Origin of the sequence: Secundilactobacillus silagincola (genome assembly GCF_002583405.1) — a bacterium.
GTDB lineage: Bacteria > Bacillota > Bacilli > Lactobacillales > Lactobacillaceae > Secundilactobacillus > Secundilactobacillus silagincola.
Window position 1 is genome coordinate 1 of record NZ_BCMJ01000004.1, and the last position, 115,343, is coordinate 115,343.

The window sequence follows — 115,343 nt, forward strand, 5'->3', positions numbered from 1 at the left end:
TATCATAGGTTGCCTTGGCTGCTGGATAAGTTGCCGTGTAGCCGTCTTTGTAACCTTGACTAACTTTACTCAGATCGGCTGCTGGCTTACCAGCGGAACCATCTGCGGTTCCGGCATCTGACCCAGTCTTTTTATCATCCGTGTAGCTCTGCTGACCAGCCGCATAACCGGCACTGTAACCAGCGCTCGTTTTAGTCGGGTCTGCTGGCTGTCCAGCTAAACCTGTCTTGTCACCAGCTTGATAATCGTTATCATAACTGGCTTTTGCGGTTGTATAGGCTGTCGAATAAGCCGTTTGATAATCGGTACTTTGCTTGCTGTTATCGGCAGCCGGCTTCCCCGCTGAGCCATCACTATTACCGGCTTGAGTACCATCAAAGGTATCCTTAGCTTTATTATATGCAGCCGCATATGCATTTTGATAAGTTTGTGACTTCGTACTGTTATCTACAGCAGCCTCACCAACTGAACCATCACTCTTACCTGCCGCTGCACCAGCATTCGTATCATAACCAGCAGTATAACCATTCTGATAAGCTACAGTCTGGGTTGAGGTATCAACTTTATCTTTGCTAGCAGTAGCGTCACTACCACCAGCCGCAAAACCAGACTTATATTCTCCACTAGCCGTATTGAATGCTGTCTTATAAGCATCTTGATATATCTGAGATTTACCTGCCATGTCACCAGGATTAGTTGCACCAGTTTCACCCAAAGCAGTACCATCATGCGTACCTTCAGTACTTTCATATCCTTGCTGATACCCCGAAATATAGTCAGTTGAATTATTAGCAGTAGTTAATTGCGTACTAGTTTGTTCAGTCTTTCCAGCAGCATAGTCAGCCTTACCAGCGGCGAGTCCTTGATCATACGTACCTTTATTAACGTAAGTAATATCACCACCAGTAGCAATCGTAACTACTTGTTGATTATCACTTGTCGTTGCTTTGGCATTTACATGAGTCAAATCAAACATCTTGTCAGTACTGCTCTGGCCCGTACCGTGATAAACCAAAGTTGTCGCACCCACAGTGTCGGCTTGATTAATGGTTGCCTTCTGCGGTCCAACAGCACTACCGCCGTTATCAGTTTCAGTCAACGTTGCTGTATTATCGGTTGTATTGATTTCAACGTGTGAAACATCACCATCGCTCCAAGTCTTATCAACCATGATGACATTTTTAGTTTTGGTATCAATCGTTATTTGGGTTGTCCCACCATCAGAATCTTTTTGAACTGGCAGTGTAGTAGTCCCAACCATCAACGTACCTGCTGAGTGAGTAAAGTCAAGTTTACTTGCATCAACACCGTAGGCAGCTACAACTTTAGCTTGCCCACTAGCTGTCAAACTGATTTCGTATTTACCAGCTATCAAGCTTGAATAAGCACCGCTGATTGTATTACCATCTTGCGTAACTGTCACATCGTCTCGGGTCAAAGAAACTGTTGGCGCAACCGTATTGTCACTAGCAGCCAAGCCAATTTGTGGTGTCGCACCTTCCGGAATTGTTACATCCGCTAATTTAGGTGATGTAGATTCGTATTGTACCGTGTAAGTCGTACCTGCATCGCTACCATTACTGGATGGAATTGCAGTAGCTGCTTTAAAGGTTCCGCCACCCGTGGTGTAACCAGAAACATAACCAGCCACTTGTTGAATTGGAATTGCTTTTAAAGTTGTGGAAAGATCAATTGGATTACCCTTTGCATCCGTAATGGGCGTGGTCGTTCCGGCTTTTACAGCTGGAATTGACGTAGCACCCACAGATGCTTGACTAGCTTCGGGTACAGATGTGCCATCAGGTGTTGTATAAGGCGCAACAGTCCGACTCTTTGCGTTAGCATCAACTTTTTTATAATAGACGTTAATGGTGTTATAAGTACCCTTAGCATCATCAGGCAGCGTACTAGTATTAACAACGTCCATAGTAGTTTGTTGATAATTACCAGTAGTGTCCGTTCCAACAGCGCCAACAAAGGTCCAACCACTAATAACAGGCGCACCGTAACTAGCACTAGTGCCTGAAGTGGTTTCCTCAACGTCCAACGTGTTACCAACATTAGCATTGATTTGAGTCTGTGCCTTTACCGTGGCACCAGTATCAATATTAAGGTAGTTGACGCTTACTTTTTGTGAAACTTGTTGTAAGTCGTACGATGTGATTCGTCCTTGTACGGTCACACCTGCACCACTACCACCTAATGCACCAAATAGTGCAATAGATGAAGCACTCGGCAATTTAACGTTATCAGTAACGATTTTTCCTAGAGGCTTGTCTGTCGTTGAACCGCTGGGATTATATGCAGATACTGCCAACGTCCCGGTAACATTGCCATCTGTACCCACACTACCATCATTTGGTTTCCAGTTAACATCGAAGAGAACATCCAGTGTATCACCTTCATTCTCCCCTACAGTCGCATATGGACTATCATCGTCTAGCTGATTGGTATTCTTGTCTTTTACATACTGAGCATTAACACTATTTGTGGTATCTAATGTTAAATTATTGAATCCACCACCATCCGTAGGATCGTAGGAGCCTTGACTATCTGTCTGACGGATAGTCAAGGTACCAGGGGCAGTATCGTGGTCATTTTTTTTACCACTGGTATAACCATCAAACCCTAAAAACGTAGTATCTTTCTGCCCTTGAATCCCAATGTCAATTGCGGCATTACTACTGCTACCAATACCTGCAAGTTGCGGGTTGACTGGTTGTAAGATAATGCCGACACCACCACCAGGGTCATTTTTGCTCATATACCATTCACCCTGAATATCGAAATTAGAAGTGGTATCAATTTGATTCTTAAAGGAATATGAACCAGCAGCGCCCGTAGTATCTGCAGCCAGCAATACCCATTGTTTCTGTTTACTGTCGCGATAGACCTTGCCAAAGTTATCGAACTGCTGACCCTTTGTGGCAACAACAACATGTGGCGTGGCATCCTTATTATTTTGCCCACCTTGACCCGAAAAGTTACCGTCAGTTGTGGTGTAATAGGTATTACCATTATCGGTAACTGCTGTTAAGTCGCCAGTAACATCTTTAGACATATCAGCAGTGCTTGCAGTTTGACCACCACCAGTTGCTGGAGCTGGCTTTGTTTTTGATACATCACCTTTATCGTCGATGTATTCACCATTTAATTGATCAATTGTCTTCAAACTAGTCGGTGCATTCGAAGTCGTAGTTGGCGTGTCAGTTTGGGCAGCGCTTGCATTGCTCTGGTCTACATTCGACGTTTCAGACGTCGCATCTACTTCATACTTAAATTGTGGCTGTGCCGTATTGTTAGTCGCATTACCCGTTGCTGTTTCTTTAGTACTTGTAGATGTTGAGGTATTTGCTTGAGTTGTAGCCGTTGCAGTATCAGTGCTTGACCCTTCGTTACTTTTTTGGTCAGTACTACTCCCATCAGTAGATTGACCCTGTGTTGTACTACCAGAAGCAGCTGAACTCTGAGTGCCTGCCTGATCACTATTAGTGCTGCTCGTAGGCGTCTTTACCTGTGCCGTGATTGCAACACTTGGCTTAACGTCAGCGTATGCAGTTTGGTTCAAAAACATCCAAGAGCCCATCGCCATCATAGAAATACTTGCAAAGAGAAAATTCTTCCCTGCTTTGTACATCTTATAGTGTCTGGTCTCGTTACATTTCATAAGCTTATTTCGATTTCTCAAAATTACACTTTCTTTCATTAAAACCCGTTTTAATTCTTGTTCATGTCTATTCAATACAATATCTATACAAATTCAGTTCTGTACTTCCCTGATAACCGATGGGTAATCTTTATCGTTTCTAGCATACCTATCCCCCTCTTTCACAGGTGTAACTGTTCAAGCATCACATAGCCGATACGCAACTTCTCCATAACGTAAAGGCAACACCTGTTCTCTGAAATCTATCATAAATAGATTATTGCTCATACAACAGTATTGTAGTTCATAAATAATATTATTTACAGAGATACGGACGATATTTCTGATAAAAATATACGATTTTTTTCTATTAAATCGCTAAAAAATAAACTATACCAAACAAAGGTCTATAATATTTTACTAATAAGTAGTAAAAGGACTAAAAGTGCTGTCCGCATTCTTAGTCCCTTTAAAATATATTTAATTAACTTTAAATTCCTAAATAAAATTTAGCAAACAATGCCGCTGCTACTGCACCAAAGAATGGCGCAATACCAGGCACGATTAAACCGTATTGCCAGTCACTGTCCGCCTTATTTTTAATGGGTAAAATGGCATGTGCAATCCGTGGGCCGAGATCCCGGGCTTGATTCATGGCGAACCCAGTAGGACCACCCAGTCCCATACCGATTGCCCAGACCACTAAGCCAACACCAATTGGTACGATGCCTGGAATGTGAATCCGAGAAATCGCCAAAATAGAAGTTAAAAATAAAAACGTATCGAAGAATTCGACAAAGAAATTCCGTGGCAAATTCCGTACTGCTGGTGACGTTGAAAAAATATTACGAATCGTCACTGGATCAACTTTATCATAAGAATGTTTGAATGAATCAGCGTACATCACGTACACGATTAACGCACCGACAACCCCGCCGACCATTTGAAAAATAGCTGTTTCAATAAATGTAATGAAGGTCATGTTGCCTAATAAAAACATGCAGAAAGCCATTGCTGGGTTGATTGTTACGTTACCAAAAATAAATAGCGCAACTGAAATACCAAATGCCCAAGTCGTAATCGCAAACAAGTGACCTGAACCATGATATTTTGTATCGTTTAATACTGTGTCAGCGTGGACACCCACCCCAAATAAAATCATTAGGGCTGTGCCCATAAACTCTGCCATTAATTGATGCATCTCTCTTATGCCATCCCAATCTTTAATTGTTTGTGTGTGACTGTACTATCTTTTTTAACAAAAAAATACCTCTGAATTCGTTGACTGGCGAACTTCAGAGGTATGACTAACTCTGTCGTTAATGACTACGCAACTGTATTATGATCGTTTAAAACATGCTGAAATGCAACCATGTCTTTACTAGGGTTAGCTTTAAATAATCCCTTGATATGAGTATTTTCATCCGTAACGACGACAAAGTACTCGCCCGTTTCTTCCTTAGACTTTTCAAAGGTTTCGTATTCACCTTTGAACCCGTTTTTTCTAAAAAGACCGATGATTTTTAACATTTCTCGTTGACTGACTTCTGTTTCGTTATCCAAAATTCTGTTACTCCTGTTCGATTATTTATATACAATGTTGAATTGATACTACTGCGATTTAGCGCAGAAAAATGATCACCCACGGGACAGACGAAACGCCCGTTAGTGACCACTTTTTTGACTTATTTTTATGTTATATAGCTGAAACGTGTTATGTAGACCAGACCTTACACTCCGCGGTCTAAACGGTCTACTCCACACTCTGATTCTATATAGCCGAAACGTGTTCCAGCAGGCAAGGAGCTATGTGTAAGTCAATGTTGGCATAAATCCAAACCCGGGATTTTTGCCAACATCACCTTACACGCCGCTCCTTAACCGCCTGCTTTCACACTCTAGCCTAACTTACTCTTTCCCAATACCTTCAACTTCTCATCGAAGTCATAGATGACTGGTTGGCCCGTCTTCATTTCCAAGTTGATGATATCTTCATCTGAGATACCCTCAATGTACTTGCTCAAAGCACGTAATGAGTTACCGTGAGCTGCAATGATGACGTTCTTGCCATCTAACAACTTAGGTGCAACTTCATCTTCCCAGAAAGGCATAACCCGTTCCAAGGTAACCTTCAAGTTTTCGCCACCAGGTACGATGTTAGGGTCCAAGTTAGCATAACGACGATCGTTAGCTGCTGATCCTTCATCATCTGCACTCAGCAATGGAGGCAAAACATCGTATGAACGACGCCAGATGTGGACTTGTTCGTCACCGAACTTCTTAGCTGCTTCAGCCTTGTTTTGGCCTTGCAAAGCACCATAGTGACGTTCGTTCAAACGCCAAGTCTTGGTTTCTGGAATCCAGAGTTGGTCTGAATATTCCAAGGCGTAGTGCAACGTCTTGATAGCACGAGTCAATACAGAAGTGTAAGCATAGTCGAATTCAATGCCTGCTTCCTTGATCAACTTACCAGCGTTGATAGCTTGCTTAACACCTTCATCACTAAGGTCAACGTCAACCCAACCAGTAAATTGGTTAGATAAGTTCCATTCACTTTGACCATGACGGATCAATACTAATTTAGCCATTAGTTAAATACCTCTTTCTTCTTTTAATTACCCAAACTATTTTACACCAAATCAACTGTAATTCCAGTCCCAATTCGCTTTTCACATTAGGAAAGCGGGTTCAATCCTTTCATAGATTGAACCCGCTTAAAAAGATTAATTATTTGTGAACTGATTTGCACACCTAATTCTGGTAATCGTTAATGATTTTGTGGTTGCTCTTCCAGAAACCGACTTTCACGACACCCACCAGTTTACTCTTTGGTACGAAACCATAAACTCGGCTATCTTCGGAAACGCTCCGGTGATCCCCCAGCACGAAGTAGCAATTCTTTGGCACTTTATTGACACGGTTATTGCCAATAGCTAAGCTCCACTTGTTGCTCCAGTCGTTTTGACGAGCGGCGGTGACTAAGTTAAACCCGTTATTGTAACCAGAAAGAGTGCCCCCCTGCTGTTCGTACTTAGAAATGTAGTTTTGAGATTGATACTTACCGTTGACGTACAATTTTCCCGTCTTACTGTAACGGATCGAATCACCTGGCATACCAATGACCCGCTTGACGTAATTTTCCTTTGGTGCCGCGTTAGGGTCAACCCCAGAAGCATCAAAAACGATCACTGAATTGTGTTTTACCTTAGCTGTTTTAACCGCCACGACATGTTGGCCATTTTTCAAATTCGGTTCCATTGACGCACCAGAAACGTTGACTGGTACCAACCAGAGAAAGCGAATCCCAACAGCCAGCAATAACCCGATTGCAACAGGTATCAACCACGAGAGTGTTTTTTTCAAAATAAAACCTCCAATATGTTAATCAACATCCGCACCGTTAGTCGTCCGACCGCCAGCGTTGACGTCGTTCTTTAATTTTCTTTTTTAATTCTTTAGGCGCCACGTACAGGCCGTGAGCCTTTTTAACTCCCAGAATATCTAGGAAGAAAGTGAAGATGGGGACACTAACAATCAATCCCCAGATGCCCCACATCGCTTCACCTGCCAATAATACCACGAATGTATAGAAAATTGGCAGTTCAGTTTTACTGGACATCAGCTTAGGATTTAACACGTAAGCTTCGATGGCATGAACCACCAGCAGCAGAATCAAAATCGTTGCCACATCCCTGGCACCGCCAACCGCGTAACCCAGAATACTGAGTGGGATTGCTGAAATGATGACCCCCGCTACTGGTACCAAACTGAAAATGAAGATCATGATTGCCACTGCCAATAGTTGCGGAATGTGAAGAAAGGCAAGACCAATGGTTGTGATGGCCGTGTTAAACAGCGCGATTAAGAACTGCGCTTCTAAGACGACCCCAAAAGTATCCGCAAATTTGTGACCGAAGTAAGAGATATCCTGGAAAAACCAGCCATAATCACTGCTCAGAAACAGCTTAGAAAAAGCTTCCATGGGCCTTAGCTCGATGGTATAAAAAAAGCTTAGGATGATTGACAAGACAATTGTCACACCAAAGGAACCGATACTTGTAATGTAGTCCACGAGGACCTTTAAGCCACTTCTGACCTGTGGCAAAAGATTGGATTTACCAAGCCAGTCTGAAACTAATTTAACCGTCTGATTGGTATCATTAGCCGAATTCTGATAGAAATTGTAAATCGACTGAACACCCGAAACCACCTGAACAGTAATCTTAGGAATGTAAATGGTAATAGCGAAGTAAAGCCCAATGATGAGTAAGGCATAAACCACGATGACAATAAGTTGATAGGGTATCTTTACGTGATGCTGAATTCCCCTGATCAGCCTGATAATCAAAAACGTGAAGATAAAAGTCAGTAAAATCTTACTCATTTCAGATCTGACTAGCCACAGTACCCCAATCAGAATACCTAAAACGACCCACCGTCTTAGGACAACATTGTTAACAAATCGCTGATATAAACTCATGGCGTCCCTTCCCTCTTACGGATAGATTCAAATAGCCCTTGTGGTCACACAACATCGTGGCCAAACAAGGACCATCACTGTTATTTATAATTTTTTTGTGCGTATGATTTAAACGAAATACCAGCTTTATTAGCAGCAATCAACCCACTTCTAATATCCTGATCCGAAAAACTGCCAGCTGAAACGCCTACTGATGATAACGTTTTGCGGGCACTGGCGATTTGCGCAGCGGTAATCGTCTTCCCATTGATCTCAGTCTGTGACTTCTTAACCGTGAATTCATTGGAACCCTTATAGTTTTTAGCAGCCTGCTTTTCAGTATCCGTTAAACTTGCGGGACCACTAGTGCTGCTTGAGGCTGAACTGTCGGTACTTGCTGAACTATCAGTGGGACTTGTGCTTGTGCTGTTGCTGGCAGTGCCGTCACCGCCATTCTTGATAGCTTTATTATTAGCGCTACGTAGATCCACTGCTTTATTGTAAATATCGGTGTAGTAGGGTTCTTTAGCTTCAGCATCCTTGAAAATCCGATCCAAAGTGGCATTAGAGGCTTCATAAGACTGCCCCTGATTTTGAGTTAAAGCCTGATCGTAGACATCTTGGAACATCTCCGCTTTAAGCTGAACGGTCTTTAATAGAGTCAACGCTGTTTTAGCACGTTTGTTCAGTGTTGACAGCCCAGTTTTGGCATTTTTGACCTTCGTATAGTCTGACTTTGCAGTACCAAACTCATGATCAGACATTGCTGATTCAGCTGACACAAAGTTTTGAGTTTGAGTCAAATACCCCTGCGCTTGTTTATCGTTAGTACGGTGCCGCAATGCTTCTTGAAACGACGATTCAGCAATAGAATAGTTCTTTTTGTTGACCGCTTCTTTCCCAGTCATCATCGCTGTCGAATAAGCTTTTTGCGTCATGTGATGACCCGTAAAGGCGACACCGCCAACAACGGCGATAATCACGACAGCCACGATAGTCCAGATCCACTTCTTCAATGTAATTCCTCCCACTTTCGGTATCTTATTTTTCATTATAACATGTTGCCAATTCCTACGGCAGTAGCGATTAACAAGATTATCTAAAAGCTAAAAAATACTCGCTTGACGAAAAGGCGTATAATTGATAAGTATTAATTATTGCATTTAATAAAGAAAGGATTGAAATTCATGCTTGAAAAGACGTTTTACAAAACCTTTCTGAGCCGTTCATTTAATATTCCAGTTAAGGTCACTTACTGGGACGGCAAAACAGAAACTTACGGAGATGGCGACCCTGAAGTTCACATTACTTTGAACGAACCCATTCCAATTAACGATATTCGTAAGAATGCTTCGATTGCCCTGGGTGAAGGTTACATGGATAAAAAGATTGAAATCGACGGCAGTATCGAAAAGTTGATCACCGCAGCCTACGAAACCGCCGACAGTTTCTTCCATAACAGTAAGTTCATCCACTTCCTGCCGAAGCAAAAACACGACGAGAAGGAAAGCAAACAAGATATCCAAAGCCACTATGATCTAGGAAATGACTTCTACAAATTATGGCTGGATAAAACGTTGACTTATTCCTGTGCCTATTTCGAACATCCAGATGATGATCTGGAAACCGCACAGATCAATAAGGTGCACCACATCATCAATAAGCTTAACCCGCAACCTGGCAAAACGTTGCTGGATATCGGCTGTGGCTGGGGCACTTTAATGTTAACTGCTGCCAAGGAATATCATTTAAAGGTCACCGGTGTCACACTCAGCCAGGAACAATATGATTTGGTTCAGCAACGAATCACCGATGAACACTTGGAGGATGTTGCTGAAGTATTACTGGTCGACTACCGTGAACTGGGCGATCGCCAGTGGGACTATGTAACTTCCGTTGGCATGTTCGAACATGTTGGGGAAGAAAACCTCGGCGAATACTTCAAGGATGTTGCTAAGTATCTGCGACCAAACGGTGTGGCGCTGATTCACGGCATCACCCGTCAAGGTAAGGGTGCTAACAACGGCTGGTTGAACAAGTGGATTTTCCCAGGTGGTTACGTCCCAGGTTTAACGGAAAATATGCAGCATATTTTGGATGCCGGTCTACAGCTAGATGACTTGGAAACCTTGCGGCGGCACTACCAAAAAACGACGGAAATTTGGGATAAAAACTTCAAAACGCATGAATCGGAAATCACCAAAATGATGGATGAACGCTTCACGAGGATGTGGGATCTTTATTTGCAGGCGTGTGCGGCGTCCTTCGCATCGGGTAATATTGATGTCATGCAGTTCTTGGTGTCAAAGGGACCTTCTTCAAAGGAGTTACCGATGACGAGGGGATATATGAATAAGTAAGGTGCGGAAACAAGCGGTTAGAGACTGGAGTCCTAACGTATTAGTACTGTAAATCCCGGGCTTGGATTTATAGTGCTGATGCGTTAGGCGCAAGTCTCTGCTTGGTGGAGCCCGATTAAGTAAGGTGCGGAACCAGGCGCTTAGAGAGCGGAGTGTAAGGTGCTTCCGGCAAAAATCCCGAACTTGGATTTATGCCGGAAGTAACTTACATGCAGCTCTCTGCTTGGTGGAGCCTGATTAAGTAAGGTGCGGAACCAGGCGCTTAGAGAGCGGAGTGTAAGGTGCTTTCGGCAAAAATCCCGAACTTGGATTTATGCCGGAAGTAACTTACATGCAGCTCTCTGCCTGGTGGAGCCCGATTCGGCTATATAAACAAAATCACCCAAAAAAGCAGCGCAACCCACTCGAGGTTACGCTGCTTTACTATTCACACGGGCTTAAAAGCCCATAAGTATTCAAATTTAAGTTCACTTACAACACAACCGCCAGTAAGAATACACTGACCAGTCCCACCACCACAGAAAGTGCCATTGAACGCGTGAAGTACGCAATCAATCCAACAATAACTGAGGCAATGATTTCCGGTATATGATGAACAACGTCAAATTGATAAGTCGGGCTCACAAAAACGTCTTTCACGACCAGTGCTGTAAACAGCGAGACTGGTATGAACTTCATCCATTCGTTGAACCATTCCGGAATTTTACGCTGTGTAAAAATCTTGATTGGCAAGTAACGTGGTGCAAAGGCCACGAAGAACCCCAAGATAACTAATAAGAGATGTTGCGCTGTATTCCAGTGATTTACTGCTGCCATATCTGTCCCCTACTTAACTAATTCTCGTCCGACTCTTCTTCGACTGCTGCTTCTTTGCTGGCTGGACTCCTAACTTTATATAGGAAATGACTGCCCGGCTTCTTGTTACGTAAATAATGCTCCAAAGCAAACCCGATAAATGATGAAATCAACGTTGAAATAACTAATCCTAACGTACTCTTTGTCAATACGAGGAAGAACACTGCCAATACCGCTGCAATCAAACCGATGAAAATCGTCAGCCGGTTCTTAACCTGCATGATGATCATGTAGAGGAACAGCGCCGTAAGCGCAAAATGAACCACCGTTAAATCAATCTTTAGGGCACTCCCGACTAAACTACCGATAATGTTACTAATGGTCCAAAACAGTAAGGAATAGTGTTCAACCATTAGTGCTTCACGGGGTGTCCACTTCTTATCAGTGGCAAATTTTAAATAGTTCACCGCGTAGTTTTCGTCGTTCATCGAAACCGCAAAGATCAACTTAAATCGTTCTGATGTTCCCACCAAATACTTGGATAGACTTGAACCAAGCAACGCATAACGCAATTCCAAGAAGAACAGCATTAACACGATAGACAGTAATGGTGCATTGATCGTTAGCATGGACGCAATCATAAATTGCGCACCGCCTGAAAAAATAAAAATTGACACAAGCCCGGTTAAAATCGTATTGAAACCGGCAGCATGCAACAGCACACCGCAAGCTAATCCGATTGGAATATAACTTAAGTTCAATGGCATAGCAACATTGAGTGTTGAACGCCATTTGGGCTCGTTAGGGTTTGGCACTTGTTTTGTCAAGAATGATGCCTCCATAAAAGGTAGAGTGGCGAAGCAGACGCTTAGGGAGCAGCATCTAAAAAGTAACTTCCTGTCTGCTGGAGCACGTTTGACACAAGATAATGACTCATGTTAAGTCACTCTTATCAAAGTCGTGCATCCGCTCCATAAATCGACAATTACACAATACAAGGACATTTTACCATGTTTCATCCCGTTTTCCTACGGTGTTTTCACAAGTTAGCTGGACAAAAAAACAATAAATTCATCTTACATTTTTCCGTTATTAATTTAATTTACAAACAATATTAAATATTATTTTATTAAAGTCCGTAATTAACGTTTATAAACGGTTGGTAGTTAGAATAATGATAAAAAGTCACGCCAAGTACGAACTATCCAATTTGCCCGTTTTATATCATTAAGCGTTTTAATCGGTAAAGATAAAGTCCCTGATTGGCCAATTTGTGAAATTGATTGACCACCTAACGTAATTTTCACATTCCCAATGGTCGTATTAGTGGCTAACGGTGCCTTCAGCCCATCTTTCTCACGATAATCCGCCCCGAGAGCGACTCTGAACTTAAGTTGCTTTCTCGACTGATTCTTACCAATCCAAACTGTCGTTGGTTTAGCTACCGTTGCTTCAGCGTTCAGACTTTTCCCCATGGGCACTTTAACATTGCCTATTTGGAACGTTTGGGCATTCAGGATTACCGGTTGATAACTAGCGTACACCCAGTTCATTAATTTCCGAGTTTGAATAAAACGTGCTGGGTCTCCAGACTTCTTATTTTGAGCATGCATCACAACGGTAATGATCCGGTGACCATCACGGTTAACGGTGCCGACAAAGTTACCGCCAGCAGCCGTTGAAGTCCCTGTTTTTAAGCCGTCTACGGGTAAATTAGCCTGATACTGACTTTGACCCTTCAGCATTAGATTCCAAGTATGCATCAGTGTCTGGCTGCTGCCCCCCTTATCAAACCACGCCGTACTTAGACGTGTGGTCTGAAGGATCTCAGGATAGGTTTTTAAAATGATCTGTGATAATCGAGCAACATCTTCAGCGGACATGGTATTTTCATCACTTTTGGAAACTGAAGAATAGCCTAACTGACCAGCTTGACCATTAGTGATGCCTGAAGCCGTCACAATATGTGCACTGTTTAAATGCAGCTGTTTGGCAGTTGACCGCATCCGGTTCACAAACTGGTGAGGACTACCTGAAACAGCGTTACCCAAAGCCGAAACCGCCGCGTTAGCTGAAGTAATCAGACTGGCTTGGTACAGCTCACGCACCGTATACTTCCGGTTTGCGCTCAACGGCACGTTCGTCAAATTGGCATTGCGGCTCATCTTGGCGATTTCGGGGCTAATAGCCACCTGCTGATTCCAATGCAACTTGCCAGCCTTAATGTCATTTAACACAATATACGTCGACAGCAACTTAGTCATGGACGCAATCGGTAATTTCTGCTGATCATTTTTCTGATACAAAATCTGGCCAGTTTGCGCATCCACCGCAATCGCTGACTTGACTTGTAGATTAGGACTGGCCGCCTTTGCAGTCAGTCCGCCAAACATTAATGTCATCATGAAAATGCACAAAAATAGCCCGATATGTAGGCTATTTCTTGGAGATTTAACAGTCGTCATGAGTGCCTCCACAGAATTATTTTTCTCGATTGTCTTTTAATTGCGTACCATTTTTGACTGGTAAATGAATGATAAACCGGGTCAGTTTGTCACTTGACGTCACGTAAATATAACCACCGTGCCGATTAACAATACTTTGGGCAATGGCTAATCCTAAACCAGTACCACCCGTGGCTTTAGAACGGGAACCTTCCACTCGATAAAACCGTTCAAAGACCTGTGATAAGGCTGCTTCGGGAATTTTCTTACCATCGTTTTCAACGCTGACCACGACTTCTTCGTCATTCGGTTGCTCAGCACGTAAATTAATGTGCTTACCGCCTTCACCATACTTCAAAGCGTTCGTAATTAAATTATTGAATACCCGACCCAGTTTTTCACCATCCGCTTCAATCCGCACTGGTTTATCAGGTACTTCAATATTGATTGACATGCCCTTTTCACCGGCTTCCAGTTCAAAGCTGGCTTCCAACTGTTCCAACATTTGACCAATATCTAGCTCCGCAATCGACAATGGCGTATCTGTCTGCCGCATTTTCGTATAGACAAAGAGATCATCTACCAAGGATTTCATCTGCTTAGCTTTATTAAAGGCGGTATTCGTATATTTAAGTAACTCCTCTTCTGAATGATACTGCCGATCTTCTACTAAACCCAAATAACCAATGATCGAGGTCAATGGCGTCCGTAAGTCATGACTGACATTAGTGATCAGTTCATCCTTAGATTTTTCAATACGGCGTTCTTCGGTCATCGAAGCAATCACTGAATCAACCAGCGCGTTCACTGAGGTAATCACCCGCTGTGTTTCACCTTTGATGGTAAAGGGAATCCGGTGATCAAAATGGCCATTAGCAATATAATGCAATTCGTCAATAATGTGCCGTAACTGCATCTGCCGATAACGACGAATCAGCCGCCAGTAAACCACGCCAGCATCAAAGATAAGCATTAACGCAATAAAAATGTTCTCCCAGCTCCAGAGTTGGTAGTGGGCTGGCCCAATAATTACCGATCGTTTAATGATAAAAATCCCGTCTTGAAGGCCCGGGTTCGTCTGAATCATTTCGTTTAACAGGACAATCACCGAAAGATTAAGTAACAGCAAAAGCACGACGGTCACGATACCTTCCATGATCAGCGCGCTTTTTTCCCTTGCTGTGAGTTTCATTCCTTTGCTATCTGTATTCATATTTCCCCTAGTGTGTTTCAATCTTATAACCGACACCCCAAACCGTTTGAATAACCTTCTCGCCACCGGTAGCTTCTTCGATCTTATCGCGTAAATGTGAAACGTGAACCATTACCGTTTTGGCTGAAACGATTGATTCCTGTCGCCAAACGCGTTCGAAGATCTCATCCGCTGAAAAGACCCGGTTAGGATGACTGGCTAGTAAGTACAGAATGCCAAATTCCAAGGCAGTCAGATTGACTAACTTCCCTGAGATAGTTTTGACTTCATGGGAATCCTTATTGATAGTTAAGGAACCGATATCTAACACATCCGGCTTCTCGTCAGTGACGTGATCAGAAGCGCGACGCAATAATGACTTAACCCGTGCCATCACTTCAAGTGGGTTAAATGGCTTGGTGACGTAATCATCACCACCACTGACCAGACCTTGAATCTTGTCCATATCATCAGTCTTAGCAGACAGAATCAGGATTGGCAGTTCAGAGTCTTTACGAACTTCCTTGATCACTTCGATACCGCTCATTTCAGGCATCATGATGTCTAAGATCATCAAACCAATATCTGGCGTGGTATGTAGCTTCGTTAAGGCTTCCTTACCATTATAGGCAGTGATTGGATCGTAACCTTCGTTTTTAATATAAATGCCCAGTAATTGAGCAATTTCTTTGTCGTCATCAACAACTAAAATTTTCATGTTTGCACATTCTCCTTATAAATCCAATTCGGTCAATTAAAATGACTTATCAGTCACTTATTCATGCGCGCGCCGGTAGGCTTTAGCCTTCCCGTTTGCTTAGGTCTATCTTACCAAAAGATAGGCCAGCAATCATTATTAATCAATTAACTTAAGGTTCTCATTAAATTTTACAGCAGATTCCGAGAATAAACAAAAAGAAGCCCAGAGAGAAGTCTTGGTAACGGCCTCTCTCGGGCTTCAATAGCTTATAACTGTTAATTATTTGTAGTTAGGTGCAGCTTTAGTTAATTGAACATCATGTGGATGTGATTCAACTAAACCGGCGTTTGAAATCCGAACAAACTGTGCATCGTTGATGAGGTCTTGGACGGTTTCACAACCGGTGTAACCCATCCCTGAGCGTAAGCCACCGACCATTTGGAAAATGATGTCGTCGACGCTACCCTTGTATTCAACACGCGCTTCGATACCTTCTGGCACCAACTTGTTGGCTTCGTTAACGCCACCTTGGAAGTAACGGTCAGCTGAACCGTGTTCCATGGCTGCTAAGGAACCCATACCACGATAAGTCTTGTACTTCTTACCGTTGTCTTCAAAAACTTCACCAGGTGCTTCATCAGTTCCTGAAAGCATTGAACCAAGCATAACCGCGTTACCGCCGGCAGCTAAAGCCTTGACGATATCGCCAGAGTACTTGATCCCGCCATCAGCAATGATTGGCTTGTGGAATTCTTGAGCGACTTCAGCGGCATCATAAATGGCAGTCAGTTGAGGAACACCAACACCGGCAACGACCCGAGTGGTACAAATTGAACCAGGACCGATACCAACTTTCACAACGTCAACACCGGCTTCGAATAAAGCGCGGGTGCCTGAACCAGTCGCAACATTTCCAGCAATCAACGTTGCATCTGGGAATTGGTCACGAATCTGAGCAACCTTCCGTAAAACACCAGCTGAATGACCGTGAGCAGTATCAATAATAATAGCATCGGCACCGGCAGCAAGTAAGCCTTCAGCACGTTCAAACGTATCTGAAGTCACCCCAACAGCTGCGGCAACCAATAGACGGCCTTGGTCATCTACCGCTGCGTTAGCACGAATCTTATCGCTAGCAACAGCTTTAACTTTAGCCACTTCACCAGCTTGTGCTTCTTTGGACATGTTCTTGTGAATGACACCCAGGCCACCGTTATTGGCCATGGCAATCGCCATTGGTGCTTCCGTTACAGTGTCCATGCTGGCACTGAGAAATGGTACGTTTAATTTCAAATTATCAGCTAACTGGACCTTCAAATCGACCTCGTTTGGCAACACATGACTTTCCGCAGGTATAAGTAATACGTCATCAAAAGTAATCCCTTGTTTTTGAAACTTCGAATCCCAATTAGTAGTCATTGAAATGAACGCTCCCTTATTAATTTTTTTGGTATTGTTTGGTAATATACCAGCGACTTTCAGAAAATGCAAGTATTCTCATTAACTTGTAAGATTTTAGTTCGAATTCTAATCAAATAAAGTTCAAAATACGAACTTTAAGCTTGATTTTGAAACAATTTGGGAACAATTTAAATATTTGTCTGAATTTTGTTCGCCACCAAGTGAATTTGGTAAATTTCACATTCAAAATTAAAATCAGTCTGATGACCGATCTTAGTCGATTGATCATCAGACTGATTTTAATTTGCTTTAACGTCTTGTACGACTTTGAGGTGTAGCGCCAAAAAATCCTTGCGTTAACTTGTACTGACGTTTGACTAAGTATGAAGCCAAACCGGCTAGTACACCAAGAATAATCATTGGCCATGCACCCACTGTTGGGTTTAGATATCCTGGTAACAATGCCATCATTGAGAACAGGCCTAACCAAACGATCAGAAAGGCAACAGCACCTACGATACGGATCCAGAGTGCGTAACGGTGTTCCCGTTTTGAGTCGAACACCCGTGGAATCAATGGAAGTGCCAACCCGGCAATAACAGACGACAAAAGAATTGATAAGATACCTACTGGTTGATTAGCCTTTTGTGATGCAGGGGTAATCAAGAACATCACACCAAACATAAAACTGAAAATAGTAAAGAAGTTCAGTCCATTATACAAAGCACTTGGCCAATATGGATCTGGGGCACCAGCTGGACGCTTGGGGCCTTCAACAATTTCTTTAATATGCGCATTAACGTCACCGCCATACATATTTTTGGCAGTTTTACCAGTTTTCTGTCCTTCTAACAATTCAGCTGTGGTGTTTTTAACGATCTCTGCTTTCTTTTCAGTACTTAGCTTAGTCGCTTGTAACGCCTGGTTGAATCTGAACATATAGTCTGCGTTTCTCTTGGTCAAACCAATGTTATCGAAAACTTCATGTTCGTTTTTAACCGTGCTATTGCGATCCTGGTGGACAGCAGCGTTACGTTTGTGTTGCTGCGCGCCAGCATTACGTTTATCGTTCTCGTTTTCGCTCATTTGGGTCTCCTTTTGCTTGTTTTTTCTGGGGGGTATTTGAATGTAGGCGAAACGTGTTTCGACAGGCAGAGAGATTGCTTTCACACTCTTTACTTTTACATAGCCGAAACGTGTTCCAGCAAGCAAGGAGCTATGTGTAAGCCAATGTCGACATAAATCCAAGTTCGGGATTTTTGCCGACATTGGCTTACACGCCGCTCCTTAAACGCTTGCTTCCACACTCTTACACGTTGAACCTAAACTCCACAATATCCCCATCCTGCATCACATAATCCTTACCTTCAACTCTTAACTTCCCGGCATCCTTCACCGCTGTTTCTGATTCGAGCTTATCCAAATCATCAAAAGCCATGACTTCCGCACGAATGAAGCCCCGCTCAAAGTCCGAATGAATAATACCGGCTGCTTGTGGTGCCTTAGTGCCCTTTTTGAAAGTCCACGCTCTAGTTTCCTTACCACCCGCAGTGAAGAAGGTTTCCAGACCTAACAACTTGTATGATGCACGAATCAGGCGGTTTAAGCCTGGTTCCGTCACGCCTTCAGCTTCTAGGAAGTCCGCTTTTTCGTCATCGTCTAATTCGGCAATTTCTTCTTCGGCTTCGGCAGCAACAGCAATAGCTTGTGCGCCTTCCTTAGCTGCGTATGCTTCAATGTCTTTGAAGTACTTCGAGTTTTCTGGATCGGCCATGTCATCTTCGGCAATGTTAGCCACGTAGAGCACTGGCTTGCTGGTCAGCAGAAATAAGCCCTTCACGATTGGTGCTTCATCTTCGTTAAAGTCCATCGTCCGAACGCCCTTGCCAGCTTCTAGCACTGGTTTAATTCTTTCCAGAACGGCCAATTCAGCCTTAGCTGCCTTGTCGCTCCCTTTAGCGGCCCGTTGAACCTTAGCCAAGCGCTTATCAACGGCTTCGAGATCTGACAAACCTAATTCCAGGTTAATCGTTTCAATATCGTCGATTGGGTCGATCTTACCAGAAACGTGGGTAATGTTATCGTCATCAAATGCCCGTACAACGTGTACGATAGCGTCCACTTGACGAATGTTTTCCAAGAACTTGTTACCTAAACCTTCACCCTTGCTGGCACCCTTAACGATCCCCGCAATATCGGTAAATTCAAAAGTGGTTGGAACAACTTTTTTAGCTGGGATCAATTCCTGAATCCGGTCAAGCCGTGAATCAGGGACTTCAACCATCCCGACGTTAGGGTCAATGGTGGCAAATGGATAGTTAGCCATTTCGGCTCCTGCTTTAGTAATCGCGTTAAATAAGGTTGACTTACCAACGTTTGGTAAGCCGACAATTCCTGCTGTTAATGACATAGTAAAGTCTCACTCTTCCTTTTTAGTCAGTTTGTGGTTTCTTTTCTAAAACCTTTTTCAGCTTTTTTTCAAACTCGCGACGACTTAACATCACGATGTGGCCGCATCCGGTACACTTGATTTTAATATCAGCGCCCATCCGGATAATCTCCCAGCGGTTAACACCACATGGGTGCGGCTTCTTCATTTCAACTAAATCACCTAAATCGTACATCGAATCCCTCCTAGTCTAAATGAACGTCGAGAATATCCAGAATCCGGCTTAAGTCATCATCTGACATATACTCGATTTCAATCTTACCTTGACCGTCTTCTTTAGACTCACTGATGGTGACCTGAGTCCCAAATTTTTCTTGAAGGACGTTTTCACCTGCTCGCAAGTATGGTGATTTTTGCTTGATGCGCTTCTTCGGCTTAGCGGCTGTTTGGCCGTTCATCTTGTTAACAACACTCTCCAAAGCACGCACGGTCATTTTCCCATCCGCCGCACGGTTAGCTAAGCTCACCATCTGCGAACGGTCTTTCAATGACAGCAATGTCCGAGCTTGTCCCATAGAAAGCCGCTTCTTTTGCAGTAACTCCTTGACCTGCTTTGGCAGACCCAGTAACCGTAAATAGTTAGCAATATATGGGCGACTCTTGCCTAACCGTGAGGAAACTTGTGCCTGGGTCAGGTTTAAGTTGCTCATCAGCATCTCGTAGGCTTCAGCCTCTTCCAACGGTGTGAGATCTTCACGCTGCAAGTTTTCCATGACGGCGATTTCCATCATCTGGGGTTCAGTCACTTCACGGACGATTGCTGGAATCGTTTCGTTCTTAATCAATCGAGACGCACGAACCCGTCGTTCACCAGCCAAAATCTCGTATCGAGCAACTTCTGGGTCTGGTTGGCGAACAATGATGGGCTGGAACACACCTGATTTTTGAATCGATTTTGCCAGATCCTTTAACGCTGCCTGGTCAAATTTTTGACGTGGCTGATACGGATTTGGGCGGATCTGATCGAGTTTGATATCGATCACTGTTTCTACATCTGGGTCAACGCTATTATCCGCAAATAATGCTTCAATGCCGCGTCCAAGCCCCTTATTATTTTTGTTTGCCATGAGCAGCTGCCACTTCCTTTGCGAGTTGCGAATAAACTTTTGCACCAGTTGACTTAGGGTCATAATCCATAATTGGCAAGCCGTGGCTTGGAGCCTCAGATAACCGAACGTTACGCGGAATAATAGTCTCGTAAACGTTGTCCTTAAAGTATTTCTTCACTTCTTCATTGACCTGGTGTCCCAAATTAGTACGAGCATCGTACATCGTCAGCAAAACACCTTCAATCTTCAGGTTTGGATTGAAATGTTTTCGAACCAGTTGGATCGTATTCAACAATTGACTGAGCCCTTCCAACGCATAATACTCGCTTTGGACAGGGATCAAGATCGAGTTGCTGGCGGTAAAAGCATTAATCGTCAGTAACCCCAATGAAGGCGGACAATCTACTAAAATAAAGTCATATTGGTCTTGGATTGTCTTAACTGCATCCAGTAAACGAGTCTCACGAGCAATCTGACTTGTTAGCTCAATCTCAGCACCTGACAGTTGAATGGTTGCCGGCACAATATCTAAATTTTTATGACTCGTATGTAAAATCACGTCAGTAATGGGTTCTTCATTGACTAAAACATCGTAAATATCTTTTGAAATGGAGGACTTGGCAATACCAACCCCACTGGTTGCGTTTCCCTGTGCATCGATATCCACTAACAATACCCGGTTGCCAAGGTTGGCCAGTCCTGCGCCTAAGTTCACTGAAGTCGTCGTTTTGCCGACTCCGCCTTTTTGATTTGCAAGCGCAATTATATCTGCCATCGGTTTTCGTCACTCCTTTATGATTTTTTCATGATGTCGATAGTAATTCGGTAACTATCGTCATTATCTTCTTCCGTTGTTTTTACTTTTAAACCAGCATTGCTAACCATCTTCAAGGACTTCTTAATGGTATTCACGGCCACCCGGGTATCGGCTGAAACGGACTTGATTCTTGGTTTCGGCTTAGCTTTAGCACGGTGACGCTGAATTAGCCGCTCCGCATCACGGACTGTCAAATGATCAGCAATGATTCGCTTTAGCAGTTCTTCTTGCTGTTTTGGCGTTACGGCCAACAGTGCTCGTCCGTGCCGTTCACTGATTTCCTCATTCATAATAGCTTCTTGAACAGGGTCACTGAGTTTCAGCAATCGCAGCTTGTTAGCAATAAACGATTGGCTTTTACCGACTTCAGTGGCCAGTTGGCTTTGCGTCAGCTTATTAAGCTTCATCAAAGCTTGATAAGCCTGGGCCTCCTCGATGGGCGTTAAGCCTTCCCGCTGCAAGTTTTCAATCAGTGCCAGCGATGCGGTTTCATCATCGGATAAAGATTGAATAATTGAAGGAACTTCACGCCAATTCAATGATTTCACTGCACGGTAGCGACGTTCCCCAGCAATAATTTCGTATTGATGCGGTTCGTACTCCCGTAAGACGATTGGTTGCAGTAAGCCATGATCCGAAATGGTTTGTGCCAATTCATCAATACTGCGCTTATTAAACACGTGACGCGGTTGAAACCGGTTTGGCACAATTGCGTCAACCGGTACCATGACGACTTTCTGTTTGATACTTTCATTATTTTGCTGGTTAGATTTATCATGACCAAATAACGAAAACGCCATCCTAATCGTCCCCCTTTCTAGCTAATCACCCAGCGGTTCTTTGTTTGGCGTTCCAGCCTTACGCGGGTACCGCTTCGGCGTTTGTTTAACCTTGTCAATAACCACAATGTGGCGTTCGTCCCCTGATTCAGGCAAGGTAAATGATTGGTCTAAGCTGAGTTTGCCACCTAATGTTGCAATGGCCGACTGTGAATGTGCCAGCTCGTTTTCAGTCTGCTGGGCCTTTAAAGCAATAAACTGACCGTGCAGTTTAACTAATGGTAAACAGAGTTCACTCAAGACACTCATCCGAGCCACTGCACGCGCAGTTACCACATCGTAAGCTTCCCGATGTTCTGATCGTTTACCGCCGAATTCCTCGGCCCGTGCATGATACACACTAACACCTGTTAGGCCTAAATCAGCAATCAAATCCTTCAAAAAATTGATTCGCTTATTCAGGGAATCCACGATGGTGACTTGCAGTCGCGGAAACAGGATCTTCATCGGTAATGATGGGAATCCCGCCCCAGCACCGACATCGCACAGGGTCAGTTTTTCAGTACGTAGCTCTGGCACATAAAAGGCGGGCGTCACTGAATCATAAAAATGCTTCAGATAAACGTCGCCTCTTTCGGTGATAGTTGTTAAATTAAGATGCTGGTTAGTCTCGACCAAAATTTTAAAATATTGGTCGAACTGTTGCATTTGCTGCTCAGAAACCGTAATTCCTTGGGCTTTTAAGGCAGCAATAAATTGACTGTTATTCATTGAGATCTCCTAAGACATTCTGTGAAACACTTTGTTTCACGCTCTAGTATACTTTACATTAATTATGGTATGTACGCAAGCTCTTAACCGTGGTTATTGCTGGCTATTTTGAACTTTTTTATGTGGAATTTATGCTAAGCTGTTAGCTCATTTCGTTCCACGTTCAGGATAACTCGTCGTGCAGGCGCTCCGGAGCTAGCACCTCGCTACGCTCGGGGCGGATCTCCTCCGTCACCTGATGATGTAACCGAGCAAAGAACGCTCGCTAACGTCATCGACACCACGATTTATCCTGAACACTCCACTGCATTTACTGAGTAGATTTTCGGCCACACAACTACAACGTTGCTGACGCAAATACGGTTCTGTAGAGAAGTCCCCACAACATCAGCGGAACGGAAGGCGCTGGGGCTCAGCGGTGTCGGTGATACTTGGAAGCTGACAGTGGCGAAGCCCTGGCTGCTTTCTAGTATCACGCGAGACGGAGGAGATCCATTTGAGGCTAGAGTGCGGAACGAGGCGTTAAGAGAGTGGAGTATAAGGTGCTTAGACCAAAAACCCCGAACTTGGGTTTATGGTCTAAGTGACTTATATGCAACTCTCTGCCTCGTGGAACACGTTTGGGCCATGTTGCATTAGCTCTGGAGCGAGCCACCGCGTTCCAGCCCCAAGCGCCTGAAGTGGAGCGAAAGTTCTAGCGTTATTTAGCTGTCCGCATACTTTTTCATTATACTAGACAATTCCCATCATTGGAAACAGTCCACCAAATTTCTAGCCAAAATAAATAAACCGCCCCAAGCCCCTTACAGCTTGTGGCGGTTCATTTGTATAGTGGTATAAACAGCGTTATAAACTAAATTAATTTACTTTGACATGTTAGTGACTTCTTCGATGAACCACTTGTTGAAGGCAGCTGCATCGATATCAACACAAACAGAGGCGTTAGTCTTACCGTCGTGGTAGGCACCGCGAATGTCGCCAACCGTTTCGCCCATTGCTGGACCTTCCGTTTGAACATCGACCCACATCTCTTTAGTGGTGATTGCTTCTGGATGAAGCAGATAGAAGATCGTGTTCACATCGTGCATTGCGATGCCGCTGTCTGAGTTATCACCATCGTGAATGATAATGTCATGGAGCATCTTACCAGTTTCGTTTAACGTTGGTAATTTTTCGATACTTTCATGAGTTAACAAAGCCTTCATGGTAATATCCAAACCAACCATCACGATTGGCACACCTGAATTGTAAACGATTCGGGCAGCGTGAGGATCAGTGAAGACGTTGAATTCAGCAGCACTCGTCATGTTACCCATGCCCAATGAGCCACCCATAGCAACGATTCGTTCAATGTTGTCCTTCACTTCTGGATATTCAGAGAACAATAAGGCGATGTTGGTGTACGAACCCGTTGGCACCAGCGTAATCTTTTCATCACTGGCCATGATGGCGTCGCGGAGTGCTTCAACGGCACTCTTGTTCATTGGCTTTGGTAAATCTTCTGGGAAGTCATATCCGGGCATTCCTGATTCACCATGGATCCGAGCGGCATCTTCGAATGGCTTGATCAGCGGTTGCTTAGCACCAGCTGCCACTGGGATATCGGAGTTGAAGAAACGAACTAATTTCAGCGCGTTCTTCGTGGTCTTATCCACCGTCACGTTACCGGCAACAGTTGTGATTAGCTTCAAATCGATGTTGTCATCGTTAATCGCCATGGTAATTGCAGCTGCATCGTCGATACCAGGATCGGTATCCATGATAATCTTGATTGTCATAATAATTAGCCTCCATGCTAAAATTTTTCTTATAGTAAAGCACTTAAAACCAAATCAATGAGAAACAATCCGCCTAAAACGTACATTGCTGGACTAACATTTCGGCCATCGCCACTTGCCAATCGTAAAATTGGGTAGAAGACGAAGCCGAATGCCAGTCCCGTTGAAATACTGTTGGTTAGCGGAATCAGCACAATAATCAGAAACGCCGGAAACCAGGCGGCAAAATCATGCATATCGATTGAGCCAATGGACTCCATCATGATGGCACCGGTAATGATGATCACCGGCGCAATGGCTGCCTGTGGGACGTACGTCAACAGTGGAACAAAGAACGTGGAAATGGCAAACAGGATACCGGCAGTAATAGCCATCACACCAGTTCGACCACCGGATTCGATTCCCGAAGCACTCTCAGCAGCAGCCACAGTTGGGCTAGTACCCAGAAAGCCTGAAATCAAAGCCGTAACAGAACTGGCTTGAAATGCCCGTTTGAACTTCCGGTTATCCGGCAAGATTCCTTGCAAGAGCCCCATGGATTCAAACACGAGGATCATGGTCATAGAGAAAGCGGCCAAGATAAACGGAATCGTTAACGCCTTGGAAAAGTCACCGTGCATCAGGATTTGGTGGTAATCAGCTAGTCGTGATAAATGAACACTGACACCCTGCTCATCACGAATGCCTAAAACGACACCGATGACACTGGTAACCACGATACCAATCAGAAAACCAGCTGGAACTTGCCGCAGAAATAAAATCACACTCAGCAAAATACCAAAGATCGCCAGTAACGTGGCTGGTGCTGTTAAATTACCCAGCACAATCAGCGAATTTTTGCCAGCAACGATCAAGCCAGCCTTTTCCAAGCCAATCTCAACCAGAAACATCCCAATTCCGGCAGTAATACCGCTTTTCAATGAACTGGGGATGGCCTCTGCTAAGACTGAACTTAGCGGCGTAAAGGCCACCACCGCGTAAATTGCGCTGGCAACGATTGAAATAGCTACCGCCACCTGCCAAGACATGCCCATGGTGGCACAAATCGTGTAGGTAAAGAAGGCATTAACGCCCATACCAGGTGTTAAAATCACTGGCGCATTAGCGAAGAAGCCCATGATCAAACAGCCGATAACTGAACTGATGATTGTCGCAAAAACGCTAAGGTCCGTGGGAATCCCAGCATCTTTTAGAATCACTGGATTCACAATAATAATGTACGAAATGGCAAAGAAGCCAGTCAGCCCCGCAATAATTTCTTGCTTCAGCAGCGTCTTATTCTGCCATACCTGTCGTAATGACATCCCGTTCTTTGCTTCAAGTTGTTGCGTTTGTTTCATGTAAATAATCCCTATCCTTTCGTCGTTGAGACGGTTGTGATCGGGGTTGCATCGTTATTCCAAACGATGGGTTTCAGCTGGCATTCGCCAGTTTCGACACCCTAGGCCACAACAGCCCAGACCGAAAAGATTACTCGATCTGGGCTATTCGTGGTTTTAAAACTTAATTAATCGACTTATGCGTAAGTGGTGATTACCAAACAAATAAGCCCACGATACCAGCAGATAAGAGTGAAACCAAGATACCTGACAATAACATGTAACCAACGTTCTTAGAAATCAAAGAGTTGGATTCTTTGTCAGCCAAGCCCTTGAAGGCACCGATAATCATACCAGTCGTACTGAAGTTAGCAAATGAAGTCAAGAAGACTGTCAATTGTGCTTGATAATGGGCACCGTATTTAGCAACATCATGAATCGTTGGGGCAATCTTACCCATAACAACGAATTCGTTAGTGACTAACTTCGTCCCCATGTATTGAGCAAATTGGAATGCGTCGTTGACGTTCAAACCCATCAACCATGCAAATGGGAACATGATGATACCCAAGATGTGTTCAAGTGACAGCCATGGGTTGATCAAGCCTAACAGCTTATCGATCAAACCAGCTAAGGCAACGAAGGCGATAACGTTAGCGGCAATGATCAAGATCAAACGGCCGGCACCTAAGATTGAATCACCCAAGAATGAGAAGAATGGTTCTTTCTTACCATCGTCCATTTCGGCTTCTTCAGCAGCAGAACCGCCACCGATTTTAGCAATGGTGTCTTCTTCTGGCTTAACCGATACAGGGTTCAAAATGTTAGTAACGATAATAGCGTTTAAGATGTTCAACGGAATCGCAGTCAGAACGTAGTTACCAGGAACCATCTGGGTATAAGCACCCACAATGGAAGCAGTGATACATGACATCGACATCATAGCCAACGTGACGTTACGTTCTGCACGCATTGATTGGATTTGAAGACGTGAAACAGCCAATGCTTCAGTGTTACCAAGGAACATCATCTCAACTGAGAAGAATGATTCGAACTTTGGTTGACCAGTAATAGCTGATAAACCGCGGCCGATCCACTTGATGATCCAAGGTAAGAAACCAATGTAAGTTAAGATATCAAACATTGGTACAATCAGCAGGATAGGTAGCAGTGAACTGGTAATAAAGTTCATCGACTTAGCAGTCCCACCAAATTGTGGCGTTACCCAGTTAGGTAAGGCAAAGACGATACCTTGATAAGCCACTTGAACTAACCAGTTGAATCCGTTGGCAGCAGCCTGAACGGCATCACGGCCCCAAGCAAAACTAGTCAAGATCCAAGCGATAACCAGGTTAAGCACGAGGACGATAGCAGTTGACTTCCAGTTGATCGTCTTCTTACTCTTCGAGAACAGGAACGCGATCCCGAGATAAACAATGACCCCAATAATGTTGACGATTAAGTACATCGACATTAAACTAAACCTTCTTTCTTATTTTTGCTATACACCGGGTAGCTGAATCGTTAAGAAAACTGCTTTTACTGACATCGTTGCTTGCTACTTAAATTCAGAATAATGGCACGTACTTCGCAACTAGCAACGAGAAAGTTCAGCGCTTTCATAAATCTTCAGACACGCAGGCACAGCTTCAGCAATAACCACCACTCACTTATTTGAAATAAACAAGTAAGCAAAGCCCATTTTACCCTGTTTTAGGGTTTCCGTAAATACACCTTCGATAAATCCAGGTAGCAAATCTACATAAGTTAAAACTCAATGAGTGAAACTAATCACAGAGTATCAACTAATAGACGTTATTTGATATGTCAAAAATGGCAATAAAAAAAGAATCTACTATTCATCTAATGATTAGTAAATCCTTTTACAAGGGAATTTATCCCTCAAAGTTGCCCCTGCCAAGGAATTACATTATACCATTATGCTTGCTAGAATAGTATCGAAAATGGACCCCAAAAAATTAGACTCAAGGTTGAAATGATTGCTTTCACCCTTGAGCCCCTATGAAACTTTGTTGGAAGAGACGAAACCGTTTAACCAGCTTACCCGCTTCGTAAACATTAATTTAATAATCTATCGCCTCAAAAACTTATTTCTAGTCAACTGCCGTAATAGTCTTGTCAATGACATATCAGTTTCAATTACCGTTTAACTAGATGAGATGACACTATGAAACTTTTTGAATCTCATGAACTCAACTCTCTACACTCCAAAGGTTATTACATAACCATCGTATAGACCCAGCCTACATCACATTCGAACCCTTTATAACCCCTAAGAAAATATCACTACATCTAAGACATTCGCACGTTTTAGCAGAAACGCTAAGCATATGACACATATTCAGTTAGTGGTGAAACAAAAACCTTAGGTGGCTAGCGTTCGTTAGAAATTCTCGCTTTGAAACATTGGTGCTTGATGAAACTAGATACTTCGTGAAACTTGTTACTAATGAAACATTCGAACTTTACTTCTGAAGCCTTAAACAGTTGGAACCAAACGTCTTTGCTGTTTGTTGCCAATCATTTACTTCGATCTACAAAACGGGATCAATTCATAATCGGTAAAACTTTACAACTTAGAAACGTCCTGGTACCGGCTTCTTATCTCTTCCACGGTTATATAATAACATGAAATGTAACCGGTTACAACAAAAATGTTCGAACTTTTTTAGGGGAATTTTGTGGGGTCGGTTGAGCACAATTTATTGGCTGTAATTCCCGCTATTAAAGCAAACAGCCCAACGGCCAGTCGTCATTGACCAGCCGTTGAGCTGCTTAAAATCTTGTCGGGACAGCAATCGTGCTTACCCGTTTTTTCACTGCTTATTTTGTTTTAACAACTGCACCATCTTGGGTACCAATAACCACCGTCTTGGTCATGTCCAAGAACAATCCATGTTCAACAACGCCAGTCATATTGCTCAATTCGTCAGCCAAATCGTAAGGAGCCGCGATTTTATCCAAATGCAGGTCAACGATAATGTTGCCCTCATCCGTCCGGAAAAGCTTGCCATCTTTTTGACGAACTTCCGGCTTGTAGCCCAAGTCAGCCAACCGCTTAACCAGCTGATGATGGCCGTATGCCAGGACTTCAACGGGAAGCGGGAACTTGCCCAATTGATCGACGACTTTGCTTTCGTCAACGATCCAAGCGCATTCCTTAGAATTAGTGGCAACCAGTTTTTCCCACGTCTGGGCACCGCCACCACCCTTAATACCGTTGATTTGGGGATCAACTTCATCCGCACCATCGATGGTAATGTCAATGGTATCAACGTCATCCAGCGATTTAATTTCCATACCAAGCTTCCGACCATATTCAGCCGTCCGATTAGAGGTTGGGACACCGGTAAAGTGCACGCCGTCCTTCTTGATACGTTCACCTAGCGCGTCTAATAAGTAACGCACTGTACTACCAGTACCGAGGCCGACAGTCATACCATCTTCCACCAATTCAGCAGCCTTATATCCGGCAATTTTTTTAAGTTCATCTTGAGTCTTCATACGTATCCTCCTGAGTTAGTAAAACGATTTTATTAACTTGAATTCCAGATGTTATTCTATGCGTTTGTTAGAGGACGGTCAAGGACCAAGTGACCACAAGAAACCCCGACACCATCTCCGAATGCTCAGAAATGGTGCCGGGGTCCTATTTGCAAAATTCGTTGAAACACCTCAACTATGCATTATCTGAAACCTGATCAACCTTTTTTACGCTTTGCTCTTACCATTAAGCCAATAGTACCCAACAGAATCACAAGGCCTAATAAGAGTAACCAGTTTTGCTTCATCCATTCACCAGTCTGAGGTAAGAAGCCCTTGGCAGCTGTACCAGAACCGCTAGTACCACTCGTATGAGCTTGCGGTGCTGTTGAACCACCAGTTCCTAACGTACCTGAACCACCGAGAGTATCTTCGGTATCCGTACCAATTCCGGTACCTGGTTCAGACGCTGGCGGAACAAAACCTGGAACGGTTGTATCTGGTTCTTCTGGCGTATGCGGTTCATCTTCAGGTGTTGGGTCAGCGCGGTTGTAGTAAACAACTTTGGCGCTTCCAGGATCGTTAGTCATCACAACACCAGTGGCGGTTAAGCCTTCCCGTTCTGGTGCTTGTCCCTGACTAACGCTAGTCTGGTAGCCATCTGCTGAGTAGTCACTTTCAGTGATCTGATAGTGAGTCCCATTTGGTACCTGCCAACGAATCGTTTCGCCGTCCATCAATGCAAACGAGCTGCTGCCATCCATATCAAGCATCATTTGACTGGTGATGTGTTCGCCAAGTGGTGTTGTCATGACAACATCAACTGTACCAGTCAACGGATTCATCTGATCATCGAGGAAGCGAATGTTGAATTCGAATCCGCGATCACGTTCGCCATTTTCGCCGATCACTGACTTAGTTAAGCTTAGCCAAGCAGTCTGTGGCTGTGCTGGCCGATCGTTGATGAAGGTTACCGCCTGATCTGAACCGTTTTGAATCGTGATTGGATCAGTGGTCGTACCTAGCATTTCGCTACCGTGGTTGATCTGATGACTGGTTTCGTAATCGCCATCAGGAGTTTCGCTAACAACCATGTGCATATTTGCCGGTAAATTACTGATCTGCAGACGTTCGCCACCCTTTAAGGCAACCGTAAGCTGACCATTTTCGAAGGTCACATTGCTGGTAGTCTGTCGGCCATCAGCAGTCGTCTTAGTCGCCGTGTAGTCACCGGTAAACGCCTCATCCGTCTTCCATTCGCCCGTTTCAGTATCTTCAACCTGAGCATCAACCGTAAATTCAAACGCCCGGTTTCTGTCAGTATCACTAATTTCACCTGAGAGTTTCTTATCAAGAACCAGGTTGCCAGTTTCAAGACTGTTGGTAAAGGTAATCCGTGGCACGTCTGTTTCATCCAATGTCACAGGTTCCGCTACTAATCCTTCTTCTGGTGACCCGTTGTTCTTAGCCCAAGTGGTCATCATGTTAGCGATATCTGGATCAGTTTCGCTAACTTGGAACTGTTCGTCATCATTCAGTGGCAAGCCTTCAATCACTGCGTACTGATCTGCTTTCAATTCAAGAGTAGCTTGTCCATTGGTGAATTCTACTTCTGAGTTTTCCTGCAGTTCATTGTTGCTGCGACTGTAAACCTTCACGTTATACTTGCCGTTAAACTCTTCGTTAGTGATCCATTCATCTGTGTCATCCGCATCTTCAGTGTCTGCATCGTTGCTATCTTTGTCCGCAATCTTTTGAGCATCCACTGTAAACTCAAACTTACGGTGGTCGTCAGTGTAAGCGCCCTTGACAATCTTATCTACTCGCAGGCTACCTACTGGATCTCGAACATTTCGGTAAGAAACAACTTCGGTTTGGTCTTCTGTGATAGTGACGTTCGGACGGTTACGCTGGCTTAATTCTTCATAGCTGCCCTCACTATTCACGTTCCAAGTTGCTTTCAAATCATTCGAATCCGTTTCGATGACCGCTAAGCGAACACCTTCTGGTAAATCAGAAACGTTAATCGTCTGACCATCTTTCAAGCTAATTTCTGCTCGGCCACTACGGTCAAACTCAATCCGCTTCGTCTCTGAATGTCCAGAAACGTCGTAACTCTTATTAGCGACCATCCAACGAGTTGAACGACTTGCACGAAGTTCAAACTTGTAGTCTTTATCCTTGTCCGCGTCATCATGAGAGGCCACGAACTTATTCAGTTCCAGCTTACCAGTGGCAATCTTGTTAGTGAAACGCACATGTGCGGTGTCACCTTCTCCAACAGTCACTGGAGCCGCTTTTTCTCTGTTACCTTGCGTTGTACCAATGTCCCAAGTCGTCGTCACTAACCGATTTTGACGTTCTTCGGTTACTTGATATTGACCAGTTGGTAAGTTTTGAATCAACAGCTGTTCGCCTGGTAAAATTGTAACTTCCGCTTCACCATTTTCAAAACTCACTTTTTGCGAAGTCGTCGTCCCATTGGTGTGTGTCAAAGTAGCATCAAATTTACGCTCTAAATCTTGATTTTCATCTAAAGCTTTGATGGTAAACTTAATACCCTTATCCGTTGGGTACGAACCTTCAGCCCGTTTTTGTAGCATTAAACTACCATAGATTGGTCGCGCATTCGTGTAGTTTACAGCGACATTTTTGCCATCTGGAATCGTCACGGTCGGACCGTCTTCGTCATCATCTTCATCACCATTAACGGTGTAACTGACGTTGAAATCAGAGTGTTGTTCTTCAGAGATTTTAAGTTGAACACCTGCAGGTAAGCCAAGCACTTTTACTGATTGGTTATGGCTTAACTTAAGTGTTGCTTGTCCCTCATCATTGAACTTAACATGATCTCTGCCATTAAAGTTGGTTTCAACATCATAAGTTTCATCTGCTACTTTTCCGATATCATCGTCAGCAGCTTGAATAGTGAAAGTAAACTCAGTGTCTTGATCGCCAGGTAGTGGGTTTAAAACCTTCTTATTCAGTTCCAAACTACCATTAGCAATCTTGTTAGTGAACAGAACATGAGTGGTGTCGTTTTCTTTAACAGTAGCGTCATCCGCAACTAAGCCAGTACCGTCGTTGTTATCAACTTTCCAAGTGGTGATCACTGAATCTTCCTGATCGTCTTCAGTAACTTTGTATTCCCCAAGAGGTAAGTTCTTAACTTCCAATTTTTCGCCTGGTTTAATTGAAACGTCGGCTTTACCACCATTAAATTCAACTTTCTTATTAAGCGTTGTACCATCAGTCTGTCGTAAAGTTGCACTAAACTCATCATCTAAATCTTTGTTAGCATCTAAGGCTTCAATCGTAAAGCCGATTGCATCACCTGTCGGATACGAACCTTCAGCCTGCTTTTCTAACAACAGACTACCAGATTTAGGACGCGTATTCGTGTAGTTCACTGAAACGTTTTTATCATCAGGAACCGTCACGGTCGGACCGTCTGCATCCTCATCTTCTTCGCCACCACCAATATTATAAGTTGCATTAAAATCAGGGTGGTTGTCTTCAGTGATTCGCAGGTGGACACCTGCAGGTAACCCAAGAATTTTCACTGATTGGTCATGAGTCAGACTCAGGGTTGCTTGCCCTTTATCATTGAAATCAATGTCGTCCATGCCGTTATTGCCATCAACTGTGAAGGTCCGGTTCTTAACCTTGTTAACGTCATCGTCATTTACACCTGTAATGGTGAATGTAAATGGCGTCACGTTGTCGCCAGGTAGTTGGTTCAACACTTTCTTGTTTAATGTTAATGACCCATTTGGCAACGCATTGGTAAACGTCACGTTGTGCATATCATTCGCATCATCCAATTTAACTGGGTCAGTAACACTCCCTTTACCTGACTGAGAACCAGCTTCCCAACTTGTTTCAATGTGGCTGTCGCCAGTCTCTGCTTCGGTAATCGTAAATTCTGTGTTCAATGGCAGCTCAGTGATAATCACATGTTCATTACCTTTCAGTGAAATATCAGTTTTGCCATTCTTAAATTCTAAAGTACCTGTGCTGTCAATGCCACCTTGAGCATTATATTTAGCAAATGGATATTTACCATTCACTGTATCATCCGTCTCAATTTCAAACTTGAATTGTTCATTAGCAGAAACTGAGCTTGAAATTTTCTTCATTAAATTAATTTGACCAGATTTGCTAAAGCTGTTCTTGTAATACACATATTGTGGCTCATTTGAATTGATAATTACTGAGTTATCACCATTACCATATTCACCACCGTTAATGGACCAAGTGGTTTCCAGGTTATTTGCTTCCGGTTTTTCCTCAGTAACTTTAAGTTTCGTACCCTTTGGTAGATTCTTAATATAAACATATTCTTGGTCAGATAGTTCAAAGTTAACTTTACCTTCTGAGTCAAATTGAACCGTTCTTAACGCGCCTTCCGCATCATAACGATTTCCCTTTACTGCAGTTTTACTGTCATCGTTAGCTGCCTCAACCGTAAAGTTATACTTCTTGTTATTATCTGCTTGAGATCCGCCACTAACTGTCTTTCTAACTTCTAGGTCACCAAGGTCAGCCGTGTTTAGGAAGCGAACTCTCACTGGACTTGCATTGTTTTCTTCAAGTTCGAATTTCTCGGTTGTATAAGCGTTTTGATATTCGCCACCGTTAACCGAAACTTGTGTTGCATAACCATCTTCACGGTTAACTTCGCTAACTTGGTAGTACCAAGGAGATTTGCTACCATCAGCAGCAACCTTTTCAATCGGTAACTTTTCAATCGTACGGCTGTCTGCTCCTGGAACAGTTATTTTCTGGCTAATACCGTCTACAAACTTCACTTGACCTGAACTACCATATAGGTCATAAGTGCCATTAAAACTGGTATCAACATTACCATTTTCGTCTAATGCACGCACTTCAAAGTCAAATTCTTTTGAGGAAGCAATCTTTTCAACGTCTTTCCGGATGGTTAAACCGCCAGTTGGTACATCATGGTTATTGATCTTCGGATTATGATTCTGCCAGTTTTCTGCATCATGTCTGTCCTTATCGAAGACAAACTCAGCTAACTGGCTATCTTTATCATTTTCCGGAACACCCACTTCAACAATGCGGTACTCCAGTAATGTCCCCAGCATATAGAATTGGAGGAAACCTTCTTCATTAGAAGTCACTGGTTCAATCTTCTTTCCATCCATGCCGACTGCATCTGTCCATACGCCGCTACCTTTTCGAGACTGCTGCAGCTTAAAGGTTGCTCCAGGTAATGGCTTGTTAGCATCGGCATCCATTTTAAGGAATCGAACACCCCAACTTTCAATAAACGCGCCACTGGTAATCTCATAAGAATCGCTGTAGCCGGTGTTATGACCATTTGCTTGAATCGTCACACCGTTACCGTAAGAGTTGCTCTTACCAGTCATCGTTGTCTTATAGTTTAGGTGAATTGGCCGTTTAACTTCTCGTTCAAACGTGATTATCATCTCGTCTGGATATTGTTTGACTGTATAATCCTTACCATATTCTAGAACTTCAGTCCTGCCAGATTCATCCACTTCTACATTATATTTACCGTCTTTTTCCGTGTGTTTAACATCAACGAGGCTAATTTCAAGATCATCTGGGGCTACCCCATGAATATGATCACCAGTCAGTTTATCGGTAATAACTGGTTTACCAATGTTCATACTCGTTGCGTTAAGAATAGCGTTCCATTCAATCTTGTTATCTTTCACTGCGCCATGTTGCTTTTGACCATAAATACCTGTCGTGGTCAGTGAAGCCTGGGCTTCATCTTTAAAAGCCTCTTTACTGCCAAAGGAAACTGCCACATCATTTAAGAATTCGTGTGAGTCCGGCAGGCTAACATCTTCATCACCTTTATTAGCTTCATTCCACGCCTTTAAATCAATTGGTGTTTCAAATTGTAATGAAAGGTATGAATAGGTTTTTTCTGGTGCTTTTTCAGTGAAAGTAATCTTAATGGTTGCTTCTTCCGGATCATCTTCATTGAAAGTAAGCACATAGTGGTCTTTTGAAATTGGTTGTGGATCTTTACCATCTTTATTTAACGCATAAAGCTTATATGGCGAATCTTCAGCGTCATCAGGAAGAAAACTGAGATACTTGATGCCACCACGATTAAGTGTATCTTTCACCGTGATTTCATTCACGTCGCCAGCTTTTGCGCTAAAGTAAGTGTTTAATCGACTACCAATACCTACTGACCACTCAACGGTATTGTCTTTGCTTTCTGGATTATCCGTCAGCTTAAGTTCGCCGCCTTTATGACCATCGCGAACATAGTCAGGATCAAAAGATACAGAGGCATCCGCATACTCATGACGTTGATTGTTGATCACAGCACCAACACGGTTGAGATGTTCCTTGCTATTCCATTCATGTTTGGTTTGAATCTTGATTGAAATTTCTTCTCCTGAGAGGTACCCGCCATCAAATTCAAACTGAAGTGCTTGATTCCCAGTTGTTCCATTTTCATCAAAATTAAACAGTGTCTTATCGTTAGTTCTATTTTGAGTAGCCATCCCTCGTTTAATGGTCAAACCTTTTATGCCATGACTATCAAGATTGTTCAAGTCGATTCGCTCACCTTTAACCTCAACATATTCAATATCATCGGTCTTTACATCATCCGGTAACACATCGATGACTTTCAAAGTATTGAAGGTACGTCCTGCCTGGTTAACGGTCATCGACCAGTTGATAAAGGCATCTTCGCCTTCGTGCACTGTTCGATCTAGTTCACCGCTTTTGGTAATCAACTGACCACCATGTCCACCAATTTCACCACTATCCTGACTACCATCATTTAAGGAAAGTGAAATAGTGTTGTTAACGTTATTTAGTTGCCCTTCACCGTCTTCTTTAGTTCGGTAAGAAAGATAGAGTTTCTGATCATTACCGGTCTTTTCGAGCATTGCAATCAAGGCATCTAGAGATGCGTTATCATTCTTGGTATCGATAGTCATTACTTTATTCATATCAGTGATGTCAACTTCTTCAAAAGACTCGGTAACATCTGTATCTTTACCAATATTGGTAATCTTTAAATCAAGTAAATTCTCATCAAAAATATGCGTTCCCTTCAGCGTATCAGTGATTTTCATTGTCTTTAATGCTTCTCGTTTTTGTTCTAGGGTTGCATACTGAGACATATCGATCATGATGGTTGCGTTCCAATAATATAGCCCTTCTATAGGATCGTACTTATCGTATGCCTTCGTTATTTGTGAGTTAGTTACATCGGCGTAAGCATCTTCTAAATTAACGTTTTCGCCAAATGAACCACCGACTTTATTGGCAAATTTACCAATTGCACCTTTTTCGTATGCAGTGGTAAATTCAAAAGTTAAACTGCCCTCAACTTCACGATCAGAAGTACTCGTCAACTCTTGCGATGTTTTACTTGGATCTTCCGACCAACCCTCAAACTCATCTTTCAGACTATCCTTAGTTTTATCGTTACTGTAATAAACATTCCAGTCTGTAAAACTATGTTGCTGATTATTTGCTAACTGCAAGGTATCAGTTAAAGTGATATCCTTGAAATATTTTGTTGCGCCTTGACTGGAATTATGTCTTAAAGTCACCGTCCAACGAATCTCATTGCCACCGATAAATTTACCGCTTTTAGCTAATAAATCTTCAGTTTGAACTGGATCGACAGTAATTGTTGCTTCTTCACTAAATTCAAATTCGATTGGCTCTGACCCATTATATTTGTGGTCGAATGACATATTGTAATGCACATTTGTGTCATTCATCGTTTCATTAGTGAAAATCACTTTGATCTCTTGGAATGCTCGACCATTCGCAGCGGGATCATCATTACCTTTCGCCTTATAGCTTAATTCCCATTCAGCATATTTATTACCGTTTGTATCAGTAATATCACCAGTTGGGCCTTCACTGTCCGCTGCGTCACTAACCCCATAAATTCTAAAAGTATAGTAGTCGCCCTCTTGAACGGCATGGGTACCCAACTTTTCTAACAGTTTTGCTGATTGCCATTCATACGTCAGTGTGAAATCACCTAACTCAGAAACGTTTGCGTTATCATCCGTTAAACTAATTGGATTCTTGTTAGGTTGCTTTAACGTAATTGAATCAAACAAGCTTTTACTTAAGGCACCTTCGCCAGTGTTATTTTGCAAAATAGTATTCAGGTTCGTCCCAGCCCGAGTTTCCTTCTTATCGTTACTTTCCCGCTCCACACCATCTTTTTCGCTCTCTGCATTAGCAGTACGCGCGTTCTTCTTCAGAGTGTCAGCGGTCTTTTCATCTTCTTTTTTCTTATCTTCAGCTTCTTGTTTAGCTTTGGCTTCAGCTTCTCGTTTAGCCTCAGCCTCTTCTTTAGCTGCGTCCTCTTTGGCCTTGTCTTCCTTAGCCTTATCTTCATTTGCATCCTTCGCAGGCGCTTCTGATTCAGCGTTCTGCTCCGGTTGTTGCGCATCTTCTTTATCCTGTGCTTCTTGTTGCGCTTGTTGTGCCTGTTGCGCTTCTTGAGCCTGCTGCGCGTCAATGAATGAAGTCAGCGACTGTACCATATTAGCTGGCAGCTCAGTCGGTGTCCCAGCTTCCTTCATCTCTTCTTCCGTTGCATTTTCGCTGACCACCGCTAATGGCTGAAGATGTTCACGTTGCGAACCCAGCGCAATTGGCAGGATCATGCTGGTCATGGGTGCCGTGAATTGAACCGGTACCTTCAGTTTGAAAGTCGCACTGGTTTCCACGTTCTTCCATTCCAGCTGCGGTTGTTTATTCTTACGGCGTTCAAAGATCAGGGTGGCGTTGGTGTCCGTCACTGCAGACTCAGCCTTCACCTGTTCTTGCATCACCTTCAGTTGGTCCTCTGGCAGCCACATGTCTGCCTTACCATCAGCGTTCTCACCATCCTTATTATTGACCGTCACCGTCATTTCCAGATTGTTGGTCTCATTGACCTTCACTTGCCTGGCCCTATTACCCTGTGCGTCACTTAACTGGACTTCAGATAATTCGGTCCTGGACCGATCATCTGCCAGTGCCAGCACGCTTTGGTAAGAAGTTCCGAATACAAGCGTGATCACTGAGACAACTTGAATCAGTAATTTCTTCATAAGAATGCCTCCATTCACGTGTATAAGCGCTGACCTATCTAATACATTCACAATAAAAAATAGATGTGCGCGGATTTTGGAATTTTTGTAATATTTTTATGAATTTGGGCAAGGAAACCCGTTCTTTTAAGGACGTGTTTCCTTGCTTTTTCTGACATTGTTTGTTGGCAATCGGTTGGGAATATCGTATAATGAGAACATATGTTTGCTAACGATAAAACCAAAGGATGTTACCGCTTATGACACTAAAGGCGATTAAAACCCGCATCTATCCCACTGCACAGCAGCAGGAAAAAATCACGGCTAACTTCGGTTACTGCCGTTTCGTTTGGAATCAGCTACTCGACATGCAGAAGCAACGCCATGCCAACGGGGGCAGTTATGTTGACGAATTTAGTATGAACTACCTCATTAAATGTTTGAAACAGGAATACCCCTTCCTTAAAGCAGCTGAATCGACTTCTCTGTTGCATGTGAGTTGCGACTTGCATCACGCTTATCAAAAACTATTTAAGGAACATCGCGGGTTTCCGAGGTTCAAATCTCGTAAGTTCCCTAAACAAAGCTATCAATGTAACGCGATCAACCACAATATTAAAGTGATTGATCAGCATCACCTTAAGCTGCCCAAACTGGGATACCTGAGATTTAAAACTGGACGACAACCAGTTGGCAAAATTAAGAACGTGACGATTCGACGCTCTGCTACCGGTAAGTTCTACGCCGTTATTTTGGTTGATACTGATATTGAGCTATTAAAACGCACTGGTAAGATTATTGGTATTGATATGGGCATTGCTGATCTCATGATTACTTCCGATGGGATCAAATACCCCACCATCAGATTTGATAAACGGCTTAGTAAAAGAAAACATTACTGGGAAAAACGTTTGGCTCGGCGCAGACGTCAAGCCAAAAAGGAGATTGCTTGGGATAAACATAATCAGGTACCCGAACCCAGAGAGTTGGCGGATTTCAAAAACTACCAGAAGGCTAAACAGATGGTAGCTAAATATCATGAAAAGATTGCCAATCAACGGGATAACTATCTGCACAACATCACCAAAGAACTGGTTGAACAATATGATGTGATAAAGATTGAAGATTTGAAAACCAAAAATCTGCTGAAAAATCACAAGCTATCTAGGGCAATTGTCAATCAGTCATGGCGAAAGCTGCGTACAATGCTAGAATATAAATGTGCTTGGTATGGAAAACAGCTGATCACTGTTAACCCTCGCAAAACTTCACAAATATGTTCAAGCTGTGGCTACGATGATGGCAGGCATACCTTAGACATTCGCCAGTGGACGTGTCCAAGTTGCGGCATTAATCATGATCGCGATATCAACGCCGCAATGAACATTCTAAAAACAACCGCATAATAAAAGACCAACTGGGCTGGAACAGCCCTTAGTCAATAGCCGTAACCTCTGCGTACCATTCTCTGGATGATGCGTAAGTCAGCGGTGTTCCTAGAAGCGCGTTACTTTAGTGACGAGTAGTTCACGAAGAGCTTTTTTCTTGAAATGACGCTACTGCTTGTGTTACTCGTCCATTAACTTGCTACGAATGCGTTTCTGCCACTTATAAATGGTCTGACGGGAGACACCCCACTTTTGACTGATTTCACTGGGCGTCAGCTGATAATAGATGCGGTCGATCAAGAAGCGGCGTTCCGCCTCATTGCATTTACCCAGCCACCCTTTCAATAGTTCGGCATCAATCGTCTCGGCCACCACATCCAGCATCTGTGGTACTCCCGACAAGTCGACTTCACTGGTTTCCAAATGCTTGGTTTCCCGTTGCGTGGCCTGTAATTGATTTAAAAATCTTCTATATAAAGCTTGATGTGCATAAGCTAAAAACTGTTTCGGCAATTCTTGAGGATTTTGCGGATACTTTTGATAAATGGTGACAAATAAGATCCAGCCTTCTTGAACGAGATCCTCAAATCGGGCGTCATTTTGGCGAATACCCAGTTTCTTTAACGCACTGTAAATAATCAACTGGTGGTCGTCCTCTGCTAAAAAGTCAAAAGCTGCTTGTGCTGTTCTATCCATTATATGAACCCCTTTTTATAAAGTGATCCATAGCGCTATGGTCGAAAATAGAATAGCAAATCCATAATTCCAACAAAAAAAGCGCTAGCAGCGCTTTTTTTTGATTGTTTTCGTGGGAGCCTCGAAACTACTTTAATTTTCTGAACATTATGATCACATTATCAAAATATGTTCATGTTTTAAATGAACTAGGCCAATTTTGACACTAATCAGCCATTCAATCGTCTTAAAAACTTTTTCGCATTCTCTGCGTCATGGGTTAACATCAGCCAACCAGTTCGTAGTCCATGTCTTTCTGATATTTTTTTGAAATTGTGAAGGCATTAATCAACAAAAGACGATTTCTGTTCATAAAATCTTCAAACATCTACCTTACTTTGACTACATTTATTTGAGATACTATCAATCAATAAGAGAGACCATCTGAAGGAGGTGCGTTGTGACACGCCGAATTTCTAGGAGACATACTGTTGCTGTCCTGATCATCATTTGTTTGTCGACGGTATTTGGCACATCACTTCTGACGCGAGGGCACGATCTTCAATCTGGAGAACTAATGCCGCGCACGCACCGAATGCTCAATAATCACGTCACTGTCCACTTTGTGACGCAACACGGACGACAACTCAAAACTTATTATTGGTCAACCAGCCATGCTTCTGGTCGTGGTGCTGACGTCACGGATATTTTTAACAGTGACATCATTGAAGCAGGCAGCGGTATCAACGATCACATTCCGTTGGACTACAAGTTTGATCAGACTGATCTCAGAAATATCAGGACTCTGAAAAACGTTCAATTAGGAGAATCAATGAAACTGATTGTCACCAAGCAAGATCCAGATGAACGGCCAACTGGGTTAAACCGGATCTACAAATGGCTCATTAACAGTTGACCAACACTTAAATTGTTCCCCAAATATATTAAAACGACCCACTAAGAGACGATACGCATGTGTATCATCTCTTAGTGGGTCATTTACTGTTAGTAAAATCTCCGTCGCGCCCAGCTAGCAACCAGTCCAACGACAATCAGCGCCGACAAGCCAGTAACGGTTGCTTGCCGTTCCCGAGGATTATCAGTCCGCCAAAACTTGATTTGGCTTTCCTGATTACCGACTTGAATCTGTGCGTTCATCTTCGTGACGATTGGTTCAGTCTTTTGAGCGGTAGCGGCACTGGTCGTGACCGGAAAACTCAGTCCCAACAAAAGCAAAGCAACAATCAACATTTTCATCAAACTCACCTCGCTAGTTATCCGTAATATCTAGCTTAGGTATACGCCCTCAATATATTGATTCCGTTTTGGTTGTGTAAAGATTACGTAAATACAAAAACCTGGTGACCAGTCCGAAGACTAGTCACCAGACTATTAAATTCTTTATGAATTGACTACCAGTATCCAAGCTCCATGCCTAACTTTGCCCGATCAATATCCCGATTGGACAAGGATGGTGCTTCGAGCCGTGTATCACTAGGATCCTTTGGCGCACTCCAGTCATACTTACCATTCACACTGCTGCTAAAGCCATCATCGCTAGTTTTGGCGTACATAATGTCCGTGAGGTATGGTGTGTGATCAATACCTAATGAATGACCTAATTCATGGACGATCACGCCTTCCCAGTATGCAGTTGCGGATGGTGCCGCTGCTTTTTGAGCCGCGATTAATTCATCATATAGGGTATGACCTTGAGTCAAGTAGGCATCCTTTTCAGCCGAATCATTAGGTGCGTTCTTATAGGCATCTGCCACGTTTTCATACTGGTTATACAGCGCTCGAATCTCCGGTGTATCAGCCACGCTGTCCATATAGGTCTTATCCTTAAGCGCGTTAGAGCTAATATAGAGATGTGAACCATCGTTCAGGCCATCCCACTGTTTGGAGGACTTAGTTGCCACCACTAAATCGTGCTTTTTAGAAGTTCCGCTGATAAATACTGAACGACCCAGCGCCTTGTTCCAGACACTCATAGCCTTTTGGGTATAAGTCTTCAGGGCTGGATCCGCGATGTAGACCCGTGCCTGATGGTTCTTAAAGGTCGTCAGTTGACCTGACATGTTAAACTCTTTTGTTAAATAAGCGCGATTAGCACTGTAAAAAGCTGATGGCTGGTTCAATATCGTCGATGAAGGATCCAGATCTGGACCGGAAGCCACTAACTTAGCCAACGCTGATTTAGACATCAGCGGTTTCATCAAATAGCCGTGCCAAACCCAGCCAGCCATTTTACTGTTCGACGAGGACTTAACATAGTAGTAAAGCCGGCTACTCTTGCCAACTTTGACCGTCTCTTGAGCCTTGGCATAAAAAACTGTGCTATGACCACTGGAAAGCTTGAAAGCCTTTTTCTTCATATCACTCTTATAAGCGTAGGCTTTCTTGGCTTTCGACTGGTCAATTTGGTACTTTTGCGTACTGATTGACTTTTTTGAGGTGATAGACACTTTTGTCTTCGCCTGTACGGTCGGTGTCGCTGCTACTGGTGCAGCAGCCAGCACACCCATAAATGACATGGCTGCAACAACCATAATACCAAGTTTTTTCATACCTAGAAGGCCCCCTTGAACAACGTATTACTTTTAAGCAATACTCCTCAATCTATCTAGGGTTATTCTACCATATTTAACAAGTCATTTTGTTTAAGATGCGCTACTTTACGTAAAATCAATTTTTAGTTCTTTGTTCATGGCAATGGCAATTTTTTCCAGCGTTTCAATGGTGATGTTGGTACCACCGTTTTCCCAGCGCGCGATTGACGATTGCGGTACCTTCATCAGTTCACCTAACTGACTTTGCGTGAGACCGGCCTCGGCCCGCAAAGCATGAATCTCAACGGCATACTTATAGCGAATGCTGCTCTGGTGAAATTTCTTAGCAAATGCCGGTTTGTCAAAAATGTTTTGGGTTGGTTTCAAAGATTTTTCCTCCTGTGAGTTGAGTGCTGAGTAACGATATCGACTGCAGAAAGTTGTCAGGTGTTTGTCCTGAACAAAGATTATTTTACCGGATATCACAAAAGATAAGAATCGAACAGGTGTTCTTGATTTTTAAAATTATCTATGATAACCTAAATATATTCGATTGATGAATGCCAATCGGAAACACTTGTGTCGTTCCTAATCATATCCCTAAGTGATTGCTATGACAGAGATTACGCCAAAAGCACCAGTGAACTGTCCCTTCACTGGTGCTTTTTTATGTTCTGAAAAGTGGCATATACCATTGGCTAAATTCGTACATAACATTTTTGAAATTAATTCAGAATTCCCGTTGCGTTTCATTTTTAAAATAAAGGTCAGTTCAGCCGCTGATTCCATGTCACGACAGCTATTATCGGTATACCAAAAGAGGAGTGATACAAATTGACATCGACAAAAATTTTAATGGCCTTTGGATTGAAATCAGCAAATAAGTCCTCTTTTGCTCGTTATGTGGATATGTTCTACAACTCACAAACGTGCTCAAACAAGCAGACAGCTGCATGTAAGGCCCCTTTCTCACAAACCCCAAGCCCATGGGTTTATGAGAAAGGGGCCTTACACTCCGCTATCTAAACGCTTGTTTTCACACTCTATTTATAGAAACGGCCGCTTAACCCCAGCAATATCTGACCGCTGACCATTACGGATCGGTTGGACCATCACGCGTGGTGGCCACGATTCAATCACCTTGTTACCGCCCAGATAAATCGCTACGTGCCAGATCACGTGCGTACCTGGTTGATAGTAGAAAATCAAATCACCGCGTTCACGGTGCTTATAAGCCACCCGTTTGAGCTTCTTGGATGCCCACAGGTTACGAGAATTCCATTCGTTGCCTGGATGAGCGTGGTTAATAGAACTGATAGGTGCTGGATTGATGCCGCCAGCATACAGTGCCTGCATAGCCAAACCAGAACAGTCCACGCCATAACTAGGACTAGATGAGGAACCCACTAAATAAGGGTTACCCTTATACTTGTAGGCTTGCTTGATCATGGCTTCCACGTGGGCTTTGCGGCTATCCTTAGTCGTCACCGTCAATGGTGCCACGTAGCTGTCAATGCTGGTCCATGACGACTTCGAAAAGCCCATCTTGACCCAAGTCGTCTCATCCACGTTCCCAGTTACCTTCAAGTGATGTTTACGCTGGAAATTCTTCACCTGATAATAAGTCGCGGTATTGTACTTATCGTAGCCGCCAAAGGTATGCATCTTCTTCATGATCTTCCAGGTTTTGATGCCTTCGTAGCCACGTTTGACCGTGTAGCCGACCTTGCCATACGGCTTGATCTGCTTGTCTTGTACCTGATAATAACCCTTAGGATTCTGGTAAGCCGATGCTTGAGTCGTCGTTCCTGCTATCCCCAAAGCAGCCCCTAAACTTAACGCAAAGATCCACTTCCACTTCATAAATAAGCCTCCCAATTGCTTAAATTAATAACTCAGCGCGCGATTAGCATCTAATTTCCGGTGCGATGTCATCGAGCTGTTTGTCATACTCGTTCGTTTATACGTCCACGGGTCATTATAATAGATCCGTGACTTAGAGTAACCCGTCACCGTCAGCGCATGATTACTGAAGCCGTCGAAGTTACCGACCCAGACCACCACCAAATGATTGCGGCGAACTTGTTTCTTAATGCTGGTCAGACTGTAGCCAGTCATATTCTTAGCCGTTCCCATGTGCGCTTTGACCACACCCATGAGACCGCCAGGATAAACGTACCAGCCGCTAGTTTTGTAAGGGCTGCCCACAAACCCCTTATTCGGGTCACTGCTTCGTGGCATTTCCTTCGCCAGACTGGTCTTCGTGACCTTGGCACCGCCAAACTGCAACATCATGGCCGTTGCCGTGATTTCGCAACCGGTCGGTAATTCTGGCCGCTGACCGATCAATGGCGCGTATAGCCTGTACGTAGACGTCACTGTGGCTTTTTGATTGATCCAGCCCGTCTTCGTATGGTTATAAGTAAACTTCAACCAGGTCGTACCGTTAGCAACCTCTTCACGAGTAATATGTATCGTTTTACCAGCAAAGTTTTTGCCGTAACTAATGGGTGTCACGTTCTTAGCCGATGTTTGGTAGCCACCGGTAGCATAAACACCGTAGTTCTGCGAAGTATTAGCCCCCATAGTGGTATAGTAACTCACCTTAGTCAGTTTGGTGACCGGCGTATAAGTCGCGGCACTTGCACTGCTAGTATTAGTGGCAACTGCACTGATTCCTATTGATAGGCCCAGCAGTAGCGCTGCAATTCCGTGTTTCAAATTCATATTCATAAAACTCCTCACTTGGATTTAATTGCAGTATACCATATTCTGGCCCTTATCAAGTTATCATCTCTGGCTCAATTTAACGAGATACAAAAATATCCATCCCCTCGGAATGGATATTTCATTTCTAATTTAATTTTTTAATCTTAACGGTAACTGTGCTGTAAACCCTTAATATCTGGTTTAGCTACTGATTGATCCCGGGCAGCGTAATACATCACGCTTTGCTTACCAACGTTATGTTCTAAACCTAAGGCATGACCAAGTTCATGTTCAGCAACGTTAGTCCGTTCCGTCTTAGAATAGTGATACCGATTAACAACATTGGTGAAAACGTATGACTTGGCACTAGCCATCACAGCCAAACCGTTTAAAGACTTGTTACTATAGTATGAAGAGTATGTAATGCCTACGGGTGAATCATACTTACCCATTGGTGAATTGCTGTTGGATAATGTGATATCCGCCTTACCCGAAGTAGCAACTAGCCTAACTACACCGCTACGGCTCCACTTTTTAACCGCTGACTTCCAAACGGATTTGTAATAACTTGATTTGCTGGCAATCCTATAGGTAATGGTTTTTGATTGCCAGCGCTTGGCAGCCGGTGTCAAACTTGCTTTACCAGTAGCTGTTCCGCCATCAGACTTCACAGCACTGGCTGCTTCCGCTGTTTTAACAGGCTCAGCACCATCAGCATCAGTAGCAATCTTAGTACTTGCATGACTCGGTGTAGCAAACCCTACACCCACAACGACAAAGAATATCAATAAAGTTCCTATCAAACGATTATTCATAATATACTGATTAGTCTCCTTAAATTTTAGTTTTAATAAATTCTAAAGTGTTTCGGCTATCAGCTTTTTCTTAGAAATTCTCCAAAAGTAGCACACGAAAAAGAATCGTGCTTGATACAAATAAAATCACTAAAAAGAAATGGTTATGAAAATCAACCGTCGTCCCCGTTCGTTGATTATTGACCCCCTCAACAATCAACTTAACAAGTGAAATATATCATTCATACTTACAAAATACAAGTGCAATTATGCTACGGAAAAGCCTAAAGAGCGGTATTGTGAAAATGTTATAACATATACTAATTATTATCAAATCCTAATTTGACGGGCTTCAAAAGGGTAGCTATTTCTTTTAAAATTTAAAAATATCAACAGTTTCATTTGCACATATTTTTTTAAAAAAGTTAGTCTTTTTTAAAGAACGTGACAAATATTGTCTATTTTTTAGACATATATAATTATGCGTCTCATTTAATGTTCACTCGTAAACTTCACATAATTACAAAAAAATATCCATTCCCCCCGGAATGGATATTTCATTTCTAATTTAATTTTTAATCTTAACGGTAACTGTGTACCAAGCCATTAACATCTGGCTTTGATACGGATTGATCTCTGGTAGCGTAATACATCACACTGTGCTTACCAACGTTATGTTCTAAGCCTAAAGCGTGGCCAAGTTCATGTTCAGCAACGTTCGTCCGTTCACCCTTTGAATAGTGGTAACGGTTGGCAACGTTAGTGAAAACGTATGATTTAGCACTAGCCATTACTGCCAAGCCATTCAAAGACTTGTTGTTATAATATGAAGAATAAGTGATCCCAACAGTTGAATCATTATTACCCATTGGTGAATTACTGTTTGACAAGGTAATATTTGCTTTACCAGAAGTTGCAACTAATTTAACCACACCGCTACGGTTCCAAACCTTAACGGCTGATTTCCAAACGGACTTGTAATAACTTGATCCGCTGGCGATTTTGTAGGTAATTGTCTTTGATTGCCAACGCTTAGCAGCTGGTGTCAAACTTGCTTTACCAGTAGCTGCGCCGCCATCGGCTTTTGCAGTGCCAAACGATGTTGCTGTTTTAACAGCTTCTGTAGCATCCGCGTCAGTGACCACCTTGGCACTGGCATGACTAGGTGTAGCAAAACTCAAACCTGCAACAACAGCGACAAAAGTCAACAATGTACCCATTAAACGATTATTCATATAAACTGAAAGTCTCCTTAAATTCTAAAGTGTCTCGACAATCAGCTTTTTCTAAGAAATTCTCCAAATATATAACACACGAGAGAGAGTCGTGTTGACGTTATAAATAAAATTGCTAAACCATGAAACATTGAAACTGTGAAAATTGAATCGTTGTTCCCATGTTGATTATTGACCCCCAACAACCAACGCAACAAAAAGTAACTATACACCCTATTTTGAGGAATACAACCGTTTTCCAAAATAAAATTAATTCATGAAAGCTTGTTTTCACGGCAATGTAATATTTGTCATTTAAATTCTAAACCCTGCTATATAAGGGTTATACATGGTTTGTGAAAATGTTACAACGTAATGTAAACAGTTTCAATTACATATGAAATGTTTAAAAGTAATAATCTTTTTTTGCATTTTTTAAAAAAAGTGCTTTATTATGGGACATATTGATTTACGTGTCCCATTAGCAACAGTAAAAAACGTCGCCTCATAGGACGACGTTTTAAGGCTAAATCATTCACTTATTAATTTTCAGCTCTGAATGTTGCTCGTATAGTGACAGTTCCACGAGCATCACTAGTGCTTGTTGCTGTATTAGGTGCACTGACGAAGTGGTAGTGAGTACCTGATTTATCTGTAAAGTCCAAGTAATTGGAGCCACCTTCCTCAAGCATCGTTTGAACGTCTTGAGAGGTAATCGTGTCACCCGCTTTAACATGGTGGGCAAAAGCGAATGTGGAAGCATGCAAATCCTCTTGATCAGTCTCATTCATCTCAATTGGTTTGTTGTTTTCGTCAACCGGGATAACTTGAATATCCTGAAGATTATTAATACCCTTGTTTGTCACACTGAAATAGTATTGAGAACCGTTCTTGGCTGCGGTAGCCATGTGCGAGTCCCTAAGTGAATCAACACCACCGTTACCAGCATCATAAGGGACATAACCAGAAGGAATACCATCAATAATGGTCTTCAAATTGGGATTTGTCGTGAGATTAGTCGTTGCCGCGCTGTTATCGAATGGAACCGTGCCTTTACCAACTACGGCACCAGTTTCACCATCAATGTACGTGATTTTAACTAAGTTGCCTTGTGATGCTCGTACAGCAGCGTAGTAGATCCACCCCGTCACTGACGGGTTCTGATCATCTCTGACTTGGTAATAAAGTGACCCTTCACGCACCTTGGTCTCTGCGCCAATAATCGTGAACGTATCAGTTGACTTGAAGCCGGTAATCTTAGCGGCCTTGTACTGGGTGTTCTTAGGCGCAGTCCAAAGGGTATTCTTAGACGGATCAACAATGGTGTAACCCGTTGTCTGACTGGGTAAGCTTCGTGTCCTCGTAGTTTGAGTTGCTTTAATACCACCGCCGAACTGAGTGGTATCTTTGCCACCATAGATCCAGCCACGGTAATGGCCGTCAAATGAAACAACCTTGTAGTATACCGAGCCACGGTTGGTCGAAACAATGGCATACGCACGGAAGTAGTCAGTTGACTTAGGCGTGATGGTTAACTTGCCCATGGTGGTCTTCGAAGCAATCACACGGGCACCCTTGATGGTACCTGGCTTAGAATACAACGCATTTTCACCAGTAGGCACCACGTTACGTGACTCTGGTGCAGTGGTGAAGTACGCGGGTTTAGTCACATAAGCATAGGACTTAGCGCTAGCAGTCGTTGCGACAAAACCAGATACGGCAAGGACTGAAGCAGCTGCTAAACCAACGTATAATGTTTTTTTAAAATTTAATTTCATTTTAAAATACTCCCTTTATTCTAACGATTTCGAATAAAAAACGCCGCTCAAATGGCGACGTTTTGAGATTCAATTCAGTTAGTGATTATTTAAGTAATTGATATACCGCACGTACGGTAACGGTATTACCAGCATCATTAGTAGTCGTCGCAGTATCTGCACCACTTACAAACTGATAAGTGCGATTAGTAGTATTATCTAGCACAGTGTCAAGATGTGCATCGTTAATGATATTTTGAACGTCACTACCAGTGATCGTGCTACCTGCTGATACTTGGAAGACAGCCTTGGCACCTGAAGCATCCAAAGCAGTTTGATCATTGGTTCTCAAATCGAGGGCATTACCGCTCTGATCAACAAGAACAACCTTGATAGCCTTGGTAGCATTAGTAGCTGCAGGCTTAACGTTAAAGGTAATCGTGTCGCCATTCTTAGCTACAGCCGCTGCGTCACGGTTATTGAATGAAGCTGAACCACCGTTGTCATTGCTATAAGGTACATAACCTGAAGGTACGCCGCTAAGAATGCTCTTCAAATTGTCCGTAGTCGTAGCGTTGGTGTAACTTGCATCCTTACCAAAGGCAACTGAACTAGTACCGACTTCTTTACCAGTAGTCTTGTCAACGTAGCTGACCTTAACTGAATTACCTTGTGGTGCTTTAAGGCCTGTGTAATAGATCCAGCCAGTAACTGAAGGCTTCTGGTCATCCTTTACTTGGTAGTAAAGTGAACCTTCACGAGCCTTAGTTTCCGCACCAGTTACCGTAAAGGTATCAGTGGCATCGAAGCCAGTGATCTTAGCAGCCTTGTACTGGGTGTTCTTAGGAGCAGTCCAGATGGTGTTCTTAGAAGCATCAGCAATGGTGTAGCCAGTAGTGGTACTTGGTATTGTAGCAGACTTAGTCGTGGTTGCAGGTGCAATCCCACCATCAAACTTGGTAGTAGATTTACCACCATAGACCCAGCCACGGTAATGACCGTCAAATGAAACAACCTTGTAGTAAACCGAACCGCGGTTAGTTGACACGATTGAGTATGCACGGAAGAAATCAGATGACTTCTTGGAGTTAGCTAAGTTACCCATAGTGGTCTTAGAAGCAATCACACGAGCACCCTTAATGGTACCTGGCTTAGTATACAAAGCATTGTCACCAGTAGGGACCACATTACGTGATTCTGGTGCAGTCTTGAAGTAGGCTGGCTTAGTAACATAAGCGTAAGACTTGGCACTAGCATTTTGTGCAGCAAAGCCAGAAGCGGCAAGAACTGACACAGCAGCTAAGCCAACGTACAGTGTTTTCTTCAAACTTGATTTCATTATCAAATACACTCCTTTATGTTAAACAATACCCTTCAGTTAATCCCCTTGATTAACTGCATTAATTTTAACACTTAATATCATAGATGAGAAGAAATTGAGAACTCTTAATCAATATGCAAGATTTACGTAAAATATGTAGTTAAATACCAGTGTAATTTTAATGATTTTTACAGTAAAATTCGACCAAAAACAAACAGACCCTCAACCTAGTCTATTGGTTGAGGGTCTTGTGTATATCTGTCTAATTAGGATTTACTTCTGATCCATAATCAACAGCTGCTTGTTACCAGTGATATAGCGTCCATTAGTAAGTTCGAACCGAGTTGCCCGCCCGTAGTTCACGATGCGTTTCACTTTCAGCTTAGTCCCCTTCTTGTAAGAACGCACTTTTTTATTCGAGGAAAGCTTCACGTCCTTGTAACTGTTGATACGGTTGTTCAGTACCCGCACTTGGCGGACCTTGTTGCTACGGAAGTGGCTGTCAGCTACATAAGTGGCACCTGCAGTGATATAACCACCATCAACCTTGTAACGCTTCTTACCGTTTTTGTCGTAAGCAATTCCACGTACCCGGAAGTTCGCTGCTTTAGCTCGACTTTGTTTCTTGTATGATTTAATCGGACTAGTCAATGAAACGTTTCGGTGCAGTCTCATGCCACGTTTAGCATAAACGGTGTGCGGGCGCTTTTCTTCTGGTTTGGGAGCAGGCTCTGGTTTAATTTCATTGCCGTTGTTACCCGATTCACCACTGTTTCCATTATCTGGGTTAGTGTCCGTTTCGCCGCCATTGCTTCCATCTTCAGGTAGGGTACCGCCACCACCAGGAGTACCACCGGACTCGCCGCCATCAGTGCTTTCCTCAAACGGATTAATGGTAAGTTCATATGAGTTAATATAGTAATTTCCCGGCAGTGAACCCTCATGATCCAGTTCCGTTTCTAAATTAACTGAATATTGTTCCGGATGATTGGCACCGGTGATTTTTTTATTCTCATTATCAGCCCGTAAACCAGCATCTTCACCATTAATAGTAATCGCCGATATCGTCTTAATTTGTTCGGCAGTTCCCTTTAAGAATGTTGGCTTCAGAGTGTCAAATCCAATTTCTCCATCTTTATTAGGCATTACTTCATGCGAGATATTTTGCTTTTCAAATGCTGATGAGCCAACATTTGCATCTTGATGCAATTTGATATTGATTAACGCGTTACTATGGAAAGCTTCTTCACCAATCTCAGTAGCTGCCGGTAAACTTAATGTCGTTATCTGGTTGCTTTTAAAAGCTCCTGCATCAATTTTAGTAGCCACTGGTAAACTTAATGTCGTTATCTGGTTTCTATTAAAAGCCTGTGTTCCAATTTCAGTAACCGCTGGTAAGTTTAGCGTTGTTATTTGATTATCTTCAAAGGCCTCGAACCCAATTTCAGTAATCGCCGGCAAATTTAGCATTGTTATTTGATTATTATAAAAGGCCCACCGACCGATAAATTTAATGTTGTCCGGTTTTGCAAAGGTCACATTACTAATACCATTCATTACGCCATCGTAAGTTCCCGTAAGAGATTCTAGATGATCTTTATCAAATACACCTGCGTAGTTATTAGAATCATCCGCGACGCCTGTTACCGTTACCCTACTTTCACCGTCACCAATTGTTTCAGGGACCACCAATTCTCCTCCAGCTAGTAATAATTCGGCTTTTTCAGCATTGGTGAAATCTGTAATCAGACCAGTATTTCGATCAATCGTAACATCATTTTCATCAATCGTAACTTGTTCTGCTCTGGGACTTTGTTCACTAGCTTTAGCCGTCACTGTTGTGTCTGGTTCTTGCTGTGTTACCGCCGACAAGGAGCCAACACCTGTCCCAAGTAACATACCAACTGCTAATGCGCTACTAAACAACTTGATTCTTTTCTTCATCATAAATCCTCCTGCGGGGGTCTGTGGTGAGCAACAACAATCTTCTGTAAGTTAAATATAACAAGAAACCTTAAAGAGGCACCAGCAATATACCATGACTTCACAAAGAGTTGCCAATTCGAACATAATCTGTTCACAACTAAAAAAGCCACTCAATAATAATGAATGGCTTTCTTCCATAATAGATAAATTAATATTTACACACTCAGTAACTTCTATTCATTACTAGCCGGAACACCCAATGACACCGGCAGATTACGTCGATCTAATAAACTAATCGTCAGCGGTTGATTCAATCGCTGAATCAGCTTCATCTCAGTTTGATAATTATCAGCCAAATATTGCTGCTTTGGCAGTGCCATCGCCCAAGCCTTAAAGTCATCATGTTCCAAGCTCGAACCCGTGACCAAGGTAATCGGTTCACCCTTCGTCTCTCCTAGCAAATGACGATACTGCTCGTTTTCAATGGCACCCATTAACAGACCATGTTGATCAAAACTGTTCTTCATCCACCACTCAGTAAAGTCAGCAATGGTATCAAACGTTTGAACCTGCATACCCACAGCGTTCAATAGTTCAACCTTGCTTAACTCATCTTGTTCATAGCGTACGTTCAAAATACCTAGCCCGCTCTGACTATAATACTCATCACGATTCTTAGTCCCATCATCGTTAAAGAACCGGTTAGCTATCAATTGGCCTTCCGTGCTCAGCGTGCTGCTTTCCGCCAAATGATCACCCTGATATGAGTCAACATTGGCGACGGCGTCACTGCCTTCAAAATAGTGTATCTTGAGCGTCCAGCCATTATCCAATACCATTGTTTGTTCTGTGTGGGCATCGTTCCACTCATCACTAACTGCGTTATCCGGTAACTGGTACTTAGCACCCGGCTTACCTTGATGTTGCAGGCTGTAGAGTGGGTTGTACACGGAAACAAAACCACCCTTAACCTGCAACTTAGTCGTCCATTGATTAATTTGACTGGTTAGGTTTAAATCAAATCGATTAGTGTACAAACCAAAGTGAGTAAGTCCATGCTCAGTAAGCACTTTTACAGCTGACTTCAACTGTGCAATTTGATCATCAGTCAATCCATCCACAGCTAAAATAATCTCGGAATCTTCATCCATCTCTAACTGTTTAACTGGTACTGGAACTCCTAGCCAATTATCAATTTCTTGGTTAGCCGTAGCAAGTTCCTTGTTTTTCTTGTCTAACTCGGCTTGTAACTTACCTAGCTCGTTTTGATTCTTAGTTAATTCTTGAGTCAGTGAATCAAGTTGCTTGGAACGTCCTTCATCATCAGAAGCAATCTTAAGTTGAACTTCTTCCAACTGGTTGTTAACCTCACTCAGTTCTTTTTGATCTGAGGTTAATTGGTCATGAATTGTTTGAAGTTGTTCCTTCAAATTCTTCTGTTTCTCGTCAACCGCCACAATAGCTGCAGCGTTCTTATCGCGTTCTGCCTTATTATTCTCAATATCATCACGATACTGATCAGCTAAGGTAACAATAACAGCAGGATCTTTTTCACTTTCAAATCTAGCGGAAATGTCTGTTTCAGCTTGGACCAACTGGTGTTGTTTATCATTAAGGTTGCTTAATTCTTTATTTAACTCTTCAATTTGAACCGTTAATTTATTAGTTAGATTTTGATTTTCTTCAACCCGTTGATTTAATGTGTTCTGTCGTTCAACTATTGGTGCCGACGCCTGTTGGCTGGCCTGCTCTAATTCAGCCTGAATCTGCTTGATGCTTTTTTCTGTCTCATCAATTTGTTCCTGTATGCTTGATACTTGTGGATTTAACTGATCAATATCGCCTTGAATAGCCTGCTGATTATCAAAAAGAACATCCTGTAAATTTTCCCTAATTACATTGTAGTCATGTACTGCTTTCGTCAAATTCTGCTTTGTAGTTAAAAGAGAGCCTTCTGCAAAATTATCGTTATTCTTTATTGTGCCGTTCGCTTGATTAGCTAACTGTTCCTGTTTTGGAAATGAACTACTAGCCGTTCCAGCGGTATCACCTGTAATCGACTGTTGGTTTGCATCTTCAATTTCGTCACTAGCTTTTCCTTTAAAAATGTCTCGAAACCCCATACTATTATCCTCCTTGACTGTCTCAATTGGATTTTTCTAAAGATTGGTAAATACATGCGCATCTTATCCCATCACACCAAGTTGATAAGGAAGATTCCGCTGATCCACAAAACCAACCTCAATGGGCTTATCAGCTGCCTTAGCTAGTAATACTTCAGATTCATAATTATCGGTTAGAAATTGAGAATGTTCAAAACCATTTAACCAATACAAAAGATTTATATTGGAAGCCATGTCATGATTAAGTAAAGTTAGTGCATCATTGTCAACTGTCTTTAGCAGTTTTCGATAACCATCATTATCTAAGAATCCTACGAAAACACCCTTTGATTCAAAATGATTCTGTAACCACCATGTAGTGAACTGTTCAGCATTCTCAAAAGTTGCCATTATTTGACCAGTTTGATTCAATAATTTAACCGCTACTACCTCGTTTTGATCATAAACAACATCTAAAACTTCAGTACCACTCTGTGTATAGTATTCATCGTGTTGTTGCGTACCATCTTCATTAAAAAGACTACGTTCGACTAGCTGTCCCTGTGGACTAATTATTCTAGTCTCAATCAATTTATCATTCTGGTAATAGTTAACATCAGCAATGTTTTGTCCTGCATCATAATAATGAATTTTTTGAATAGTACCGTCATCAAAAGTTAACGTTCGTTCAATGTGATCCTCGTCCCATTCATCACTAACTGCATCTGTTCGTAATTGGAACTTGGCCGCTAACTCACCCTGCTTCTGCAGGTTTAACAGCGGATTATAAACATTCACCTCAAGTTGGGAAATACTCAACGCTTCAATCCAAGAATTGAAGTTATCATTTACATTTAACGAAAACTGAGAAGTATACAGGCTAATTTTCTGCATACCTTTATCAATTAAAAAGCCAACAACTCTTTTTAACTCTGATAATCGATTGTCACCAATATCATCCATATCAATGAGGTATTCTTTTTGTCCATCAATGACCAGCGTGTTCACTGGATAATCGCTGCCAAGCCAATTATTAATTTCTTTCTGCACAGCGTCCAGTTCATCTTGAAATGGTGCCATTTTCTCTTTTAATTCTGCAATAATCTGCTCATTTGCAGCCATCTTAGATTCTGCTTCCCTTAGTTGATGGTTTTGATCATTATCTGCATCTTCAATTTCTTTTTTCTTCTGTTCAATTTTAGCTCGATTATCTTTCAGCTGTGCTTGCTTCGCCATTAAATCTTGACGAATTTGTTTTAATTCAGCCTTTGAATGGGTGTAAGTCTGATTAAGTTTCTCAATATTTTGATTAGTTTCCACCCGCTCACGCTCATTCTCTTCGATAGCCGTCCGTAGCTTGTCAACATGTGCAATAATCAGCGCTGGATCCTTCTCTTCTTTAAGCTGAGTGGCTAAATCCGCAGATTGTTTTTCTAAGCCTGATTGTTTTTGAGTTAAACTCTGAAGTTGCTGACCCATTGGCCGATTTTTTTCAACATGTTCTTTAGCTTCGTTCTGTAATCCAGCTATCTCCTGATTCAGTTGACTATTTTGTCGCTTAATAGACTGTGTTTCAGCATCAACTTGTTCTGACTGCTGAGATAACAAAGTATTTTTAATTTCCATGTTTTGGGTGATAACTTGCTGCACTTGGATCATCTGAGCTTGTATATCATCTATTTTTGTTTGAATAGCAATTTTGTTTCTAAATAAGCTCGCGGATAATTTTTGACGAGTCAGATTAAATTGTTTAGCTATGTCAGAAAGATTCTTTTTATACTTGTCAGCCCCACTATCTAGTTCAACTCCTGTGGGATTCTGAGGTTCAACTTTGTTCAAGTTATTTGTGTTATTTTTATAGTTTTTACTTGATTTAAATAAATCCTTAAATGCCATTAGCGCTCCCACTTTCGAACTTTAGAATTTCGGATAACTACATTATAGCATTTCAGAAAAAGTGTTATGTAATAAAAAAGGATTCGCTCTAAGAGCGAATCCTTTTCGTCTATTATCTATAAATTAACTAAGAAATTAGTTATTATTTGTAGATGATAGTTGATTGTCCACCGTAAGTTGCAGGTGAAACAGTGTCAAGAGTATAAGTTGTGTTGCCAACCTTGATAGTACCTAAGCCTTGAGCTACAAGAGCAGCCTTGATAGTATCGCTAGATACTGACAAGCCACCTTGACCATTCAATGCATTAGAAGCAGCAGTGAATTTAGCCATTGCACTAGTTGGGTCAGTAACATTGTTGAAGTTAAGTGATGAAGTTAAACCAGTAGTTGCATCTTTAGTAGCACCTACAAAGTTAACATTAGCATTTGCATTAGCCTTAACGTAATAAGTTACGCTTGAGCCTTTAGTTGCAACTGCAGCCTTAGCAGAATCACCAAATGAATCAGAACCATTGTTATTGCCGTTTACAAGTGAGTAACCTGCAGGAACAGCGCCCTTAACAGCTTGTAATGCAGCTGGAGTGTCAGCAGTAAGGTTCATAGTTTGGTTAGCTAAAGCAGCGTTGTCAGCCTTGAATGGAACTACGTATGAACCAACAGTCTTAGCAGTTGATTGTTCAACATAGTTAACAGTAACACCTTCTGAAGCTGGTACTTCAGAAGTCTTAGTTAAAGCGCTCTTTAAGATCCAACCACTGTATTGGCTGTTGGTTGCATCAGTAACGTAAACCCAAGTGTCGCCTTCGCGAGTACGAGTGGCTTGCTTGCTGACCTTCAATAAGTCTTTACCAATCTTAGTACCGTCAGTAGTTGTACGGCCAAGCTTGTATTGAGTCCAAGCTGGTGCAGTATAAGTAGTTGCAGTACCATCGTTAGCAGTACCTGGCTTAGCGATGTTGTAGTAACCATCAGTGTCAGATGTAGTTAATGATGCAGTAGTGTCAGTAGTAGTGGTGTATGACTTGATACCACCGTTAAATTGTTGTTGTACGGTACCACCGTAAACCCATCCACGGTATGCTTTGTCAAAAGTTACAACCTTGTAGTAAACTGAACCGCGGTTAGTAACAGCTTGTCCGTATACACGAACGTTGTCTTGACCCTTAGTTGAATCCTTGATCTTGTTAAGAGTAGTAGTTGAAGCAACTACCTTGGCACCCTTAACAGTACCTGGCTTAGTGTAAATAGCGTTGGTACCAGTGAAAGCAACGTTACGATCTGAAGCGGCAGCAGTTAATGCTGGGTTAGATGTAACAGTTGCGGCAGCTGAAGCGTTAGCAGTTGTTGCGCCAGCAACAGCAGCAAATGAAACTGCAGCTAAACCTAAATAAAGAGACTTCTTTAAACTAGATTGCATGTGAAATTCCTCCAAACATATATTTATGTAACTCATCAAGCATAAACAGTATACACAATATCCAGCGGAATGTTAAGTAAAATAATTACCACAACAACTTTTGAACACTGCATATCGAGTTCTTGACTCTATAAGAGAGTCTAACGCATCCCCCAAAGGTCTTCAAGAATAATGCCCAATTTGTAGCTTGCTTGTAATAATTTCACATATTTGAAAAATGAAAAATCACGATGAAAGCCTATACATGCTTACCTTTGATGATGCCTACCATATTATCGTGTCATAATCTGTAACATTAACATTACAAATTAAAACAGCGCTTTTCGCATAAAAGTTTATGCAGGAAAGCGCTGTTATCGTGTTTAAAATAATTATTTTTTTATTTTAAAAAAAGTTGAATTCAGTATTAATCTAAGAAATCATACGATGACTAGTAAACGTCCTAATTAATGTCCCCAACCTTAAACAGCTTAGTTGTATAAGTATAACCGGAGCCTAACCCATCGGCCGTAATATTAACCGTATAGGAATGATTTGCTTGGATCATGGCATCTTTTGGCTGATAGGAAATAGAGGTATTAAAGTCTCCATATCCACCATCCGTTACGAGCACACCCGAAACTGGCACGTTCTTTTTAGCCGTATTATCAGTGAGTGTAATCTTAGCTGATTTAGTGTCTAGTGATTGCGGCAATGACAGCGACCAGCGAGTACCTGATACCCATTCCCATGGAAAGACGGTTTTGTTTGGAAAGGCAACTGGTTGACTTGGCGTTGCGTCAGAATAGTCGTTCATGTCAAACACGCGGAGATCATTGTAATCCCCGGCTTGCCCGACACCGACTTCATTAATACCGCCTAGTAGCCACTCACGGTGACCAGGATCATCGTTACCACTATCGTTCAAGTAGCCGGTAACCGTATCGTAGGCACCGGTGTATCCTTCAGCCAAATTACTTTGGTTCGTGGCATCTACTCCTGCTTGCCAGTCAGAGTTAGAAACAAAGCTTGGTTTACTGAACCCGACTAATCCGTGTGACAGTCCTTGATCAGCAGCTGCTAACGTAGCAGCACCCATCTGTGCTGAAGAGTTCCACGCCGAATTAGCGGTTACTGACGGTAACCCGTAAAGGCCACGAGCAAGATTAATCGTACGTACAGTGTTGTTTACATAGCTATCACTGAGTTTCCCAGCAGCAAAATGACTCTTAGTCACTGGTTTTACGCTATACATATTTTTGGTACTGTTGCCAATACTTTTAGCTGTGGCTTTAAACTGATTGACCGTCGCAAGTTCAGTTGGTGAATAAATCTTAGATAGATCTTGTGCTGGCGCGGCTTTCTTCAAGTATCCGTGCCACACCCAACCTGTCTTATTGCCGACTTTGAACTTATAGTAAATCGATGACTTCCCGTTCTTAGTCACGTGAGCGGCATAGTAGCCCGTGACTTTAGTGCCGAATGATTTCAGTGTGCCCTTTTTATGGGTTAGTGAGGCCGTGGAATAAACCGTCGCACTTGATTTAGTCACCGTATAAGTTGCATTCTTAATGTTCTCATACGACCGCACCTTGGTCTTAGCACTAGCCTGTGTTGGTACTAAAGCTCCCCCAGCGAAGATACCAAAGCTAAGCCCGATTACTGTCAGTTTTCTTAAGTATTTGTGTTTCATGACACTTCCCCTTCCTAAATCAAACGGCTTCCCTTCTAGCAACGTGACACATAAGTACCCCTTTATAATAGCATTCACCTGCGTGAAATTTAATCACTTTTTTCTCATTACTTCTATATTAATTGTCCTGCATGCGTCAACAACGTTCCCAATCGTTTCATGCCGTCATCAATCTCAGCTGGTGTCAGCCCCGTGAAGTTCAGGCGCATGCCATTAGTGTGATTCTTATACGCATAGAAGTTCTTAGATGGCACGTAGGCAATATGCTGGTTAGGCGTTGCTTCATTATATAGGAGATCCGTGGTGTTGATGGCGTCATTAACCGTGACCCAGGTGAAGAAGCCGCCTTCTGGTTTGGTTGCAGATACACCTTCTGGCAGGTACTTCTGGCACGCGGCAATCATGGCCTGCATCCGTACCACGTACTCTTGATTGAGCTTTGCGATATGGTCATCCAGACTGTTATTAGCTAGGAAGTGATTGATCGCCTGTGCGGTGATGTTCGGCACTTCCAAATCAGCGGCTTCCTTCAACTTATAAAGTTGTTGGATAATCGCCTTGTCTGCTACTAGCCAGCCAGTCCGCAACGTTGGCATCAGCACCTTGGAAAAACTTGATAGGAAGATCACTCTGCCCTCGGTGTCAAAGTGTTTAATACTTGGCAATGATTTGCCGGTATAGCGCAGTTCACGGTATGGCGTGTCCTCCAATACGATAAAATGATACTTGTTGGCTAATTCAACTACTTTTTGACGTTTTTCTAAGGACATGGTGACACCGCCTGGGTTGTGGAAGTCAGAAACGGTGTAGAGAAACTTGATCTCTGGGTGCTGTTTCAAGGTTGCTTCCAACTGATCAGTGTTCAATCCGTCGTTCTCTAATTCGACTTCATAATAGGTAGGTTCGTACATATCAAACGATGACAGGGCGCCCACATAGGTTGGTGCTTCGACCACCATGGCGTCACCCTTGTTCAGCAACGCTTTAGCCACCAGATCGATTCCCTGCTGACCGCCAGCCGTTAACATGACGTTTTCAGCGGTGACATTTTCAATCTGCATCTTGTCCATGGCACGTTGGGCTAAGCGTTCACGCAATTCCACGGGACCATCTACTGTGTGGTATTGAAAGGTGTGGTTGCCCTCTGCTGCCATGGCATCCAAGTAGGCCTGCTGCATGGCATGAGCAGGAAATAAACTTTCCGCTGGCGCCCCAGCAGTAAACTTGATGGCATCTTCATAGTCCATCACCGGGAACAGTCCGGCTAATCGTGACGGTACCTCTGGCTGAACACGGGTTGCAAACAGGTTATTATCCATAATGTATACCTCACCTTTCATCTCATGACACGGTGTATTTTACTAATTTGCCTATATGGTATACTCTTTGTTAGTATTCGTATAGTTCAAGTTGCTCATATTTAGGTGAAAGTCCTTCACCTGTGCTGTTAATGTATGAGCAAGCTTTAATTGGTTGATAATGTTATCTAATGGAGGTACGATTCATGATTCCTTTTGCTTACCAAGTCTTTAGTACCGTGATTCAGGAAGGTACCTTTCAAAAAGCTGCTTTAAAGCTGAACGTGACGCCCAGCGCGATCAGCCATTCGATTACCCAACTGGAAAATGAACTGGGCTTTCCTATCTTCATCCGTTCCCGTTCTGGTGCAGAACTGACTGCCAACGGTAGAACGATATTACCCATTATCCAAGAGATTCTGAACAGTCAGGCGCGGCTGGAACAAGAAGCCGCTGACATCAACGGGTTGAATTCCGGTTCAATTCGCATCGGTGCGTTCTCATCCGTCTGCATTAACTGGTTGCCGCCCATTATTCAGTCATTTAAGAAACAATATCCAAATATCGACATTTCAGTGAGTCAATCAGGCTTTAATGAAATCGTACAGAACGTTAAAAACGGAACGCTGGATCTGGGATTTGCTGTGATGCCGGTTAGTGAGAACTTAATTGTAGATGATCTGGTCAAAGATGAGATCTACTGTGTGGCGCCAAAAGGCTTCGTTCCGAAAAATAAAAAGTCCGTTACCAACGAAGATCTGGAAGACCGCGACTTCATCCTGCAATCCGGTGATTACGACCGTGATACTAAAGCGGCACTGGACTACTACGGTATTCAGCCAAACCTGATTCACTTCTCCATTGATGACCAGTCTATCGTTGCCATGGTGGAAGCCGGACTGGGATTGGGAATTCTGCCGGAACTAGCGTTGCAGAAAATCATTGGAGATGTGGCCGTGTATCCGTTTGAGCATCCTTTCTACCGGTCAATTGGGCTGGCAACGTCGGCGGTGCAAGCGAAGGCACCTTCTACGCAGAAGATGATTGAGACGATTAAGGCGTTTGTGGGGAAGAAGTATCCGGAAGCGCTGTTGGTACGGAGTTAGTGTGGCGTTGATGTTATCTAGTGGAAACGTGCTCAGTAGCTCTGAGCCCTGCCATGTAACTGAAAAGAGTGAGTTTCCCCAAGTTCAGGAAACCCACTCTTTTCAGTTACACTCTGGGCTCAACCCGAGCTACTTCACACTCTTAATTTTTCCCACCGCTATCGGCAACGTCACATGCTTATCATACTTCTCATTCAGATTACCACCCACTGTGTCAGGCAGCTTCACCGCATCCGGTACACCATGGATGTAAATGACCCGCTTATCTAAATCCAGATCGTCCGTGCCAAAAACTTTCTTAAATTGTGCTTTTAAATCAGCTAACGGTACGTGTTTGACATATTTAAAGTGACCCTGATCATCAGAAACTGGATAAGTGTCGTTCGCAATATCCATCTGATGCGGTTCGGCGTCAAACGGCACCATCGTCGTACCAGAAACAGCTTCTGTCTCTGGCAAATCGACCACGCCATCATGATTCACATCCTGTGCCATGGTGGCTGGCTGCGCATCTTTGCCATCCGTGAAACCATGAAAATGTTCCCAATGCTGCATATTCTTTGGCGTATCGAACATCTCAACTTCAATGTGCAACGCATCGTCACTCACAGTGAATTCAGCGGTACCGTGTGGCTTGGTCCCAATGATTGCTTCATTCAGCGGTTTAATTTCCGCTACATACTTTTGAACCATCGTTAACTCCTCCAATAATCAAATTTAAAAATTTAAAGTACTTATCCTACTCCAGCGCGTTTAGGATATAGGATGCCGCTCTTATTTTCAATTGATTAAGCTTAGAGAATTAATGGCTATATTTAAAAGCCTAGAGGCAAGACTCGTCTCTAGGCTTTTGGCTTACCCGGTTTGTTTTGGCAACTTTGCCTAAACGTGTTCAGGAGAGCAGAGACTTGCATCTAAGTCACTTCTGGCGGAACCCACGTCAAAATACGACGTGCTTTCCGCCAGAAGCGCCTTAGACTCCAGTCTCTAATCGCTCTCCTTCACACTCTAATCATCCAGCGCATCCACAATATCCTGCTTATCCAGCACCATGCCAATCGTATTCTGGAACATGTCATAATCCTTCATACTGACGATGACATAACGGCCGATACCCTCTTCCGTGATGAAGACAGGCTGAAAATCATACACATGCGCTAATAACTGCTTAGGCTGTTTCAACGCACTCATTGGCCGAATCAACGTTTCTTTTGGTGCAATCAGGTGCTTAAAGCGGTCTAGTTCCACGTTAATGAAGGTTGGCATTTCATCTGCGTCACCCTCAGGTAATGTTTCTTCCGGCTCAGGTAAATCTTCGTGATCCATCACCCGTTCCATCAGCAGTGTCCCAATCATTTCCCGTCCTCGAGTCAGAACGTCATAGATGGATTTGCCACCTACTGTATGATCAACTACTGGCATGTACATCTGGTAAGGCAGTTCTTCTCGTTCATCATGGCGAATTAAGCCAGAATAAGTGAGATACATTGGTGCAAGTGAATCTGCTGTATTAAAAAAGTCCATCGTGTTACCCCGTTTTCGTTTAATCGTTACAAGGATAACTATGCGATGGACTTTGATTTAGTTAATCTGAATTTGAACCAGCTGGCATCGTTCCAACCACGACGCACGATATACGTGTAATGTGAATTGGAATTAAACCGACCAGAATTAAGTACCCAAGGGTAATTGGTTGAATAATGACCTAGCTTATAATGCGCGCCACGATGAATTTTATAGGTTTTGACTGATCGACTTTTATACATTGGATTAACAATCTTGATTTTCTGAACTTTGACCGTTTTTCTGATTGTCACCCAATGATTATGCACCCAATAATCTGCCAAGGCATGCGCTGTCGTTTGGTGAAAGGACAATCCCGTACCAAGTGAAACAACAGCAATCAACAACGTTGCAATCTTTTTCTGATTCATTGTGTATCCCCTCTATCTAATATATCTATCACTCAGTGTAGCACTTACCCATTAAAAAAGGCCCTCCCCTTAAATGGATAAGAGAAAAGGTCTCTTAGTTGGGTAACAACCTCAGCACCACCAAAGTGGCCTGAAGTTCGCACAATCCAAAAGTGTGTCATCGTTTTGATGGCTACACGATCTATCCCACACAGCGAAAACGGTTTTAACCGTTGGCAAGACATGCTACCTATATCCCCTTAAAGAAGGAAAATATACCCATAACGTTGGTACTGTCTATCGCCGACTGCACAGGTGTCTGCTTTTCGATTCTGCGCCCAGTGCTTGATGTATATATTGTTGGGGATTGTAACTCAGTCCGAACTATCTTTTATGGGTAAAATAGTTTAGATCATATTAATTTAATGATGGTCTAACGACTCATCGTTAAAACCTTCTTTATTGTAGACTGAAAATCAGATTAAAGCTATCAAAGTCACTTAATTTGTGAAATTAATTTTAACGTTACCTATTTTGGCTGAAATATGTAAGCATACAAAGACTGCCCAGCACCGTCAAATAGTGACGTGGTGCTGGGCAGTCTTAACCTGTTCTACAACTCACTAACGAATCGACCAGATACTCAGTGCAATCATGATCAATTCCGTATTTTTCAGGTGCAGCGCCGCGTAAAAGACAAGCGCTGCGAGTATCACGTGTTGCTTCATCAATATCGCCCCCCGACCGTTCATTGAGTAGAGAATAAATTGGGGGCGGTACTGGTTAGACTTTGTAGAGTTCTTGCGTAGTCGTCTTCACGTATGCGCCGCTGACCGCTGAATCGTAAAGGGTAACACCCTTCCGGCTAAAGAGGCCAAGCGTTGCAATGGCGTTCATCGCTTCGGCAATTGTTTCAGTCGTTAAACCAGAAACCGCCTTTGGAAAACTGAAAGTGTGGACCTTTTCGTCTGAACCTTTGAAACGTAACTGCAATACTGTTTTTTCTTCGCTATTCATGTTCTAATCTCCTTTAGATAAGTGGCTTAGGCAACTTGCGTCTTGTTATCGGTGGTGGTGACGTAGGCATTAAAGAATGATGTGCCGGTTAACTTCTCAATAACTGCGGCAAACTTTGTAATTTGGTCGTCAGAAGGCTTTTCAATCATGTTGTTGTAAGTGTAGCGAATCTTGTTGTCGTTTGCGTCAAGCATAACCAGAACCAGGTTAGTTTTATTCCAAGTAGTGTTCATATTAATCTCTCCAGTAAGTTAGTTTTGTAAGTGTTGGCCAACGCCCTACACTTATACAAACAAATCAGCTCACCAAAGTGTCAACCGCAATTTGGAAAAATTTTGAAATTAGCGCGAATCTTCGGTAGAATGGAGAGGATGATTTAAATCGTAACTTAAATTCAGGAGGCTATTTCATGGCTCAACGGCTTGTATATCCAGCAATCTTTGACCCAACAGTAATGATTAACCGTGTTCAGATCACGGTTCCGGATGTACCCGGTGTAAAAGTAATGGGTACAACAAACGAACAAGCGGCGCAAAAGGCGGCGGAAGCGGTCGGTAAGGAGCTGGTAAAATCAAACGATGAATTACCGGTACCAAGCACACCAGGTGAACTGAAAACAAAACCGGGCCAGACCGTAAGTTTTATTGTGTTGGATTTGGATGAGTACAGAAAATAGAGTGTGAAAACAAGCGTTTAGAGAGTGGAGAATAAGGCACAGGCGACGGAAATCCCGGTTTTGGATTTCTGTTGGCTGTGCCTTATTTGCAACTCTCTGCTTGTTTGAACACGTTTCAGCAATGTAAACAACAAACACCATATAACCGTTAGATCAAACTAACGGTCATATGGTGTTTGTTGATTTATATGTAACATTGCCGCTTAGCTTACCAGCCAAATTAATTGAAATTAAACCCACATTAAGTCATGCTAATGACGTAAATCCAAGATAGAGAGGTAATCAAAAATGGACACATATACACTGTCGAACTTTTACAAACATCAACGCACTATCTTTGAAACCTTAGACAAGGCCAAGAAACCTATTGAGATTACTACTGTGAAAACTAAATCTAACGGTGCAAATAAAGGTTATGTATTAATGTCCAAAGATGTGTATCAGCAATTAATAGCAACCCAAGATAAACAGTTACGACAAGCAGAGTTAGACATTCGTAGTTATGCGTTAAACCATAATCCCAAGGTACCAGCAAATAAAGATGAGATGGAAAAGTGGCTTAGTAAGGATTGATGATATGGTTTCCTGTAAAATAAAAGACACCTCAAAGTGAGATGCCCTTTTATACGTCAAAAGCTCACAGTTATTTAACCCGTTCTCCCTGCACATACACCTGATCAATATCCGCCTTACTAGTCTGATACATCAGCTTCTCGAAAATATTATCTGAAGTCTCCGTTTGAAAATCGTTTTGAAGCGAAACCACCTGCATATCGGCCAAATATCCTTCAGCAATCTTCCCGGTCTGCAGGTGCAAACTCTCAGCACCACCCCGTGTAGCCAGGTAAAAGGCTGTTTTCACACTGAGCGCGCTATCCGCAACACCACGCTTATCAGCAGGTAATTGATTATCCACCCCATCTTGTAACATCCGTGACGACATCACCGCTTGCCTCATATTTTGATAGAGACTTGGTGAATAACCACCAGAAATATCCGTTCCAAGCCCAGTTTTAACGTGATGTGTCAACACTCGCTTTACGGGCAAAACGGCATTACCAAAGTACACATTTGAGATTGGGCAATGTGCCACTGCAACACCCTGCTTTTCAAAGAGTTGATAATCGTGATCAGTGAGTTTTGTGCCGTGTGCCATCACAGACTTATCCGTCAACAGACCATAGTGATCCAAAACCTCGGCATCGCGCATGTGGTAGTGTTCCAATGCATAGCCGCTCTCCCAGTCACTTTCACTGCAATGTGATTGTACTGGTAAGTCATATTTACGAGCCAGATCACCCAGCCCTTTAAGGCTGTCAGGGGTACAGCTAGGAACGAAGCGCGGTGTGATGACGGGAGTCTGTTTGAGGTCAGTAGTTTGATTCAGTTCATTTAGTTGCTGGATAAATTGTTCGGTTTGGTCAACAGCAACTTGTGCTGAGGCATCCTGATAATAATCGGGTGTCTGGTCTGGGTTATCCATGGCAACTTTACCGATGAATCCCCGCTGACCGTGCTGGATGCAAGCTTTTGCAAGTTCCAAGTTGGCAGTGTTATGAATCGTGCCAAAGTAGAGTACAGTAGTCGTCCCATTTGCCAGTAGTTCTTGCACCAGATCATTGTAAACTGTTTTAGCGAAGTCCAGGTCTTGATACTTAGCCTCTAATGGGAAGGTGTACGTATCAAGCCATTCGTTTAGTGGTCGATCTAACGCTAACCCAGCATTGGGCCACTGCGGTGCATGGACGTGCAGATCAATGAAGCCGGGTAAAATGTATTGATTCGGACGCAATGTAGTTAAGGTGTCGTTAGCCTGTGCGATTTGTTTGATAGCCGCATAATCTGAATCGCTAGGCTCGATAATGCGAGCAATGTAGCCACTGTCGTCTAGACAAATTAATTGCTGCGCTTGGTAACTAACTTCCGTTTGCGCCAAGGGTGAAAAGTTCGCCCCTTCGATAATCTTTGAATAAGAAATGATCATGCACCTCGCTTGGTTGATTTTTATTTTTCACGAACTATAATCCACTATTTAAAAATATCATTCGTGTAATCGATGAATTCATTATACACCAAAAAAGGTATCGAGATTTGTCATCACAATCTCGATACCTTTTACATTAACATTGTATTAAAGATTTTCTTGACCTGGGAGCGGAGGTAGTGGACTACCTGGTGTAGTAAACCACTTGATGAGATGATTCTTCAGACCTAATTTATCAACACGATCCTTGGTGATTGTCGTGTGGATTTCATCCGACTTACCAGCCAGAATTTTGCCAGCAAATTCCGGTTCAATCAGTGCCTGACGACCAATAGCCACAATGTCACCATAGTCTAGTGCTTTTTCCGCGGTGTCTTTGCCAAAAACATTTGCAACAACGATGGTCTTTACGCGATCACCAACAGTCTTTTTAACTAATTGACCAATACTCTCACTGCCACCCTGAGGTTTTTCATCGTAAGATCTCACAAGAGAGGTGTGAATATAATCAATATCATAGTCAGCGATTTTATCGATGAGCTGCAATGAGTCTTTGATCGTATACCCAATATTTTCGCCATGAATCTCTTCTGGTGAAACTCGATAACCGATAATAAAGCCATCTTTAACTGCATCTTTAGCAGCATCAACTACCGCTTTGGTAACAGCTAACGGGAAGTTCATCCGTTTCTCTAGACTACCACCCCAATGATCGGTGCGGTGATTTGAATACGCGGAGAAAAACTGTTGTAACAGATAATGATTGGCACCATGAATCTCGACGCCATCAAAGCCTGCTTCAATTGCCCGGGTTGTTGCCGCGCCAAAGTCAGCGATAATTTGCCGAATTTGTGCATCGGTTAGCTCCTCTGGCGTGTAATCTAACCACGGAAAGTTCATTTTACTTGGTGCATATGAATGCCCATTCAATTTTTGTGCCGTAACTGCCTCCCGACCACCATGATGCAGCTGAAGAATGGCTTTGTTGCCATCTTTTTTCAAGGCGTTAGCTAACTTCTTTAGTCCAGGTAGGTTTTCATCACGGTCAGCACCAATTTGTAGATCGTACGCTTTTCCACCTTCACTGACGTATGAAGCACCGGTAATGATCAGCCCTGCAACTTTGGAACGCATCGAGTAGAAGTTTAAAGCATCTTCACCGATATCGCCGTTTTCTTCAGCCTCATTAATCACCATCGGCGACATTGCAGTTCGTGTTTTGATAGTAGCACTATGTTTAAAGACAAGTGGTGTGGTTAATTTGTCATTATTATCTGACATTTCTAAAATCCTCCTAAAGATATAAAATCGTTTTCAGTAAAGTGCTTGTGTTTTTTTGCACATGAATTTCCAAAAAAACTTCACTCTTACATTCACTACAGTGGAAAATCATATAAACGTAAGCGCTTTACTTACTTTTATGTTACTTGCTATAATGACCTCATTCAATACGTGCGACGTCACATAAAAGGAGAATCTGTGATGGCTAATGCCGAAATTAAAGCTCAAACAAAACATCAACTATTGGGAGCCCTATTACACTTGTTGGACAACAAACGTTTAAACGATATTTCCGTTAGTGAATTAGTACGCAAGGCAGGTGTCTCGCGATCGGCTTTTTACCGTAATTACCACTACATTGATGAAATTCTGATTGAACACGCCAACAATATCTTTCATGGCTTTTTTCAGAATAAAATCATTGATCAATCATCAGTGAACTGGCAACAGGCTAGCCTATATATCTATAGAGTAATCCGTGAAAATGAATCATTCTTAAGGCAGCTTTTCATCAATGGTAAATCAGAAATCTGGTTTAATGCTTCCGTTTCTGAAGGCGCACCCTTCTACGAAAATAAGCTAGGTCGTCGGGTTCCCGATGAGAAACTCATCTTTTTGACTGGTGGCATTATGGCTCTAGGCCTCGAATGGCTAGATAAGGGCAATAAGCAAAGTATCAATGATGTGGCAAACATCATTAATCCTCAAATACGGGTTATTTTAGGTGATAAAAAGACGTTTGCTTGATTACAGTTGAAACCAAAAAACGGCCACCAGCAAATAACACTGGCGGTCGTTTTCCGTTAACTTGCCACTCGATTCTGATCGACTATCTTCCAGCCATCAAGCAACTTGTCACTATTTACATACTGTTCCACGACCCACTTTGGGCGCTTAGTAATTTGGGTAACCGTTTGTAGGCTATCCGTCCGGTGTACAATGTGCTCGTCTGGCTTGGTAATAACGTAGCGTTTAGCCACGACCATTGCCCCCTTTGCAAATTCAAGGAAGTTTCACAACACGATATCGTACTCGATCACTTTCAGGATAACCGTAGTGTAACATAACAACATGTGAAAGCAAGCAGACTGCAATGAGAAAACAAGTTAACCGACTCATACATCCCTACACTGCCCGTGTGTTAACACTTTCACTCATCTCGATAAGTTTCCCCAAAACAATTGTCTCCAACTATACCCACCACCACTGTTTTGCCGTATAATGTAGCTAAAATCAACAAAGCAGAAAGGGGCCGGCATCATGGACGCTCAATCAGAAAAAATTCAACGCAACGAAAATGGTGAACTGTATCTGAAGATACCTGATGAATTTGTGAAACAGCTTGAACTCAACGAGGGTGATGACGTCGACCTAGTACCGACTGCGCTCGGCGTCGAACTGCGTAAAGCAGGTACGGTTACACCACAATTCTGGGAACCATTTTCACAGTCAGTTAACGAATATCAAAAAGCACTGCGCATGATTCAAGACGATGACACAGACAAAAATAATGACGCCTCCGCAAAATAATTAAATTTTACTTTTCAACTTCACCAATTCTATGGTATGATGGTTATTGTTGTGATGGCGGTATTGGTGAAGTTTGGTTAACACACCGGATTGTGGTTCCGGCACGCGTGGGTTCGAGTCCCACATACCGCCCTAAATATAAAAGTGGTATGATCTGTTGATCATGCGGCTTTTTTCTTACAGACTGTTTATTTTATTCTGGTAATTAGAATATGATATAATAGAATCATAAAAAGAGGCCAGCGCTTGAACACCGGCCTCCTGCAGACCGCTTCAAGAGCGGTGGTAAGCTACGGTTAACAGTAAAAGTCACCTTAAACTCGCCAAAGTTTATATAGGGGTGGCTTCTTACTTACGGTCTCTACGGTCGATTAGTACCACCAACGTTGCGAAAGCAATCATTAGTGATAATGTGTCGTAAACTGACACAATCTAATTCCTTTGTAAATTTCGTAAATCATAGGCATCACTCACTTTCGCAATTGACACCACCACCCATGGAACTCCTGCTGTAACAGTATATCATACGGTATACTGTTTTTTTGTGAATCAAAAGAATTGGAACATATCCCATAAATCGTCAACCGAAGTAGGTAGTGATCTTCATACTTTCTCATTTCAAATTAAACAGTCCCCCAAACACTCTTTAATAATTATTGAGCAATTTTTTATAGCGTGTAAGCCCCGATATAACAAGCTTAATTGCATTTTAGCATCCATTATTCATGAATATACTGTTGACAACGCAACAATGAACTGGTATCTTAGTGCCATCAACACATATTAAAAACTTATGAGAAGAAGGCAATACATATGAGAAAATACGCAATTATCGGGGTCGGACACGTTGGAGCAACAGTCGCTTATACGCTGGTGTGTCAAGGAATTGCTGATGAATTAATTTTAATCGATAAAAATGAGAAAAAGGCACGTGCTGAACAATTAGACTTACAGGATTCGCAAGCTCGTCTCGATTCTCACACGACAATCAAGATCAACGATTATTCAGAATTAGCTGATACTGATATTTTATTCGTTACCTCTGGAAATATTCATGCTTTGGATCATGCCAGTGGCAACCGTTGGGCTGAGTTCGAATACACCCGTGAAATTGTGCAAGATATCGCACCTAAGATCAAAGCATCCGGCTTTAACGGTGTTTTAATCGACGTCATGAATCCTTGTGACTGTATCACCTATTACTTGCAACAAGCTACCGGCTTACCAGCTAACCGTGTTCTTGGTACCGGGACCTTTCTGGATACCGCTCGGATGCAAAAAGTCGTGGGTGAAAACTTCAACGTTGATGCCAAAAACGTTACTGGCTACACTTTAGGCGAACACGGTGAATCTCAATTTGTTGCTTGGTCTACCGTTTCAGTTAACGGCTTACCAATTGAAGAATTAGCCGAAGAAAAGGGCCTCGACCTTGAAGATCTTGAAACTCAAGCACGTGGTGGTGGCTGGGCCGTTCACTCAGGCAAAGGTTATACCAGCTACGCCATTGCAACCTGCGCCGTTAAATTAAGCCGCGCCGTTTTGGATGATGCCAACCTAGCTTGCCCTTGCTCATGCTACAGTGACAAGTACAACACCTACGTTGGTCACCCTGCCATCATCGGTAAAGACGGTGTCGTAGAAGCATTACGCCTGCCAATCACTGATGAGGAAGAACAAAAGTTGGCCAAATCAGCCGGCTTCATCCGTGAAAAGTTTGAAACGTTGCCTAATGTTAAGCAAGAGGCTTAAACCTGCTAATTAACCAAGAGGCTGGAGTAAGATAATCATCTTACTTTAGGCTCTTTTTGTTGTGTCTCACTGTTCCTTCTCAATACCAATTTTAAATTGCTTTTGCTCTATACATTCAGTACAACTAGGACGTAAAGAAGATGAGACTTTGACACTCTCAAAGACAATACAGATTAAATTGACAGGCCTAAATGAACAGAATATTAAGGATGTAGATCAAGACTTCAACCTTTAGATGGGTTGAAGCCTTTTTTAGATTCGCTTTCTCAAACTTAGCTGCAGGTCGCCAGCCAGTTCATCTGCTGTGAAGGTGCTGTTTACAGCACGGGACGACATCCGAGACGCGCGGGCCTAGGCGTGGCTTGGATGCGAGGTGAAAGACCGCTTCTCAGGCTTTCACCGGTCCCCACAGCAATGAACTGGCTGGCAGCCGAAAGCGGTCAACTAAAAAAGGATTTCAAGGAAACTATCCCTCGAAATCCTTCAAATACTAATTTAACGATCTACTAAAATCCGCCATTGACCCTCTTGTTGACTAACAATCTCAGCCTGTCGTTTAGATGGGTAAAACGCCATTTCAGACTGTTTAAGCCGTTTAACCCCAACCCGAAAATAAGCTGTTGACTGATCATTCCAAACTAACCGATAAAGCGCACCCGGTAAGTTTTCAATCAAACAGTTACCATCGCCATCAGAAGTCACCATCAATGGCTGACCATCACGATACAGCGTCTTGCCATTACGCTTACGCAAGCTAAAGGTTTGACCCTCAGCTGGCTGACCAGCTGCATCGACACACTGAAATTGAAGCCGAAAGTTTCGTCGTTTCAACATTGACCGATAAATCTGACGCATCATCAGCCAAAGCACAGCAAGGATAGCAAGCGCACAGCCAATTAAAATTGCCAATTGCTGCCATCGTTCAGCCTGTTTAGCGTGACTGACATCCTTTGCGACTGTTGGCGTATAGGCAACCCGCTTGCCCGTGATAAGCAGCCGGTGTGAGTTGATCATATACGGCGTGCAGGTCAGCAACGTTGCGATATCTTGCCCAGGCTTAATTCTCAAAGTACTCGTGTCGGTGGGTTCAACAACCTGTATCTGAAACACGCGATAGGCCAAATGTTTGCCGTAGATTTTGAAAACGAAAAGATCGCCCTTTTTGACCCGGTTCAGATCAGAGAATAGCCGTCTGTCCACCAAGCCACGGTGTCCAGCAACCACCGTGTGAGTGTTTCGTCCACCCGTTGGCATAGATGACCCCGGCACCACAGCAGAACCGACTTCTAAAGACGCATCATTCAACGTCTTAAACACCGGTACAGTAAGTACCAGCTTAGGAACCGTGACCGTGCCAACCATATCATGCTTTAAATTGAGGGTCGCTTTTTTACTTAAGCCAGAGAATGGATCACTGTTGGTACCGCTAGTCTCAGCAGTATTTTCACGTTTCAAATCGGCTAGGCGTTGCTTAGCATTACCCTCATTTTCACGTTGAACTTTAGCCACTCGCTGCTGATCCAGCAAATCATTCAGAGACCCAATGTAAAAGGGGTATAGTGCAACGGCCACACCCACCATCAGCAGTAGGCTGCCAATAAGACGTGTCACAGTAAGCCGTGATTTACGTGGCTTTGATTTAGGCACAATTAATCCCCCCTTTTACTTAGATGACTATCTAAATTTCTTCGTGTCGTTTGTTGCGTTTAAGGAAGAAAATGCCTGCAGCGATGATGACTGCACCAACGATCATGATCACGTAAATCCCCATACCACCAGTGTGTGGTAAAACACCCTCTGCAGCATTAGCAATTTTGATAACGTGATCTTCATCGTAAGAATCCTTGTCCACCTTAAATGTTTGTGGCTCAGTTAATAGCGCATGTCCTTCAGGTGCTTTTACCTCGGTTAATGAATAATCCCCGAAGCCTAGTCCTGTAACTTCGAAATCACCGTTTTTACCTGAAGTAAGCACAACTGCAGTCTTCTCTAGCGCTGCAGGGTCGTAACTCTCAGCATCAAAATTAGCTGGTAGTTCTTTCCATTCATAGCCTGTACCAGTATCAGTAAGGTATTGTTTACCATCCTTGCTAGTGACCAAGAATTCTGCACCCTTTAACCCGTTACCGGTATCAGCATCCGTCTTTTCAAACCTCGCACCACCCGTTGTAATTGGCGTGGTTCCGTGAACTTTAGGCTGGTTGTTCAAGGAAATATGGTTGTTAATCGTTGTTCCTGGTTCAAATTTCTTATTAACAGTTGCGTTGTAGGTGATCAAAATGGTTTTACCTGCATAGTCAGCCAGTTTTGACGTATCAAAATTAATTGTAAACTTCGGTGAACCATCAGGGGCTGGTGTAAACTGCCAACCTGGCACAGTTACACTAGACTGCTCGCCATGGATCAGAATACTGGAAGTATCAATCTTCAAACCGTCATCTGGGGTATCAGTGACATCAAATTTATCCAAAGAAGTGATATCTGCTGGCACAACAACGCTTACCGTATAGCTAACTTCATCCCCATAGCCTAAAACGGCATCGGTAATATTTGAATGTTTTTTATCAATAATTTTGTCGAGACTATCAAGCTTGTTTAAATCTTTCGTCAACGTCTTTTTAGTCTGGTTTTTAGGATAGATGTGCAGTGGGTTACCTTTGGTGCTTGCTTGGTTAAGTGGCATCACCAAAACGATTGGGTCAGCGGTCTTCACAACTGACTGGTTATCATTAATCTCTTCAGAAATCGATTTGGTTTCGCGAATTAAATACACGGCATTTTTACCTGCCTCATGGGTACTTTTTACAGGTAAAGCAAAGTCAGCTGTTCCTTCGCCCTTAGTCGTTGAACTATCGACAACATATCCACCATCTGCAGCCTTAACAGCGTTGTCCTGAATTAATTTTTGACGTTCAGCCGAAGTACCGGATAGATGCTGATAGCTGTTAGTGACGTCATAAACGGTAAACTCAACCCCGTTCAGCTTCTTCCCACCCTGAAGTTGATTATCAGACAATTCTTTACCTAATAAATCATCGCTGCCTGGTAAATCTGGTAGTGTCTGATCTGAACCAAAAGCCAACTTGTGTAGTCGAATATATGCCGTTTCATTGCTAGCGGCCTTAGCGCTGGGCATGCCTGTCAGCCCAGTAAACGCCAACGGTAATACCAATAATAGTGCCGCAAAAATATGTCTTAATTTATTCATTTAATCCTAACGCTCCTTCTTGGAAGTGTATGTGTGCCTGTAGTGACGTAGCAATCCTGTTGCGGCCAGTATGATCAACCCGCCCACAACAGCAAACGTTGTTCGTTCTTCATTCGTTTGCGGTAGCCAAAACGGTGGTTTCCGTTTCGATGACCGCGCTGTTTTATCCTTATCGTGGGTTGAAACAATAGCTTGTCCGTTATTCGTCCCACCGTTGACGCTTTTATCATCCGTTTCAGAATTACCGGTAGCCAATTGCTGCGGATTGTAAACTCGAAGCGACCTTTGTGTAGTAACTATCTTCGGCACACGACCAGCAACCAGTGATTCAAGTGCAGTCCCTTGCACCTGGATTTTTCCGTTAGCGGGAATATGCACGTTAACGTGTTCCGCAGCCTGGCTAATTTCGTATCCCTTAGGCGCATCTACCTCACGAAATTCATAGTTCCCAGGCGAAAGTGTCGGCCCGTCATAGCGGACCAGTCCTTCTTTATCCGAAGTAAACCGCTGAATAGACGACTCGCTTCTAATGCTGCTCCAACCCCCGTTCTTAGTCAGGTACAACAACTGACCAGCGACCTGCTGGGTCAGAACAAATTGTGCGCCGGCTAAGGGATGCGTTGCCCCGTTGGTTTTGGTCCCATACTTATAAAAATAGGGTCGCTCAGCAATGGAAGTCCCTTTTGCATCCAGTGTTTCCATCTGATCCGTAACTTTTAGCATTAGCGGTTGCACCCAGCTCTGTGACACAAACGGCTGCAGTTTGGTATCCTGTACCAATAAATAAGCTCGTCCAAACCGTCCGCCAAACTTAACCTCTGCTTGTCCACTAACTGCTGCTAACGCCTTCAAATGATTCTGCCTGACATATTGATTAATTGCCATTGGCGGTTTTTCAGCTACTTGTTGCTGTAATGCATGCCAATTAGATTTTTGCTGAACCCGACGATCGAGTTCATAAACCCTCATCGTTACCGATTGGCCCGTTGCCCGAACATTTTCAGGTAACTGTACCCGAACCGATACTGCCGCAAAACCGGTCAGTGGTCGATTCGCCATTATCCCTAAACCCGCCATCAACAGCATTAAGCAACTTAGCATTAGTAACCGCCATCGCCTCATCTATCATCACCCGCCCCTCACTCAAATACCTACAAATTAACAAAAATGTCACGTTCCGCTACAAAAACAACGAGATAAAAACTAAATCCACTGAATACAAATGACGAAAGCAGTGAGATAAAAAATTAATGAGTTTTCCCCAGATTTACCAGTCTTATATGATATACTTCTAATAAAACCTGATAAAATCAAGTAACACCTCAATAATTTAATGAGAACTCGGTAAAAGCGCTCTCATTACAGTAGTTAAAATGTGTATTAAATATGCATTATTCATTAATAAAATTAACTACTTCTAACAATTTTCTCATGTAAATGCCTAATTAATAGGATTAGCTTCATCTCAAATTTAAATATTACTATATAGCAATATGCATTTCAATAACTTTTTTGCATTAAAATGCGTATGTCGTAATCTGCTTGATGTTTCACTCTGAATTAAGTTTTGAGTCACAATTAAGTTTCTTTTTAAGGATATTATTGGAACTCTAACTTCAAAAAATCATCCTCACCGTAGCCGAAGGGCGCTGGTGGATTCATCTGCTGTGACGGTGCTGTTGGGGCGGATGCCCTTACAGCACGGGACGACATCCGAGACGCGCGGTTTAGGCGTGGCTTGGATGCGAGGTGAAAGACCGCTTCTTAGGCTTTCACCGGTCCCCACAGCAATGAATCCACCAGCGGCCGAAGGCAAATCCATATTAAAAAAAGCCTTAGGAAAGCTATCCTAAGACTCACAATCAATATTCTATTGGCCAATCCCGGTCCGACTAAAGTCTGACAGGATACGACGAGTAAAGTTCTGCGCTTTAATTTTCAGGAAGAATCCCAGCAAGAAGACCCCGATAAACATCAGTATCAATACGATTGCATCAATAAAGACCGTTTGCATGTTTGGTCCACCCACCGCTTCACGGAAACCACCCACACTGTAAGCGAACGGTGCGAAGCGGTAAGCGAAACGATAGAATGCTGGATCAAGCTGAACAGGATACAGCGCACCAGATCCCGCCAGCTGAATCGCCACCAGGAAGATGACAATGGCCTTCCCGAGATTACCAAAGGTCGCAGCTAGTCCGTAGACAATGCCCGTGAACAGCAACGACGACAGCACCCCAAAAAGCAGCATGATAAAGACGCTTTCTACTTGAACACGAAGCAAAATAATCGAACTGAAGATGATGACCATGGTTTGAATCATTGATAACGTCCCAAAGGTCAGCATCTTGCCACAGAATTCTTCGTGAACGGTCATGTTATGGAACCGCCGTTTTTCACGGGGAATCGTGGTGTGCAGAATCATGACCAGCATGGTACAGCCAATCCAAATCGACAGGGTGATGTAAGTCGGTAAGAAAGCCGCCCCAAAAGTACCAACGCGGTAAATGCTTTGATCCTTAACGTTAAATAAGGACACCAGCGTATTCCCCATGGTTTTGGGATTATTCTGTAAGACGGTGATGACGCTGACAATGTCATTATTACTAGTCAGCTTCAACTGGTTAGCAATGTTTTGAATGTCATCTTGATACGTCGTCAATTTACTTTCCAGATTAGAGCTGCTTTGTGCAATCAGCTGATTGCCTTGAATCGCGTTGTTCAGATAGTCTTCATTGATTCCTTTAGCCTGCTTCAGTTCGCTAAGAATCGACTGTGACTTTGAGACCGCTGAGATTAAACTGCCACTAATGCTGTCCAAATGCGTTTTGACGGAGCGATTATACTGCCCCAGTGCCGAATTCATCCCCACCGTGATTCGGCGGGTGTTGTTGGCTGCACTAGCGATTTCATCCGAAGTCAGTCGCCCTTGACTAGCCAGCGTGGACTTCAAAGATTGCAGCTGTGATTTTTCGGTATTCAGTAAGGACACCACGTTACCAAGGCTGTCATTCAGCCCACTGATGGCGGACAAATGAGATTGACCATTGATACTCTTAAGGAATGACTGCAGCGGCGTCACCTGCCCTTTCAACAGGTTGACCTGAGAAATGGCCCGGTTTAGCATGTCGTTCACGGCACTTTTGTTGGTGGAACTGGCCGACCGATTCAGTTGATTAACCATACTATTCAAACGGTTGGCGCTAGCCGATGCACTATTGAGGTTAGTGTCCAGACTGTTAAAGGCTTTATCCACCGAACCTTGAACACTGTGCAGAGATGACATTGTAGCCGAGTTACTCTGCTGCAACACGTCCACGTTTTGCGAAGCTGACATCACCGGCTTCAATCCGGTTAAAATAGCTTCCATATTAGTAGAGGTATGGTTAACCTCTACTAATGCGCCAGTGGCAAGGTCCATGGAATCACTTAACGCGATGATCCAATCCTTCAGTTCCAGGATCTGTCCCTGCTGACTCTTAGCCTTGTCCCCCAGCACATTCAGCTTAGAGAATAAAGTCGTATTGACGGTTTGCAGAAAATTAGTCTGGACTTGATTAACCAGCGTTTTAGCGGCCGTTTCGGTGATCTTGCCACCCATGGGCGCATCTCGGCTATTCGCCTTATAAATGAGTTTGGCTCGGTGCGGATCATCGCCCGCAATACTGGACAAGGACTTCGAAAAATTACTTGGAATAATAATTTCCGCGTAGTAGCTGCCCTCTTTGAGCTTAGTATCGGCCTTTTCAGCTGAGGCAAACTGCCAGTTTAACTGGTGGTCTTTTTTTAACGTTTGCACAACGGTGTCACCAACGTTAAGCTTCTGTCCCGCCATGTTAGCACCGGTATCGTGGTTAACAACCGCCACCGGGATATTTTTGATTTCAGAAACGTCATACGGGTTCCAGACGGCCCGGACGTTGATCAGCGTGTAAAGGCTAGGCATGATGCACAGCGCCAGTATTGTAACCATTACAAGTGGCGAAGAGATCATGGCTTTTAAATCACGCTGATAGATTGCTTTGATGTTTTCCATTTAAACCATCCTTCTGTTGACTACGCTTCGGCCAAATGGAACTTGGCATACTGTTACTAATTTTAGGGGAGAAACTGGCTGATTTCAAGCACTGGTATAATGATACTGAACATCACTACAGTTTTAAGAAACAATACATTCTATCGTAAATTGTACTAAAATATAGGAGAATAAGCGACAGGCAAACGGTCTTGTTTTCAATCTTTTTGACTATTCAAGTAGTTGTTTCATTTCGTTTACAGGATTTTAGCCGATTTGATGTTATACTATTTTCAAATTAAACGTTTGCTGACAACTGTCAGATAAATCGTTTAAACGGTCTCAAACCGATATTAATTTATATAAGGAGTTTGCTTAAAATGAAGAAACCATTTTTGATCATCGCATTATTTGCTGGCCTGTTCACCGCTTTCGGTGTTAGCACACCGGCAGCTGCCAAGAGTAAAGGTGCTAAGGTGATCTCATCACGATCCATTTCAAAGAAACCCTATCACGCCGTTAGCGGCTATCTTTATACCAGCACTAGTCTGACAAAGAAAGCCCACAACGCCGATAACTATCCTTTCACATTGTTCTACACCTATAAATCTGACACTGTGCGAAAAGCTAATGGTAATAAAGCCGTTTACTACTACGTTAAAAACGCCAACGGTAAAGTTAAGGGCTGGATTTGGCGCGGTCATCTCGTTCGCGTTGTCGATACTCAAAAACAGTTGAGCCAGCTAAATGAACTAGTAGATTTGATTGATTCTACGTCTACTAAGACCCACGACCAGATTGTTTCACTATTAAACTCAGTCAACAACAATACCACGTTGCCAACTTTGATTAATAATTTAACCAAACTGCAGAGCAGCCTTAATAACAATTCAGACATTACTAAACTCGGTCAGATCATCACACTGATTCAAAGCGATGTTTCTAACGGTATCAACAATCTATATAACACCACGCAAATTTTGCATAACGTCAACACAAATTTAGCAACGTTTATTCACGATGTATGTGATCAAGCAAAGGGCTAATAATCCAAAAGAGACTCTGATGTGTCCTGCCATGGGATTTCATCAGGGTCTCCTTATGCGCTTTGCCAAAAATCAGCAAAGCAACTAGAAACTACATTTATCAAACTAACTACCGGAGGACAATATGCGTAACGTTTTCAACCTGATTAAAAAAGATTTTTATAATATCTTTCATACCCGGTCGATTTGGGTGACTTTACTGGCATTTGCCCTTATTCCAATGCTGTACGCGGTCCTCAACATTCAGGTATCGTGGAACCCGTACTCACCGAAGAATACGAGCCGGCTAAAAATTGCGGTGGTGAACAACGACGAGGGTGCCTCACTCAAGAGCCAACCATTCAACGTTGGGAATCAAGTGATCAAGCAACTGCATAAAAACCATGATATTCACTGGGTATTCACCAATGATTGGTCGGCCAACAATGGTCTCGAAAATGGTAAATACTATGCGATGATTGAAATTCCCGATGACTTTTCATCTAAATTAACCACCTTTGCAACGTCCAACCCGCAAAAGCCAGCCATCATTTATAAATCAAACGAAAAGCTGAATCCCGCCGCTACTAAGATCATCGGGCAGGCAGAAAATAGTTTGACTGACAATATCCGTCAGAGCTTCATCAAAACGGCCAGTAAGGAAGCCCTCCAAACCGCTAACAAGGCTGGCGCCACTCTTGCAACCAAAAAGCCGGAGATTCTACAAATCAGTTCATCTCTAACTGACGCCATTAGTACCATCAACAAGACGGAAAAAACACTCAACGATGTGAACCAAACGAATCAGAAAACCCGAGCGGCACTGCAAACGATGAAGTCGGACTTACCAAAGATTTCCTCGCAAATTGATGACTTGCAGTCGGTAGTTAATAACACAAAAGCTATCAACAATGCCACCCAGCAGTTAAACCAATCCCTGCAATCTAATTTAGGCAGTGGTATCAACAGTCTACAGACTCAAGGTACCCGGCTGCAAAACAACTTTAATGGTCTACCGTCCGGTCACCTTTCTTCAACCACGTTAAAGAGTACGACTAGTTCAGCTACTTCGCTGTTGAATGGCATCAATGATGGCCTAAGCGACACCTTGCGCATCTTGGACATCGTCAATAACTTTGTGCCTAATAACCGGACTAACGCGCTGATCAGTTCCGTTGCGAAGGCCAAACAGAGCGTTGACCGTCAAAAATCATTGGTCAGTCAGCTTCGTGGCACCCATTCCACTTCGAAACAGCAGTCGCTGATCAAAGAACTGCAAGCGGCCTCTAACACGCTGAATACGGCACTCGATACGGCTTATACGAACTTCAATGCCACTACCAGTCCTGCGTTAAACAGTTTGAATAATTCGCTGAACGACAATTTAAACGGTAACAGCCAAGTCGTTCAATCCATGCGGTCAGTGATTCCAGAGCTTCGGGCAATGGCTGATGCCGGTTCCATCACCGCTTCGCAAACCAGCGACATCAACTCCCGTTTGGATAAAATCAAAGGGACCTTGCAGACACTGGACAAACAGATGAGTTTTTTGAATGGTAAGAACCTGGATAACTTGATTAAGCTGTTAGGCACGGATCCAAGTCTATCGTCAATCCTCTCTTCGCCAATCAAGCTGCAAACCAAAGAAGTTTATCCGATGAAGAACTTCGGCTGGCAGGTTACCCCGTTCTACACCGTATTGGCACTGTGGGTGGGCATGCTCTTGATGTCCACTATCCTGGCATGGGAGTATATCTTGCCAGAAAGTAAGAATGGCCTGCAGCGACCAAACCATTTACAATCCTACCTTGGCAAATTGCCACTGTATCTGAGTATGGGCTTCGCGCAAGCAACCTTCGCTTGGATGGGCGAAATCATCCTGGGGGTCAGACCGGTGCACTGGTTCTTGTTCCTGCTAGCGTTCTACGTTGCCAGCTTCACCTTTGCCATCATCATGTTCAACCTAGTCTTTATGCTGGGGAATGCCGGTAAGGTGGTCATCGTCTTAATGATGCTGATCCAGCTGTTTGGAACCGGCGGCATGTATCCCCTGGAAGTCGTGCCAAAAGATTTGGCGGCGTTGGCACCGTTCATGCCGTTTACGTATGCCATGCAGCTCTTCAGGGAGGTCATGACGACGCCAAATTGGGGCGTAATTGGCCACGATCTGCTGTTCTTGTTCTTCTTCATCTTGTTCTTCACGCTCATCATGCCGTTGAGGCGACTGTTCGAAAAGTTGGTCTATCGGATGGAGAGTGATATGGAGAAGTCAAGGTTGTAGAGTGTGGAAGCAGGCGTTTAGAGAGCGGAGTGTAAGGCGCTTTTGGTATAAATCCCGAACTTGGATTTGTGCCAGAAGTGACTTACATGCAGCTCTCTGCCTGCTGGAACACGTTTCGGCAATAGCGGCTTAGAGTGTGGAATCAAGCGTTTAGGGACTGGCGTGTAAGCTACTTCCAACGGAAATCCCGGGTTTGGATTTTTGTTGGGAGTAGCTTACACATAAGTCTCTGCTTGCTGGAGCACGTTCGGCAATATCAACTAATAAAGACAAAAAGCCTCACAACCAGCGGTAATTTCTGGTTGTGAGGTTTTGTTATGCCTAAACAATATTAACGATTCTTAAGTTGCAGTAACAGTGGTCGAAACTGATTAATGAAAGCATGAACATCCTCGACCTCTTTGACACTCAAATTAGGATTTAATTCGTTTTCATTCAAATTTAGGCCCCCCCATTATCACACGTGAACACATTACACCTTAGCGTCCCTAAACATTCCGCTTATTAAACACGTAGTAGCCGATACCCAAGAAAATGGCGATATAAATAACGTTCCCAAGTAACATCTGCCAGCCCTGCATCCTTAGTAATGGCTGATAATAACCCGGATGCGATAACATGCTTGGATACAAGGTCATGGTCACTGGATTCCACTTAGCCCAATCCCACTTTTGAATCAGGATCGTTAACAATTGGGTCACAATGTTGGAAGCAAAGTAACCAATAATACCGACTGACACAGCAGCGGCGGAATTTCTAAATAAGTTCGCTAACAAAAAAACAACGCTTAATAATAGCCATAAACTTACAAAACTGGCTGCCGAAATTGCCAGCCCTCTGGTAAAAATCGACATCCCATCACCGGCACCCTGATGAATACTCAAGGTATGCCGGAAAAGCAGTGCTTTCATCAACAAAGCAATCCCAGTACTCATCACGTACCAATAAAAGGTATAAAAGAAGATTGCTAGCCATTTGCTAACCAAAACTTGTCCTCGTGAATAGCGCCGATAAAGCACTTGTTTCATGGTTCCGTACTGAAACTCCATGGTGATGATTGTGGCCGTTGCAGCAATCATATAGAAGTTAATGATTGGCCGCGAAAAATAAAGCGACTCAAACATGTTGGCTGGGACAAAGGTTTGTGGGTATACCCGGGATAAAAAGGCAAATACGATTTCAATACCAACTAAAAATGCCGTACTGACCCAGGTACTGACTCTTCTGGTTAATTTAAAACTTTCCTGTCTAACTAAAGTCCACACTGTTCTCGCACCCCCTATTCTGCCTCTTCTTCGGCTAATCTTTTCTGAATTCGACTCTGTTTCAAAACTTCCAGCAAGGAACTTTCGAGGTTACCTTCAAGGCGAGTCACGTCCAGAATATCAACGCCACCTTCAACAAGCAGCCGCAACACTTCAGGCATCGTGTTATCATCCGTCGCCACCACTTCCACTCGTGGATCAGGTGTGGTTTTAAACCTAGCCTTTTTCAGCAATTGACGGGCTTTCTTATCATCGCTGGTCATCAACATAATGGTCTGTTTGCCCTGCGAAGCTAATAATTCATGCATGGTCGTCTGTTGCACGATTCGCCCCTCATCAATAATCAACAGATCTTGGGCCAACCGCTGCAGTTCACTCAAAATATGCGATGAGATAAGAAAGGTTGTGCCATGTTGAGATTCAGAAATAATCAAATCGCGTAATTCCTTGGTCGCTTCTGGATCCAAACCATTCATAGGTTCATCAAGAATGACTAATTCAGGAAAATTAACCAACGCCAGCGCAATGCCCAATTTTTGCTTCATGCCTAACGAATAACCCTTGGCCTTCCGTTTAATAAAACTATCCATATTCAATTGGGAAATAATTTTTTGAATGTGAATCAGTTGGTGATCACCATCCGCAAACAGTTGAAGATGATCCCAGCCAGTTAAAAAGGGATAAATTCCAGGATACTCGATCAGTGCACCAACCTTGGAAAGTGATTCATGCTTCTGCGGTGTTACCGTTTCTCCCGCAATCTTGATGCTGCCTGAGTCATAATTAAATAGGCCCAGCATAGTTTTCATCAAGGTCGATTTTCCGGCACCATTTGGGCCAACAAGCCCCACGATGTGTCCCGGTTTCAAATCAAACGAGACATCGTGCAAGACGTGCTTGTTGCCAAAACTTTTATTTAAATTCTGCACGGATAAAATACTGCTCATTTTTTCCTCCATACTAATAGTGGTTTACTGGTATTTAATCATAGTTTAAGGGGTTGGGGCAAGTGTGCTACCTGTTTCAATTAACAACCCAGTATTAAGTTTAACGAATTACTGGCCTTTATGGTATTAAATACGCAAATCGTAAGAAATTTCTAAGCCGAAGAGAAATTCTTCAACTTAAAATCAATTTTAAGTTACGTTTAAGCTCATCACAGTATATTAATCCTTGTACCACTGAAACGATCTCCCCTGATCGTTCCATTTTCCCTAAAAACCACTTTCTTTTGAAAGCAAGTAACTGCCACATTCCCTTGCGACAGTTACATTCCCCTCGTTTCAGGTTACATCCCCTGCGACCTGAAACATTTCTAAATCCTTCTTCCTATTCTCCCAAATAGCTAAGGACAACAACGACGTAACGTACATCCCCTGTCGTTACGTAAATTACCCGCAGACTTTAGAGCTGCGGGTTTTTATTTGGTTAAAAATATTCTTAGCAGGCATCATTTCGCTACGCTGGGTGGGCAGGTCGAAGTGGGTCGTGGTGAAGCTAGCACCTTCGCTTCGCTCGGGGCGGATCTCCACCATCTCCCATGTCACTAAACTACCAAAGAACGGTAGTTAAGTGACATCGACACCACGACCTGCCCGCCCAGCTTCGCTACATTCTACATATCATATCTCAGTATTATGACTCCAGTTTGATTACAGCATTTGCGTTAGCAACGTTACCATGCTGCCGCCGATAAAGCAGAAAGTAAAATGCAGTGGAGTGAAACAGGCAAATCGTGGTGAAAGTAGTAGTTAGTGAGCGTTTGTTGCTCACTTAGTACTACGGAAGACGGAGGAAATCCTTTTTTCGGTGATTTCCCGAAAAAATAGTTCCGGAGCGACCCCACTACGAGTTGCCTGTTTCACGAAACGAAATGACGCTTAAAACATAACTTAAATAAGGGTATACTAAGAGGCATTAATACCCACAAGGAGTAAAAAATTATGAAATTTCACACTGGATCAGAACCATGGAACCACGCCGCCGCACTTTACGTTCGCATGAACGTGTTCGTTTTGGAACGTACCATTGCCATGGAAGACGAGTTTGACGACAACGATGAATCAGACCGCGTTTACGTGGTTGCATACACGGACGACAACCAGCCCGTAGCTACCGGCCGTTTTCAAACCGTTGATGACACTACTATGCGACCAGGCCGAATTGCCACCCTAAAAGAGTACCGAGGACAACACCTCGGTGCTCAAATCATTAAGGCCTTGGAAGAATACGGCCTCGCTCACGGTTATACCAAATCCGTTATCCACAGTGAAATGACAGCTAAGGGCTTCTATGAGCGTCAAGGCTATCAAGTATCGTCAGAACCTTACGAAGAAGATGGCGTCCCAGCAATCACGCTAACAAAGACACTATCGTAAGCTTTCCCGAATCAAGTTCAGCATCCGTTGCTGCAACGGATTGAAGACGTGCGACCCCCGATAAACTAGACTAGTGGTGAAAGTCGGTTGCTCATCATCTAACAGTGGCACACGGACAACCTCATTGCTCACCGGCGTAGTGATGGCCAGAAACCCGATCCCGATTTCATCCGTAATCAGATTCAGTAAACTCTGAATACCGTTAGAACGAAAAGCCACTTTGGGTCGAAAATGATTCTGGCGGGCTAACTGATTAAACGCCTGATTATGAACAAAACCCTTTTTGAACAAGACAAAGGATTCCCCCTTTAAATCTGAAAACCGCACCCCTGACCGTTGAGCCAGTGGGTGTTTTTTTGACACATAAATCGCAAAGGGCTGCTGATCAAAGGGTTCCACCACTAGTTTATCGTCGGTGACTGGCTGAGTGGTTGCCAGTAATGCCACGTCAATATTACCAGCTTGAATGGCCTGCAGCGTCGTCATTGAGCCTTCTTCAAGGGTGTAAAGTTTATCCAGTAACCCCACTCGTTTTAAGTGTTTAGCAATCAGCGGAAAATAAGTATTTTCAATAATTGGTGGTAACCCTATTGAAAGCCTGCCTTGCTGTCTTTCAGTCAATTCACGCTGAGCAATCTGGTACTCTTGAACGATTGTCTTAGCGTGAACCAGCAGTTGTTCACCGCTATCAGTCAAACTAAGATCTCCGTGAGCGCGATGACGGATCATTAACGTCGCACCGAAGCTTTGTTCTAAGCGCTTAAGTGCCATGGTGATAGTGGGTTGGCTAACGTTAAAAATAACGGCAGCTTTAGAGAAATTCTTAATATCAGCTAACTTGATGAAGTACTCTAAATCACGAATGTTCATGATACTCTCCTAAGATTTCTGCAGTATTGTTTTAAGCCTATTATAAACTTTTTTTATATTGGACTATGAGTTTGACTATAAAAATCACAAGCGAATATACTGATTTTGTAAATCATTTGAAGGAGATCTTTCACTTGTCATTAAGCATTTTAAATAATCCATTTAAAAATAAAGGCACTGCATTTACTCAAGAAGAACGTCACGAACTTGGTTTGGAAGGCTTATTACCACCCTATGTTCAAAGTTTGGACGAACAGGTTGCCCAAACTTTCGCCCAGTACCAGACAAAGCCGACTAATCTGGCTAAGCGTCAATTCTTGATGGAAATCTTTGACGAAAATCGGGTACTGTTTTACAAGCTGTTCAGCGAACACGTGGCGGACTTTATGCCAGTAGTTTATGACCCAACCATCGCGGATACCATTGAAAACTACAGCAGATTATTCGTAGACCCACAGGACGCTGTTTTTCTCTCCATCGACCGTCCTGAAGATGTGACGCAAGCATTGAAAAATGGCGCAGACGGGCGCGACATCCGCTTGATCGTGGTTACCGACGCTGAAGGCATCCTTGGTATCGGCGACTGGGGAACCGATGGCGTTGATATTGCTGTGGGTAAATTAATGGTCTACACTGCCGCAGCTGGTATCGACCCGGCTCAAGTACTGCCTGTTGTTTTAGACGTTGGCACCAATAATCAACGCCTGTTAGATAGCCCACTCTATCTAGGTAACCGTCATCAACGTGTCACAGGCGACCGATACAATCAATTCGTCGACCAGTTTGTGACCACCGCTGAGGAGCTCTTTCCCGACCTTTACCTCCATTTCGAAGATTTCGGTCGTGACCATGCCGCTGAATTGCTTAACCGATATCAAGACCGCTACACCGTTTTTAATGATGATATTCAGGGAACTGGTATCATTACCCTAGCCGCCGTTTTGGGTGCGTTGAATATTTCAAAACAGTCACTGGCTGACCAACGCTACGTCTGCTTTGGCGCTGGCACTGCCGGAGCGGGTATTGCCAAACGGGTTTGCGACGAATATGTCCAACAAGGGATGAGTCCTGAAGAAGCCAGAGCTCATTTCTACATGGTGGACAAACAGGGCTTGCTGTTCGCTGATGATCCAACTCTCACACCAGAGCAAAAACCCTTCGCCCGTTCTCGAGATGAGTTCGATGACCCAGATTCACTGACGAACCTAGCTGCCATTGTATCCGCGGTTCATCCAACGATCCTCGTGGGCACCTCCACGCAACCCGGTACTTTCACAGAAGCCATTGTAAAAGATATGGCAGCCCACACGGATCGGCCAATCATCATGCCATTGTCCAACCCCACTAAACTTGCTGAAGCAACCGCTGAAGATCTGCTGAACTGGACCAATGGCCGGGCATTAGTCGCCACAGGGATTCCAGCAAAGGATGTCACCGTCAATAGCACGACTTACCAAATCGGCCAAGCGAATAACGCGCTGGTTTATCCAGGCCTTGGACTGGGCGTCATTGCCGCTAACGCCACTAGACTAAACGATGATATGATTTCAGCTGCTGCCCATTCTTTAGGTGGCTTAGTTGATACCAGCAAACCAGGAGCCGCCATTCTGCCACCAGTAACTCAACTGAGCCAATTTTCAACAACCATTGCTGAAGCTGTAGTGCAGAGTGCGATTGACCAGAAAATGACAAAAGAACCAATTTCTAACGCTAAGCAAGCTGTGGCAAATACTAAGTGGTCCCCAGAATATTAATATTTAACCAACCTGAGGCGTTACGACACAATTCTATATCGATAAAAATTCTGGCTATATAAGACAAATAAACCCACTCCGAAAAACCATCGGAATGGGTTTATTTGTCTTATGTTCTGGAATCTACCAAGTTGTGTCACAGTGTTTTAATTTTCTAAAATAAACTTCTCAATTCCTTGCCCGACACCATCATGGTCATTATCAGTGGTTAAGAAACGGGCAACTTGCTTCACATCCGGTAGTCCGTTCGCCATGACGATTGGCATGCCTACCAATTTCAGCATCGGAATATCGTTGGGACCATCACCAAATGCAGCCGTTTCACTTAGATCCAGCTGTTCACGCTTAGCGATGTAATTTACGCCACGTGACTTTTTAGCCGTTATTGCCGTGATATCTAAATAAATATCGCTGGATTTTTGCATCGCCACTCCTGGCAGATCAGCTTCATGCAAAATTTTAACAATGCCATCCATGACATCACGGTTCAAAACGCAAAAGGTCATTTTATAGATTGGTTTTGGCTGCTCCCAGAAAGTTACAGGGTCAAGCACCGTTGGCTTTTGCGGCATATCTTCCTGAAAGAAAGCCACACCGTCGTCCATATGGGTCACTTGCCAGTCCGTTAACCCAAACAGGCTAATACCGGTACCTGGGAACTTGGCTTCCACCAAATCCACGACTCGTTTAGCCACCCCAGAGTCTACTGGTGAGTCTTCGATGACCTGCAACTGTCCGTCTTTCACCTGGTAAATCAAGCCGCCATTAAACCCAATCTGCGGTGCCGTTAGTTTCAGTGTTTCAATCGCATCCAACATCTGTCTTGGCGAACGTGCTGAAACCAGTGTAAACGGGATGTCCGCTTGTTGAATGGCCGTCGTATTCCCAGCAGAAACTTTGCCATGCTGGTTAAGCAATGTACCGTCCATATCGGAAAAAATGTGTTTAATCAAAATTGATTCTCCTTCGTTATTACTTATGCCGTTAAGTACTGACTGAATCACTTTAATATAGTGTCATTTTTTCGTGATACTTGCAACTACTTGGAAGCATGAACCTGACGTTTTGGTCGGTAAATCAGCTCGTAAACACCCAACATTACTAAGAAGACTGCCATCGAAATAATCATGGAAATTCGTGTGGAACCGTTGATCAGTAAGAAAATTAACACACCCACAAAGAACACAAGGCTGATCCAGTCCGTAAAGGGGTAACCTGGCATCCGGAAAGTTTGCGCGCCTTCGGGATGGACGCGCCGATAACGAATATGGCACCAGATCAAAATCACCCAAACCAGTACGAAGTTAATGGTGGAAACACCAGAAATCATTGTAAATACGCTGGCCGGCATCAAGTAGTTCAGCACAACAATGATTAAGAGTACTAAAGCCGAAAAGTTCAATGAATTAGTTGGCACGCCGCTCTTATTGAGCTTTGCCAGCCCTTTTGGCGCATTACCACCCCAACTAAGAGCGTGTAGCGTCCGGCTAGTACTAAATAAACAACTGTTGGTGGCCGATAATGCTGCAGTTAGAACCACGAAGTTGAGAATGCCGGCAGCACCAGCGATCCCAATTCCAGAGAACACCTGCACGAAGGGACTGGCAGTTGTGGTGATTTTGTTCCAAGGATAAACACTCATAATAGCAATCATAGACCCTACGTAGAACAACCCAATTCTGATTGGCAAACTGTTGATGGCTTTCGGTAGGTTAGCCACTGGATCATTGGTTTCACCAGCGGTCAGCCCCACCATTTCAATCCCAACAAAGGCGAAGACCACCATTTGAAACGCCATCAGGAAGCCGTAACCACCCGTTGGAAAGAAGCCTCCGTGACTGACTAAGTTACTGAACGAAGCCGTCTGACCATCCACTTTAGTGTGCAGGATTGCTAGTGCGAACCCCACAACGACCAACACAATAATGGCGGCCACTTTAATCATGGAGAACCAAGATTCCATTTCCCCAAAAGCCTTCACGTTGATTCGGTTAGTGAAGTACAGGAAGATAAGGATCACAAACGGCGCTATCCATTGCGGTACCGATGGAAACCAGAACTTAATGTAGATCCCAGTAGCGGTCAAATCTGCCATGGCCAAACTGATCCAGCAAAACCAGTACAGCCAGCCAGTGACGAATTCCATCCGATCACCCAGATACTGACTAACGAAGTCCAAGAAGGAGTGTTTGCTGGTATCGGACATTAACAGTTCACCAATGGCCCGCATCATAAAGAAACAGAACAGACCGACAATCAAGTACGCCAGAATAATGGATGGCCCAGACGTGTGAATGGCACTCCCTGATCCCAGAAACAGCCCGGTTCCAATCGCGCCACCGATGGCAATCATTTGAATATGCCTGCTTTGCAACGAGCGTGATAAATTTTGATCCTTATTTTTCATAACAAACTCCTCTTCTGAACGCAAAAACGACGCCCCTTAGCACTCACTATCTGAGTACCAAGGGGCGTCGTAACGCTGTTCCACCCAAGTTCACAGTTCCTATTGAACTGCCTCTAATCGCTGATATTGGTTGCGCAACCAAGTGTTTCTGCCATTGTAATACTGCCGGTTTCCAGCCTTCCCCAGCTCTCTGTGAAGTATTATTATATTCTCATTGTACTTTAATTTGGTCAAAATACAAGGCTTTTTTCTTGGTAAGCGTGTTCAAGCGAGGAGTGTCGAGGGAATTTATTTATTGACCACGAATTTAGCATCCTTACCACTGTCAACCAGTACAACGTTTCCAGCTACAATGTTAGCCATGGCGTCACGTGCTTCAACGGTTGCGTTCCCGACATGAGGTGTCAGGATAACGTTCTTCAATGTCTTGAAGCCGTCATCAACCTTTGGCTCTTTTTCGTAAACATCCAAAGCAGCACCAGCAATTTCGCCGGACTTCAAAGCATCTAGTAAAGCTGCTTCGTCAACGATTGGCCCACGACCAACGTTAACGATATAAGCCGTCTTCTTCATTGCCTTGAAAGCAGCCGCATCAAATTTGTGCAGTGTATCAGGTGTTTGAGGTGCATTGATGGTGATAAAGTCACTGGTCTTAATCAATTCATCCAAAGGCTTGTAAGTGACCTTCATGGAGCGCTCTTCTGGATCTGACAGACGGTTTGGCTTGTAGTACTGAACGTTCATGCCCAGTGCATTAGCCTTCCGCGCAACATCACTCCCAATGTTACCAAGTCCGAAGATACCCAGTGTCTTCCCGGCAATTTCATGACCCAAGAAGTACAGTGGTGCCCAGCCAGGGAAGCCTTCATTACGCATCTTTTGATCACCTTCAACAACTCGGTGGCTCAATGCTAGCATCAGGCCAATAGTGACTTCAGCAACAGCGTTAGTCGAAACTGCTGGTGTGTTCGTCACTGGAATACCCTTCTCTTTGGCATAAGCGGTATCAATGTTATTGAAACCTGCCCCAAAGTTAGCAATCAGCTTCAGCTTCGGTGCGGCATCAATGATTTCTTTATCTACTTTAGTTGACAATGGCGTGATCAAGAAATCGATATCACTGACGTTTTTCAGTAATTCGTCGTGTGAGATCAAACCGTCGCCCTCGTAAACACTGACATCCAACCCAGCGCTTTTCAGTTGTTGAGTTGCCACTTCTGGTAATTGAGCTGATAAATAGACTTTACTCATAATCAAGGCCTCCTGTTATTTTGTTACCGCTTTCATTATCTACCAAAACCGCGTAAAGTGCAATTTTGTGAAACGATATAACGATTAGATATTTTTAATGTGCAGAAAATTAAAAGACTGTGCGATTTCCATGCACAGTCATTCTTCCAACGCTTAGTTAAGTATTCTTGTATTAAACACAAATCTAATGTCGCGTCATTTATAATCACTAACTGATAGGTCAACTACTTCAGCAATTCCGCAGCAACCTCATCCAGAGGCCGAGTGCCACTTTTTTCGGCCTGTTTTAAAATTTGAGCCAATTGCTTACTTTTCTTGAATTTCTCAAAAGCTTCGTAATCAGCCAAATCAATGACAACATACTTGCCGTAACCATTTTTAGTCAAAAAAACGGGGTTATCTGGCTCTACTGTATCTAACACTTTACCGTAATTTTTCAACTCTGAAACCGGCATGATATTTACCATAGTACTCAGTCCTTTCTAAGGGTTAGTATATCATTATGGGATTAATTGTTCGAACAATTAATCCCATAATAATGACCGTTAACTAAGGTTGTTCTATTAACTACGCAATCCAACAAGAAAAAATTAAAAAACAGCCTGGAATCAACTCCAAGCTGCTTCACTATTCTGATACTTTTTTTGACCGATTAACAAAGGCTTCAATAATTGCAAATTCATCTGCATTTACTTTATACAGTAGCTCTGGGTGCCATTGAACCGCTAAAATTAAATCGTTATCCTTACTTTCAACGGCTTCAATAACACCATCACCAGCAGTCGCAGTGACTTTTAGCTGTGGTGCTAACTTCCGAACTGATTGATGGTGAAAACTATTGACTAGCACACGCGACTGGCCGTGGAAAATGGTCTGCAACATCGACCCCTCAGCAATATCGACATAGTGCGAACCCTGATCAGACGGTGCCGTTTGATGGTGCTGATAAGTTTGATGATCAATTTGCGTGGCAATATCCTGATAGATGTCACCACCTAATGCAATGTTAACGACTTGCGCGCCACGGCAAATACCTAAAATTGGTTTTCTAGCAGCGACTGCTAAATTAGTCAGTGTAATTTCAGTCGCATCCAAAAGATCATCAGCTTCATCCATCTGCGGTATTGGTTCTTCACCGAAGAAACGAGGTGCCACATCCGGCCCGCCTGGTAGCAATAGGCCATCAATCAGTTCACTATATTCAGCTGCCAAATCTGGTTCCCGAGTTGGAATTATTACGGGTACACCGCCAGCTTTCACAACTGCGACCACCTCATTTTGATTAACAGTATTGCGATACGAATCGCCAACCAGCCGTCGTTCAGCCGGAATACCAATGATTGGTTTTGCCATGTCGACACCCCTAACTCATTTTGTTGAGGATAGCTTAAGACCAACGAGCTATGTTGTCAATCATAAATGTGGTGGTGATTTATATTAGGCAGTCAAAAAAGGGCGGCTTTTTCAAGTCACCCTTTTGAACGTGCTCAACCAAATCCGATTGAGCGAACCTATATGCAATTTAAATTACTTAACGTGCACTGTTTTGGTGCTAGTAACAGAACTAAAATGACCATGACTATAATTACCAACAGTTACCTTCACTGTTTTAGCCTTTGGTGCGTATACCGACTTGCTAAAGTTGTGCTTACTGCTTAACTTAGCATATTTATTACCCTTGTAGGTATTAACGCGAACGTACTTAGCTGACTTATAAAGTTTAGCTGAACCAGTGACTTTAACATACTTTTTTGAGACTTTTTTAACGGATAGTTTGGAGATGTAGCTCTTTTTAGCAGGGGCTTTTCTGGTAGTTATCTTCCTAGTGACGGTCTTTGGTTTGGAAGCAACCCCACCAAAATTATTACCGTAATTCAATACGGCACTGTCTAATGCATCAGCATAGCCCTCTAAATTTACAGTAATATTGGCAATTATACCATCGTAATTTGCTATTTCTCCATTGATTTTATTAGCCATAGACTCCAGTTGACTCTGTTCACCCACGGAAAGTCTATTCTTGAAAACATTGTAGGTAGCGACAAGGGCACTAAGATTTTCAATCGCCTGTTCCTTAGTATCTGTATCAAGCTCAATATCAAAACCAAGATTATTCAAGTAAACGTCAAAACTGCCATTCTCCAAATAAGCATCTTGATCGTTAGGATCTGGAAAATCGTTAGTAACATCGCCTTGAACATCCGTTGAAGCCTTCCCCAAGGCACCCTTCACACCACTGATATCACTTTGATATTGTGAATACGGAATTTCTGACGATGCTTGAGCCTGTGTCGTTGTCACAGCATTAGGAATTTCCACAAACACACCGCCAACTAATGTTGCCCCTAACACAACTGTTGCAGCTTTTTTCCAAACATTCTTTGTCATTGAAAATGACTCCCCTCATAATAGTAATTAGATTCGACTTGATTATAGTATTATAAGGGACAAAAAGAAATACACAATTTATTGGAATGTAATCATGCTTTACTAACAGTAGTGTAATTATATATTGACTGATAGGATATACATCAAAAATGCAAATAGGATATTATCTATTTAAATATCACGTTTTAAGCTTCCAGCATCGCTTTCACAACACCGTCAATATCATCACTTTGAGCAATCATTGAAATAACAGCTGAGCCAGCTGCACCTGTGCTGATCACGTCACTGAGGTCGTTAACGCTAATGCCCCCAATGGCAACGATTGGCCGGTCAGTCAAACTAACTAATTGCTTCAGTCCATCAAACCCAATCACGGGATCAGCGTCTGCTTTCGACCCCGTTGGATGAATCGGACCACTGCCATAATAGTCGATACCGTCAATGGCATTGGCGGCCTCAACCTCTTCAGCATTTGAGCAAGATAGACCGACAATCATCTGATCACCAACTTCTGCAATAACCTGCTGAATCTTTTCATCGGATTGGCCCACGTGAATCCCATCAGCATTGACCTGCTTAGCCAACTCAACGTTATCATCCACGATAAACGGAATCCCGGCTTCGGCACAACGACCACGTAGTTTCATGGCCATTGCAGCGCGGTCAATTGGCGACAAGGTTGAAGCGTTGCCCTTATCACGAAATTGAAAAGCTGTAATACCCGCTTTAATTGCCTGTTCTACAATCGTTTCATACTGGCCTTCAGGCACATCTTGAGATCCGCAGACGAAGTAAGCCTTTAACATTTCTGGTTTGAATTTCATTTGCCCGGACGCTCCTCTCCGTAAGCCCAGTGATTTAGTGGACCGTGGCCGTGACCGACTTGGATGGTGTTACGAATGGCTGCTTCAACGAAGTCCTTCGCCACCCGAATAGCCGATTCAATGTCATGGCCCTTAGCAATCTCCGCCGTCATGGCACTAGACAGCGTATCGCCAGTACCATGAGTCCGAACGGTGTCAACTCGAGGTGCGCTGAGCCAGAATTCTTTACCATTTTCCAGTAGAACATAATCAGTCACTTTATCGGTGTCCCCGTGACCACCCTTGATCATGACGTTTTTAACGCCCGTTGCACGAATCTTTTTAGCAGCTGCCTGCATATCTTCGGGTGTCTTAATCGTCATATCAGTTAGCCGTTCCGCTTCTGGCAAATTGGGTGTGACGACGGTTGCTAATGGTAGCAAATCACGTTTAACGGTATCAATCGCATCATCAGCCAATAATGGTGCCCCACCTTTAGCAATCATGACGGGATCCACGATCAGCGGCCCCAAGTCATATTTTTTCAGATTCTCAACTACGATTTCCACGTGTTCCGCATCCGCCAGCATGCCTGTCTTGCAGGCTTTGATTTTTAAATCACCAGCCACTGACGCGAACTGTTCATCGATTAATTTTTTAGATAATGCAGCGAAATCTTGCACGCCAATGGTATTTTGTGCTGTAACGGCTACAATCACTGCGGCACTGAAAACGTGGCGTTCCTGCATGGTCTTGATATCGGCCATGACTCCAGCGCCACCACCGGAGTCAGTCCCCGCAATCGTTAATGTTTGTGGAAATGAATTAACTTCCTCAGCCATCTTAAATGTCACACCTTTCAGTCAAATTGAGCAATCTTTTCAATATCGGCAACAGTTGCTAAATGCAATTCATCCATCAAACGAGCTGAGAAAGTACCTGGACGTTCTTCTTTCAACTGATCAGCAACGATCTGACCGATTGAGGCAAAGACTAAGCAAGCCGTTTGAGCCGCTTCAAAATAGTCACCATCACTGACCGCACAAAAGGCACCCACAATACTGCTAAGCATGTCACCAGAACCAACGTGTAACTGGAATAGCGGTGTGCCGTTAAATACCTTGGCAACGTGTTCGCCATCGGTAATAATGTCAGTGGCGCCACTAAGGATCACCACGCAGTTTTGCTTCTTAGCAGCAGCTTTAGCGATTTCCACCACGTCTTGATTGCCGGAACCGGCATCGATGCCCTTCGCGTCCCAGGCAACGTCAGCCAGAGCGGCAATTTCACCAGCATTACCACGAATAACATCCACTTGGAACTGACTCATCAAATCTAGCGCAACTTTCTTGCGATAACTGATGGCACCAACTGCCACTGGATCAATGACCAAAGGCTTGTGCTGAGCGTTAGCCGCTTTGCCCATAGCAAGAATGTGGTCCACTTGCGGTTTAGAAAAGGCACCAAGGTTCAACGCAACAGCATTGCTGATACCCACCATTTCATCGGTTTCAGCAATTTCTTCGGACATGATGGGTGACGCACCAATAGCATTAATACCATTAGCCACATCCTGAACGGTGACAAAATTTGAAATGTTAAGGACAACGGGATTGGTCTCGCGAATCTGATTCAGCAAATCGATTTTCATGGAAAATCCTCCCAAAATTTTAGTACAAACAACAGTCAGATACCGAAAAAAGCCGAGCTAATCAAAACGTTAGCTCGACTCTTCACCAGTAAAACTGGTCCGAATTGAACACGTTCCTTCGCAAGTCTGAACTTACAGGTTCAAAGGGATAGTGCAAGCACATCTCAGCCCCAAAAAAGAATGGGACACCCCTCGTGTTGTTTGGGTTAATTGTAAAAGAAAAAGGGTGTGGAAGCAAGCGCTTAGGGAGCGGAGTGTAACTGCGGGGCAACGAAAATCCCGGGCTTGGATTTTGGTTGGCACGTGGTTACATGTAGCTCTCTGCTTGCTGAAACCCAACTAAACCAGGGTGTGAAAGCAAGCGACTAGAGACTGGAGACTAAGACGCTTTCGGCAAAAATCCCGGGCTTGGATTTATGCCGGAAGTGACTTAGACGCAAGTCTCTGCTTGCTGGAGCCCAACTAAACCAGGGTGTGGAAGCAAGCGCTTAGAGAGCGGAGTGTAAGGGACGGGCGCCAAAAATCCCGAACTTGGATTTTAGGTGGCTGTCCCTTACATGCAGCTCTCTGCTTGCTGAAACCCAACTAAATCAGGGTGTGGAAGCAAGCGCTTAGGGAGCGGAGTGTAAGGGACGGGCGCCAAAAATCCCGAACTTGGATTTTAGGTGGCTGTCCCTTACATGCAGCTCTCTGCTTGCTGGAACCCGACTAATCAACATAAAAGAAAAGAGCCCAACCCAAAAGGCTAGACTCCCAAATTCAATTTAAAACGACGTCGTATCCGGATCCGTCGCCAACCCGGCAGCACCCTGGAACCCGTCAATCTTCTTCATGTCATCTTCACTAATTTCAAAATCAAAGATGTCAGTATTCGCCTTAATATATTCAGCGTGTACAGACTTTGGCAGTGGCAGGAACCCATGCTGCAAGTGCCAGCGCAGAACTAGTTGCGGTACAGACTTATTGTACTTTTCGGCAATGTCTTTTAACCCATCAATCTGGAAAATTTTACCAGTTCCAAATGGACTGTAAGCCTCTGATAAAATATCGTGTGCGTTGTTATATTCCACAACGTTTGGTTGCAAATCGGATGGATTCAAGAAAATCTGGTTAACCATTGGCGCAATCTTAGCAGTCTTCAACAAGGCATCCAGATGCTTTGGGCGGAAGTTTGAAACTCCGATAGCCTTCACTAAACCTTCCTCGTAAGCTTCTTCCATGGCTTTCCAAGTTTCAGCATTAGCTTCTTCCCAGTTATCACGAAAAGCAACTGGATTTGGCCAGTGAATCAAGTAAAGATCAACGTACTCTAAACCTAATTTTGATAGAGAGGTTCCAATTGCCTGTTTCGTTTTTTCATAACCGTGATCGGCATTCCATAACTTCGTGGTCACAAATAAATCTTCACGTTTCACACCAGAATCGTGGATTGCCCGACCGACGCTTTCTTCGTTACCATAAGCGGCAGCCGTATCAATATGACGGTAGCCTGCTTTCAAGGCATCTAATACTGATTGATAAGCAACATCGCCATCTGGCGTCTGCCAAGTGCCAAGTCCAATAACCGGAATCTTAGTCCCGTTGCTGAGTGTATAAGTATCTGTGAGAGCCATACCAAGTCCTCCTTTATAGTAAAAAACGGTAAACTCAAGTCTTAACAACTTTGAGTTTACCGTTTTTTTTAAGCTGGACGCAAGCGATTAGGCTTACGTAACTTGGTTAATCTTTCTTCATCCACTTACGGAATTTATTAATGATGTAGCCCAGCACGATTAGAACTGCGAGACCTTCGATGATCCACATGATAATCTGCTTCCAGTTAATGCCAGGTTTGGCAATCTTAGCTGCTTTGCCATCTTTGTCGGTCACCGTGAATAATTTATCAAATTTCCATGAACCATTATCACCTTTAACCGTCATGTTAAGACGATACTGACCAGATTTAAGCTTTTGGTTGTTCAAAGTTGGTAGTTGGTAGCCGAAACTAGAGTTAGGTGCAAAGTTCAACATTTTCTGATCAACTTTAGCAACCTTCTTATTGCCTTCTCCAGTGACAGTGGCTTTAAAATGAACATCGCCAATAATGGTTGGTTGGGTATTCTGTAAATTAACCTGAATTCTTGGTAAACCATTAGTCCCCACGTATTTGGTACCGTGGTAAACCAAGTCTGGTGTGATCTGTTTAGTAGATTCTACTAACCGAGCTGCAATAACGTAGTGCGCTAAATTGCTACTTTGCTTACTCTTTTGAGCCTGCTCAGCAGCGCTTGCCGAATAAATGATAAACCCACCCAGAACTGTTCCATCAAAAGACTGCTTTGGTGTTCTCAATTTGAATGAAACTGTAGCACTGCTCTTACCAGCAACCGAAACCTGTTTACCTGTTTGATCACCTAACATGTCAGAAAATGACGTAGTAGCTGACGCATCTTTTTTCGCCTGCAGGGAGTAATCAATAACCCCGTTCGAATTGGTCGTTGCGTTATTGGGCTTCACATTAAACAATTGTCGTTTACTGCTATTGTTAGTTATCCGTATACGCAAAGTCTGTTCAGCATTCGGCTTTACTTTTAAATCAAAATAACTCGATTGAGGATTGTTGTTAGATGGCAAAATTGCTTTCACCTGAAAATCATTAACTGCAGCTTTTGCTGTGATAGTGTCAAAACTGAAAACACCTGCAGCAAACATTAATACAATGAGAACTAGCTTTAGTACTTTTTTCATATTACTTGGTTGGGGTTGCAGCTACATCTGAAGTTGGCCCTGAAGTTAATGTCCAAGTTATGGTAGTACTGTAACTTGTAGCAACCATTGGGAACGTAGCATTCAGTGTTGGATTAAAAGCAATATTCCACTGACCGATACCTTCGCCAATACCATCAGCAGTTCCATCAGCATTTTTATGTTGTTCAGCATTCTCAGCAGAAGCAATATTAGTTGCATCTTTGGCACCTGCGCTCAAAGTTGGTCCATCATTTCTAACCACTGGTTCAGCTCCGACCTTTGAATTAGACACATTGGATCCCTTATCCAGAGTAGGGAGTAGTCCCATATAAGCACCACTGGGACTAAGTGCCGAATTCTCCTTGTCTGAACTAAAAGAATTTAGCTGGGCTGAAAGATTCCACCCAGAGGCAGACGCAGTTTCGTCATCAACAATTAAATCTTTATCAGCTGTTCCAGCAGCCTTACCATCGTTAACGATATGCGTTTGAAAGGTGAATTCTGGTACCTGTTTCAAGCTGAGTGATCCGTGGTTAGGATCTTGTGAAACACTCGCTGTCACTGTAGAATCTTTCGTATCCGCATGCCCCACAACAGGCGCTGCCAAAACACCTAACAGAACTCCTGCACTCATCAGTACCGTACTAAACTTTTTTAAATTAATCATATAAATTAAGTTCTCCTTTAAATCGAACAAACCGAATCTCCAATTGACACATGTACCCAATGTAGTCTCATTTATAAAAATAGTCAATAATAGTTCAATAATATTATTCCAATAAAATCCTTATAATAAAAGGCTTTCATGAGTTAGTTTCCCCCGTTAATTATAAAATTTAACACTTACAAAAAATTAGTATCATGTAACCAATTGAGCATATCGAAGCTATTACTCTAACAAGGGATTGCGCTCTTAATCATCATTTTATTAACCCTGTATTTCTTCCTATAAAGGATGTCTGATTGAGGTACATTAACAATCTCTTAAATCGATTAAAAAACTTGAATCTTAAATCATCAATAAAATAAAAAGCCCACCTTCAAGCAAACTATGCTTGAAGGTGGGCTATGCCTCTAAATCCTAGATTTAAATACTTGGTGTTGCACTAAGCCAATCATATTGTAGTAACTGGTGCGTGCCCTTAGTTACTGGCAGCCAGATCTTTGCCTTGGCGATATCTTTCATACTTTGCCAGAAGGACTTATCTTCTTTTGTCACACCACTGGGTTTAATTTGAATTAAATCATTATTTTCGGTTTTTGCGGTCATTTGAGACTCATTGACGTCAACTAGCTGAACGGCAATCGTCTCGATTTCTGAATTATCAAGTAACATTTCTATCAATCCTTTCGAAAATTGCATCCTTGATATTACAATATTAAGAATACCAACTAAATGTCTCGAAACTGTGAAGAAATTGTTGGGAAATGGTTAAGACGACACTTTCATTCGTTTTCAAAAAATATTTACTAAAATTTTCCGGCCAGAAAGCGTATAATACTAATTGATAAAGCGTTTACACAAGGAGGATTTTTTGATGCAAATTACATCCGATATTTTTGGTCAACACGACGGTCAAAACATTAACCGTTACACAATTACAAATGCTGCTGGTAACTTCATCCAAGTGAGTGAACTTGGTGCAACTTGGACGAACTATAACGTCAACAATCACCCACTGATTGCTCATTTCGATAAACTTTCTGATTACGAAGCTCCTGCTGCATCCTGTCTAGGAATGTCCATTGGACGGGTCGCCGGCCGAATCACTAAGGCTCAAGCACCAATTGATGGTAAAGAATACCACTTTGATGCCAACGAAAACGGCAATACCTTGCATGGTGGTCCTCACGGCTTTGCCAGCCTCGTTTGGAAGGCTGAACAGTCCGTCCGTGATCACGACGCAAGCGTTACCTTCTCACGTAACATCGCTAGTTCAGAAGACAACTTCCCTGGTGATCTAGATGCTCGCATCACTTACACCTTTAATGATGATAACGAGGTCTCAATCAACTTCAGTGCGGCTTCAACTGCCGCAACACTGTTTAACCCAACTTGCCACATCTACTGGAATTTGACTGATGGTCAAAAGACTTTGGATGATCAACTACTTAAGGTCAACAGTACTCGTCGTTTGGACTTAGCTTCAGATAAAGTCCCAACTGGTAAGTTCAATAAACTTGCTGGTACCGGCTACGACTTCTCCACACCTCGCGATATTCCTAGTGCGTTGGCAGACATCAAGTCACAGTACGATAAGGACGAAATCGATGATATTTATGAAGTGACCCCAAGCGATACTGATCCAATCGCCGTTTTGAGCGATAAATCAAGCAATCGTCACGTCGCCATCTACTCAGACCGTAACGCACTGGTGGTTTATACCGCTAACCTTCCCGAAGGCGGTCAACCATACAATGCTTTGGCTACTGAAGCTCAAACATTGCCAGATGCCCCTAACCATGCCGGTTTCGGTGACATCACTTTGCACCCAGGCGATTTGAAGTCTTACACGATTAAATACCACTATTACGAAGAATAATCATTCTTTTTAATACGTTGATATGGTCCAAACCTGTTTTACAACTCAGATTCCGGCCATGTAACGTAAAAAGAGCCACTCCGACAAAAAACGTCGGAATGGCTTTTTTTACGTTACATTCTGGAATCTACCGAGTTGTGCCACACTCTCTTTTACGCTACAATACGAAAGACGAAGACGCAAAACCATTAGACACTATATAGATAGGATAAAAATCATTGAATACAAATCAACCGCAACACCGTTATCATCATTCAAACAATCATAATAATCATCAACCTCGCCCGCACCAGCAAACTGGCGTCCAGGTCACCCTTGGTCAGCGTTTTCCGCTGACTATTAAGCGTCTGGGCATCAACGGCGAAGGTATCGGCTACTTCAAACGTAAGCTGGTCTTCGTTAAGGGCGCCCTGCCAAACGAAGTTATCGTGGCCGAAGTCACTGGCATCAAGCCCTCATTTCTAACGGCTAAGATTCACCGTCTCAAGACTCCTAGTCCAGATCGAGTTAACCCTCGTGACGACTATGCCGCTGAAGTTGGTGGCTTTGAGTTGGAACATCTAGCTTACCCAGCGCAATTAGACTTTAAACGTGATGTCGTATTACAGTCACTGGAAAAATTTCAGCCTAAGGGTTATCGAAATTTCGAGTTAAAGCCCACTATTGGCATGGATAATCCCTATGAATACCGCAACAAGGCCCAGTTCCAAGTTCGTCGGGACGAAGACGGCCACGTGATTGCCGGTCTTTACCGGGAACGTAGCCACGATCTAGTCGATCTAAAGACCTGTTCCGTTCAGATGCCAGCCACCATGCGTGTCATCCGTGGCGTCGTTGATTTAATGGAAGAACTGGACGTCAGCACCTACGACGAAAAGCACGGCACCGGCCTGGTTCGGACAGTGGTTGTTCGGGTCGCTAAGGGAACTGGTGAAGTCCAAGTGGTTTTCGTCACCGCTAAGGCTCCCTTCCCGCAAGAAGCTGAGATGGTTGACCAACTGCTGACGAAATTCCCAGAAGTCGTTTCCATCATGCAAAATATCAATAATGATAAAACTTCGCTTATTTGGGGTGAAAAAACCACGTTACTTGCTGGCAAACCACAAATTCGCGAGGTCCTCAATGGCCTGCAGTTCAACTTATCCGCACGGGCCTTCTTACAGTTGAATCCTTACCAAACCGTGCGACTCTACGACGAGGCGTTGAAAGCACTAGCCTTGTCCGATAACGAAACTGTGATTGATGCTTATTCTGGTGTAGGTACTATTGGTTTATCCATTGCCCACGCTGCTAAAGAAGTGCGCGGGATGGACGTAATTGCTGACGCTGTAGATGACGCTAACGAAAACGCTCGAATCAATAACATCGACAACGTGCATTACGAAACTGGCACGGCTGAAACGATCATTCCTAAGTGGCTCAATGAAGGCTTCCGGCCGGATGCACTCATCGTTGATCCACCACGTACCGGCTTAGATGACGGTCTGATCAACGCCATTTTAAGTGCTAAACCGAAAAAATTTGTCTACATTTCCTGCAACCCCTCTACTCTGGCACGCGATTTAGTGAAATTAACCAATCAGTACCACGTGGACTACATTCAATCAGTCGATATGATGCCACAAACGGCTCGTTGCGAAGCCGTTGTGAAATTTACTCGGGCTTAACGGTAGCCAAAAATTGCATTTAGGCTTATCATAGTGAAATAAACAGTTTGACCAAGTTTGACTTTTAAAAGATTCAGTGTAGAAAAGAGGGTTTAAATGCAAAATCCATTTGGAAACGGCGATAACGGCGACAATAACGAAGGCCCAAACGGTATTCCAGTGCCGCCTAACTATGCTACCGTTGTAAAAGAGGGTAATGGTGATATTCGAATCGGCAAAGTCGGTTTCTCGTATACGACCTTTCTCTTCTCCTTCCTCGTTCCCATCTTTCGGGGAGATTGGTACAATTTCCTTTGTATGATTGGTGTGAACCTTGGGATTGTCTTAGGACTTTATTCCATTCACTTTTCTTCGATGCAAACCTTTAGTACGGTTACCAGCGTTCTCCAATTCGTGTTGAGCTTCGTTTGGGGCTACTTGTACAATCTGATGTACTTCCGTCATTTGTTCAATCGTGGTTTTAAGCCGGCAACACAGCGATCGAAAGATTTGTTGACTAAAAGTGGCTACTTAAAAACCAAAAAAGACTAAAAATAAGCGTGAAGCAAAAATTGCTTCACGCTTATTTTGTTGCTATATTTTTAACGCCTTTTGCATTGTCTGCTCATCATAAAACCATAGCACCGCAAACATAACTCCGTAAATAGCCAATGGAATCCACACATAATTCCAATTGATCATCGTTAGCGTGGCGGTATTTTGTCGCTGTCCAGGTGCATAGCCGGATAGTTGGAACAGCCCAGCTGTAATCAAGCCGCCAACTCCAAGGCCAACGTTTACCCCAAAGTTATCGCTAGCAGCCAGAATGCCTTCTGCCTGAATCCCCATGGTGACGCCATAACGAATTGTATCTGCAATCATGATGGAAACTAGCCCAACGACCATGCCGTGACCAATGGCGTTGATCACTACACCGGTGAATAAAATCGGTAACGTGTTCAAATAGACCCCCGCTGCCAGCACTAGCTGACCGCCAAACGCTGTCACGATACCGGTTAACATGGTTTTCTTATTCCCATGTAAACTGGATAATCGCATAATTAGTACCACCCCAATTAACGAGGTTAAGGTAAAACTATTGGCCAGTGGTACCAGCGATTCCTTATTCAGCGTGTACTTGAAATAGTAAATCGCCGTTTGATTTTTAATAGCAGTGACTAGCCAAAATAGCAAGATTACGATAGAAATACGAATCCAAGGTTGATTTTTTAAAATCATTGGCAGAACTTGCTTAACCGGTTGGTGAGCAATCTGCTTGTTGGTAAACCGTTCGCGGACGTGAAAAAAGGTGTTCCAAATGAGGATCAATGAAATCACACTAAACAACATCATCGTCAGCAAAAAGCCCTGTTGCTGATTACCATGACCGAAAAACGCCACTAACGGCAACGTGAAAACCGCCACGATAATTTGCACGGAACTGCCAGAGAATTGCCGGATCACTCCCAGCAGTGTCAGTTCGCGTTCGTTTTGTGACATGGTGGGCAGGATGGACGTGATGGGCAGGTTCACCGCCGTGTAGAAGAAACCCAGCCCCAAGTATGTGACATAGGCCCAAATTAATTTACCCGTATGAGAAAAATCTGGAGTAACAAAGGTTAACACTGCAAATAATACGTAAGGTAAGGCATACCACAAAAAGAACGGCCGGCTCTTGCCATACCGGGAATGGGTATGATCGATCATTAGCCCAATCAGCGGACTCTCAATCACATCCGCCACCCGTGCCACGATGAATAAAATCGCTACCGCACCGGGCGTCAAACCGTAAACATCCGTGTAAAAGAACAGTAGGTAGGTGGTCATCACCTGAAAGACTAAGTTGTCAGCCGCGTCGCTCAGCCCATAGCTGATGCGCTCCGGCCACTTCGTTTGCCAAGTTTGATTCACAGTTGGTCACCGACTTTACTTTGTATTGGTTAGTTCGTGATAGAGTTCGTCTGAGATGATGTGGTTTGTCCACATCCAAGCCATGTGACCCAGCACTTCTGAAATATACTAAGATAAGAGAGTCAAAATACGACGGTATTTTGGCTCCTTTTTTGATACATTAAGGATGGGACAAAAGGTCGCGAGCACGTTAGGCAAATACTGTCTTAGCTGAAAAGGGCCGTCCCTAAAAATGAGATCTGAAAGTTTGTTCTAAGTATATTGGCTAATAAAAGTCGAGTTTAGAAAATTAAACAATCAGATTGTGTATCTAATAATTATATGGAGGTGTTTTATGACTAATAAAATTGTTGGTGTAGGCATCGATGTCAGTGCTTATAAACTCGACATCGCAATTTTAAACACTGATGCAGAGTTATTGAGTACTGATCAAGTGGAAAGTAATGCAGAAGGCTTTAAAAAGCTTTTTCGTATCTTAAGTAAACAATTGAACGCCGTTCAGATTGTTTTCGAGGCAACCGGTATCTACTCGAATAAATTGGTTCGTTTTCTAAATGAACTACATTTTAGCTTCGAATGCATCAATCCACTGGTTGCCAGGCAGTTAAGTACGGGTTTGCGACAAAATAAGACCGATCGTGTCGATGCAATCAAATTGGCTCGCATCGCTATCAGTGATAGCTTCCAGCCATCCTATGTACGTGATGAAGCCTATGAAAAGCTCTATCAATTAGATCGATGGTATGAAAATGAGAATCGCAATATTGTCATCTTTAAAAATCGTTTTGATAAGATTCAACAACAGACGTTTCCCGTCAAAGGCTTCCCGGTATCTAAGGACCAGTCATTGTTTTATGAGCTGTTTATTATTTTCCCGCACGCAGACTGGGTCTTACGTTCCAGTCTTAAACAAGTAACTGAAAAACTGAAAGTTCATCTTTCTAAACAACATCCTAGAACCAACTGGGGTAAGTATGCCAAGCTACTCCATTCTTACGCCGTAAAAGCCGTTCCCAGCGTTATAAGTGATGCGCCTAATTCAAAATATCTGATTCAGCTTGGCCATCAAATTTTAACTGTAATGGATACTAAAGCACAGCTCATCAAAAATATGATTGAAATCGGTAGTACATTCCCGGCTTTCAAATATCTCTGCTCAATACCAGGAATTGCTGAAACCTCAGCTATCAGGATAATCGCTGAAATAGGCGATATTAGCCGATTTGATAACACTAACCAGATCAATGCCTTTATCGGCATTGATCTTAGGCACTTTGAATCGGGCCTATTTACTGGTTCAGATACTATCAGTAAACGGGGCAACAAGATTGCTCGCAAGCTTTTGTATCAGTGTGTCTTTCAAATAGTTCAGACTTGTACTCTGACCCATAAAAAATGCCATATTGCTGACTACTATTATTACCAAACAAAAAAGCAGTCTTCTTCACCCAAGAAGACTGCCATTGCTTGCATACATCGCCTACTGAGAACGATATATGGAATGTGTAAATATGGTGAATCATATCAATATAAGTTCCATAAAAATCAACTGATTCAATAGTATTTTATCATGAAAAAATACTAAAATCAGTAGGTCTATTTAAGTGTACCCTAATTTCCTAGAAAACATCGTCAAAAGAGTTGTCTTTTGGTAGAAAAACGTGCTCAAACAAGCAGACAGCTGCATGTAAGGCCCCTTTCTCACAAACCCCAAGCCCATGGGTTTATGAGAAAGGGGCCTTACACTCCGCTATCTAAACGCTTGTTTTCACACTCTTCTTTTGAAACGTGCTCACGCAAGCAGAGAGTTGCAAATAAGGCATAAGCAACAAAAATCCAAAACCGGGATTTCTGTCGCTTATGCCTTATTCTCCACTCTCTAATCGCTTGCGTTCACACTCTGTTTTTAATCCCCCACCGGATGAATATGATCCACTGCGGCGACCTGATTCAAGAACGCCATATCCTTATCGCTGATCTCAAAATCAAGCTCCGCATTGGCCTTCACGTGCGCCATTGACCGTGCTTTTGGTAGCGGTGCAATGTCATTTTGAATCACAAAACGCAAAGCTAACTGTGGTACCGAGACCTGATAAGATTCAGCAATCCGCTTTAAATCAGGATCATTTACCAAATCACCGGTTGCTAATGGTGAGTAAGCCTGAATGACAATCCCGTTATCCTTAGCTGTCTTTACAATAGAATCTTGAGTGTATCCAACGTAGTACTGAATCTGATCTACCGCAGGGGTCACCGTCAAACCGTCCCAAGTTAACAGGTTCTCCAAATCATGGGTATTAAAGTTTGAAACACCCACCGATTTTGCCCGACCGCTGTTGTAAATATCCTGCATTGCACGCCAAACATCGCGATTTTCAGCATCATGGTTGGTACCCATCTGTGCCCATGGCCATGGCGCGTGAATGATGTAAGAGTCAACGTAATCAAGATCCAGCGCCTTTAAACTGCTATCAAAGTCAGCCATAGCTTGATCATAAGACTTCGATTCTCCAGGCAACTTGGTCTGAACAAACAGGTCCTCCCGCGCTACATCACTAGCCGCAATAGCTTCACCAACACTCTTTTCGTTTTGGTAAGCCTTGGCAGTATCAATAAACCGGTAACCAGCTTTCAGTGCATTGCTAACGGCATCAAAAGTTTCCTTTCCCGGTTTGGTCTGCCAAGTACCAAAACCAACTTTAGGCATTTTTAAACCATTACTTAATTCAAACGTATCTGTAATTGTAGTCATTCGAATTCCTCCCTATCCAGTTATCCAATATATTATATGACCTTATAGTAGGTCGAAGGCAATCAAGAACACTTATCAGTCAGTCATTTACCCGCTGAAAAATCTTGCCCGTTAAATCCGGTACGATCCGTCTCAGTAATTTGTCGTAATACCCGACAAGGATTCCCCGCAGCAATCACGTTATCTGGAATATCCTTAGTTACAACGCTGCCGGCACCGATAATAACGTTACTGCCAATGGTAACTCCCGGTAAAACCGTGACGTTAGCTGCTAGCCAAACATCATTGCCAATGGTAATTGATTTAGCAATACAGCCACCCGTTCGTCGCTCAACTGGGTCAAACAGATGATTACTGGTGTAAAGTCCCACTTTAGGCCCAAAAAGAACGTGTGACCCAATCGTAATGGGCGCGCCATCCAACATCACGCAATCATAGTTGGCGTAAAAATGATCGCCAATATTAATGTTGCGGCCAAATTCACATCTGAAATTAGGTTCCACAAATGGTGTTTCGCCCACGTGTCCAACTAACTGCGTGAATAGTTCATTTCGTTTATCCGGGTCGACTGTCCCGTTCAATTTCTGAGTAACTGCCGTTGCCGTTTCTCGTACCTTCATTAATTTCGGATCCACATCATCGTACGGCTGACCAGTTGCCATATAAGCAAATTTTTCGTCTAAATTCATTTAAATCTCCCCAGTTTCGTTTTAATCCCATTATATCGCAAAATCCCGTTATGATTTAACAGCACTGTAAGGTGTTGAAATCATAACGGGATTCAAAATTCATTTAAACGATTTTTAATTACTTAGTAGCTGGTTCAGCAGACATCACTTCATCAAGTGCTTCAGCTAACTTCTTAACACCATCCACGATACCGTCTTCAGGTGTGTTGGAGTAGTTCATTCTAAATGTTCCTGGAACTGGTTCGTTACCAAAGAATGGATCACCAGGAACCACGGCAACGTTACGTTTCAGTGCGACATCAAATAACTTTTGTGAACTCTTAACGCCTGGTACTGTAACCCATAAGAACATACCACCTTCAGGATTACTGTGTGAAACACCCTTAGGGAAGTACTTATCAATAGCGTCAACCATGATTTGTTCACGCTTATGATAGAGTGCACTGATAGCTTTGATGTGATCGTTGATATCATTGTCGGTAAAGTACTGTGCACATACATATTGTGAGAAACTGTCAGTATGCAAATCAGCAGACTGCTTCATCATGGTGTACTTTTTAAGCAGCTTTGGTTCTGCCACTACCCAGCCAATCCGCAGACCAGGTGAGAAAATCTTCGACATGGTGCCCATGTAAATCACATGACCAGTCTTATCGAGTGACTTCAATGAAGGTAAGTTTTCACCTTCCCAGCGAATAGCACCGTATGGGTTATCTTCAAGAACCATAACGTCATATTTATCAGCTAATTCAACTAACTTCTTTCGGCGTTCCAAGGTCATCGTTCGGCCAGTTGGGTTTTGGAAAGTAGGTACGGTGTAGATCAAACGAGCATCTGGATTGTTCTTCAAAGCTTCTTCCAAAGAATCCATCTTCATGCCATCTTCATCCATATCAACGCCAACAAAGTTAGCACCGTATGAACGGAAAACGTCAACGGCAGTTAAATAAGTTGGGTCTTCAACGATAACGGTACTGCCTTCATCGAGGAACATCTTACCAGTTAAATCAATCGATTGTTGTGAACCAGTGGCAATCATAACGTGGTCCGCAGTGGTATGAATACCTTCAACTTCCAACCGCTTTAAAATAACATTGCGTAATTCAGGAACACCTTGTGCGGAGCCATATTGTAATGCAGCTGGACCCTTTTCGTCTAAGACTTTATCAGCAGCAGCTTTAACTTCCTTAACTGGGAATAATTCCGGTGCAGGTAAGCCACCAGCAAATGACGTTACTGCGGGGTTTGCAGCTGCCTTTAAAATTTCACCAACGGGATCATTATCAGTCTTAGGTACGCGACTCGAAAATTTGTAGTCCATATAAAACACTCCTCTATATGTAAGTTTACTAAAATACATTATGTTAATCCCTGCACATACAGCGATTTAGTTAGTATTATAGCACATAAAATTAGATTATGATTAGGAAATTAATAATAATACCACTATTTTTTGATTTTCCTCAAATAAAAAAAGCGATGCACATTTGAATGCATCGCTCTCTTGAAACTAATCTAATCGCCCTTTGCGGTGACGTACCAAATAGAACAACGTTGCAACAACCAAAACCGCCGCACCAACAATTACGGAGATTCTGGTATCTGGGTTAACGAACATAAACCCAACGATGATTAACAGCATCACGATGGCAAAGTAATCTGAAAATGGATATAGGGGTAACTTGAACGGATGATCCTTCATCGCTATGGCATTATTTTTCCGGAAACGCAGTTCAGCTAATAAGATAACGAACCACGGAATCATACCTGGTAAGACTGATGAACTGAAGACCACCACGAACAGGTTTGAAGTCGATTTATTATAGGCGGAAAAGACAATATCAAGAATAAAACCTAATAGAATCCCACCTGAAATGCCTAAAATCGAAGCACTGGGAACGACTCGTTTTGATAAATGACCAAAGATTTTCGGTGCATCATTTTCGTGTGCCAGCTTAAACAGCATCCGGCTAGAAGAATAGATTCCCGAGTTGGCGCTAGATAAAGCAGCTGTCAGCACCACGAAGTTGATCACGGAAGCCGCAGCAGTAATCCCAACCTTAGCAAAAGTCGAGACAAACGGTGACCCGATTGCACTCAGACGGTTCCAAGGATAAATGGTGACAATTACAAAAATCGCTCCCACGTAAAAAATTAAAATTCGCAACAGCACCGACTTCACTGATTTAACGATTGCTTTTTGCGGATCAGCAACTTCACCAGCCGTGATTCCCAGCAATTCGATACCCTCGTATGATCCCACGATGATTGACATGGAGAAAAAGAACCCTTTAACACCACCAGTGAAGAACCCGCCATGGGACCAGAGATTACTAAAGCCAACCGGATGCCCACCATTACCAAAACCAAAGAAAATCACCAAAAAGCCAAGAATGATCATCAGGATAATCGTAATCACCTTGATCATGGCAAACCAGAATTCCAGCGAACCATAAGCTTTAGCGCTAGCAAGGTTAGCGATGACTAAGAAACCAATGATGACCACCCCAACGGTAAAGGTATTAATGTGCGGCCACCAGTACTGCAAATACTGGGTTGCAGCCACCACTTCGGACATTCCTACCACAATATATTCAAACACGTTGGCCCATTTTGCCAAATATCCGGCTAAAGGATGAACGTATTCCGTAGCGTAATCCGCAAAGGAACCGGTTCCCGGATTGATGTAAATCATTTCACCCAGTGCCCGCATGACAATGTACAAAATCAAACCAACAAACATATACGCCAATAAAACTGAGGGTCCGGTCCACTTAATGGTGGAAGTGGAACCCATGAAAAGACCCACACCAATGGCGCCACCCAGGGAGATCATTTCCATTTGTCCCGCCGTCATCGAACGACGTAACGCAGGTGACGCTTTAACTTTTCGTTTCATTAAATCATTGCCTCTCCAACATTATAAAATTATCAACGCATTTAAATCGGGCGCAATGCCGGTTAGCACCGGAACACTACGCCCGAAATTGAATACTGTCAATATCCGCTTGAAAACTGAACACAACTGAAATGAGCAGGTTTCTACAAGCATCATTTACCCTTTAATATATTAGCACCAACTGATGTTCAAACAAAGCAAACTTATGTATTCGTTCAAATGAAAGCGCTGTTATATCAATGTTTTCAGACTATGAGACACCCCAATCCGTATGTCTCTTAAATAGGATTGTTTTTCGTTACACCGGCTGTATAATGACTTAAAACTTACCTATTACTAACCTTCTAAGGAGAACTAGACAATGAAAAAAGCACTCATTACTGGCGCCAATCGTGGTATCGGCCTGGAAATTACGAAACGTTTAGCCCAAAAAGGACTCTTTGTGATTCTTGGCGTGAGAAGTGAAGCACACGCTGCTGAAACTAAACAAACTTTAGTGGAAAATGGTGTTGACGAAAATCAAATTGATTACGTTTTACTTGATTTAAATGACACGGACACCATCAAAAAGTCAGCTAGCTACATCGCAGAAAAACATCCTGATTTAGACCTACTGGTTAACAACGCGGGCATTGCCGGTGACATGGAAAAGCCTGCTTTAGCAACCACCGTGGCTGAATATCAAGCAACTTGGAACGTTAACGTACTGGGTACTTTACAAGTAATTCAGCAATTAGCGCCAGTTTTAAAAAATCATCAGAGTCAAATCGTCAATATCTCGGGTCCCTCTTTCGCAACAGCCTTTTACAATCCAGCTGCCTACCGCGTTTCGAAGGTCGCACTTAACGCCTTGATTCAGTCACTAGCCATTGATTTCTACAAGAACCAAGATTCCGTTGAAATCTATGGTATTTTCCCAGGCGGTGTCACCACCGACATCAATAATCACCGTGAAGGTCCCTTCATGAAGACCGTTGATGAAGCTGGTCAATTAATTATGGCCATTATTTTTGATGGTAAAGGCCACAATGGTGACATTGTTAACTTCGATCAAAAAATTCTTTCTTCCGTTAGATTTACCAGGTGAACAACCAAATAGAACCGTGATTATTTAGCCATAACAGGTAGATAATCACGGTTCTATTAATTTACTCTCGATTTAGAAATAATCGTTTATTATCTCGCACAAATTCCGCAAACGTAGTGGCTGGCCGGTGCAAAACCGTCTCAATCGTATGATTAACCGTTTTGGCATTGCCAAGTTGGGTGATAATGTAGAGCATCACCATCACGTTGACGAATTCTTTTTTAATTCCCCGTTGAATCATGGTACGACGGAATTTTAGTAGGCTAGGTTTACTGTACGTAATCGGCACCCCTAGTTCAGTGGTCATAATTTCTGCTGCCTGCTTGTAAGTGATTGCGGCAGGGCCCGTTATTTCCAATGCTTCACCAAGATATTTGGGATCGCGTAGAACCGCTACTGCAACGGCAGCGATGTCTCTGGTGTCAATAAAACTGGTTTTAGAACGCCCCGCCGGCACAAATAAATCGTGATTTTGCTGAATATCTTGCAGATGAGTGCTAGTAAGATTTTGCATGAAAAAACTTGGTCGAATAAAAGTATGAGGTAACCCCATCTCAGTAATCATCCGTTCAATCTTACGGTGCGGTACCATGGGATTCTTCTCCACACCAATCAATGAAACAAACACCACTTGGTCAATGCCGTGGCTTTGCACCGCAGTTAAAAAAGGCTTCATATCTTGTTCAGGTTTCGCCAGTTCCGGTGGGCGAACGAAGAAAACTTTATTGATTCCCTTGAGTGCTGGGTCAAAGGTGTCAGCATCCAAAAAATCAAAGTGCCGGGTTTCCACACCCAATTGTTTCATTTGCACCGATTCAGCATGATAAATACCAGCAACGACCTTCACATCATCGATTGCTGCCAGTTGTTCAACCACCGGCCAGCCAATATTCCCAGTACTGCCCAAAACGAGTATCTTATCCAACATGATGACCTTCTTCCAATTTAATCAGCAAACTCACTAAGGTTGCTTGTTCCTGTTGCTCCAGTGGAATGGCAAACTCTGACATTTGTGCGTTAGCAATTTGCTCGCAGCGTTTAAAGGTTTCTTCGCCTTTAGCCGTTAACGTGAGAACACGTGCCCGTCGATCTTGACTGGAAGCTTGGACAGCAACCAGCTCTTTGGCTGCCAAACGTTTGACGATTCCCGAGACGGTCGCTCGATCCATTCCGACAATCCCCGCAACTTGAGCTGAAGTTAACGGATCCTTTGACAGCTTCAGTTGAGCAATCACAGCCCACTGTGCACTGGTGATACCCTCTTTTTCTAAGGCAACGTTGA

97 protein-coding genes, 1 tRNA gene and 1 riboswitch (1 of these 99 running past the window's edge) are annotated in these 115,343 nt (G+C 43.1%); of the genes, 19 read left to right on the forward strand and 79 right to left on the reverse strand.

All coding sequences use genetic code 11. From position 1 onward, the window contains the following. From CES82_RS05725 to CES82_RS05755, 7 genes are all read right to left on the reverse strand, one after another. Positions 1 to 3,667, reverse strand: a 3,667-nt coding sequence (locus CES82_RS05725) for a KxYKxGKxW signal peptide domain-containing protein (RefSeq protein ID WP_180245676.1), incomplete at its 3' end; no start/stop codon positions are given. A gap of 469 nt (positions 3,668 to 4,136) precedes the next feature. Continuing rightward, positions 4,137 to 4,847, reverse strand: a complete 711-nt coding sequence (gene larD, locus CES82_RS05730; RefSeq protein WP_098824393.1) for a D/L-lactic acid transporter LarD — start codon at positions 4,845 to 4,847, stop codon at positions 4,137 to 4,139. A 125-nt stretch (positions 4,848 to 4,972) separates the two neighbouring features. Next, entirely contained in the window at positions 4,973 to 5,209 is a 237-nt protein-coding gene (locus CES82_RS05735) for a hypothetical protein (protein ID WP_225364852.1), read from the reverse strand. A gap of 335 nt (positions 5,210 to 5,544) precedes the next feature. Continuing rightward, positions 5,545 to 6,234, reverse strand: a complete 690-nt coding sequence (locus tag CES82_RS05740) for a 2,3-diphosphoglycerate-dependent phosphoglycerate mutase (RefSeq protein ID WP_089108011.1) — start codon at positions 6,232 to 6,234, stop codon at positions 5,545 to 5,547. Between the two features lie 163 nt (positions 6,235 to 6,397). After that, positions 6,398 to 7,009: a signal peptidase I gene (lepB, locus tag CES82_RS05745; RefSeq protein ID WP_225364853.1), complete on the reverse strand. Its 612-nt coding sequence runs from the start codon at positions 7,007 to 7,009 to the stop codon at positions 6,398 to 6,400. Between the two features lie 37 nt (positions 7,010 to 7,046). Then, the gene (locus tag CES82_RS05750) at positions 7,047 to 8,126 is read right to left on the reverse strand and encodes an AI-2E family transporter (protein ID WP_098824397.1); all 1,080 of its coding nucleotides are present in this window, start codon (positions 8,124 to 8,126) and stop codon (positions 7,047 to 7,049) included. An 80-nt stretch (positions 8,127 to 8,206) separates the two neighbouring features. Next, on the reverse strand, positions 8,207 to 9,121 hold the full coding sequence (locus tag CES82_RS05755) for a hypothetical protein (protein WP_098824398.1): 915 nt from the start codon (positions 9,119 to 9,121) through the stop codon (positions 8,207 to 8,209). 171 nt (positions 9,122 to 9,292) lie between these two features. Between CES82_RS05755 and CES82_RS05760 the strand changes: the two genes are divergently transcribed. Further along, entirely contained in the window at positions 9,293 to 10,465 is a 1,173-nt protein-coding gene (locus tag CES82_RS05760) for a class I SAM-dependent methyltransferase (RefSeq protein WP_098824400.1), read from the forward strand. 471 nt (positions 10,466 to 10,936) lie between these two features. Here CES82_RS05760 and CES82_RS05765 read toward each other — a convergent pair whose 3' ends face one another. The 18 genes from CES82_RS05765 to CES82_RS05850 all read right to left on the reverse strand — a co-directional run bounded on the left by CES82_RS05765 (position 10,937) and on the right by CES82_RS05850 (position 38,555). Further along, positions 10,937 to 11,281 carry an AzlD domain-containing protein gene (locus CES82_RS05765; RefSeq protein WP_098824401.1) on the reverse strand — a complete coding sequence of 115 codons (345 nt, stop codon included), beginning with the start codon at positions 11,279 to 11,281 and terminating at the stop codon, positions 10,937 to 10,939. Between the two features lie 17 nt (positions 11,282 to 11,298). Then, positions 11,299 to 12,102, reverse strand: coding sequence for an AzlC family ABC transporter permease (locus tag CES82_RS05770; RefSeq protein WP_098824403.1), 804 nt, complete (start codon positions 12,100 to 12,102; stop codon positions 11,299 to 11,301). A 324-nt stretch (positions 12,103 to 12,426) separates the two neighbouring features. Beyond that, entirely contained in the window at positions 12,427 to 13,665 is a 1,239-nt protein-coding gene (locus CES82_RS05775; RefSeq protein WP_180245677.1) for a D-alanyl-D-alanine carboxypeptidase family protein, read from the reverse strand. 76 nt (positions 13,666 to 13,741) lie between these two features. After that, complete coding sequence (locus CES82_RS05780) at positions 13,742 to 14,896, reverse strand: sensor histidine kinase (protein ID WP_098824817.1); 1,155 nt, start codon at positions 14,894 to 14,896, stop codon at positions 13,742 to 13,744. Between the two features lie 28 nt (positions 14,897 to 14,924). Continuing rightward, positions 14,925 to 15,614, reverse strand: a complete 690-nt coding sequence (gene croR, locus CES82_RS05785; protein WP_098824406.1) for a response regulator transcription factor CroR — start codon at positions 15,612 to 15,614, stop codon at positions 14,925 to 14,927. 261 nt (positions 15,615 to 15,875) lie between these two features. Then, positions 15,876 to 17,015 carry an IMP dehydrogenase gene (guaB, locus tag CES82_RS05790; RefSeq protein ID WP_098824408.1) on the reverse strand — a complete coding sequence of 380 codons (1,140 nt, stop codon included), beginning with the start codon at positions 17,013 to 17,015 and terminating at the stop codon, positions 15,876 to 15,878. Between the two features lie 291 nt (positions 17,016 to 17,306). Further along, on the reverse strand, positions 17,307 to 18,083 hold the full coding sequence (locus CES82_RS05795) for a DUF1129 family protein (protein WP_098824410.1): 777 nt from the start codon (positions 18,081 to 18,083) through the stop codon (positions 17,307 to 17,309). A 223-nt stretch (positions 18,084 to 18,306) separates the two neighbouring features. Then, positions 18,307 to 19,407: a redox-regulated ATPase YchF gene (ychF, locus tag CES82_RS05800; protein WP_098824411.1), complete on the reverse strand. Its 1,101-nt coding sequence runs from the start codon at positions 19,405 to 19,407 to the stop codon at positions 18,307 to 18,309. Positions 19,408 to 19,429: 22 nt separating this feature from the next. Then, complete coding sequence (locus CES82_RS05805; protein ID WP_089108022.1) at positions 19,430 to 19,621, reverse strand: DUF951 domain-containing protein; 192 nt, start codon at positions 19,619 to 19,621, stop codon at positions 19,430 to 19,432. Between the two features lie 10 nt (positions 19,622 to 19,631). After that, the gene (locus CES82_RS05810) at positions 19,632 to 20,513 is read right to left on the reverse strand and encodes a ParB/RepB/Spo0J family partition protein (protein ID WP_098824413.1); all 882 of its coding nucleotides are present in this window, start codon (positions 20,511 to 20,513) and stop codon (positions 19,632 to 19,634) included. After that, a complete protein-coding gene (locus CES82_RS05815) occupies positions 20,497 to 21,270 on the reverse strand; it encodes a ParA family protein (protein ID WP_098824415.1) in 774 nt (257 codons plus the stop codon). Before CES82_RS05815 ends, CES82_RS05810 begins: the two co-directional genes overlap by 17 nt. 17 nt (positions 21,271 to 21,287) lie before the next feature. Beyond that, a complete protein-coding gene (noc, locus tag CES82_RS05820) occupies positions 21,288 to 22,112 on the reverse strand; it encodes a nucleoid occlusion protein (protein WP_098824417.1) in 825 nt (274 codons plus the stop codon). A 21-nt stretch (positions 22,113 to 22,133) separates the two neighbouring features. Next, positions 22,134 to 22,862, reverse strand: a complete 729-nt coding sequence (rsmG, locus tag CES82_RS05825; protein WP_098824419.1) for a 16S rRNA (guanine(527)-N(7))-methyltransferase RsmG — start codon at positions 22,860 to 22,862, stop codon at positions 22,134 to 22,136. Positions 22,863 to 23,725: 863 nt separating this feature from the next. Further along, positions 23,726 to 24,640, reverse strand: a complete 915-nt coding sequence (gene rihC / locus CES82_RS05830; protein ID WP_098824421.1) for a ribonucleoside hydrolase RihC — start codon at positions 24,638 to 24,640, stop codon at positions 23,726 to 23,728. A 29-nt stretch (positions 24,641 to 24,669) separates the two neighbouring features. Beyond that, positions 24,670 to 25,980 (reverse strand): NCS2 family permease, encoded by a 1,311-nt coding sequence (locus tag CES82_RS05835; protein ID WP_098824423.1) that lies wholly within the window; start codon positions 25,978 to 25,980, stop codon positions 24,670 to 24,672. A gap of 193 nt (positions 25,981 to 26,173) precedes the next feature. Beyond that, positions 26,174 to 27,427 carry a NupC/NupG family nucleoside CNT transporter gene (locus tag CES82_RS05840; protein ID WP_098824819.1) on the reverse strand — a complete coding sequence of 418 codons (1,254 nt, stop codon included), beginning with the start codon at positions 27,425 to 27,427 and terminating at the stop codon, positions 26,174 to 26,176. 1,376 nt (positions 27,428 to 28,803) lie between these two features. Continuing rightward, a complete protein-coding gene (rpiA, locus tag CES82_RS05845; protein ID WP_098824425.1) occupies positions 28,804 to 29,484 on the reverse strand; it encodes a ribose-5-phosphate isomerase RpiA in 681 nt (226 codons plus the stop codon). A gap of 197 nt (positions 29,485 to 29,681) precedes the next feature. Continuing rightward, entirely contained in the window at positions 29,682 to 38,555 is an 8,874-nt protein-coding gene (locus CES82_RS05850; protein ID WP_098824427.1) for a DUF7601 domain-containing protein, read from the reverse strand. 239 nt (positions 38,556 to 38,794) lie between these two features. Between CES82_RS05850 and CES82_RS05855 the strand changes: the two genes are divergently transcribed. Further along, entirely contained in the window at positions 38,795 to 39,940 is a 1,146-nt protein-coding gene (locus tag CES82_RS05855; protein ID WP_098824428.1) for an RNA-guided endonuclease TnpB family protein, read from the forward strand. Positions 39,941 to 40,102: 162 nt separating this feature from the next. On the opposite strand, the gene CES82_RS05860 is transcribed toward CES82_RS05855, so the two are convergent. Further along, positions 40,103 to 40,618 carry a sigma-70 family RNA polymerase sigma factor gene (locus CES82_RS05860; protein ID WP_098824430.1) on the reverse strand — a complete coding sequence of 172 codons (516 nt, stop codon included), beginning with the start codon at positions 40,616 to 40,618 and terminating at the stop codon, positions 40,103 to 40,105. A 439-nt stretch (positions 40,619 to 41,057) separates the two neighbouring features. Between CES82_RS05860 and CES82_RS05865 the strand changes: the two genes are divergently transcribed. Further along, positions 41,058 to 41,513: a hypothetical protein gene (locus tag CES82_RS05865; RefSeq protein WP_143466291.1), complete on the forward strand. Its 456-nt coding sequence runs from the start codon at positions 41,058 to 41,060 to the stop codon at positions 41,511 to 41,513. Positions 41,514 to 41,602: 89 nt separating this feature from the next. On the opposite strand, the gene CES82_RS05870 is transcribed toward CES82_RS05865, so the two are convergent. From CES82_RS05870 to CES82_RS05940, 16 genes are all read right to left on the reverse strand, one after another. After that, positions 41,603 to 41,854, reverse strand: coding sequence for a hypothetical protein (locus CES82_RS05870; protein WP_098824434.1), 252 nt, complete (start codon positions 41,852 to 41,854; stop codon positions 41,603 to 41,605). Between the two features lie 155 nt (positions 41,855 to 42,009). Next, positions 42,010 to 43,167: a matrixin family metalloprotease gene (locus tag CES82_RS05875; protein WP_098824436.1), complete on the reverse strand. Its 1,158-nt coding sequence runs from the start codon at positions 43,165 to 43,167 to the stop codon at positions 42,010 to 42,012. Positions 43,168 to 43,275: 108 nt separating this feature from the next. Further along, complete coding sequence (locus tag CES82_RS05880; RefSeq protein ID WP_098824438.1) at positions 43,276 to 43,536, reverse strand: helix-turn-helix domain-containing protein; 261 nt, start codon at positions 43,534 to 43,536, stop codon at positions 43,276 to 43,278. Positions 43,537 to 43,749: 213 nt separating this feature from the next. Beyond that, entirely contained in the window at positions 43,750 to 43,938 is a 189-nt protein-coding gene (locus CES82_RS12360) for a hypothetical protein (protein ID WP_143466292.1), read from the reverse strand. Between the two features lie 258 nt (positions 43,939 to 44,196). Next, on the reverse strand, positions 44,197 to 45,012 hold the full coding sequence (locus tag CES82_RS05885) for a C40 family peptidase (protein WP_098824440.1): 816 nt from the start codon (positions 45,010 to 45,012) through the stop codon (positions 44,197 to 44,199). Positions 45,013 to 45,036: 24 nt separating this feature from the next. Next, a complete protein-coding gene (locus CES82_RS05890) occupies positions 45,037 to 45,876 on the reverse strand; it encodes a C39 family peptidase (protein WP_098824442.1) in 840 nt (279 codons plus the stop codon). Between the two features lie 146 nt (positions 45,877 to 46,022). After that, the gene (locus CES82_RS05895) at positions 46,023 to 46,673 is read right to left on the reverse strand and encodes a matrixin family metalloprotease (protein ID WP_098824444.1); all 651 of its coding nucleotides are present in this window, start codon (positions 46,671 to 46,673) and stop codon (positions 46,023 to 46,025) included. Between the two features lie 560 nt (positions 46,674 to 47,233). Beyond that, complete coding sequence (locus CES82_RS05900) at positions 47,234 to 47,887, reverse strand: matrixin family metalloprotease (protein WP_098824446.1); 654 nt, start codon at positions 47,885 to 47,887, stop codon at positions 47,234 to 47,236. 521 nt (positions 47,888 to 48,408) lie between these two features. Next, positions 48,409 to 49,644: an S-layer protein gene (locus CES82_RS12810; RefSeq protein WP_098824448.1), complete on the reverse strand. Its 1,236-nt coding sequence runs from the start codon at positions 49,642 to 49,644 to the stop codon at positions 48,409 to 48,411. A gap of 85 nt (positions 49,645 to 49,729) precedes the next feature. Then, a complete protein-coding gene (locus CES82_RS05910) occupies positions 49,730 to 50,962 on the reverse strand; it encodes an S-layer protein (protein ID WP_098824450.1) in 1,233 nt (410 codons plus the stop codon). 255 nt (positions 50,963 to 51,217) lie between these two features. Next, positions 51,218 to 52,888, reverse strand: a complete 1,671-nt coding sequence (locus CES82_RS05915; RefSeq protein ID WP_180245678.1) for a leucine-rich repeat domain-containing protein — start codon at positions 52,886 to 52,888, stop codon at positions 51,218 to 51,220. A 215-nt stretch (positions 52,889 to 53,103) separates the two neighbouring features. Then, entirely contained in the window at positions 53,104 to 54,993 is a 1,890-nt protein-coding gene (locus tag CES82_RS05920; protein WP_098824454.1) for a coiled-coil domain-containing protein, read from the reverse strand. Positions 54,994 to 55,056: 63 nt separating this feature from the next. Next, complete coding sequence (locus tag CES82_RS05925) at positions 55,057 to 56,868, reverse strand: coiled-coil domain-containing protein (RefSeq protein WP_098824455.1); 1,812 nt, start codon at positions 56,866 to 56,868, stop codon at positions 55,057 to 55,059. Between the two features lie 142 nt (positions 56,869 to 57,010). After that, a complete protein-coding gene (locus tag CES82_RS05930; protein WP_098824457.1) occupies positions 57,011 to 58,285 on the reverse strand; it encodes a hypothetical protein in 1,275 nt (424 codons plus the stop codon). Between the two features lie 442 nt (positions 58,286 to 58,727). Further along, on the reverse strand, positions 58,728 to 59,957 hold the full coding sequence (locus tag CES82_RS05935; protein ID WP_098824459.1) for a CAP domain-containing protein: 1,230 nt from the start codon (positions 59,955 to 59,957) through the stop codon (positions 58,728 to 58,730). 113 nt (positions 59,958 to 60,070) lie between these two features. Continuing rightward, positions 60,071 to 61,276 carry an aminotransferase-like domain-containing protein gene (locus CES82_RS05940; RefSeq protein ID WP_098824460.1) on the reverse strand — a complete coding sequence of 402 codons (1,206 nt, stop codon included), beginning with the start codon at positions 61,274 to 61,276 and terminating at the stop codon, positions 60,071 to 60,073. Between the two features lie 185 nt (positions 61,277 to 61,461). Here CES82_RS05940 and CES82_RS05945 point away from each other — a divergent pair, with 185 nt between their 5' ends. Then, positions 61,462 to 62,361, forward strand: coding sequence for a LysR family transcriptional regulator (locus tag CES82_RS05945; RefSeq protein ID WP_098824462.1), 900 nt, complete (start codon positions 61,462 to 61,464; stop codon positions 62,359 to 62,361). A gap of 129 nt (positions 62,362 to 62,490) precedes the next feature. Here the strand turns inward: CES82_RS05945 and CES82_RS05950 are convergent, their stop codons facing one another. The 5 genes from CES82_RS05950 to CES82_RS05970 form a co-directional block, all read right to left on the reverse strand. Next, positions 62,491 to 63,054 (reverse strand): hypothetical protein, encoded by a 564-nt coding sequence (locus CES82_RS05950; protein WP_098824464.1) that lies wholly within the window; start codon positions 63,052 to 63,054, stop codon positions 62,491 to 62,493. Positions 63,055 to 63,369: 315 nt separating this feature from the next. Further along, complete coding sequence (locus CES82_RS05955) at positions 63,370 to 63,885, reverse strand: type II toxin-antitoxin system Phd/YefM family antitoxin (RefSeq protein ID WP_098824466.1); 516 nt, start codon at positions 63,883 to 63,885, stop codon at positions 63,370 to 63,372. A gap of 38 nt (positions 63,886 to 63,923) precedes the next feature. Continuing rightward, positions 63,924 to 64,295, reverse strand: coding sequence for a hypothetical protein (locus CES82_RS05960; RefSeq protein ID WP_098824467.1), 372 nt, complete (start codon positions 64,293 to 64,295; stop codon positions 63,924 to 63,926). Between the two features lie 762 nt (positions 64,296 to 65,057). Next, complete coding sequence (locus tag CES82_RS05965) at positions 65,058 to 65,291, reverse strand: DUF2922 domain-containing protein (RefSeq protein WP_098824469.1); 234 nt, start codon at positions 65,289 to 65,291, stop codon at positions 65,058 to 65,060. A gap of 26 nt (positions 65,292 to 65,317) precedes the next feature. Beyond that, entirely contained in the window at positions 65,318 to 65,524 is a 207-nt protein-coding gene (locus CES82_RS05970; protein WP_098824471.1) for a DUF1659 domain-containing protein, read from the reverse strand. A gap of 176 nt (positions 65,525 to 65,700) precedes the next feature. Here CES82_RS05970 and CES82_RS05975 point away from each other — a divergent pair, with 176 nt between their 5' ends. Further along, complete coding sequence (locus CES82_RS05975; protein WP_098824472.1) at positions 65,701 to 65,967, forward strand: type II toxin-antitoxin system HicB family antitoxin; 267 nt, start codon at positions 65,701 to 65,703, stop codon at positions 65,965 to 65,967. Positions 65,968 to 66,255: 288 nt separating this feature from the next. Further along, positions 66,256 to 66,540 carry a hypothetical protein gene (locus CES82_RS05980; protein WP_098824474.1) on the forward strand — a complete coding sequence of 95 codons (285 nt, stop codon included), beginning with the start codon at positions 66,256 to 66,258 and terminating at the stop codon, positions 66,538 to 66,540. A gap of 70 nt (positions 66,541 to 66,610) precedes the next feature. Here the strand turns inward: CES82_RS05980 and guaD are convergent, their stop codons facing one another. Then, positions 66,611 to 67,951, reverse strand: coding sequence for a guanine deaminase (gene guaD / locus CES82_RS05985; protein ID WP_098824476.1), 1,341 nt, complete (start codon positions 67,949 to 67,951; stop codon positions 66,611 to 66,613). A gap of 147 nt (positions 67,952 to 68,098) precedes the next feature. Then, entirely contained in the window at positions 68,099 to 69,232 is a 1,134-nt protein-coding gene (locus tag CES82_RS05990; RefSeq protein ID WP_098824478.1) for an NADH-dependent flavin oxidoreductase, read from the reverse strand. 201 nt (positions 69,233 to 69,433) lie between these two features. Here CES82_RS05990 and CES82_RS05995 point away from each other — a divergent pair, with 201 nt between their 5' ends. Further along, positions 69,434 to 69,979 carry a TetR/AcrR family transcriptional regulator gene (locus CES82_RS05995; RefSeq protein ID WP_098824480.1) on the forward strand — a complete coding sequence of 182 codons (546 nt, stop codon included), beginning with the start codon at positions 69,434 to 69,436 and terminating at the stop codon, positions 69,977 to 69,979. A gap of 56 nt (positions 69,980 to 70,035) precedes the next feature. Here CES82_RS05995 and CES82_RS12475 read toward each other — a convergent pair whose 3' ends face one another. After that, positions 70,036 to 70,212 (reverse strand): hypothetical protein, encoded by a 177-nt coding sequence (locus CES82_RS12475; protein ID WP_168924590.1) that lies wholly within the window; start codon positions 70,210 to 70,212, stop codon positions 70,036 to 70,038. A gap of 280 nt (positions 70,213 to 70,492) precedes the next feature. Here CES82_RS12475 and CES82_RS06000 point away from each other — a divergent pair, with 280 nt between their 5' ends. Beyond that, positions 70,493 to 70,762, forward strand: a complete 270-nt coding sequence (locus CES82_RS06000) for a hypothetical protein (RefSeq protein ID WP_098824482.1) — start codon at positions 70,493 to 70,495, stop codon at positions 70,760 to 70,762. A 57-nt stretch (positions 70,763 to 70,819) separates the two neighbouring features. Continuing rightward, a tRNA-His gene (locus tag CES82_RS06005) sits at positions 70,820 to 70,894 on the forward strand. A gap of 216 nt (positions 70,895 to 71,110) precedes the next feature. On the opposite strand, the gene CES82_RS12825 is transcribed toward CES82_RS06005, so the two are convergent. Further along, positions 71,111 to 71,191 (reverse strand): putative holin-like toxin, encoded by an 81-nt coding sequence (locus CES82_RS12825; RefSeq protein ID WP_225364864.1) that lies wholly within the window; start codon positions 71,189 to 71,191, stop codon positions 71,111 to 71,113. Between the two features lie 384 nt (positions 71,192 to 71,575). Here CES82_RS12825 and CES82_RS06010 point away from each other — a divergent pair, with 384 nt between their 5' ends. After that, positions 71,576 to 72,511: an L-lactate dehydrogenase gene (locus tag CES82_RS06010; RefSeq protein ID WP_098824484.1), complete on the forward strand. Its 936-nt coding sequence runs from the start codon at positions 71,576 to 71,578 to the stop codon at positions 72,509 to 72,511. Positions 72,512 to 73,006: 495 nt separating this feature from the next. On the opposite strand, the gene CES82_RS06015 is transcribed toward CES82_RS06010, so the two are convergent. The 5 genes from CES82_RS06015 to CES82_RS06030 all read right to left on the reverse strand — a co-directional run bounded on the left by CES82_RS06015 (position 73,007) and on the right by CES82_RS06030 (position 79,755). Continuing rightward, on the reverse strand, positions 73,007 to 74,158 hold the full coding sequence (locus CES82_RS06015) for a class C sortase (RefSeq protein ID WP_098824486.1): 1,152 nt from the start codon (positions 74,156 to 74,158) through the stop codon (positions 73,007 to 73,009). Between the two features lie 31 nt (positions 74,159 to 74,189). Beyond that, a complete protein-coding gene (locus CES82_RS06020) occupies positions 74,190 to 75,719 on the reverse strand; it encodes a SpaH/EbpB family LPXTG-anchored major pilin (protein ID WP_098824488.1) in 1,530 nt (509 codons plus the stop codon). 6 nt (positions 75,720 to 75,725) lie between these two features. After that, positions 75,726 to 76,778 carry a prealbumin-like fold domain-containing protein gene (locus CES82_RS06025; RefSeq protein ID WP_180245679.1) on the reverse strand — a complete coding sequence of 351 codons (1,053 nt, stop codon included), beginning with the start codon at positions 76,776 to 76,778 and terminating at the stop codon, positions 75,726 to 75,728. After that, positions 76,720 to 76,848, reverse strand: coding sequence for a hypothetical protein (locus tag CES82_RS12775; RefSeq protein ID WP_263850124.1), 129 nt, complete (start codon positions 76,846 to 76,848; stop codon positions 76,720 to 76,722). The genes CES82_RS06025 and CES82_RS12775 overlap by 59 nt, the downstream gene beginning before the upstream one ends. A 741-nt stretch (positions 76,849 to 77,589) precedes the next feature. Beyond that, a complete protein-coding gene (locus CES82_RS06030; protein WP_098824491.1) occupies positions 77,590 to 79,755 on the reverse strand; it encodes a YhgE/Pip domain-containing protein in 2,166 nt (721 codons plus the stop codon). A gap of 359 nt (positions 79,756 to 80,114) precedes the next feature. On the opposite strand from CES82_RS06030, the gene CES82_RS06035 reads away from it, so the two are divergent. Together CES82_RS06035 and CES82_RS06040 are read left to right on the forward strand one after the other, a co-directional pair. Continuing rightward, the gene (locus CES82_RS06035) at positions 80,115 to 80,780 is read left to right on the forward strand and encodes a D-alanyl-D-alanine carboxypeptidase (protein ID WP_098824493.1); all 666 of its coding nucleotides are present in this window, start codon (positions 80,115 to 80,117) and stop codon (positions 80,778 to 80,780) included. Between the two features lie 124 nt (positions 80,781 to 80,904). After that, positions 80,905 to 83,040 (forward strand): YhgE/Pip domain-containing protein, encoded by a 2,136-nt coding sequence (locus CES82_RS06040; protein WP_098824495.1) that lies wholly within the window; start codon positions 80,905 to 80,907, stop codon positions 83,038 to 83,040. A 488-nt stretch (positions 83,041 to 83,528) separates the two neighbouring features. On the opposite strand, the gene CES82_RS06045 is transcribed toward CES82_RS06040, so the two are convergent. Next, the gene (locus CES82_RS06045) at positions 83,529 to 84,305 is read right to left on the reverse strand and encodes a DUF2705 family protein (RefSeq protein ID WP_180245680.1); all 777 of its coding nucleotides are present in this window, start codon (positions 84,303 to 84,305) and stop codon (positions 83,529 to 83,531) included. A gap of 14 nt (positions 84,306 to 84,319) precedes the next feature. Further along, positions 84,320 to 85,264: an ABC transporter ATP-binding protein gene (locus tag CES82_RS06050; RefSeq protein ID WP_439959046.1), complete on the reverse strand. Its 945-nt coding sequence runs from the start codon at positions 85,262 to 85,264 to the stop codon at positions 84,320 to 84,322. A gap of 984 nt (positions 85,265 to 86,248) precedes the next feature. On the opposite strand from CES82_RS06050, the gene CES82_RS06055 reads away from it, so the two are divergent. Beyond that, entirely contained in the window at positions 86,249 to 86,683 is a 435-nt protein-coding gene (locus tag CES82_RS06055) for a GNAT family N-acetyltransferase (RefSeq protein WP_098824501.1), read from the forward strand. Here the strand turns inward: CES82_RS06055 and CES82_RS06060 are convergent. Further along, complete coding sequence (locus CES82_RS06060) at positions 86,675 to 87,553, reverse strand: LysR family transcriptional regulator (protein ID WP_098824503.1); 879 nt, start codon at positions 87,551 to 87,553, stop codon at positions 86,675 to 86,677. The genes CES82_RS06055 and CES82_RS06060 overlap by 9 nt on opposite strands. Positions 87,554 to 87,687: 134 nt before the next feature. On the opposite strand from CES82_RS06060, the gene CES82_RS06065 reads away from it, so the two are divergent. After that, on the forward strand, positions 87,688 to 89,307 hold the full coding sequence (locus CES82_RS06065) for a malolactic enzyme (RefSeq protein WP_439959047.1): 1,620 nt from the start codon (positions 87,688 to 87,690) through the stop codon (positions 89,305 to 89,307). A gap of 146 nt (positions 89,308 to 89,453) precedes the next feature. Here CES82_RS06065 and CES82_RS06070 read toward each other — a convergent pair whose 3' ends face one another. The 13 genes from CES82_RS06070 to CES82_RS06130 all read right to left on the reverse strand — a co-directional run bounded on the left by CES82_RS06070 (position 89,454) and on the right by CES82_RS06130 (position 101,870). Further along, positions 89,454 to 90,260, reverse strand: coding sequence for an HAD family hydrolase (locus CES82_RS06070; protein WP_098824505.1), 807 nt, complete (start codon positions 90,258 to 90,260; stop codon positions 89,454 to 89,456). An 86-nt stretch (positions 90,261 to 90,346) separates the two neighbouring features. Next, positions 90,347 to 91,714: an amino acid permease gene (locus CES82_RS06075; protein ID WP_098824507.1), complete on the reverse strand. Its 1,368-nt coding sequence runs from the start codon at positions 91,712 to 91,714 to the stop codon at positions 90,347 to 90,349. A 288-nt stretch (positions 91,715 to 92,002) separates the two neighbouring features. Further along, positions 92,003 to 92,965 carry a 2-hydroxyacid dehydrogenase family protein gene (locus CES82_RS06080; protein ID WP_098824509.1) on the reverse strand — a complete coding sequence of 321 codons (963 nt, stop codon included), beginning with the start codon at positions 92,963 to 92,965 and terminating at the stop codon, positions 92,003 to 92,005. A 224-nt stretch (positions 92,966 to 93,189) separates the two neighbouring features. Further along, complete coding sequence (locus CES82_RS06085) at positions 93,190 to 93,432, reverse strand: type II toxin-antitoxin system prevent-host-death family antitoxin (RefSeq protein WP_089089220.1); 243 nt, start codon at positions 93,430 to 93,432, stop codon at positions 93,190 to 93,192. A gap of 160 nt (positions 93,433 to 93,592) precedes the next feature. Next, positions 93,593 to 94,318, reverse strand: a complete 726-nt coding sequence (locus CES82_RS06090) for a gamma-glutamyl-gamma-aminobutyrate hydrolase family protein (RefSeq protein WP_098824512.1) — start codon at positions 94,316 to 94,318, stop codon at positions 93,593 to 93,595. Positions 94,319 to 94,492: 174 nt separating this feature from the next. Further along, positions 94,493 to 95,353 carry a hypothetical protein gene (locus CES82_RS06095; protein ID WP_098824514.1) on the reverse strand — a complete coding sequence of 287 codons (861 nt, stop codon included), beginning with the start codon at positions 95,351 to 95,353 and terminating at the stop codon, positions 94,493 to 94,495. Positions 95,354 to 95,538: 185 nt separating this feature from the next. Beyond that, positions 95,539 to 96,177: a thiamine phosphate synthase gene (gene thiE, locus CES82_RS06100; RefSeq protein WP_098824516.1), complete on the reverse strand. Its 639-nt coding sequence runs from the start codon at positions 96,175 to 96,177 to the stop codon at positions 95,539 to 95,541. Then, complete coding sequence (thiD, locus tag CES82_RS06105; RefSeq protein WP_098824518.1) at positions 96,174 to 96,998, reverse strand: bifunctional hydroxymethylpyrimidine kinase/phosphomethylpyrimidine kinase; 825 nt, start codon at positions 96,996 to 96,998, stop codon at positions 96,174 to 96,176. The genes thiE and thiD overlap by 4 nt, the downstream gene beginning before the upstream one ends. A gap of 17 nt (positions 96,999 to 97,015) precedes the next feature. Beyond that, positions 97,016 to 97,807, reverse strand: coding sequence for a hydroxyethylthiazole kinase (gene thiM / locus CES82_RS06110; protein ID WP_098824519.1), 792 nt, complete (start codon positions 97,805 to 97,807; stop codon positions 97,016 to 97,018). 96 nt (positions 97,808 to 97,903) lie between these two features. Further along, a riboswitch (TPP riboswitch) is annotated at positions 97,904 to 98,010 on the reverse strand. Positions 98,011 to 98,571: 561 nt separating this feature from the next. Then, positions 98,572 to 99,420, reverse strand: a complete 849-nt coding sequence (locus CES82_RS06115) for an aldo/keto reductase (RefSeq protein ID WP_098824521.1) — start codon at positions 99,418 to 99,420, stop codon at positions 98,572 to 98,574. Between the two features lie 106 nt (positions 99,421 to 99,526). Further along, positions 99,527 to 100,534 carry a WxLIP family cell surface protein gene (locus tag CES82_RS06120; protein ID WP_098824523.1) on the reverse strand — a complete coding sequence of 336 codons (1,008 nt, stop codon included), beginning with the start codon at positions 100,532 to 100,534 and terminating at the stop codon, positions 99,527 to 99,529. 1 nt (position 100,535) lies between these two features. After that, positions 100,536 to 101,201 carry a WxL domain-containing protein gene (locus tag CES82_RS06125; RefSeq protein WP_098824525.1) on the reverse strand — a complete coding sequence of 222 codons (666 nt, stop codon included), beginning with the start codon at positions 101,199 to 101,201 and terminating at the stop codon, positions 100,536 to 100,538. A gap of 420 nt (positions 101,202 to 101,621) precedes the next feature. Then, positions 101,622 to 101,870 (reverse strand): hypothetical protein, encoded by a 249-nt coding sequence (locus tag CES82_RS06130; RefSeq protein WP_098824526.1) that lies wholly within the window; start codon positions 101,868 to 101,870, stop codon positions 101,622 to 101,624. A 202-nt stretch (positions 101,871 to 102,072) separates the two neighbouring features. On the opposite strand from CES82_RS06130, the gene CES82_RS06135 reads away from it, so the two are divergent. The 3 genes from CES82_RS06135 (at position 102,073) to CES82_RS06145 (ending at position 105,275) form a co-directional block, all read left to right on the forward strand. Then, positions 102,073 to 103,077, forward strand: a complete 1,005-nt coding sequence (locus CES82_RS06135; protein ID WP_098824528.1) for an aldose epimerase family protein — start codon at positions 102,073 to 102,075, stop codon at positions 103,075 to 103,077. A 218-nt stretch (positions 103,078 to 103,295) separates the two neighbouring features. Continuing rightward, entirely contained in the window at positions 103,296 to 104,744 is a 1,449-nt protein-coding gene (gene rlmD / locus CES82_RS06140; RefSeq protein ID WP_098824530.1) for a 23S rRNA (uracil(1939)-C(5))-methyltransferase RlmD, read from the forward strand. Between the two features lie 96 nt (positions 104,745 to 104,840). Further along, positions 104,841 to 105,275: a hypothetical protein gene (locus tag CES82_RS06145; protein WP_098824531.1), complete on the forward strand. Its 435-nt coding sequence runs from the start codon at positions 104,841 to 104,843 to the stop codon at positions 105,273 to 105,275. A 42-nt stretch (positions 105,276 to 105,317) separates the two neighbouring features. Here the strand turns inward: CES82_RS06145 and CES82_RS06150 are convergent, their stop codons facing one another. Further along, a complete protein-coding gene (locus CES82_RS06150) occupies positions 105,318 to 106,634 on the reverse strand; it encodes an MFS transporter (RefSeq protein WP_098824533.1) in 1,317 nt (438 codons plus the stop codon). Between the two features lie 334 nt (positions 106,635 to 106,968). Here CES82_RS06150 and CES82_RS06155 point away from each other — a divergent pair, with 334 nt between their 5' ends. Next, the gene (locus CES82_RS06155; protein ID WP_098824535.1) at positions 106,969 to 108,195 is read left to right on the forward strand and encodes an IS110 family RNA-guided transposase; all 1,227 of its coding nucleotides are present in this window, start codon (positions 106,969 to 106,971) and stop codon (positions 108,193 to 108,195) included. 345 nt (positions 108,196 to 108,540) lie between these two features. Here the strand turns inward: CES82_RS06155 and CES82_RS06160 are convergent, their stop codons facing one another. From CES82_RS06160 to CES82_RS06175, 4 genes are all read right to left on the reverse strand, one after another. Next, positions 108,541 to 109,386: an aldo/keto reductase family protein gene (locus CES82_RS06160; RefSeq protein ID WP_098824537.1), complete on the reverse strand. Its 846-nt coding sequence runs from the start codon at positions 109,384 to 109,386 to the stop codon at positions 108,541 to 108,543. Positions 109,387 to 109,469: 83 nt separating this feature from the next. Next, a complete protein-coding gene (locus CES82_RS06165; RefSeq protein WP_098824539.1) occupies positions 109,470 to 110,075 on the reverse strand; it encodes a sugar O-acetyltransferase in 606 nt (201 codons plus the stop codon). 118 nt (positions 110,076 to 110,193) lie between these two features. After that, on the reverse strand, positions 110,194 to 111,396 hold the full coding sequence (locus CES82_RS06170) for an aminotransferase-like domain-containing protein (RefSeq protein ID WP_098824541.1): 1,203 nt from the start codon (positions 111,394 to 111,396) through the stop codon (positions 110,194 to 110,196). 189 nt (positions 111,397 to 111,585) lie between these two features. Beyond that, complete coding sequence (locus CES82_RS06175; RefSeq protein WP_098824543.1) at positions 111,586 to 112,974, reverse strand: amino acid permease; 1,389 nt, start codon at positions 112,972 to 112,974, stop codon at positions 111,586 to 111,588. Between the two features lie 361 nt (positions 112,975 to 113,335). Between CES82_RS06175 and CES82_RS06180 the strand changes: the two genes are divergently transcribed. Next, positions 113,336 to 114,061 (forward strand): SDR family NAD(P)-dependent oxidoreductase, encoded by a 726-nt coding sequence (locus CES82_RS06180; protein ID WP_098824544.1) that lies wholly within the window; start codon positions 113,336 to 113,338, stop codon positions 114,059 to 114,061. A 61-nt stretch (positions 114,062 to 114,122) separates the two neighbouring features. Here CES82_RS06180 and CES82_RS06185 read toward each other — a convergent pair whose 3' ends face one another. Next, positions 114,123 to 114,986 carry an SDR family oxidoreductase gene (locus tag CES82_RS06185; RefSeq protein WP_098824823.1) on the reverse strand — a complete coding sequence of 288 codons (864 nt, stop codon included), beginning with the start codon at positions 114,984 to 114,986 and terminating at the stop codon, positions 114,123 to 114,125. Beyond that, a protein-coding gene (locus CES82_RS06190) for a MarR family winged helix-turn-helix transcriptional regulator (RefSeq protein ID WP_098824546.1) crosses the window boundary here: on the reverse strand, positions 114,979 to 115,343 show its 3' portion. 55 nt of this gene lie beyond the right edge of the window; only the last 365 of its 420 coding nucleotides appear in the window; its start codon lies beyond the right edge, outside the window — the gene reads right to left on this strand; the stop codon is at positions 114,979 to 114,981. Before CES82_RS06190 ends, CES82_RS06185 begins: the two co-directional genes overlap by 8 nt.

Excerpts from the sequence above, each read along its gene's own strand:
- larD (WP_098824393.1), bottom strand. The coding sequence starts at position 4,847 with ATGCATCAATTAATGGCAGAGTTTATGGGCACAGCCCTAATGATTTTA.
- CES82_RS05740 (WP_089108011.1), bottom strand. The coding sequence starts at position 6,234 with ATGGCTAAATTAGTATTGATCCGTCATGGTCAAAGTGAATGGAACTTA.
- CES82_RS05750 (WP_098824397.1), bottom strand. The coding sequence starts at position 8,126 with ATGAGTTTATATCAGCGATTTGTTAACAATGTTGTCCTAAGACGGTGG.
- CES82_RS05760 (WP_098824400.1), top strand. The coding sequence starts at position 9,293 with ATGCTTGAAAAGACGTTTTACAAAACCTTTCTGAGCCGTTCATTTAAT.
- CES82_RS05765 (WP_098824401.1), bottom strand. The coding sequence starts at position 11,281 with ATGGCAGCAGTAAATCACTGGAATACAGCGCAACATCTCTTATTAGTT.
- CES82_RS05770 (WP_098824403.1), bottom strand. The coding sequence starts at position 12,102 with ATGGAGGCATCATTCTTGACAAAACAAGTGCCAAACCCTAACGAGCCC.
- CES82_RS05775 (WP_180245677.1), bottom strand. The coding sequence starts at position 13,665 with ATGATGACATTAATGTTTGGCGGACTGACTGCAAAGGCGGCCAGTCCT.
- CES82_RS05780 (WP_098824817.1), bottom strand. The coding sequence starts at position 14,896 with ATGAAACTCACAGCAAGGGAAAAAAGCGCGCTGATCATGGAAGGTATC.
- croR (WP_098824406.1), bottom strand. The coding sequence starts at position 15,614 with ATGAAAATTTTAGTTGTTGATGACGACAAAGAAATTGCTCAATTACTG.
- guaB (WP_098824408.1), bottom strand. The coding sequence starts at position 17,015 with ATGACTACTAATTGGGATTCGAAGTTTCAAAAACAAGGGATTACTTTT.
- CES82_RS05795 (WP_098824410.1), bottom strand. The coding sequence starts at position 18,083 with ATGAGCGAAAACGAGAACGATAAACGTAATGCTGGCGCGCAGCAACAC.
- ychF (WP_098824411.1), bottom strand. The coding sequence starts at position 19,407 with ATGTCATTAACAGCAGGAATTGTCGGCTTACCAAACGTTGGTAAGTCA.
- CES82_RS05805 (WP_089108022.1), bottom strand. The coding sequence starts at position 19,621 with ATGTACGATTTAGGTGATTTAGTTGAAATGAAGAAGCCGCACCCATGT.
- CES82_RS05810 (WP_098824413.1), bottom strand. The coding sequence starts at position 20,513 with ATGGCAAACAAAAATAATAAGGGGCTTGGACGCGGCATTGAAGCATTA.
- CES82_RS05815 (WP_098824415.1), bottom strand. The coding sequence starts at position 21,270 with ATGGCAGATATAATTGCGCTTGCAAATCAAAAAGGCGGAGTCGGCAAA.
- noc (WP_098824417.1), bottom strand. The coding sequence starts at position 22,112 with ATGGCGTTTTCGTTATTTGGTCATGATAAATCTAACCAGCAAAATAAT.
- rsmG (WP_098824419.1), bottom strand. The coding sequence starts at position 22,862 with ATGAATAACAGTCAATTTATTGCTGCCTTAAAAGCCCAAGGAATTACG.
- rihC (WP_098824421.1), bottom strand. The coding sequence starts at position 24,640 with ATGACAATCAAGATTATCATGGATACCGATCCTGGTATCGACGATGCA.
- CES82_RS05835 (WP_098824423.1), bottom strand. The coding sequence starts at position 25,980 with ATGAAACAAACGCAACAACTTGAAGCAAAGAACGGGATGTCATTACGA.
- CES82_RS05840 (WP_098824819.1), bottom strand. The coding sequence starts at position 27,427 with ATGTACTTAATCGTCAACATTATTGGGGTCATTGTTTATCTCGGGATC.
- rpiA (WP_098824425.1), bottom strand. The coding sequence starts at position 29,484 with ATGAAGACTCAAGATGAACTTAAAAAAATTGCCGGATATAAGGCTGCT.
- CES82_RS05850 (WP_098824427.1), bottom strand. The coding sequence starts at position 38,555 with ATGAAGAAATTACTGATTCAAGTTGTCTCAGTGATCACGCTTGTATTC.
- CES82_RS05855 (WP_098824428.1), top strand. The coding sequence starts at position 38,795 with ATGACACTAAAGGCGATTAAAACCCGCATCTATCCCACTGCACAGCAG.
- CES82_RS05860 (WP_098824430.1), bottom strand. The coding sequence starts at position 40,618 with ATGGATAGAACAGCACAAGCAGCTTTTGACTTTTTAGCAGAGGACGAC.
- CES82_RS05870 (WP_098824434.1), bottom strand. The coding sequence starts at position 41,854 with ATGAAAATGTTGATTGTTGCTTTGCTTTTGTTGGGACTGAGTTTTCCG.
- CES82_RS05875 (WP_098824436.1), bottom strand. The coding sequence starts at position 43,167 with ATGAAAAAACTTGGTATTATGGTTGTTGCAGCCATGTCATTTATGGGT.
- CES82_RS12360 (WP_143466292.1), bottom strand. The coding sequence starts at position 43,938 with ATGGAATCAGCGGCTGAACTGACCTTTATTTTAAAAATGAAACGCAAC.
- CES82_RS05885 (WP_098824440.1), bottom strand. The coding sequence starts at position 45,012 with ATGAAGTGGAAGTGGATCTTTGCGTTAAGTTTAGGGGCTGCTTTGGGG.
- CES82_RS05890 (WP_098824442.1), bottom strand. The coding sequence starts at position 45,876 with ATGAATTTGAAACACGGAATTGCAGCGCTACTGCTGGGCCTATCAATA.
- CES82_RS05895 (WP_098824444.1), bottom strand. The coding sequence starts at position 46,673 with ATGAATAATCGTTTGATAGGAACTTTATTGATATTCTTTGTCGTTGTG.
- CES82_RS05900 (WP_098824446.1), bottom strand. The coding sequence starts at position 47,887 with ATGAATAATCGTTTAATGGGTACATTGTTGACTTTTGTCGCTGTTGTT.
- CES82_RS12810 (WP_098824448.1), bottom strand. The coding sequence starts at position 49,644 with ATGAAATTAAATTTTAAAAAAACATTATACGTTGGTTTAGCAGCTGCT.
- CES82_RS05910 (WP_098824450.1), bottom strand. The coding sequence starts at position 50,962 with ATGAAATCAAGTTTGAAGAAAACACTGTACGTTGGCTTAGCTGCTGTG.
- CES82_RS05915 (WP_180245678.1), bottom strand. The coding sequence starts at position 52,888 with ATGAAGAAAAGAATCAAGTTGTTTAGTAGCGCATTAGCAGTTGGTATG.
- CES82_RS05920 (WP_098824454.1), bottom strand. The coding sequence starts at position 54,993 with ATGGGGTTTCGAGACATTTTTAAAGGAAAAGCTAGTGACGAAATTGAA.
- CES82_RS05925 (WP_098824455.1), bottom strand. The coding sequence starts at position 56,868 with ATGGCATTTAAGGATTTATTTAAATCAAGTAAAAACTATAAAAATAAC.
- CES82_RS05930 (WP_098824457.1), bottom strand. The coding sequence starts at position 58,285 with ATGCAATCTAGTTTAAAGAAGTCTCTTTATTTAGGTTTAGCTGCAGTT.
- CES82_RS05935 (WP_098824459.1), bottom strand. The coding sequence starts at position 59,957 with ATGAAACACAAATACTTAAGAAAACTGACAGTAATCGGGCTTAGCTTT.
- CES82_RS05940 (WP_098824460.1), bottom strand. The coding sequence starts at position 61,276 with ATGGATAATAACCTGTTTGCAACCCGTGTTCAGCCAGAGGTACCGTCA.
- CES82_RS05945 (WP_098824462.1), top strand. The coding sequence starts at position 61,462 with ATGATTCCTTTTGCTTACCAAGTCTTTAGTACCGTGATTCAGGAAGGT.
- CES82_RS05950 (WP_098824464.1), bottom strand. The coding sequence starts at position 63,054 with ATGGTTCAAAAGTATGTAGCGGAAATTAAACCGCTGAATGAAGCAATC.
- CES82_RS05955 (WP_098824466.1), bottom strand. The coding sequence starts at position 63,885 with ATGGACTTTTTTAATACAGCAGATTCACTTGCACCAATGTATCTCACT.
- CES82_RS05960 (WP_098824467.1), bottom strand. The coding sequence starts at position 64,295 with ATGAATCAGAAAAAGATTGCAACGTTGTTGATTGCTGTTGTTTCACTT.
- CES82_RS05965 (WP_098824469.1), bottom strand. The coding sequence starts at position 65,291 with ATGAATAGCGAAGAAAAAACAGTATTGCAGTTACGTTTCAAAGGTTCA.
- CES82_RS05970 (WP_098824471.1), bottom strand. The coding sequence starts at position 65,524 with ATGAACACTACTTGGAATAAAACTAACCTGGTTCTGGTTATGCTTGAC.
- CES82_RS05975 (WP_098824472.1), top strand. The coding sequence starts at position 65,701 with ATGGCTCAACGGCTTGTATATCCAGCAATCTTTGACCCAACAGTAATG.
- CES82_RS05980 (WP_098824474.1), top strand. The coding sequence starts at position 66,256 with ATGGACACATATACACTGTCGAACTTTTACAAACATCAACGCACTATC.
- guaD (WP_098824476.1), bottom strand. The coding sequence starts at position 67,951 with ATGATCATTTCTTATTCAAAGATTATCGAAGGGGCGAACTTTTCACCC.
- CES82_RS05990 (WP_098824478.1), bottom strand. The coding sequence starts at position 69,232 with ATGTCAGATAATAATGACAAATTAACCACACCACTTGTCTTTAAACAT.
- CES82_RS05995 (WP_098824480.1), top strand. The coding sequence starts at position 69,434 with ATGGCTAATGCCGAAATTAAAGCTCAAACAAAACATCAACTATTGGGA.
- CES82_RS06000 (WP_098824482.1), top strand. The coding sequence starts at position 70,493 with ATGGACGCTCAATCAGAAAAAATTCAACGCAACGAAAATGGTGAACTG.
- CES82_RS06010 (WP_098824484.1), top strand. The coding sequence starts at position 71,576 with ATGAGAAAATACGCAATTATCGGGGTCGGACACGTTGGAGCAACAGTC.
- CES82_RS06020 (WP_098824488.1), bottom strand. The coding sequence starts at position 75,719 with ATGAATAAATTAAGACATATTTTTGCGGCACTATTATTGGTATTACCG.
- CES82_RS06025 (WP_180245679.1), bottom strand. The coding sequence starts at position 76,778 with ATGGCGAATCGACCACTGACCGGTTTTGCGGCAGTATCGGTTCGGGTA.
- CES82_RS12775 (WP_263850124.1), bottom strand. The coding sequence starts at position 76,848 with ATGATAGATGAGGCGATGGCGGTTACTAATGCTAAGTTGCTTAATGCT.
- CES82_RS06030 (WP_098824491.1), bottom strand. The coding sequence starts at position 79,755 with ATGGAAAACATCAAAGCAATCTATCAGCGTGATTTAAAAGCCATGATC.
- CES82_RS06035 (WP_098824493.1), top strand. The coding sequence starts at position 80,115 with ATGAAGAAACCATTTTTGATCATCGCATTATTTGCTGGCCTGTTCACC.
- CES82_RS06040 (WP_098824495.1), top strand. The coding sequence starts at position 80,905 with ATGCGTAACGTTTTCAACCTGATTAAAAAAGATTTTTATAATATCTTT.
- CES82_RS06050 (WP_439959046.1), bottom strand. The coding sequence starts at position 85,264 with ATGGAGGAAAAAATGAGCAGTATTTTATCCGTGCAGAATTTAAATAAA.
- CES82_RS06055 (WP_098824501.1), top strand. The coding sequence starts at position 86,249 with ATGAAATTTCACACTGGATCAGAACCATGGAACCACGCCGCCGCACTT.
- CES82_RS06060 (WP_098824503.1), bottom strand. The coding sequence starts at position 87,553 with ATGAACATTCGTGATTTAGAGTACTTCATCAAGTTAGCTGATATTAAG.
- CES82_RS06075 (WP_098824507.1), bottom strand. The coding sequence starts at position 91,714 with ATGAAAAATAAGGATCAAAATTTATCACGCTCGTTGCAAAGCAGGCAT.
- CES82_RS06080 (WP_098824509.1), bottom strand. The coding sequence starts at position 92,965 with ATGAGTAAAGTCTATTTATCAGCTCAATTACCAGAAGTGGCAACTCAA.
- CES82_RS06085 (WP_089089220.1), bottom strand. The coding sequence starts at position 93,432 with ATGGTAAATATCATGCCGGTTTCAGAGTTGAAAAATTACGGTAAAGTG.
- CES82_RS06090 (WP_098824512.1), bottom strand. The coding sequence starts at position 94,318 with ATGGCAAAACCAATCATTGGTATTCCGGCTGAACGACGGCTGGTTGGC.
- CES82_RS06095 (WP_098824514.1), bottom strand. The coding sequence starts at position 95,353 with ATGACAAAGAATGTTTGGAAAAAAGCTGCAACAGTTGTGTTAGGGGCA.
- thiE (WP_098824516.1), bottom strand. The coding sequence starts at position 96,177 with ATGAAATTCAAACCAGAAATGTTAAAGGCTTACTTCGTCTGCGGATCT.
- thiD (WP_098824518.1), bottom strand. The coding sequence starts at position 96,998 with ATGGCTGAGGAAGTTAATTCATTTCCACAAACATTAACGATTGCGGGG.
- thiM (WP_098824519.1), bottom strand. The coding sequence starts at position 97,807 with ATGAAAATCGATTTGCTGAATCAGATTCGCGAGACCAATCCCGTTGTC.
- CES82_RS06115 (WP_098824521.1), bottom strand. The coding sequence starts at position 99,420 with ATGGCTCTCACAGATACTTATACACTCAGCAACGGGACTAAGATTCCG.
- CES82_RS06120 (WP_098824523.1), bottom strand. The coding sequence starts at position 100,534 with ATGAAAAAAGTACTAAAGCTAGTTCTCATTGTATTAATGTTTGCTGCA.
- CES82_RS06125 (WP_098824525.1), bottom strand. The coding sequence starts at position 101,201 with ATGATTAATTTAAAAAAGTTTAGTACGGTACTGATGAGTGCAGGAGTT.
- CES82_RS06130 (WP_098824526.1), bottom strand. The coding sequence starts at position 101,870 with ATGTTACTTGATAATTCAGAAATCGAGACGATTGCCGTTCAGCTAGTT.
- CES82_RS06135 (WP_098824528.1), top strand. The coding sequence starts at position 102,073 with ATGCAAATTACATCCGATATTTTTGGTCAACACGACGGTCAAAACATT.
- CES82_RS06145 (WP_098824531.1), top strand. The coding sequence starts at position 104,841 with ATGCAAAATCCATTTGGAAACGGCGATAACGGCGACAATAACGAAGGC.
- CES82_RS06155 (WP_098824535.1), top strand. The coding sequence starts at position 106,969 with ATGACTAATAAAATTGTTGGTGTAGGCATCGATGTCAGTGCTTATAAA.
- CES82_RS06160 (WP_098824537.1), bottom strand. The coding sequence starts at position 109,386 with ATGACTACAATTACAGATACGTTTGAATTAAGTAATGGTTTAAAAATG.
- CES82_RS06165 (WP_098824539.1), bottom strand. The coding sequence starts at position 110,075 with ATGAATTTAGACGAAAAATTTGCTTATATGGCAACTGGTCAGCCGTAC.
- CES82_RS06170 (WP_098824541.1), bottom strand. The coding sequence starts at position 111,396 with ATGGACTACAAATTTTCGAGTCGCGTACCTAAGACTGATAATGATCCC.
- CES82_RS06175 (WP_098824543.1), bottom strand. The coding sequence starts at position 112,974 with ATGAAACGAAAAGTTAAAGCGTCACCTGCGTTACGTCGTTCGATGACG.
- CES82_RS06180 (WP_098824544.1), top strand. The coding sequence starts at position 113,336 with ATGAAAAAAGCACTCATTACTGGCGCCAATCGTGGTATCGGCCTGGAA.